Here is a 110,537-nt window from a genome sequence, read left to right as displayed (position 1 = left end):
GCAGCAGCAGGCGTTCGTGGCGCTGCGCACCGGCAATCCGGGTCGCATGCCGCCGCCGCGCGCGGGGTACACGGACAGCCTGCCGCCGAATGCGCGCGCGATCCTCGACCATGTGCTGCAATGCTCGGCGGTCGGGACGGTCGAGGATGTCGCGGCGGGGCTGAAGGCGTTCGTGGCGCGCACCGGTGCCGACGAGGTCATCGTCGCATCCTCGATGTACGACCATGACGCGCGCAAGCGCTCGCTGGCGCTGGCGATGGAGGCGGCGAAGAGCCTTTAGCCCGCCGTGTTGACGCGCCTCCCGCCGCGGCGGTATAGGAGCCGCCCGACCAAGGGCGGCCCGGATGCGGTCGCCTTTTTCCTTTTATCTGTCTGGAAAGGTGCTGTGCCATGTCGATCACGCCGCTGATGCCCGTTTACCCCCGGTGCGGTGTGCGTCCGGTGCGCGGCGAAGGCGCCTATCTGATCGGCGAGCGAGGCGAGCGCTATCTGGATTTCGCCAGCGGCATCGCGGTCAACCTGCTCGGCCACGGGCACCCGCACCTGACCAAGGCGATCCAGGATCAGGCGGCGACGCTGATGCATGTATCGAACCTTTACGGGAGCCCGCAGGGCGAGGCGTTTGCGCAGCGCCTTGTCGACAATACGTTCGCCGACACCGTCTTCTTCACCAATTCGGGCGCCGAGGCGGTCGAATGCGCGATCAAGACCGCGCGCGCCTATCATTCGAGCGCGGGCAACGCCGAAAAGCATGTCCTGATCACCTTCAACAATGCCTTCCACGGACGAACGCTGGCCACGATCTCCGCAACGAACCAGGAAAAACTGCGCAAGGGCTTCGATCCGCTGCTTCCGGGTTTTGCCTATGCGCCGTTCGACGACCTCAACGCCGCGCTCGACCTCGTCGACGACAATACGGCGGGGTTCCTGGTCGAGCCGGTGCAGGGCGAGGGCGGCATCCGCCCCGCGTCACAGCCTTTTCTGCAGGGGTTGCGCGACATCTGCAACGAACGCGATCTGATGCTGATCTTCGACGAGGTCCAGTGTGGCGTCGCGCGCACCGGCACACTCTATGCCTATGAGCAATATGACGTCGCGCCCGACATATTGGCGAGCGCCAAGGGGATCGGCGGCGGCTTCCCGATGGGCGCCTGCCTGGCGGCCGAAAAGGCGGCGCGCGGCATGACGTTCGGCACGCACGGTTCGACCTATGGCGGCAACCCGCTGGCGATGGCGGCGGGACAGGCGGTGTTCGACGTGATCCTCGAGGAAGGGTTCCTCGATCAGGTCAAGGCGACCGGCGAGCGCCTGCGCGGCGCGCTCGAACAGATGATCCCGAACCACGACGACCTGTTCGAAAGCGTCCGCGGCATGGGGCTGATGCTCGGGGTCAAGCTCAAGGTGGAAAGCCGGGCCTTCGTCGCGCACCTGCGCGACAACCACGGGCTGCTGACCGTGGCGGCGGGCGACAATGTCGTGCGCGTCCTGCCGCCGCTCAACATCGAACAGCATCATATCGACGAATTCATCGAAAAACTGTCGGCGGGGGCGGCGAGCTATACGCCGCCGGAAAGCTGATGCGGCATTTCCTGAACCTGTCCGACGCCGGCGGCGACGCGATCGCGGCGATGCTGGCCGATGCGATCGACCGCAAGGCGGCGCGCGCCGGCTGGCCCAAGGGCAAGCCCGACGCCGATGCGCCGCTCGCCGGCCATGTGCTCGCGATGATCTTCGAAAAGAACTCGACCCGCACCCGCGCCTCCTTCGACATCGCGATCCGCCAGCTCGGCGGTTCGGCGATGGTCATGGACGCGGGGTCGATGCAGCTCGGGCGCGGCGAGACGATCGCCGATACCGCGCGGGTGCTGTCGCGCTATGCCGATGCGATCATGATCCGCACCGACGATCATGCCAAGGTCGAGGACATGGCGGCGCATGCATCGGTGCCGGTGATCAACGGGCTGACCGACCTGTCGCATCCCTGCCAGATCGTGGCCGACCTGCTGACGCTCGTCGAACATGGCAAGGCCCTGCCGGGGCTCGAACTCGCATGGCTGGGCGACGGCAACAATGTCCTGTCGTCGCTGATCGAAGCGGCGGGGCTGTTCGGTTTCCATATCCGCGCCGGCTGCCCACAGGGCTATGAGCCCGATCCAGGCTTCGTCGAGGCGGCGCGGGCGCGCGGCGTCCGCATCGACCTCTTTTGCGACGCGCGCGAGGCGGCGGCGGGTGCCGATGTCGTCGTCACCGACACCTGGGTGTCGATGGGGCAGGCGCATGCGCATAACAAACTCGCCGCGATGGCGCCCTTCCAGGTCGACGAGCGACTGATGGAGGAGGCGAAGGCGGACGCGCTGTTCCTGCATTGCCTGCCCGCGCATCGCGGCGAGGAAGTCGTCGACGCCGTGATCGACGGCCCGCAATCGCGCGTGTGGGACGAGGCGGAAAACCGCGTCCACGCCCAGAAATCGGTGCTGCTGTGGGCGCTCGGCCACCTATGAGCGAGGCGCCGGAAAGCTGGTTCGACCAGCCGCTGGTCTTCACCATCGCCGACCGCCATGTGCGCGGGCGGCTGGTGCGGCTCGGCCCGACGCTCAACCGGATCATGGCGGCGCACGACTATCCGCCGGTGGCCGAAAGGCTGCTGGCCGAGGCGCTGGCGCTGACGGTGCTGCTCGGCTCGACGCTCAAGGACGAGCGAAGCCAGCTTACCTTGCAGGCGCAGACGGGGGGGGGGGCGGTTGAGCTGCTGGTTTGCGATTATCGTGGCGGCGAGCTGCGCGGATATATGAAGTTCGATGCCGAGCGGCTGGCGGGAATCGGCCCGGATCCGAGCCTGTTCGCGCTGTTCGGCGAAGGCTTTCTCGCGATCACCTTCGACCATGCGGTGACCGGCGAGCGCTATCAGGGCATCGTTCCGCTCGAAGGCGCGTCGATCGGGGAGGCCGCGGAGCATTATTTCGAGCAGTCCGAACAGATCCCGAGCCTGATCCGCCTCGCGGCCCGGCGCGATCCGGAGGCGGGCTGCCTCGCGGGCGGCCTGCTGCTCCAGCATCTGCCCGAGGGCGAGGCGGGGCGCGACCGGCTGCACCTGCGGCGCGAGCATCCCGAATGGGAGCATGCCCGCACCATCGCGGCGACGCTGAGAGACGAGGAGCTGACCGACCCCGCGACCTCGCTCGAAACGCTGGCATGGCGCCTCTATCACGAGGATGAGGTGCGCGTGGAACCGGGCACGATGGTGTCGCGCGGGTGCCGGTGCAGCATCGAGCATTTTTCCGGGGTGCTGGCGCAGTTTCCCGAAGCCGAGCGGCGCGAGATGGCCGACGAAGGGGGCGTGATCCCGGTCGATTGCGCCTTCTGCTCGCGCATCTTCCCGATCGCGCTCGACGACATCGCGGCGCGCGATTGAGCCGGTGCGGTCCCGAAACGGGGCGACGAAACGACGCTATTCAGCGCCAAGCGGTTGAAACCGCGCCCTCGTCTTGCTAACGGACTGTCCACAGGGTCGCGTTTTGCCCGGGTGCGGGCAGCCGGTGGACAAGGTGGAAATGGCGATCTTCTCTCCCTTCATGCGATGGATTTCGATGAGCGCGGCGGTGGCGGCGGGTGCGACCGCTGTGCCCGCGCAGGCGCCGTCGCTGGCGATGCTCGACCGGCTCGAAAAGGGAAGCTGGCAGCTTCGCGAGCGCGGCAGCGACAAGGTCATGCAGACGCTGTGCGTCGGCGATGCGCGGCGGATGATCCAGGTCTATCACCCGCGCTCGGGCTGTTCGCGCTATGTCATCGAGGACACGCCCAATTCGGTGACGGTCCATTACACCTGCCCCGGCGCCGGGCACGGCCGCACCACCATTCGCGCCGAGACCAACCGCCTCGTCCAGATCGACACGCAGGGAATCGCCGAAGGACGGCCCTTTTCGCAGGCGATCGAGGGACGCCGCATCGGCGGCTGCTGAACCGCGTTAAGCGGGCCTTAACCTTCTTCCTTCACAAAGGGAGACAGAGCCGATGTGTGGTTCTTCTTCCTAAAGGCTTTCATGCCAAACTGGGCCGTGCGGCAAAGGCTGCGCGGCCCGTTTCCTTTGTCGGCGCGGGCCTTGCGCGGGCGCCGCCGCGAGCGTAACGGGCGGCGCATGCAGGACCTTGCCGGAAAGCCTTTGGTCGTCCTTTTGTCGGGCGGCCTCGATTCGATGGTCTGCGCGGGCCTCGCGCGCGAGGCCGGGGCGCGGATCGTCGCGCTCACCATCGATTATAACCAGCGCCACCGCGTCGAACTCGAATCGGCGGCGCGGATCGCCGCCGCGGTCGGCGCGGACGAGCATATCGTGCTGCCGCTCGACCTGCGGCGCTTCGGCGGGTCGGCGCTGACCGCCGACATCGCGGTGCCGAAGGACGGGGTGGGGGAGGATATTCCCGTCACCTATGTCCCGGCGCGCAACCTGATCTTCCTGTCGCTGACCCTGGGCCTTGCCGAAGCGCGCCGCGCGGCGGATATCGTGATCGGCGTCAACGCGCTCGACTATTCGGGTTATCCCGACTGCCGCCCCGAGTTCATCGCCGGCTTCGAGGCACTCGCGCGGCTCGCGACGCGCGACGGCGACCAGGGCGTCGCCTTTCGCATCCATGCGCCGCTGCAATATATGTCGAAGGCCGATATCGCGGCCGAGGCGGCGCGGCTCGGCATCGACGCGGGGATGAGCTGGTCCTGCTATGACCCGACGCCCGACGGCCTGCATTGCGGGCTGTGCGACAGCTGTCGCCTGCGCAGCAAGGGATTTGCCGAGGCGGGGCTGACCGATCCGACGCGCTATGCGGTGAAGCCCCCGGCATGAGCTATGCGGTCAAGGAGATTTTCCTGACCCTGCAGGGCGAAGGCGCCCGGTCGGGGCGCCGCGCGGTGTTCTGCCGCTTTGCCGGATGCAACCTGTGGACCGGTCGCGAGGTCGATCGGGCGAAAGCGGTATGCCGCTTTTGCGATACCGATTTCGTCGGCACCGACGGAACGCTGGGCGGCAAATATGCCGACGCTGCGACGCTGGCGGCGGCGATCGCGCGAAGCTGGGGTGAGGCGCGCGATCGTCGCTATGTCGTGCTGACCGGCGGCGAACCGATGCTGCAGGTCGACCGGGCGCTGATCGACGCGCTGCACGGCGAAGGTTTCACGATCGCGATCGAGACCAACGGCACGCTGCCGGTTCCGCGCGCCATCGACTGGATCTGCGTCAGTCCGAAGGCGGGAAGCGAACTGGTCCAGACGAGCGGCGACGAACTGAAACTGGTCTGGCCGCAGCCGGGCAGCGACGTCGGGCGTCTGGCCGGCCTCGATTTCGCACATCGGCTGATCCAGCCGCTCGACGACGCGCATGCGGCCGACAATGTACGCGCCTGCATCGAGCTGGTGATGCGCGATCCGCGCTGGCAGCTGTCGCTCCAGACGCACAAGCATCTGGGGCTGCGCTGACCGGCGGATCATGGGGAAGGCCGCGGGTGTCGACCTGGGTTCCAGGCGCGACGATCTGGATCGACCTGCTTGCGTCATTGCGAGCGGAGCGAAGCAATCCAGGGTGGTTTACGCACACTCTGGATTGCCGCGTCGCTTCGCTCCTCGCAATGACGATTCCAACGCATGACATCAGGCTCTAAATTCTTCCCCTTCAAGGGAGGGCCGGGAGCCAGCGGCCTTGCGCAAGGGTTCGAGCCCCCACCCCAACCCCTCCCCTGAAGGGGAGGGGCTTACCATGCCGCCTCGACCCTGAAACAAGCTGGCGATTATCGCTTTCCGGCGAGGGGCTGTTCCCCGGCGAAAGCCGGGGTCCATGTGGGGCAGCGCCATGCCATCTGGACCCCGGCTTTCGCCGGGGATCAGGCCGTTATCTGCCTGAGGGGCCTGTAGGCTGGCATCGCCTGCCGTTTTCTTCGCCGCAGCGCCGGAGGGCCGGAGGAGAGCCGGGCCATGGATGCCGAAACGGGTTCAGCGTGACGACATTCGGCAAAGGATCGGGTCAGCCCTTTTTGGCTGCGCTTTCCGGGGTGACCGCCTTGCGCGCCGCGGGCATGTCGACCGCGTCGGGATTGTCGTCGGCCGCGTCGGGGGCGGCATCGGCGTCGTCCGTCGCCGCCTCGTCGGGCTTGGCCGCTTCCTTCTTCGTCCCATCGTCGGGCACGCTGTTGTCGATCGCGGTGCCGTCGCCCGCGGCGTCGTCGAGGATGATCATCGAATCGCTGATCGTGCCCGGCTGCACCTCCACCGCGTCGAGCTTGGCGGTCGAGGAGCCGCCGCTGTCGCCGCCACCGCAGGCGGCAAGGGGAAGAAGCAGGAGCGAAGCGAGAAGCGAACGGTTCATGCGGGCTTCCTAATCGCTTGCCGGAAGCTTGTCGAGAAAGGCGGGCAGCGCCTGCCGCAAGGCGGCGTCGACGTCATCCATTCCCGCGTCGATGCCCAGCGCGGCGAGGCTGGTGACCGGAAATTCGGCGATGCCGCAGGGGACGATTCCGGAGAAATGCGACAGGTCGGGAGCGATGTTGAGCGCAAAGCCGTGCAGCGTCACCCAGCGCCGCACCCGGACGCCGATCGCGCCGATCTTCGCTTCGCGACCCTGCGCATCGTCGGTCCAGATGCCGATGCGCCCCTCGGCGCGCCGCGCCGCGACACCGAAAACCGCCAGCGCGTCGATCACCCAGCCCTCGAGCGCCGAGACATAGGCGCGCACGTCGCGCCCGCGCCGGGCGAGGTCCAACTGGACATAGCCGACGCGCTGTCCGGGGCCGTGGTATGTGTAGCGGCCGCCGCGTCCCGCGACATGCACCGGAAAGCGCGCTTCCAGCAGTTCGGCGGGATCGGCGCTCGTCCCGGCGGTGTAGAGCGGCGGATGTTCGAGCAGCCAGATGCGTTCGGGCGCATCGCCGGCCTGGATCGCGGCGGCGCGCCCCTCCATGTCGGCAAGCGCCTCCGCATAATCGGCAAGACCGGGCGTGACGCGCCATTCGGGCAGGACGGGGTCGGGCATGGTCGTTCCCTGCCTCGCGGTTCCCGACGACGCAAGCCCGCGCTGCGCGGCACTGCCGAGAATGCTGGACAGGAGAGGCCGGGCACGTCACTCTCCCCCCGAAAACGGAACCACCGAAGCGACGGGGTATCAATGACAAAATTCGACATGGGCGCGGCGTGGGACGATGCGGTCCAGCTACTGCGCTCCCACAGCGGCCTGACCGGCACGATCGCGGCAGTCTTTCTCTTCCTTCCGGCGCTCGCTGTCGCCTGGTTCGGCCCGGTGCCGATCGAACCGCCGAGCGGCGCGACGGTCGATCAGATCATGGCGACCTTTCGCGAGAATATCCGGCAGATGGTGCCGGGCAGCCTTATCGTGGCGCTGTTCACGATTGCCGGGACGCTGGCGATCCTGCGGCTGTGGCTGTCGCGCACCGGGACGAGCGTCGGCGAGGCGCTGAGCTTTGCGCTGACTTTGTTTCCGACGCTGGTGGTGGCGCATCTGCTGGCGGGCATCATGCTGGCGCTGGGCTTCATCCTGCTCATCGTGCCGGGACTCTATCTGGTCGGCCGGCTCGCCCTGATCGCGCCCGCGGTCGCCGACCGGCGAATCCGCAATCCCATGGCCGCGATCGGCGAAAGCTGGCGGCTGACCCAGGGCAATGCCTGGTCGATCTTCTTCTTCCTGTTCCTGGTCGCGCTGGTCTTCGGGATCGCATCGGTGATCCTCGGCAGCCTCGTCGGGCTCGTCGGCGGAACCGGCGCGGGGATCGGCCGGATCCTCAGCGGGCTTGTCGAGGCCGGGTTCGGCGCGGTTGCCAGCTTCGTTTCGATCGCGGTGTCGGCGGCGGCGTATCGCCAGCTCGCCGTGCGGCGGAGCGAACTGTTCGAATGATGGCAGGGGCCGGACAGCGGAAGCGCGGAAGCCGGTTCGGCAAGCAGGGGAGACGGACGATATGAACCGAATTAGCATAAGCGAGGCCTGGTCCTATGCGACCGGCTTTTTCAGCGGGCAGGCGGTCCATCACGCGATCGTGCTGATCGGCGTCGGCATCGCGGCGCCGCTGATCCTCCAGCTCCTGCTGGGCGGCGGCGCGACGATGTTCGATCCGGCGGCCATGGCCGAAAACAGCGCCGGCCTGGTCGCGGCGATGGGGGCGACGGGCGTCCTGCTCGGCATCGTCAACTATGTGCTCCAGACGGGCAGCTATTTCGCGTCGTGGCGGATCGGCCTGACCAATGGCGGCGAGCCGGTCGGCGCGGCGCTCGGCTATGGAATGATCGCTTCGTTGCCGGTGCTGTTGCTGGCGGTCGTGGTGGTCCTGCTGCTCGGCATCATCGGTTTCCTGTTCTTCGGCAGCGCTCTGACGACGCTGGCGAGCGGGGGCGAGCCGAGCAGTTCGGCGCTGATGGGAATCGGCGTGGCATTCTTTCTGATCGCGCCGCTGTTCCTGCTGTTCCTCGTCTGGCTCGCCGCGCGCCTTTGCTGCACCGGCCCCTATATGGCCGACCAGCGCAGCTATAACGTGCTCGCCGCGCTCGGCGCTTCGTGGCGGATGACCGCCGCGTCGCAGTGGAAGATTTTCGCCTATTTCATCCTGCTCGGCGTCGCGCTGATCGTGATCTTCATGATCCTGGGGATGATCGTCGGCGTGTCGCTGCTGGCCGGCGGCGCGCCGGGCACCGGGTCGATGCTCGGCCTGATCATCGGCGCGATCCTGCTCAGCGTCCCGATGGCCTATCTGCAGGTCGGGGTGCCAGCGGGCCTCTATCGCGCGCTGGGCGGGACCAACCGGAGCGACGTGTTCGCCTGATCTGCGACGCGAGGGAAGGCGGTCCGACCGTGGAGCCGCCTTCCGTCCGTCAGCTCCATTTGGCGACCGGCGGCAGGCTCATCAGGATCGCGTCGATATTGCCCCCGGTGCGCAGTCCGAACAGCGTGCCGCGGTCGTAGACGAGGTTGAACTCGGCATAGCGGCCGCGCCAGACGAGTTGCGCCTCGCGGTCCGCGTCGGTGAACGGCTGGTTCATCCGCCGCCGCACGATCTGCGGGAAGATGTCGAGGAACGCTTCGCCGACCCCGCGGGTGAATTCGAAGTTGCGGTCGAATTCGGCGTCGTCGCCGCATTCGAGATGGTCGTAGAAGATGCCGCCGACGCCGCGGGAAACGCCGCGGTGCGGGATGAAGAAATAGTCGTCGGCCCATTTGGCGTAGCGCTGATAGACATCGGGCCCGAAGGGCGCGCAGGCCGCGCGCAGCCGCGCGTGAAAGGCGTCGGTATCCTCGGCATAAGGAATCGGCGGGTTGAGGTCGGCGCCGCCGCCGAACCAGCGCTTCTGGGTGACGAGGAAGCGCGTGTTCATATGGACCGCGGGGACATGCGGATTCGCCATGTGCGCGACGAGGCTGATGCCGGTGGCGAAGAAGCTGGGGTCGTCGCCCGCGCCGTGGATCGACTGGGCGAAATCGGGCGCGAAACGGCCGCCGACGGTCGAGACGTTGACCCCGACCTTCTCGAACACCTGCCCCGTCATCACCCCGCGCACCCCGCCGCCGCCTTCGCCGGGGGCGAGCCCCTCGGCCTCGCGGTCCCAGGGCGTGTAAGCGAAGCGGGCGTCGCTGCCGGCTTCGGCCTCGATCGCCTCGAACGCGGCGCAGATCCGGTCGCGCAGCGACTCGAACCAGTCGCGCGCCGCCTGTTGCTGGGGATCGAGCGTGATCATGCGGGAAAGCCTTTCGTCTGCCTGAGCGCTTCGGCGAGCGCGATGCCAGCCGCCACCGCGACATTCAAGGACCGAAAGCCCGGACGCATCGGAATCGCGACCCGCGCCGCCGCGGCATCATGGACATGGGGCGGCGCTCCTGCGGATTCGCTGCCTAGCAGCAGCGTGTCGCCGGGCTGGAAATCGAAGGCGGGAAGGGGAGTCGCTCCGGCCGTCGTCAGCAGCACCAGCCGCTTCCCTTCCGCTGCGCTCCACGACCGGAACGCGGCCCAGTCGGCGTGGCGCCGGCTGTTGGCGCGCGTGGCGTAATCCATGCCGGCGCGTTTCAGCGCCGCATCCGAAAAGGGAAAGCCGCACGGCTCGATGATGTGGACCGCGACGCCCAGGCAGGCCGCGGTGCGCAGCGTCGTGCCGACGTTGCCCGCGATCTCGGGCTGGAACAGCGCCAGGTCCATGTCGCCGCCATAGCGCCGGCCCGGCAGCGAATCGAGAGGCGAGGGGCCAAGCCCGCCGCATTGGCGGAAAAGGGGAAATTGCCTGTTGGCAAGGCGGGTATGTGCGGCTATCAGGCCGGCAATTCCCGGAGGGGCCGCCGGGGCTGCGTCGTTTCGCGCGCATGCATCAGGGGCGGGTCATTCCTTTTCCGGGAACTTTGTCAGTTCACCCATGCAAGGGCAGTCGAATGGCCAGTGAAACCGAAACCTCCGCCGGCATCGAAGATGGCGTGCGGCGCCGGGACTTCATCAATATCGCGGCAGTGAGTTTTGCCGGAGTCGGGTCCGTCGCGGTGGTTCTTCCCCTGGTCAATCAGATGAATCCGTCCGCCGACGTGCTCGCGCTGTCGTCGACCGAAATCGACATTTCGGCGATCCAGCCGGGGCAGTCGATCAAGACGAGCTGGCGCAAGCAGCCGGTGTTCGTCCGCAACCTCGTTCCCGCCGAGATCGCCGAGGCGAACAAGGTGCCGCTCAGCGAACTGCGCGACCCCGAAACGCTGGCCGAGCGGACCAAGGTGGGCAAGGAGAACTGGCTGATCACGCTCGGTGTCTGCACGCACCTCGGCTGCGTTCCGCTGGGCGCCGCCGAAGGCGAGCCGCGCGGCGATTTCGGCGGCTATTTCTGCCCGTGCCACGGATCGCACTACGACACCGCGGCGCGCATCCGCAAAGGTCCGGCACCCAAGAATCTGGTCGTGCCGCCCTATGATTTCACCAGCGACACTGTCGTGACGATCGGCTGAGGAGCGAGATAAGATGAGCTTTCCCTGGGCCAACCAGTATCAGCCCCAGCACCCGCTGATGAAGTGGCTGGACGAGAAGCTGCCGATGCCGCGCCTCGTCTACAATGCCATCGGCGGTGGTTATCCGGTGCCGCGCAATCTCAACTATTTCTGGAACTTCGGCGTCCTCGCCGGCGCCGCGCTGGCGATCCAGATCATCACCGGCATCGTGCTGGCGATGCATTATGCCGCCAATGCCGGCGTCGCCTTCGACTCGGTCGAGCACATCATGCGCGACGTCAACGCGGGCTGGTTCATCCGCTACGCGCACATGAACGGCGCGAGCATGTTCTTCATCGTCGTCTATCTCCACATCTTCCGCGGCCTCTATTACGGGTCGTACAAGGCGCCGCGCGAAATGGTGTGGCTGCTCGGCGTCGTCATCTTCCTGCTGATGATGGCGACCGCCTTCATGGGTTACGTGCTCCCCTGGGGGCAGATGAGCTTCTGGGGCGCGCAGGTCATCACCGGCTTCTTCTCCGCCATTCCTGTGGTCGGCGAGCCGGTCCGCGTCTGGCTGCTCGGCGGCTTCGCGCCCGACAACGCCGCGCTCAATCGCTTCTTCTCGCTGCACTATCTGCTGCCGTTCGTGATCGCGGGGGTCATCATCCTCCACATCTGGGCGCTGCACATTCCGGGCTCGTCGAACCCGACGGGGATCGAGGTGAAGGACGAACAGGACACGGTGCCCTTCCACCCCTATTACACCGCGAAGGACGGGTTCGGACTCGGCATCTTCCTGCTCGTGTTCGTCGCGCTGACCTTCTTCGTCCCGAACATGCTGGGCCACGCGGACAACTACATCCCCGCGAACCCGCTTTCGACGCCCGCGCATATCGTGCCCGAATGGTATTTCTGGCCCTTCTACGCGATCCTGCGCGCCTTCACCTTCAACTTCCTGTGGATCGACGCGAAGCTGTGGGGCGTCATCGCGATGTTCGCGGCGATCGCGCTGCTGTTCTTCCTGCCCTGGCTCGACAGTTCGCCCGTGAAGTCGTCGAACTATCGTCCGCTGTACCGGAAGTTCTTCTGGCTGCTCGTCCTCGACGTGTTCATCCTGGGCTGGTGCGGCATGAGCCCCGCCGAGCAGCCCTATGTGATCATGAGCCAGCTCGCGTCGATCTATTATTTCGCGCACTTCCTGATCATTCTGCCGATCGTTTCGCGGATCGAACGTCCCGAACCGATGCCGAATTCGATCACGGAAGCGGTCCTTGCAAAACATGCCGACGCCGCGTCGGCGGCAACGGCCTGAGCGCCGGACTTATATAGGAGCTGATACAGCCATGGTTCGTCCGCTCGGTTTTCTCGTCGGCCTGGGTTTCATTGCCGCGCTGGTGCTCGCGATACTCACGACGCCGCTCACCAATGAGCCCAATGCCTCGCACGAGTTCCATAAACATCCGAAGCATTTGAAGCTCGCCAGTGACGGCCTGGTGCCGCACTGGGACAAGGCGCAGCTTCAGCGCGGGATGCAGGTCTACAAGGAAGTCTGCTCGGCCTGTCACAGCCTTAACCTCGTCGCGTTCCGCAACATTCAGGACCTGGGCTATACCGAAGGCCAGGTGAAGAGCTTCGCCAAGAGCTATGACAATATCCCGTCGATCAACCCGGACACGGGCGAACCGGCGACGCGCACCGGCCTGCCGTCGGATCATTTCCCGGCGCCCTATGCCAACGAGGTCGCGGCGCGTGCGGCGAACAACAACGCGCTGCCCCCCGACCTGTCGCTGATCACCAAGGCGCGCGAAGGCGGCAAGGATTACATCTATTCGCTGCTGACCGGTTTTCAGAACCCGCCGGCGAACCTGCCCAAGGAACTGCGCCCCGGCACCGGGCTGCACTACAACCCCTATTTCGCCAACCTGAACCTCGCGATGGCGCCGCCGCTCGCGGACGGTCAGGTCACCTATGCCGACGGCACCAAGGCGACCGTCGACCAAATGGCGAGCGACGTGACGGCCTTTCTGGTCTGGACCGCCGAACCGAAGCTGGTTAAGCGCGTGCAGGTGGGTTGGGGCGCCTTCATCTTCCTGCTGATCTTCAGCACGCTGACCTATCTGTCCTATCGGAACATCTGGGCCGACAAGGAGCACTGATCGGTGACGGAAGGGCGGCCGCTTGCATGATCGCCCTTCCGCCCCGTCCCGATCTCGACCTCGCGGCGCTCGTCCGCACGATCCCCGACTTTCCGAAGCCGGGGATTTCCTTTCGGGATATCACGACGCTGATTGGCGACGCTGCCGGTTTCGCCGAAAGCGTCCGCCGGCTTTGCGACCGCGCGGCGATCCATCGCCCCGACCTGATCGTGGCGGTGGAGGCGCGCGGTTTCCTGTTCGGTGCGGCGATGGCGACCGCGATGGGGCTGGGGCTCGTTCCCGTGCGCAAGGCGGGCAAACTGCCCGGCATGACGATCGGGGTCGATTACGAGCTCGAATATGGCGTCGATCGGCTTGAACTGCACGAAGGCGCGGTGCTTCCGGGCCATCGCGTCGTGCTGATCGACGATCTGCTGGCGACCGGCGGCACCATCCTCGCCACCGCACAGCTCATGCGCAGCGCCGGAGCCGAGGTCGCCGCCGCGCTGTTCGTGATCGACCTGCCCGACCTCGGCGGTTCGGCGCGGCTGGCAGCCGCCGGGCTGGCATGCGAAACGCTGATCGCCTTCGACGGGGAATAACGGGAATCCGGCGGCGGTTTCGGGGTGGGAAGCGGAGGTTTGGGCCATGCCCCGTTTTCTCCTCCCGCAGGCGGGAGGGGCAGCGAGGCTTACGAACTTGTTCGTTAGACTCTGATGACTTTGGATTGACCCACTTCGTCATTGCGACCCCGGACCTGATCCGGGGGAAGCAATCCAGAGCGGTTTGCGCACATTCCGGATTGCCGCGCGGCTTCGCCGCTCGCAATGACGATTCCATTCGATGTCATCACGCTTTAGTCGCAGCGGGGCGGGCCTTTGCACTGTCGCTGCCCACCCCCAGCCCCTCCCGCCTGCGGGAGGGGAGATGAACGTCGCCCAGGTGCCGAAGCGCGAGCCGTCTCATCCCTGGCGGGGCGGGATCAGAAGGGCAGCCAGCTCTGCTTCTTGCGGAACTTCATATAGCCGACATTGGCGCCGAGCCGCGCCCCGACGCCGACGCGGATCGGGATCAGCACGACGTCGCCGCGGCGCAGATAGGAGGCGTTGAAGCCGCCGAGCAGATAGGCGGCGCCTTCGCCCGCCGGATAGCGCTTGTAGAGATCTTCGCTGTCGAAGAGATTGTAGACGAGCACGAAGGTATTGCCGGCGTTGGCGCCCGCGTCGAAACCGATCGACGGCCCGGTCCAATATGCGGGGCGTTCGCCCTCGACCTTGTGGTACAGCGTTCCCGACCCATAGCGCAGCCCGATGCCGAGCGCGCCGCTGGCCTCGCGGCCGACGATATAGGCGTTGGGTTCGCCCTGCTTGCGCAAAATGTCCTCGATCATCGCGGCGAGCCCTTGCGCGCCCTTGCCGAACACGCCTTCGGCGGCGCCGATCAGGTCGTCCTGCTTGTAGGTCGTGCCGGGCTGGGCGCTGGTTGCCGCCGTCGCCGGATCGGTGGTTGCGGTCGTCGTGTCGGGCGTGGTGCCATATTGCTCGCTGCCCGTCGCGAGGTCGCTGTCATAGGATTCGCTTTCAGGCGCCGTCGAGGGCGTATCGACGGGCGGTGGCGGGGCGGGGTTGTCGAGATCCGAATCGATCGCGGTATTCGGATCGACCGAGGTCATCTGCGCGGCCGCCGGCAACGGCGCGAGCGCCATCCCGATCGACGCGAGGGCCATGGTCGCAAAGGTGGTGAGCGTTCGGCGCATTTCTTCCCCCAACAGCTGTCCGGCCCGCATCGACGGGCCGAAGGTCGCGTTAATCATGACTCGCTTTGGTCTTCGGGCAATGAACCGGCGATGACCCGAGTCGAATTTGCGTTGGACCGAATCGCGCGGGCCGTCAAATGCGCCGAACGAGCCGTGAAATGCCGAATCTTAGGCGTTGCGGGCTGGCACGGGGCTGGCTATAGGCCCCGCTCAGGCCAACACCGTCGCACTTGCGGCGGGCCATGCGGAGACGTGGGTGAGTGGCTGAAACCAACGGTTTGCTAAACCGTCGTACTGGTAAATCCGGTACCGAGGGTTCGAATCCCTCCGTCTCCGCCACCTTTTCCCATTTGGTCAGCGCCGGCGTTCGAGCCACCAGTTCTGGCGCCAGCCATAGCTGCTGGCGATCGGCCGGCCCGCCGCGTCGGTGGCGGGGCGGAAGCGGAAGCGCTCTTCGATCAGCCGGCAGGTGGTCGAATCGAGCGCGGGGTCGCCGCTCGACCGCGTGACGCGGCAGGCGGTGACGCGCCCGGTCGGCTGGATGGTGAAGCGGACCTCGACTTCTCCGCCGATCTTCGCGCGGCTGGCCGCCTTCGGATAGTCGCTGTCGCGGATCGTGCCGCTGCGCCAGACCGGCCGCGTCCCGCCGCCGGTGCCGTTCCCCGAGCCGCCGGCGCCGGTGCCGTCGCCGCGCCCTCCGGCGCCCGAGCCCGGTCCGGCGACCGGGGCGGCACCCGCCGACGCCTGGCTTCCCTCGCCGGGGCGCGGGGCGGCCGCGATCGGCGGAGGATTCGGCGGTGGAACCAGCGGTTTCGGGGCCGTGGCCGCCGCCGCTTTCGCCTGTTTGTTGGCGGGAGACGCCTTGCCGCTGGCGCTGCGGGACGGGGTCGGCTGCGGGGCGGGAGCGACCTCCGGCTCCGGCCGGGGTGCGGGAATCGCTATGGCCGCGATCGTCTCGCTGGCGCGGCGCACGACCGCAAGATCGAGGCCGCTCGCGAGGCCGAGTCCGATCGCGGCCGCGACCAGCAGCGACGCCGTGCCGGCCGCGACCCGCTCGCCCTTCGATGCCTGCCCCGAATAGACCCCCGAATAGACCATCGTGCGCCGTTCCTTCCGCGCACCCGCGTGCGCCGCGACGACATTCTAGAGAAACTCCTCTAGCGTGGACATGAACCGATCGAACTGGTCGTGATGCAGCCAGTGGCCCGCCTTTTCGAATTCGATCACCTTTGCGGTGCGGAAATGCTCGAGCCGCCCGTCCTTTTCGGGATTCGAGGCCCAGCTGTCGGCGCCGTAGAGAAGCAGCGTGGGGCAGGCGATCGCCGCCCACAGCGACGCAATGTCGTCCTGCGGCATGTCGAAACCCGACCAGACGTTCAGATAATTGTCGAACTTCCAGCTCCAGCTGCCGTCCTCGTTGCGGTTGATCCCCTGCACGGTCAGATGGCGCGCCTGTTCGGGTGTCAGATAGCTGTTCTCCGCCATCATCCGCGCGAGCGCGTCGTCGAGCGTGGCATAACGCTTTGGGATGCGCCCGGCGGCCTGGCGCTTGTCCTCGATCCATTGGCGGAAGCGGTCGGCGACGGGTTTCGCGGCGCGTTCGGCGAGCATCTTGGGCGAAGGGCCGAGTCCCTCGATCGCCACCAGCTTGCGCACATTGTCGGGGTAGAGACCGGTATAGCGCAGCGCGACATTGCCGCCCATCGAATGCGCGACGATCGTCACCGGCGCGAGGTCGAGCTGGTGGATGAGCTGCGCGAGATCGTAGACGAAGGCGTCCATGTCGTAATTGCCGTCGGGCGACCAGGCGCTGTCGCCATGGCCGCGCAGGTCGGGCGCGATGACATGATAACGGTCGCACAGCCTCTCCGCGACCCAATCCCAGCTTCGGCAATGATCGCGGCCGCCGTGGACGAGCAGCAGCGGCGGCGCGTCGTCATTTCCCCAGTCGACATAATGCAGCTTGAGCCGCTGCGAGATGAAGCTGTGCGATGTGGGGCCACTTGCCATCGGTTCGTCCTTGCTGTCTGGTCGCGTTTCAAAAGGCGACCGATTCCGATCCGTCAACCCGCTTTGCGGATCGGGGTGCGGTCGCCGCGCGAAAATCGAGCGAGGAGCAAGGACGGATGACGACGTTTCGGGACAATCTGCTGGCCGGCAAGACGGCGTTCGTGGCCGGCGGAACCAGCGGCATCAACCTCGGCATCGCGAAGCGCTTCGCCGAACTGGGGGCGAAGGTCGCGGTCGCCGGGCGCGATCCCGACAAGGCGGCGCGCGCGGCGGCCGAGATCGGCGCGGGCGCGCTCGGCCTGTCGGGCGATGTGCGCGATTATGATGCGATTCGCGGGGTGATGGAGACGGTCGCCGACAGGCTGGGGGCGATCGACATCGTCATTTCGGGCGCCGCGGGCAATTTCCTCGCCCCGGTGCTCGGCATGTCGGCCAACGCCTTTCGCACCGTCGTTGACATCGATCTCAACGGCACCTTCAACGTCTTCCGGGGGTGTCACGACCTGCTGAACAAGCCCGGCGCGTCGCTGATCGCGATCACGGCGGGGCAGGCGGTCAACGCGATGGCGCTTCAGGCGCATGCCTGCGCCGCGAAGGCCGGGATCAACCAGCTCGTCCGCACGCTCGCGCTCGAATGGGGCCCCGACGTACGGGTGAACGGCATTTCGCCCGGGCCGATCGCCGATACCGAAGGCATGAAGCGGCTGGCGCCCGACGCGGCGACCCGCGAGGCGCATTATGCGCGCATTGCGATGAAGCGGTGGGGCAAGGTCGAGGAAGTGGCCGAATCGGCGGTGTTCCTCTGCTCGCCGGCGGCCGCCTACATCACCGGAACGATCCTCGATTGCGACGGGGGCAGCCAGGTCGGCGATGCGTCGCGCATCGACCAGACCCAAGGCCTGTGACGGACGCGCCGTGCCATGTACGGCGCGGCCAGGTCGGCGGCGATGGGAAGGGAATGGTGGGCGTGGCAAGGATTGAACTTGCGACCCCTGCGATGTCAACACAGTGCTCTACCACTGAGCTACACGCCCACACGTTCTGGGGTGACGCGCCCCTTAATGGGCTTGGCGCAGGCTGGCAAGCCTTTCGCGCGCCCGGCGATGATTATTGTTGGTGCGACCGGTCGGCGCGCCCGAACAGCAGGTCGACCTCGCGCACCAGGTCCTTGAGGTGGAAGGGCTTCGACAGCAGCTTCGCCTGCGGGACATTCTCTTCCGCGCGCAGCGTGACGGCGGCGAAGCCGGTGATGAACATCACCTGCGTCTGCGGCGCCGCCTTCGCGCAGTGCTGCGCGAGTTCGATGCCGTCCATCTCCGGCATCACGATATCGGACAGCAGCAGGTCGAACGTCCCCGAATCGATATAGGGCACCGCTTCGGTGCCGCGGTCGACGGCGGTCACGTGATAGCCGGCGCTGGTCAGCGCATGCGCCAGATATTCGCGCATCACGTCATCGTCTTCGGCCAGCAAAATCCGGATCATGCTGTCAATTCGCCCCCTGGTCATGCGGCGTCGCCCCATGGGATCCTGCCGTCGTCGCGATGCCCGCCATAGTGGCAGAGGCTTAACAAATTCGGTGACGCTGGATTCGCCGGGCGAATTTTGCCACCTTGGCCGCATGCCGCAGCCTATCTTCCAGAGCGCCGCCATCGCTGTCAATCGGCCTGCGGTCAGCGGCCCCGTTCTGGTCTCGGTTCCCCATGCGGGACGTCTTTATCCGCCCGAGATATTGGCGGCGGCGCGCGTCGACCGCGCGATGCTCGAGCGGCTGGAGGATGGCTGGTGTGACCTGCTGGCGGCCGGTGTGACGGCGGCGGGCGGCACGGTCGTCCAGGCCCTGTGGGCGCGCGCGGTCGCAGACTGCAATCGCGGCGAAGGCCAGATGGCGCCGGGCGAGGTCGCGGTGACGCTGCGCCCGCAATTCTCGGCGCCCGGCCGCAAGGAGCGGGCGGGGCTGGGCGTTGTCCCGACGCGCCTCGCCGATTGCGGGCCGCTGTGGAAGCGCCCCATGGATGCGGCCGGCCTGCGCTGGCGACTCGATTCGCTGCACCGGCCCTATCATGCCGCGCTCGCGGCCGAGCTGGCTGCCCTGCGTGCGCGCTTCGGCCACGCGATCCTGATCGACCTCCACAGCATGCCGCCGATTCCGTCGGGTCAGCCGGGGCATGGCGCGCGGATCGTGGTCGGCGACCGTTTCGGCGCGACGGCCGATCCGGCGCTGGTCGATCTGGTCGTCGATGCGGCGGCGGGGCTTGGCGAGCCGGTAACGCGCAACCAGCCCTATGCCGGCGGTCATATCATCCGGACCCACGGCTGCCCCGCGGACGGCCAGCATGCGGTTCAGATCGAGATCGATCGACGCCTGTATCTGGACGGGATGGGCAGACCCGACGCCGCGGGCGTGGCGCGGCTCTCGCGCTGGCTCGCGGAACTGGTCGCCGCCGCAAACAGCCTGTTTTCGGGCGACGAAGGGCTGCCGCAAGCGGCCGAATAAAAAACCACCTCGTACCGAAGTACGAGGTGGCCAGGGTCCAGGGAGGACGCACCCGCGTCATGGGACGGGGCACTCGCCGCAGTGGAAAGGGGGCAACCACGACGGCGTACCGACAATCTAGGACGTTCCGCGCCGCGTTACAAGAAGCGGAAAGAAATAATGTTGCGAAAGAAAACTGGTCGGGGAGAGAGGATTCGAACCTCCGGCCCCTGCCTCCCGAAAACGATGATCCTGCGTGCATCGACGCGAATACGTCACTTCGTTTTCCGTCCAGTGCCGCTTCTTACCTCATGTTCCCGATTCGTCCGCGAATAAGGTTCAATCCGAACCTTGGAGCACTGTCTCCCACCCCTCCTATAGCGGGAGGCGCGTGATGGGCCTCCACGACGAAACCGCCGAACGATTCGAGCGCGAGGGACGTAGGGCCTACCGCGACGGCAAGGCGGGCAATCCGTATCGTGCCGGGACCATGGCCCATAATCGCTGGGCAAAGGGGTTTATGGACGCACGCCACGAAGCCGGAAAGGCCGCATGACCACCCCAGACCTATCTACCCCGCGCGACCTTGAGGAACGCTACCGGCGCCACGGCACAGAGGAGTGGAAGCGCCGCGGATCGGCGCTCGAACATCATCGCTATGCCGAAAAGGTTCATCGCTTTTCGCGCCGGCGCTGCGGATGCGGCTGTAATCGACGGGCGACGCACCGCGGCATGGCGAACGGCATTTGTCTCATCATGGGTTGCGAAATGCGCGTGGCTCGCTGGGTAAGGAATGGAACATGACCGACCTATCCTCATTGATCGAACGGATAGAGAAGAGCGAGGGGGCGGATCGCGAGATTGATCTTGCTATCGCGGTCGCGCTCGACATGCGCCCTGATTGGCTTGCCAAGTCGGGAGGTGAGCTTTGGATTGATCGGTCTGGCGCATATCCAGTCCTTCGTTGGGCGGACGCCTCTGCCGGGAGAAGCCGTGGAAACCCCGGCGTGGACGACCCCGTCAAATTCACAGCCAGCATGGACGCTGTTCGCTCTCTGATCGACCCCAACGACGAATGGGAACTGACGACGCTCTACGGCGTGGCGCGGGCGACTGTCGGCCTCAACCGCGATCACCAGACAAGCTGGCCCGGATATGGCGAGCATCAAGGCGGCGATCCGGTTCGGGCGCTGCTGTCGGCCGCCCTCAAAGCAAGGAACCCCTCCCATGAAGGATGAAGCGACACCCGAGCAAAGCGCGATGGCGCGGCGGATAGTCAACGCCAACTCGAATTACATGGACGGGCTAGACCGGGGCCAGTGTAATTTCAGCGCGCAGGAGGTGATGCAGATCGCCCTCGCAGCCATCATCGAAACGACCGAGCGAGCGGCGGCATATCTTTCGACGATCGAGCCAGACGAGGAAGCCGCTGGCTGTCCGGCGTCATGGGGCGACTTTGTCCAGATAGCGCAGACCAGTTTCCGCGCGGGCAAGCACTACGGGAAGGACCCGCAATGAAGAAATATGCCGACATCAATATGAGCGTCACCGTCGAATTTGAAGACGACGGTGAGAACGCTTTGCCCGACCAGGCGATAGAGGCGCTCATGGATCAATGGAACATCGGCCCGCAAGATTTCGACATGAGCGTGGTCGAGGTCCGAGATACCGAGATGCCCGCTCAAAAGGACGACCAATGACCGACAAGGCAACTGACGTGACCGTGACGCAGGCGGACAGGGACGCTGCAGCGGACTTGCTCACCTGCGATTTGGGCGAGCCGTTGTCTCCGGCTGACAAGTTCCAGTTAGAAAGCATCCGATCCGGACTGGATGACGACGACGATGGTGTCCAAGCCTTCGCCCGCCACCGCCAAGCTCACTCCCTCCCCGGAGACGTCGGGATAGACAATGAGCGCAAAGTCATCCTGCAAAACAAGCGAGTGAACGATGCGATACAAACCGCCCTTGAGCGGGGAGAGTTGACCGTATCGAGCGACGGGTATCTCGCCGCTCTCACCCCTTCGGCGCTGTCTGACGATGCGGGAGAGGGGGAATGAAGTTCATCGTTGACGCCGATCCCGCCGACGCACCCGCTGTGCTCGCCAAGATGATCGAGGAAATCCCGATGTTCGCCCAATCGCGCGGCCCTGGTTGGGGCTGGTCCTATCGCATCAACGGGAAGGATTATTTCATCCGACAGACCAAGACCGGATTGTCGGCCGCCCATCAAGGAGCCGGTGAACCATGAGTAACCTGATCGAACGGCTGCGGCACGAAGCGCGTCTCTCTATACTGATTCCTTCATGCGACGAATCGGCACTGGAAGCGGCGGTAGTTGATTTAGCTGCTCTCGCCCACCAAGCCGCAGAGGAAATCACCACGCTCCGCGCCGAGAACGCCCGCCTTAAATACCGCACGGATGGAGGGGTGTGATGGGCGCTCGAATCTATGGAAAGATGGAGCGTCACCTTGGCCTTGAGGCGGATGACGACCTTTTTGCCAAAGCGATGGTCAGCATCTGCGATGGCTTCCCGCCTGACTGCTCTTATGCGCACACCTGCCTTCACGACGGTGATTGCTTCAAGAGTGGTAATCCTGCGTTGCGCGCGGCGCGCGTCATAGAGGCGATGGCGAGCAGGGCCGAGGGTTCAGAGCGTGTCCATATTCTCGCTGCCGCGCGCTGGCTCCGACAGGACGGGGCAAGCATCGGTAGCGCCGAAGTGCTACCCTTTACCACCACGAAAGGGACCGACAATGGCGGATGATCTGGAATGGTCTGATGCGGATCGCGATGCGGCAAAGAGAGCATGGAATGCCATTGCCGACGAGTTCAACCAATGGGACGCGCTTTCGCTGGAAGAGGCGGTATCGTGGATAGTCAGCTTCGCGCGCCATCGCATGGCGTCCACAGAATCCCTCCGCGCCGAGAACGCCCGCCTTACCGAAGAGAGGGATGCGCTGGTGGAGGCGGCCGAATATCTGATTGGTCAGTTCAAAAAGGTATCGCGGGGCGTGGCTGTTCGCGACCTTGACGAAGCGCTCGGCGCCTACGATTCCGCCATCGCCAAGGTCAAAGGAGGCACCGATGCGCGATAAGCTGGCAGAGGTGATAGCGGAGGCGCTAACCAGCGAGGCGATGCTAGGTGCATTATGCGCTGGCGGGCCGTCATCGGCGGATATTATCGCTTCCGCGGTCCGGGAATATCTCGGGAGCGATGAGGTGCTGGATAGGGCTGCGGTCGCGTTTGCCGAAGATCTTCATAATCCACTTCGCGCCGCCCTATCCTCTATCATGGAGCAGAGCGATGGACGCTGTGGCCTGCTGCCGGTTTGATGGACACCGAGATAGGTTCATTCAGGCTACCCCAGCTTCGCGTTCGAAGTCGATAGGACTGAGGTAACCCAGGGTCGAGTGACGCCGGGTCGGGTTGTAGAAGCATTCGATATAATCGAACACGTCGGCCTTCGCCTGCGCCCTCGTGCGGTAGACCTTCTTCCCGATCCGCTCGGTCTTGAGCGAGGAGAAGAAGCTCTCCATGGCGGCATTATCCCATACATTGCCGGACCGGCTCATCGAGCAGGTGACCCCATTATCGGCCATGAGCCGCTGGAACTGCTCGCTGGTATATTGGCTTCCCTGATCCGAGTGATGCAGCAGCGCGTCGGGCTTGCCGCGCCGCCAGATCGCCATGATCAGCGCGTCGGTGACGAGCTGTGCCGTCATGTTGACGCTCATCGACCATCCGACCACCCGGCGCGAGAACAGGTCGATCACCGCGGCGACATAGAGCCATCCCTCGGCTGTCCAGATATAGGTGAAGTCGGCCACCCACTTCTGGTTCGGCCTGTCGGCCGTGAACTGGCGATCGAGCACGTTGCCGGCGATGACCGAGCGATCGCCATGATCCTTGGGAAGCCCGCGTCGCCGCGGCCTGGCTCGCAGACCCTGTGCCCGCATGAGCCGTTCGATCCGGTGCAGGCCGCAGGATATCCCGTCGGCCAGCAGGTCGTGCCAGACACGGCGCGCACCATAGGTGCGATAGCTTCCTACATGGCTGGCGCGGACCTTCGCACCGATCACCTCGTCGTCGCGGGCACGCTGCGACGGCGGGCGGATCAGCCAGGCATGGAAGCCGCTTCGCGAGACACCGAGCGCCCCGCACATCCATGCCACCGGCCAGATCCCTCGGTGCTTCGCGATGAACTGGAACTTCATATCGAGTCCCTCGCGAAGTAGGCGGCGGCTTTTTTTAGGATGTCGCGCTCCGCCTTCAGCTTGGCCAGCTCGCGCCGCAGGCGATCGATCTCCATCTGCTCCGGCTTCATCTGACCGTGACCGGGAAAGGCATGACCCGGATCGGCGGCAAGCTCCCGAACCCATTTACGCAGCACGTTCGCATGCACATCCAGATCGCGCGATGCCTGGGCGATCGTCACCCCGCGTTCGCGGATCATCCTCACCGCCTCAAGCTTGAACTCGCGGCTGAACTTCCTTCTTTGCATTGTGGACCTCCGATAGGTGGAAACACCCTATCTCGGTGTCCACCAAACCGGCAGCAGGCCACTGAGACGATTGCCAAGGGACTGAGCGAGGCGCAGAGACTTTACGTGAAGGAAGGGCCTCACACGCACTGGACACCGACACGGCGGGCATTGATCAAGCAAGGGCTGGTTGCCGACAAGAGCGGCGCGCTGACGGCCCTTGGCCTCGCCGTCCGCGCCATCCTAAAGGGGGAATGATGGGCAAGATGCTTTCGATCCTTGTCCCGGCCGCGCTTGCCGGTGGCTTCGTTGGTGCCGTCACTGGCATGGGTGGCGCCTCCGTAGGCGAGGGGGCGGAGGGCAACGCATGCATCGCGTCCGTGCATGATGGGGACACTTTTCGAACTTGTTCCGGTGAGCGCGTCCGCCTCGTCGCCCAAAGCGGCCCCATGGACGCGCCCGAGCTTCCCGGGAGCCCGCGGTGCCATCGCTGCGACCCTGCGCCTGGCATCGCCGCGAGAGACCGCCTGAGGGTGATCCTGCGGCAGCCGGCCAAGTTGCATTGCAACGGGACCGATCGCTACAAGCGCGCCCTCTGCCGCGTCACAGTCAATGGGAAAGACGTCGGCGATCAACTCGTGCGCGAGGGCCACGCTGTCATCCGGAATGACTGGCGGTGAGCGATGGAACCGATAGCCGGAAATAAGGTGGCGGGGTATCCTTTCGGAGCACGCGCGCTGCGTCGTGCCGGCCTGTCGTGAAAGGGAATAGCGACCATGGCCTTGCCCGCCGGGGCCAGCATGCCACAGGCCGAATTTTAATCAAGCCCCGCACCCTTTCTCGCGCCTGCGCGTTTCTCCATCTCAGTTCGTCGCGCCGTGATCCGCTCGACGACTTCTTTGCGCTTTATGCAAGGAAAGGAGAGGCGTCATGGATAAGCGACGCGTGTCACCCGATGTCTATGAATGGCACCCTCGCACCGTGCTGGTTCCCCGGATCGGTATGCTGGTCACGCGGCACGATGCGAACATGCGCCTCATCCTGCCCGGACGCTACATGGTGCGCCGATCGCGGACGATGGGGCGGATGGTCTATCGGCGCGTCCGAGATATGGAGCGTGCGTATCCGACTGGAAGAAACTGAACGGATCGGTTATAGCCCCCGCGTTGCGGAGGGGGCCGACGGGTCGCCGTAACACAAGCCGCGAGCCGGTTTCGGACGTAGCGCCCGGGGTAGTCGTCCACTCTGCATTGGGCCTCGCGGTTGACATAGGGCCACAACCCGAGAGCAAATTGTGCTTTCCGCAAGTTACTCTCTCGGCTCGCACACCGCCCGCCACCGAGCATTATGCTCGCCGATCTGATCGCGCAGCGCATCGCTGTCCGCCTTGTTGCCGTCGTCGTGCACCTCGCGCCCTTCGGCCTGCGCCGCGTCCCGCTCGACCTTCGGCACCAGCGTGTAGGGCAGCGGCGCGTCGATCAGGCAATGATCGCTAACAGTCTTCGGGGTTGGTTGCATCGAGCAGGCAGTCGTCATGGCGCACAGTAGGGTCACTGCGATAATGTTGCTTTGCCGCATTGGCTTTCTCCACATTCCTGATGATGTCGGCTTGGGTCTGGGCGCGCTCGGTGACAGCGCCCTTTTGCTCGGCGGTCTCGGTGAGCGTGTCGACGACATGCAGCGCCGTGACGCCAGCGATCACCAGCAGGCCGACCGCGACGAGGATCATCACCGCCTTGTTCGGGGTCGCGAGGGTGGCGAACCATTCGGTGAGGCGGGTCATGCGCCGTCTCCCTTCTCCGGTTGCTTGGCCAACCGTGTCCCGGCGGCAAAGCGCTTCTCTCGCCATTTCCTCGCCGGAAACGGATGCTGGGAATGGAAAAGCGCCGTCTTTAAAGGTCTGGGGTATGGCAAGTTTCATGCTGATGATCGCAAGGTGGTTTATGCCCATCGGTTTGCATTTGAATTAGCGAATGGGCAGATTCCCCCAGGGATGTTCGTTTGCCATCGCTGCGACAATCGTCGCTGCGTCCGACCAGACCACCTGTTTCTCGGAACAGCCAAGGATAACGTTGCCGACATGATGGCCAAGGGGCGCCACGTAATGCGCGGCGCCCCCGGGATGGCTCATGGCCGCGCGCTCCTAACCGATGACCAAGTTCGGGAAATTCGGCGCCGCTTCGTGCCGGGAAAGCGCGGTGAATGCCCTCGTGCGGCCAAAGAGTTTGGCGTCTCGGTTTCCACCATCAGCAAAGTTCTCAGGAGGGAAGCGTGGGCACACCTTTAATAGAGAAGCCGGGCGCCTACCCGGACATTCCAATCGAAGATTACCATGGCAATGCGAACCTGCTGCCGGGACCGTCACTGTCCGCCAGCGGCGCAAAGACGATCATCAACCGGTCGCCGCTGCACTTTTGGGCCGCGAGTCCGCTCAATCCGAACCCGCCCGAGCGCGAGGAAAAGCCGCACTTCGCGATCGGCAAGATGGCGCACGACTTCCTCCTGACGCCCGACCGGATCGCGGACAAATATTTCGTGCTGCCCAAGGGCTTCAATGAGAAGTTCACGAAGAAATTTGCCGCCGAAATCGAGGAATTGGAAGCCGCGCGTGAAAGCGGCATGACGATCCTGCGCCATCAGGAAGCGGAGGTTGTCCGGCAAGTCGCGGACGCCATCGGCCTGCACGACGTCGCCAAGCTGGCCATGAAGGGCGGCGACACCGAAGTGACGCTGGTCTGGCAGGACAAGGAAACCGGGGTATGGCTTCGCTGCCGTCCCGACTTCCTTCCGAGTAGCGTTCTTCGTGGCGCCCCGGTGCGGGCCGTGTCGGACCTCAAATTCATGGCGCCCGAATATTGCTCGCCCCACGGCTTCTCAAACGCGATCCGGCGCTTCGGATACCATCTGGCCGCCGCCTTCTATTACGAGGGCATCGAAGCGATTTACGGCCACCGCCCGACGCACTGGACACATATCCGCATCAGCGCAGCCGAAGTTGAGAGGTATGAGAAATGTCCAGCGGAGCCGACCAGCCCTATTCCGTCCAACGATTCCGGGGAGGTTTCGCCCTCGTCTGGTGGGAGCGAGATGACGGCGACCCCGCCGCGGAACCGAAAAGGCACCGTCGTCAACTCGCCTCGCAAGATAGGGCGAGCGCCGAAGCGGAGGCCCGCACTGTCTGGGAAGGGGCCGACGATAGTGCATGGACCGTGGGGCGGATCATGACGGGCTACATCGCCTCCATCGAAGGAAAGCCGTCGCATAGCCGGACGAAGGACGCATGGAAGGCAATGAAGCCTTTTTGGGAGAACGTGGACCCGGCGACGGTCGATGAGACGATGTGCCGCAACTATCGCGCCACGCGCCGCGTCGGGGATGCCACCGCCCGCCTCGAATTGATGAAGGTATCGACCGCGCTCAACTGGGCGATGAAGCCGCCGCACAAGCATATCAGCGTGCGCGGAGAAGTCTGGCTTCCTCCGAAGCCAGAACGCAAAACACGGCACCTGACCCGGCCAGAGTTTGACCGCTTCCTTAGTGGCATGGTCGCTCCGCACGCTCGGCTCTATGCGCTCATCGGCCTTTTCACTTGCGCGAGGCCTGGCGCCATCCTCGACCTGACATGGGATCGGGTGGATTTCATGCGGGGCCAGATCGACTTGAACCCCGCTGGCCGCACCCAGACGGCGAAGCGCCGGCCAGTCGTTCCAATTGGGGATCGGCTGATGACGGCATTGCAGGAAGCTTATGCGGCGCGCACGTCGGTCTATGTCGTGGAAAGGGCTGGGAAGCAGGTCGGGAACATCAAAAAGGCGTTTCAAGCGGCGTCCGAAAGGAGCGGTGTCCGCGCAACTCCTTATACTTTGCGCCACACCGGCGCCGTTTGGGCGGCCGAGGCGGGTGTTCCTATGTCAGAATTGGCGCAAATGCTGGGCCACGACGACGACAGAACGACGCAACAGCATTACGCTCGATATTCGCCGGGCTATCTTAAGCGCGTCGCGGATGCGATCGAGAAAGGGAGAATCAGCGCATGAGGTTCAATAAGAACCGCCAACCCCTGTCTCTTTCGGGGCGGAAATGGCGTAAAACTTGGTCGGGGAGAGAGGATTCGAACCTCCGGCCCCTGCCTCCCGAAGACAGTGCTCTACCAGGCTGAGCTACTCCCCGACCGATCTCCAGCGCCGACGAAGCGGCGCGAAGGCAGGGCGGTCCTCTAGACGCGCCGCCCGGGAACTGCAAGCGGCAATCGCACCAGGATCGGGACCTACAGCAGGTGCGCGCGGCGAAAGCTGAAATGACCGCTGTCGACGAAGATCAGATGGTCGAACAGATCGATCCCCATCGGACGAAGGAGCCGCGAAACCGCGCGGGTGCAGGCGAGGTCGCCTTCGCTGGGCCAGGCGACGCCCGAGGGATGGTTGTGCGCCATCAGCACGCCGGTCACCGCCGGGCCGAGCAGCCTTCGCCAACGCATCGGGGGAATGGTGCAGCGCCCCGACAGCGTCGCTTCGATCCGTTCGGCGGAAATCAGCCGTGCATGGCCATCGAAGGCCAGCAACTGGACGGTTTCGCCGTCGTTGGTGAAGGACGGGCGCAGCAGGTGGCGCGCGACATCGTCCTCGTCCGCGCATTGCACGAAGCCGGTCGCGGCCATGTCGGCCCCGTTGCCAAGCGGATCGGAGAGATTCATCGCGCCGTCTATGCGGCGCGGAGGCCGGCGCTCCAATCGGCATCTGCGCCGTAACGGAGAGTCATGGCTGCTGCCGCCCTTGCCGTCCTTCCGTCGCGCGCTTAGCACTGGGGCCCGCAACACAGGAGCAGGTCTTGCCCGATTCCATCCATTATGAACTGCAATATCTCGACCTGATGCGCCGAATCTGGGCCGAGGGCGACGAGCGGGTCGACCGCACCGGCGTCGGCACGCGCTCGCTGTTCGGCGAGACGATGCGATTCTCGCTCGCCGACGATGCGATCCCGCTGCTCACCACCAAGCGGGTCTATTGGAAAACCGCGCTGCGCGAGATGCTGTGGTTCCTGACCGGCGACACCAATATCCGCCCGCTGGTCGCGCAGGGGGTGCGGATCTGGACCGACTGGCCGCTCGATCGCTATCGCCGCGAGACCGGCGAAGATATCGGCGCGGAGGATTTCGAGGCGCGCATCCTTTCGGATTCCGATTTCGCGGCGGCATGGGGCGATCTCGGTCCCGTTTACGGCCACCAATGGGTGAACTGGCCGCGCTACGAGCCCGCGGGGGATGGTCTGTTCCGCCGGGCCGAAAAGGGGCACGACCAGATCGCGGCGCTGATCGATTCGCTGCGCAGCAATCCCGGGTCGCGGCGGCACATCTTCACCGGCTGGAACGTCGCCGACCTCGATCGCATGGCCTTGCCGCCGTGCCACATGACCTATCAGTTCCATGTGCGCAGCGACGGCGGATTGTCGTGCCTGCTGTTCCAGCGCTCGTGCGACCTGGGGCTCGGCTTCGCGTTCAACATATTCGAGGCGGCGCTGCTGACGCGGATGATCGCGCAGCAATGCGACCTGCACGCGCACGAACTGGTGTGGACCGGCGGCGACGTGCATCTCTATCTCAACCACACCGCGCTCGTCGAAGAGCAGTTGCGGCGGACCCCGGCCGGCGCGCCAAAGCTGCGCCTCCTGCGGCGGCCGGAAAGCATCTTTGCCTATCGCTTCGAGGATTTCGCGGTCGAGGCCTATGCGCCGCAGGCGCATATTCCGGCGCCCGTCGCGGTCTGATCGCAGGCATTGCAATGGATCGGCGACGGTAATAATATGTCGCCGCATTGAAATATAACTAAACGGCGCGTGATTCGCGTCGAAGGGAAGAAGACATGCCTGAGACGCCTCGGCGCCCGGCGGGCAATCTGCCGCCGCTGTCGCTCCATATTCCCGAACCGCGCTATCGCCCCGGCGATACCCCCGACTTCAGCGACGTTCCGGTTCCTGCCGTCGATGCCACGCCGCGCCCCGGCGAGGCGACGAAACCCGACGCGATGCGCGACCTGTGTTACGGCCTGGTGCGCGTGCTCGATTTCGACGGGCAGGCGAAAGGACCGTGGGACCCGAAGCTGGCGCCCGAGCGGCTGCGCACGATGCTGCGCTACATGATGACGGTGCGGGCGTTCGACGACCGCATGTTCCGCGCGCAGCGGCAGGGCAAGACCAGCTTCTACATGAAATCGACCGGCGAAGAGGCGACCTCGGTGGCCTCGACGATGGCGATCGACCGCGCCGACATGGTGTTTCCCAGCTATCGCCAGCAGGGCATATTGATCGCGCGCGACTATCCGCTGGTCCAGATGATGAACCAGATCTATTCGAATCGCGGCGACCATCTGCTCGGGCGGCAGCTTCCGATCATGTATTCGGCGCCCGACTACGGCTTCTTCAGCGTCTCGGGCAATCTGGCGACCCAATATCCGCAGGCGGTGGGCTGGGCGATGGCGTCCGCTTCGAAGGGCGACAGCCGCATCGCGACGACATGGTGCGGCGAGGGATCGTCGGCCGAGGGCGACTTCCACTCGGCGCTGACCTTCGCGACCGTCTACAATGCGCCGGTCATCTTCAACGTCGTCAACAACCAGTGGGCGATCTCCAGCTTTTCGGGTTTCGCCGGCGGTGAGCGCACCACCTTCGCGGCGCGCGCGGTCGGCTATGGCATCGCCGGGCTGCGCGTCGACGGCAACGATCCGCTCGCGGTCTATGCAGCGACCCAGTGGGCCGCGGACCGTGCGCGGACGAACAACGGCCCGACGCTGATCGAACATTTCACCTATCGCGCCGAGGGGCACAGCACCTCCGACGACCCGAACGCCTATCGCGCGGCGCAGGAGGCCAGCGCCTGGCCGTTCGGCGATCCGATCATGCGGTTGCGCGAGCATCTCGAACGGCTCGGCGAATGGGACGGCGAGCGTCACGAAGCGTTGAAGCAGGAACTCGACGATCTGATAAAGACGTCACAGAAGCAGTCTGAAAAACTTGGAATTTTGGGGCATGGCATGCACCAGCCCTTCGAAACCATGTTCGAGGATGTGTTCGAGCACATGCCCTGGCATCTTCAGGAACAATGCGAACAGATGCTTGCCGAACAAAGGGCCAAGTTCGGCCCCGACTGGAAGCCCGAGTGATGAGCGCGCCCGTGAAGACCATGAACATGATCGAGGCGATCAACAGCGCCATGGACATCATGCTCGAACGCGACCCCGCCACCGTCGTGATGGGCGAGGACGTCGGCTATTTCGGCGGCGTTTTCCGCGCCACCGCGGGGCTGCAGAAAAAGCATGGCCGGACCCGCGTCTTCGACACGCCGATCAACGAATGCGGCATCATCGGAGTCGCTGTCGGCATGGGCGCCTATGGCCTGCGGCCGGTGCCGGAGATTCAGTTCGCCGACTATATCTACCCCGGTCTCGACCAGCTGGTCAGCGAGGCGGCGCGCCTGCGCTACCGGTCTGCCAACGACTATATCTGCCCGATGACGGTGCGCACGCCGTTCGGCGGCGGCATCTTCGGCGGGCAGACGCACAGCCAGTCGCCCGAAAGCATCATGGCGCATATCTGCGGCGTGAAGACAGTGATTCCGTCCAATCCCTATGATGCGAAGGGGCTGCTGATCGCGGCGATCGAGGATAACGACCCCGTCGTATTCCTCGAACCCAAGCGCATCTACAACGGGCCGTTCAGCGGCTATTACGACCGCCCGGTCGAGCCCTGGTCGAAGCATGCGGCGAGCGCGGTTCCCGAGGATTATTACCGCATCGAACTCGGCAAGGCCGCGACGGTGCGCGAGGGCGAGGCGGTGACGGTGCTCGTCTATGGCGCGATGGTCCATGTCGCGAAGACGATCATCGAGGAGATCGGGGTCGACGCCGAGATCATCGACCTGCGCACGCTGCTGCCGCTCGACATCGAGGCGGTCGAGGCGTCGGTGAAGAAGACCGGACGTTGCCTGATCATCCACGAGGCGACGCGCACGTCGGGTTTCGGCGCCGAGCTCGCCGCGCTGGTGCAGGAACGCTGCTTCTATCATCTCGAGGCGCCGGTCGAGCGCGTGACGGGTTTCGACACGCCCTATCCGCACAGCCTCGAATGGGCCTATTTCCCGGGTCCGGTGCGTATCGCGACCGCGCTCGACAAGTTGATGAAGGACTGACCGCCATGGCCCGCTATTCGTTCCGCCTGCCCGATATCGGCGAAGGGATCGCCGAGGCCGAGATCGTCGCCTGGCACGTCCGGGTCGGCGACCGCATCGAAGAAGATGCGCAGCTTGCCGACATGATGACCGACAAGGCGACCGTCGAGATGGAATCGCCGGTGTCGGGCGTGATCGTCGAACTGGCGGGCGAGGTCGGCGACATGGTGCCGATCGGATCGACGCTCGCGGTCATCGAAACCGATGCCGACGCGGAAGCATCCGATACGCCGGCGGATGGTTCGAGTAGAGAATCGACCGATGAAGTCACGGTTTTAGAAGAAGTTGCAGAGACTTCCGAAGATTCCGTCGAGGAGTCAGCCGAAGCGCCTGCCGCCGTTGCCGAAGCAAGCCCGTCCGCGGCCGCTCCCGCAGGCGGGAAAGAGGACAGGGCGGTGCTGGCGTCTCCCGCCGTTCGCGCGCGGGCGCGTGATCTCGGCGTCGACCTGTCGCAGGTCCAGGCCGAGGGCGACCGTATCCGCCACGCCGATCTCGACGCCTATCTGCGCTATGGCGCGGGGCAGGGCTATCAGGCGCCGGGCGCATCGCGCGCCCGCGCCGACGAACCGATCAAGGTCATCGGCATGCGCCGCAAGATCGCCGAGAATATGGCCGCCTCGAAGCGCGCGATTCCACATTTCACCTATGTCGAGGAAATGGACGTCACCGCGCTCGAGGCGATGCGCGCCGATCTGAACGCAAATCGCGGAAATCGGCCGAAGTTGACGATGTTACCTTTCCTGATCGTCGCGATCTGCCGCACGATTCCCGAATTTCCGATGATCAACGCGCGCTACGACGACGAAGCGGGCGTGGTGACGCGGCACGGCGCCGTGCATCTGGGCATGGCAACGCAGACCGACGCCGGGCTGATGGTCCCGGTGATCCGCGACGCGCAGGACAAGAATGTCTGGCAATTGGCGTCGGAAATCAGCCGCCTGGCTGAAGCCGCGCGTACCGGCAAGGCGAAGGTCGACGAACTCACCGGCGGCACGCTGACCGTCACCTCGCTCGGCCCGCTCGGCGGCATCGCGACGACGCCGGTGATCAACCGGCCCGAGGTCGCGATCATCGGCCCCAACAAGATCGTCGAGCGCCCGGTGTTCGCCAAAAATCCTCAAGGGGGCGACGACATCCGCCGCGCCAAGCTGATGAACCTGTCGATCAGCTGCGATCACCGCGTCGTCGACGGCTGGGACGCCGCGAGCTTCGTCCAGGCGCTCAAGCGGCTGGTCGAAACGCCAGTGCTGCTGTTCGCCGACTGATAGGCTTGCCCTACAGGCCGAGCCCCGCGAAGCTCGTCTGGTCGAATTTCAGCCGGAAGGTCGCATAGGCGCCCGAGCGGGCGAAGCGCGCTTCCTCGAAATCGCGGTCGTGAAAGCCCGCGAAATTATAGCCGAGGGTGATGTTGACATTGTCAACCGGCGCAATCGTCAGCGTCGGACCGCCGGCCCAGGCGACGGTATTGGCGTCGGTGCCGACGCGCAACGTGCCCGAAGCGCCGATCGCGGCCCGCGTGCCGAGGTTGAGGCGCAGGTCGGCGCCGAACAGGTTCGACCAGCCCTTCACATCGTCGGCGCCGAACCGGTCGAAATTGTAGCGCGTGCCCCAGAAGAAGCCGAATTCGCCGCGTTCGTACCACATACGGCCTTCGGCCTGCCGTGCGTCGCGAGCGGCAAGCGGCGTCCAGTTCACCGACAGGCTGTTGAGCAGCCGGCGGCTCGTCACGTCGCCGCTGACGGTCAGCGGGGCGCTGCCCACGGGACCGGGCTGGCCCGCAACGGCGCCGCGCACCTCGTCCGACCGATATTCGGCCTTGTTCAGCCACGACACGCGCGAATCCGCGGGGCGATGCGCCCAGCTCGCTTCGAACTGCATCGTTTCGGTACTCGGCATCGCGCCGCTGCCGCTCGCCCGCGTCCAGCTGAGCAGCGCGCCGAGCGCCCGGCCTTCGCCGAGCTGGCGGAGACCGCCGAGCGTCAGGCCATAGCGGTTGGCCAGTTCGCCGTCGCGATATTCGGCGCGGCTGGTCAGCGTCCAGCGGTCGGCGCGATAGGTGGCGCCGCTGCTGATCGCGACGAAATCCTCGGTCAGCGTGCCTGGATTGCCAAGGAAACCGCCCGAGGCGACCGGGGTGTTTACATTGATAACATCGCGCGCTCGGATACCGCCGAGCGTCCGGTTGCCGTCGACGGCCATGTCGACCGACCAGCGCTCACCGAGCCGCAGCGACTGCGACAGACCATAGGCGGCGAAACTGCGCGGGCCATATTCGCTGATCTGCTGCTGGTTGGCGGCGGCGAGCAGGCGAGCGCCGGCCCACGGCGTCAGATCGAAGCCGAGGCGGGCCGTGCGCGCCTTCACCGTGTCGCCGTCGGCAATCTCGTAGCTGCCGACCAGATTGACGTCGCGCGTCACCGCGAAGCGTGCGCCGAGGCGGTGTCGGCTCGGGAAATCGACGCTCGCATCCCGGCCGCCGAGCGCGAATTCGGTCTGGGCGTCGAGTTCAAGCCGCTTTTCGAACAGGCGCTGCGTCGCACCCAACTGGACGATGTCCGAACGGTTGCGCGTGCCGTCGCTCAGCCGGTCGTCGGCATGGGTCAGGCCGGCGCGCGCGACGGTCGTTCTCCCGCCCGCGCTCCGATCATATTCGACCAGCGCGCGCGCGGCGCGGCGGCGGGTGCCGGCGTCGAGGAAGCTTTCCTGCCACGCGCTTCCCGTCATCGACAGCGCCGAACCGACGCGCAGACGGGCATCGACTCCGATCTTGCGCGTGCCGTCCTCTCCGCCGCCGAGTTGGCCGGTGCCGAATCCCGCCTCGCGCTCGCGGGCGTAGGCGAGCAGGTCGGCGCGGCTGCTGTGATACTCGGCCTCGACCAGCCACGCGCGGGCCGTGCCGCGAGCGGCCTTGCCGCCCGCGCGGGTGCTGGCGTCGCTCAGGGCGAGTTCGGCGCGGATCTCGGTATCGGCGCCGGGGCGATAGCGCGCATCGACGCCGCCGAGGTCGGTGCGGGCGTCGCTATCCTCGTCGTGGATGAAGGTTGCGCCGACGCGCAGCTTTTCGTCGCGCGACCGATAGCTGACGCGGCCGCCCGCGTTGAGCACGCGCTCGCCGACGCCGTCGACCTCATATTCCGCGACGATATATTGGGGATCGAGGTTCGACGAGCGGCTGAGAATGGGGGAGCGGAACCGCAGCGTTCCAGCCAGATAATCGATATCGTAATCGACGTGGCGGGTCATGGTAACACTGTCAACAATGCGCTCGCTATGCAGGCGGTCGCGCGTTTCGATCGTGATCCGCTCGCTGTTCGGCAGGATATCGCGGGCGCCGAGCGGGTAGGGGCCGGTAAGGCCGTTGCCCTGGATCTCGTCGCGGCGAAAGCGGTAGGGGGTGTCGGCGACGAAAGCGGTCGCGGCAAGCGTGCGGCCGCGATACTCGGCCTTGCCGCCGTTCAGCGCCCGATTGTAGCGCGCGAGCTGCGGATCGGAGATGCCGGTCTCGAAATCGCCGAACATCGCATAGAATTGCGGCCGTTCGAGCCGCAGATAGAGCTTGCGTACCGACGCCGCATCATGGCGCATCTCGTTGCGGTCGGCGTAGACGGTGTAATAGGCGCGCGGGTCGATCACGCCGCCGAAGCGCGCGTCGTCCTGCTCCTTGTCGCTGTCATAGGCGAGCGTCATCAGCCATTTGCCGCGCACCCGCCCCTTGGCATAGAGTGCGAGCCGCGCGTCGGTGTGAAGGTCGTCGAGCGTTTCGGCCACCGATTCCATGCGGTCGTCGAGCGTATTGTAGCCGAGCGTTCCGGCGGCGAAGCCGACTACGGTCCACGGGCGGTCGCCGGGGTCGAGCCACATGTCGAGCGTCTGCCTGCGCTCGACCTTGTCGTCGCGAAAGGCGAAATCGATCGTCAGCGTGCCCGAGGCGGTGGTGGGTTCGAGCTCGATATAGGCGATGCCGTCGTCGCCCGCGGTTTTCCACAGCGGGCGCGCCCGTTCGAGCCCGGCAAGCTGGCGGGCCTGCTGCGCATCGGCCTCGACAGCGGGATAATATGGGGCAGGGACGCTGAAATCGCCCGTCAGCCCCTTGCGGATCGGCTTGCCGTCGCGGTCGGTCAGCCGCACCGCGATGACGGGACGGGTGACGCCGTCGGCGACGAGGATCGACCGTTCGCGCACCAGCGTCGCGCGCGTCGGGGTTATCGAATAATGGACCTTGCGCTCGATCCTTTCGATGATGACACCGTCAACACCGCGGATTTCCGCGGTCAGGCTGTTGTCGCCTTCGTGAATCTCGATCCCGCGCCAGACGCTGACCGCGATCCGGCCGTCGGCGGACTTGGTCATGCCGTCGAAGGCGAGCGGGTCGACGGGCTTGCCGTTGATGCGGAGCGCGACGCTCTGGCCGGGCAGATGCTTGATCGCCGCCCGCACCGACTTGGCGCGCGGATTGTGATCGGGGGCGGGAAAGAGCCATGCGATGCCCGGTTCCTGGCCAGCCAGCCAGTCGCGATGCGCGCCCGCGGCGTCTGCATCGCCGGGTACCGCCGTCGCTTCGGGGGCCGTGGTCCGGGGCGCGATCCGCGGAGCGGCGGGCGCGGCGCGGAAGTCGGCGCGCTTCAGCGATCCGCCGCGTCCCTCGACGAAGCGCGAGATGGGGCTGCCGGCGCTTTGCGTCGAGCGCGCGCAATCGACGGCTTCGCGATCGAGCGGCAGCGTCGACGGGTCGATCTGGACGACGTGAAGGCCCGGGCGCACGCCCTCGAAATGATAGCGGCCGTCCTCGTCGGTGACGGTATAGCTGCCGTCCTGCAGCATCACGCGCACGCCGGCGACGCCGGCCGCCTTGCCCGGATCGACGCTGCATCCGCCATCGGCGATGCGGCCGATGATCGTCATTCGATCGCCCAGCCGGTCGCGCTTGATCGCAATCGCCGCCTCCGCGACATTGCTCGCCGACCCGCGGTTGTCGGACGCCGATGCCCGATTGAGCGCCCGTCCCGGCTGCGCCGAGACGATCACCTCGGCCAGATAGGTCAGCAACACCGAACGGCCGGGCGCGACGCCGGGCAGCGTGACCGCGAAGTCTCGGCCGTTCGCCGCAACCTGTGCCTCGACGCGCTCACCGTCGGCGCGGACGGTATCGGTCCGCAGGCGCATGCCGGCGGGCAGCGTGTCGCGGACCGTCACCGCGCCCGTGGTGCGCCGCGCGTCGCCATTGGCGACCTCTATGCGATACTGGACGATGTCGCCGGGAACCGCGACTTCGGTCGAGGTCGTCTTGCGCAGCGCCAGCGGCAGGCCGGGCTTGTCCACCGGAATATCGATCCGGACCGGCGCCGGGCTGGCAAGGGTGAAGGTTCGGCCATAGCTGGCATCGCCGATCGTGAAGGGGTGATCCGCATCGGGACGGCGGAGACCGGCCAGTTCGGCCGGACTCGAAGCCGAGGGGGCGGCATAGGGCGCCGGCGGCTCGACGACCAGGCGATAACGGCCGGGCGCGAGGAAGGGAAAGCGATAGTCGCCTTCGGGAAAGCGATAGACGGTGCCGCCCGCGTCGGTCACCGACTGGCCGGTGACGACCGACGAAGGATAGGCGGACACGCCGTCGTCGCCGAACACCGGCGCCGGGTTGCCGGTCGCCGCATCGACGATCGTCACGCGGGCGCCCGCCACGGGGGCGCCGTCGCCGCTGTCGAACACGATGCCGAAGGGATCGACGAGGAAATCGATCGTCGCGAGCGCGGTCATTCCCGCGCCGGCCTGGTCGGATATGTGCAGCGTCATCGTGGCGCCGGGCTCGACCGACAGGCGGCAGTCGCCCGCCGCAATCGCCGGCGGCGTGCCGATGGTGTTGATGAAACCGACGAACTCGCCGCTGTCCGGCGCCGTTTCGGTGAGGGTGACGCGCTCGCTGTCGCCGTTTTCCAGCGCCAGGACGACGGGGAGCGTATCGCGCCGCGACGGATCGCGATTGGCCGAAGCGAGCGTCACGCCGATCACCAGCAATTCGCCGGCGCGGAAGCTGCCGCTCTGTTCGAGCGCCGCGGGATCGGTCGAAAGGCCGGCATAGGCGCCCGCGACCTGGATCAGATGCGCACCGCCTCGCGCGGCGGAGGCTCCGTTGGAAGCGCCGCCGTCGCACGGCGTCGGCATCAGCGGCATCGATTTGCCGCCACCGCCGTCGGTCAGGCGATAGGTGGCGATCGTCGGCTTTTCGGGGGAACGCGGCCGGACTGCGATATCGACCCGGTTCGACGAGATCCGCGCGGAATCGCCGATGCCGTCATTCCATTGGGCAGAAGCCGTGTTCGAGATGATTCTCGGGGCATCCTGCGCGCGCGTCGGCGGGCCCGCGCACAGCATGGCTGCCGCGGCGAGAGCGCCCGCAAGGCTCAGGGATTTCGCGATCGATGTCATCGGCCGTGCGTAGGGAAGGCGGGGGTGCCGGAAGCGCCGGCACCCCCTGCGCCATCCCTGCTTTCGTCAGTTGACCGTGGCGCGGAAGACGAGCGTGCGGGTGTCGCCCGCCGCGATCGTCGGGATCGTTCCGGTCACGTTCGGTTCCGAATAGCCGCCGCCCGCGTTGCCGTCGGCATTGCAGACGCCGCCGCTGACCGTGCCGTCGAGCCGGATCGAATCGGCGACGAAGGTCAGTTGCGTCGGAACGGGATCGGTGATCGCCACCGATGTCGCCTCCGCACCGCCCGGCGCGTTGGCGACTGCGATGCAGTATTCGACCGTCGCCCCCGGGATCAGCTTCGGATTCGTCCCGTGATTATAGGGGTCGGATATGACGCGGCTCGATTTGGTGACGGTCAGTGTCGCGGTCTTGACCGTATAGTCGTCGGCCGCGCTGTGCGATCCGTCGCGGCTGCCGTCGATTGCACCGCCGGTATCGGCGAACACCGTGTCCTTGGCCGCGGTGTTGGCGCCCGTCGTCTGGCTGATCGCGCCGCCCTGCGTGCCGGGCGTATTGCCCTCGAACGCGGTAGCCTGCAACTGCACGACCGCCTTGGCGCCCGTCGCAAGCCCGGCGGGGATGTCCGCGACGACGAACAGCGTGATCGGCGTATCGGTCGCGAGTTCGTCGATATAGGTGACGAGCGTATCCGACGGATCGAAGGCGCCGACGGTTCCACCGGCGCTGTCGCGATAGATGCGGACATTGGTCGCGTTGAACGAATCGGTGCCGCCGTGCGGCGCCGACCCGCCGGCCGGCTGCGTCACCGTCAGGCCGAAGTCGAGCACCTCGTTCGATGAATTGGTGAGCTGAAAGGTGGTGACGGCACTGGTCGTTCCCGGCGCAACTTCGGTCGTCGCATTGCCGGCCTCTTCGACGAGCAGGTTGATCTTGCGGTCGACGACGAACTCGTCCGACGCGGTCGTGGTGCCCTGATCGACGCCCCCCACCTGATATTGGACGCTTGCGATATTGGTAATCGGGGTGCCCGCGGTCGTGCCGGCCGCAAGGGCCGGCGTGGCGGCGATGCTTGCGATCGCCGCGAAACCGAAGGCGCCCGTGGTCGTCAGCTTGCTGGTCATAGCTGAGCTCCTAGGCCTTGATTGGTCGCTGTCCCCACCGCCGCGACCGTTAAGCGGTTTGTTTCAGGGAGTTATTTGACAACCCCCCGGAACATGAGCTTGCCGCCGCCACCGGCCGGAATGGGTTTCTGAAAGGCCCAGCGGATATGCGTGACATCGGCGGGCTGCGCGGCGCGCCGGCTGCCGTCGGGCAGCGCGACCGTCAGGTCGGCAAGCAGTCCCCAGTTCCGGCCGCCGTCGACCGAAACGAGCGGGCTGCTCGCGGCGTCGGTGAAGCGGATCGCATCGGGAAGCGGATTGGTGACGACGAAACGCTCGGCCGGGCGCGCGCTGGCGTTGCGATAGTCGAGCACGAAGACGAGCCGGTCGCCGGGCGTGACGACCTTGGGCTCCTCCAGCGAGACGCGCTGCTTGCCGGCGGCATCGGTGGTCACCCGTTCGACGAACACGCTGTTGGCCAGCGCGACCTGGTCGGCGGCGAGCGCCTGGCCCGGCAGGCCCGCGGCGAGCAACAGAAGAATGGCGGTGCGCATGGACTTCTCCATCAGTTGATTTTCGTCTGGAAGGTGACGGTGCGGGTTTCGCCCCCGGCGACGGCGCCCAGAGCCACATGGACCCGCGTTCCGTCATAATCGCCCGAATCGCCGTCGGCGGCGTCGGACAGCGCCGTGCCGCCCAGCCTGATCGAGCCGGCGACATAGCTGGTGTCCGCCGGGACCGTGTCGGTGATGGCGAGACCGTTGACCGATCCGCTGCCGTTGACCGTGGCGGTGATCGCATAGGTGATGGTGGCGCCGGGAACCGGTTCGCTGCCGCCGAAGGGGTCGGCGACGGTGGCGACCTTCACCAGCGCCACGGTGGCGGACGAGACCTTGAACGCGCCGGCATCCTGCCCGTCGGCGCCGGTCGATCCGACGACCGCGTCGCCGCCGCCCTCGCCCAGGCCGGCGAAACTGGTGCCGGGCGTGCCGGTTCCGGTCTTGGCGGCCGCGGTCAGGCTGACGATGCCGCGATGGCCGTCGCTGACGGTGCCCGGCGTCGTCGCGAGCACGAAGATCGTGACGCTCTCGTCGGGATCGAGCAGCGGGTCGTTCGCGCCCGGCGTATAGAGCGTATCGGTGCCGGCATCGAAGACGCCGTCGCCATTGTCGATGTAGATCTGGGTGACGGCCGGATCATAATCGTCGCCGCCGCCGTTGGCGACCGTGCCGAGCACGAAGGCCTCCTCGCCATTGCCGTTGTTCGTCACCGAGAAGGTGAGCCGCTGCTCGGTCGCGCCCGGCGTCGTGACGACGTCGCCCGGGTCGCTCGAATCGACGGTGACGTCGAGCAGTTCGTCGACGCGCAGGTCGACCTTGTTCGAATCGATCGTCTGCGGTCCCCCGCCATTGTCGAAACTGGCGGTCGCGGTGTTGCTGATCGTGGAACCGGCACGGGTGCCGGCGGCCTGGGCCTGCATCGGCACGGCCAATGCCGCGAGCAGGACGAGGGAATAAGGGAAGGGTGTACGAAGCGGTCGCTGCGCGCCCCCCACAGGCGCTTTTACCATGATATGTGACTCCGAAGGCTGGTCCGTGCCGACGGTCATCGCGGAAAAAGGAAAATTTCTGGTTAAATTGCCGGTAGGGACGCGGCATTCTGGCTCGAAACAGGACAGGATGGTTTTTCGCGTCTCGCCTCAGCGGCCGGCTGGCGCGGTCCGGGAAACTCGCTTAAGACGAAGCGGTTAACCAGGAGGCCCACGTGAGCGAGGACAGGGGGAGGAAGGGCGCGCGCCCGGCGCGCGGCAATCCCCTGCAGCAGATCGAGATCGACGATTTTCGCCGCGATCGGCTGCTCGCGGCGCTGGCGCTGATATTGGGCGCGTCCTTTTGCCTCGGGCTGCCCTTCGCGCTTCAGGCCGGCGCCGAATTCTTCCTGCCGCTGACCGCCGCGATCGTGATCGCCATCGCGCTGGTGCCGCTGCTCGAATGGCTCGAACGGCGCGGCGTGCCGTCGGCGCTCGCGTCCTTCCTGTCGCTGTCGGCCTTCCTGATGCTGGTGAACGCCGCGCTGGCGATCATCGTCGTTCCCGCGACCGGCTGGTTCGCGCGGCTCCCCGAATCGATCCCGCGCATCCAGAGCAATCTCGCGCCGCTGATCGACTTCTATTCGACGTTGCAGAAGTTCGTCGACCGGACGCTGACCTCGGTCGCGAGCGGGACCGAAGCAGCGTCGCAGGCGGTCGCGGCGACCGCGCCGACCTCCGTGGTCGATTATTTCATCTCCGCCGCGCCGTCGGCGGCGATCCAGCTCTTCTTCGCGGTGCTGGTGATCTTTTTCTTCCTCGCCGGCTGGACACGGCTGCGCAAGGGAACGATCCGGCGCCGCGGCAGCTTCGACGGCGCGATGCAGACGGCGCGCGTGATCCAGAATGTCGTCGATGCGACGGCCGACTATCTGGCGACGATCACGATGATCAACGCGATCCTGGGCCTCGTCGTCGCGCTGCTGCTTTGGGCGCTGGGCATGCCGTCGCCCTTCATGTGGGGCGGGATCGTCACGTTGTGCAACTTCGTACCCTATCTGGGCCCGATCGTCGCTGCGACTTTGCTCGGGCTGGGCGGGCTGATGACGTTCGACGCGGTCGGATTCGCGCTGCTGCCCGCGCTGATCTTCGTCGGCGTCCATCTGGTTGAGGCGAATCTGATCACGCCGCTGGTCCTCGGACGGCGGCTGACGGTCAATCCGCTGCTGATCCTCGTCTCGCTGAGCTTCTGGGGCTGGGTCTGGGGGGCGCCCGGCGCGCTGCTCGCGGTACCGCTGCTGCTGATTCTCCAGACGGTGCTGCAGTCGACGGGAACCCCCGATCTGGCCGGTTTCCTGTTCGAGCGCGGCACGTTGACGACAGTGGAGGAGATGCGCGACCGGTTAAATCGCACCGAGATGGAAAGCGACGGTTGACAGGTCGGGACAGGGGCCATATTGGCGCGGCTCCCAAGCGCAAGCGGGTGTAGCTCAGTTGGTTAGAGCGCCGGCCTGTCACGCCGGAGGTCGCGGGTTCGAGTCCCGTCACTCGCGCCATTCCCTGTCCAAGGCGGGAAGGCGCCCCTCCCAAAAATATCTGGAAAAACCGTTGCGCTGTCGTCGACCGAAGCCGTTCGGCCTCGATCTATCCGCGCCAGCGGCCGAGTTCCATCCAGCGCAGTAGCGGTTTCAGCGGCAGCACCCACACGATCCCCGCCACCAGATAGAACAGGCCCTGCACCAGCACCGGCCAAGTGCCGACCCACGGCGAAAGCGCGACGACGATCGTCGCCCAGGCGACGATCAGCAGCAGGATCAGCGCGATTCCGGCGGGCTTGCGCCAGCTTGGCTGGGGATCGGGGGCAGCGGTCATAGACGGTCTCCACACAGGATGAATTCCTGTTCGGTCCATATGGCATCGAGCGGCGCGTCGAGCGCCGACACGGGAAGCGCGTCCACCTCCTGCACCGACCATCCGACGCCGATGCGGGGGAGGGACGGGTGGTCCGCAAGGAAGCGGTCGTAATGCCCGCCGCCCTGCCCGAGGCGGCCGCCGTGCCGGTCGAAACCGACGAGCGGGACGAACAGGATCGACGGGATCGCGCTTTCGGTGTCGGGGCCCGGTTGCGGTGAGCCCCACGGCCCGCGCACCAGCGCCGCACCCTTCGGACAGTGCCGGAACGCCATGGCGGCGTCGCGCGCCGCATGATGGGGCAGCGCAAGCGCGCCGCGCGCCGCGATGCCGGCCAGCGCGGGCAGGATGTCGGGTTCATCGCCCCACGGCGCATAGCCGCCGACCAGCGGCTCCTCCGCCAGCCGCTCGGCGAGCGGGGCGGGCAGCGCGCGGAAGGCGGCGAGCCGCGCCATCGGATCGAGATTCGCCGCGAAATGCCGGCGCCGGAAACGCAGCCTGTCGCGCAGTTCCTGTTTTCGCTGCGCCAGGTCGGGGGCCGGGTCGGTCATCGCCTGTCGCAGCCTCTCTTGCGCGGTGGGTGGCGGGACCACCGTGGTCGTTTGCCGGAAAATCCTCTGACGCCAGTAACGTCAGGTGGGGGCCATGTACGTCGGACCAGGGTCCGGGCAGGGACAGCTCCCTTGGATGATGTATCGCCTCAGGGATATTCGCAGCGGCTCGTGCCGGGCAGTGCCCGCCGCCCCCTATCTAGGGATGCCGGCGCCCGGTCTCAACCCATTCCGTCAGGGCATCCGCTCGGCCCGGTCGGCGAGCGCTTCGATCCGCTCGGCGATCTGGAGCAGGGCACGGTCGTGGGGGTTGCGCGGTGGCGGCGCTGACGCCTGCCGTGCGGCGTTGAGTTCGGCGCGCAGCGCCTGCTCGCGCGCCTCGGCTTCGCGCAGGGCGTCGTGCGCCGCCGCCTCGCGGCTTTCGGCGAGCGCGACTGCGGCGCGCAGCGAATCGGACTGGGGTTCGGCCTTTTCGGCCTTGGCCCGCGCCTCGTGCGCCTCGTCGGCGAGCAGAAGCGCGGTGAACAGCAGCTGGCGGACTTCGGTTCCACCCTGGATCGTGCGCGCCTTGGTGTCGACGATCCCCGCGAGCTGGTGAAGCCGCTCTTCCTGCCCGTCGGCGCAATGCACGTCATAGGGGCGGCCGGCGATCTGGAGCTTGACGTCAGCCATGTTTCGCCTCGTTGATCAGCCGGTCGAGTTCGCCGATGACCGCCGCAACCTCGGCTTTCAGGGCGCTTTGACTGGCGGTTTCGGACGGTGCGGCGGCAGGAGCCGGTCTGCTTTCGCGATCGGCCAGCGCCTTTTCGATCCGGCTCAGCGCCCGCTCGATGCGGCCGATGGCCAGGCTGGATTCGTCGAGATCGAGTTCCATGACCAAGGGTTAGCAGCGCCGCGAAGGGGGTGCAATCGCCTCTCCACGCCGAAATGCGGGCGAAATTCTGCCGCGAGCGGTTGACTCTGGGCACTGCCCCCGCAAAGGGCTGTCGCGCAACCAGCCTGTCCACTCCGGGGGAATGATGACACTGCCCGAACGTCAGCTCGCCAACGCGATCCGCGCGCTCGCGATGGACGCCGTCCAGGCCGCGAACAGCGGCCATCCGGGCATGCCGATGGGCATGGCCGATGTCGCGACGGTGCTTTATTCGGATTATCTGAAGTTCGATCCCAGCGATCCGGCATGGCCCGATCGCGACCGATTCGTTCTTTCGGCGGGGCATGGCTCGATGCTCGCCTATGCGACGTTGCACCTCGCGGGCTATGCGCATCCGACGATCGACGAAATCCGCGCGTTCCGCCAGCTGCACAGCCCGTGCGCAGGACATCCCGAGAATTTCGAGCTGGCGGGCGTCGAGATGACGACCGGGCCGCTGGGGCAGGGGCTCGCGACCGCGGTCGGGATGGCGATCGCCGAGCGCCATCTGAACGCGATCTACGGCGACGAGCTGGTCGACCACCGCACCTGGGTGATCGCCGGCGACGGCTGCCTGATGGAGGGCATCAACCACGAAGCGATCGGCCTGGCCGGACATCTGGGGCTCGGCCGCCTGATCGTGATGTGGGACGACAATCGCATCACCATCGACGGCTCGACCGACCTGTCGACGAGCGAGGATGTGCGGGCGCGCTATGCGGCGACCGGCTGGCACGTCGAAAGCTGCGACGGGCACGATCCCGCCGATATCCGCCGCGCGATCGACGCCGCCATCGCCGACGGCCGCCCGTCGCTGATCGCCTGCCGGACGCTGATCGGCTTCGGCGCCCCGAACAAGCAGGGCACCGCGGCGACGCACGGATCGCCGCTCGGCGCCGACGAGATCGCCGCGGCGCGCGCCAATCTCGGCTGGACGGCCGAGCCCTTCGTGATTCCCGCCGACATCGCCGAAGCGTGGCAGGGGTTCGGCGCGCGTGGCCGGGCACTTCATGCCGAATGGAATGATCGGCTTGCAACGAACGGGAATAAAAAGGAATTCGAAGATCGGCTAAGCGGCAAGGTCGCGCCGGGCGACGCTTTCCGCACCTATCTCGACTCGCTGGTGGCCGAACCGCCCAAGGTCGCGACGCGCAAGGCGTCGGAAAATGCCCTGACCGCGCTCACCGCCGATATCGCGGCGCTCGTCGGTGGCAGCGCCGACCTGACGGGTTCAAACAATACCAAAACGTCGTCGACCAAGCCGTTGACCAAGGACGATTATTCGGGCCGCTATATCTATTATGGCATCCGCGAGTTCGGCATGGCGGCGGCGATGAACGGCATGGCGCTCCATGGCGGCGTCATCCCCTATGGCGGCACCTTCCTGGTGTTTTCGGATTATTGCCGCGGTGCGATCCGCCTGTCGGCGCTCCAGCGCCAGCGCGTCGTCTATGTGATGACGCACGACAGCATCGGACTGGGCGAGGACGGTCCGACACACCAGCCGATCGAGCATCTGCAGTCGCTGCGCGCGATGCCGAACCTGCTCGTCATGCGCCCCGCCGACGCGGTGGAGGCCGCCGAGTGCTGGGCGATCGCGCTCGCGCAGGACAATCGCCCGACGCTGCTCGCGCTGACCCGCCAGAACCTGCCGCCGTTGCGGCATGACGTCACCGAAAATCTTTGTTTGAAAGGCGCTTACCGCCTTCGCGACGCAGCGGCGGCGCGCCGCGTCGTGCTCGTCGCGACGGGTTCGGAGGTGTCGCTTGCGCTCGACGTTGCCGAGCGGCTCGAAGCGGCGGGGCAGGGTGCCGACGTCGTTTCGATGGTCTCGACCGAATTGTTCGACGAACAGGATGCCGCCTATCGCGCCGACGTCCTGCCGCGCGATGCGCTGATCGTCTCGATCGAGGCGGGCACCACCTTCGGATGGGAACGCTATACCGGCCGCGACGGTCTGCGCTTCGGCATCGACAGCTTCGGCGCTTCGGCGCCGATCGACGATCTCTACCGGCATTTCGGCCTGACCGCCGATGCCATCGCTCCCCAGATCCTGGCCCGGCTCGGTCAATAAGGACCCGCCCGACCTCTTCCGCAGAAAGGACGTTTCGACATGGCAGTGAAAGTCGCAATCAACGGTTTTGGACGCATCGGCCGCCTGGTGGCCCGCGCGATCCTCGAACGGCCGGACTGCGGCCTCGAACTGGTCGCGATCAACGACCTCGCCGATGCGAAGGCGAATGCGCTGCTGTTCAAGCGCGACAGCGTCCACGGCCCGTTCCCGGGCGAGGTCAAGGCCGAAGGCGATCAGATGATCGTCAATGGCAAGGCGATTCGCGTGACCAAGGAACGCGATCCCGCGAACCTGCCGCACGGCGAGCTCGGCGTCGACATCGCGCTCGAATGCACGGGCTTCTTCACCGACGCCGAAAGCGCGGGCAAGCACCTCGCCGCCGGCGCCAAGCGCGTGCTGATCTCGGCCCCCGCCAAGGGCGTCGACCTGACCGTCGTCTATGGCGTCAACCATGACAAGCTGACCGCCGATCACAAGATCGTGTCGAACGCGAGCTGCACCACCAACTGCCTCGCGCCTGTCGCCAAGGTGCTTCACGAGGCGCTGGGGATCGAGCGCGGCCTGATGACCACGGTCCACGCCTATACCAACGACCAGAAGATTCTCGACCAGATCCACAGCGACATGCGCCGCGCTCGCGCCGCCGGCATGTCGATCATCCCGACGACGACCGGCGCCGCGCGCGCGGTTGCTGAGGTGCTGCCCGAGCTCAAGGGCAAGCTCGACGGTTCGGCGATCCGCGTGCCGACCCCGAACGTCAGCCTCGTCGACCTGACCTTCACGCCGGGCCGTGACACGAGCGTCGAGGAAGTGAACAAGATCCTCAAGGATGCGTCGGAAGGCGCGCTGAAGGGCGTCCTCGCCTATTCGGACGAGCCGCTGGTGTCGATCGACTATAATCATTGCCCGGCCAGCTCGACGGTCGACAGCCTCGAAACCTCGGTGCTCGAAGGCAAGCTGGTTCGCGTCGTCAGCTGGTACGACAATGAATGGGGCTTCTCGAACCGCATGGTCGATACTGCGGGCGTGATCGCCGGGCTGCTGTAAGGCAATTCGCATATCGTCATTGCGAGGAGCGCAGCGACGAAGCAATCTCCAGCCATGGCGCATGAGCCACCGGCCGGAGATTGCCGCGGCCCCTTCGGAATCTCGCACCGACGGGATATAGAGACGCGAAGATGCTTCGACGCGATCGGGGCGAATGGAGTTGAATATGGCCGGCTTCAAAACCCTCGACGACATCGGCGACGTTACCGGCAAGAAAGTGCTGGTGCGCGTCGACCTCAACGTCCCGATGTCCGACGGCGCGGTCACCGACGACACGCGCATCCGCGCGGCGATGCCGACGATCCGCGAACTGTCCGACAAGGGCGCGATCGTGCTGCTGCTCGCGCATTTCGGGCGGCCGAAGGGAGCGAAGAATCCCACCCAGTCGCTGAGCCTCGTCATCGATGCGGTGATCGACGTGCTCGGCCATTCGGTGATGTTCATCCCCGACTGCATCGGCGAGGGCGCGAAGGCCGGCGTCGCGGTGCTCGCCCCCGGCGACGTCGCGGTGATGGAGAATACGCGCTTCCACCCCGGCGAGGAGAAGAACGACCCCGCCTTCGCCGACGCGCTGGCCGAGGTGGGCGACCTCTATGTCAACGACGCCTTCTCCGCCGCGCACCGTGCCCATGGCTCGACCGAAGGCATCGCGCATCGCCTGCCGGCCTATGCCGGGCGGGCAATGGAGGCCGAGCTCAAAGCGCTAGACGCGGCGCTCGGCAACCCGGCGCATCCCGTCGCGGCGGTCGTCGGCGGCGCCAAGGTGTCGACCAAGATCGACGTGCTGCGGAACCTTGTCGGCCGGGTCGATCACCTGATCATCGGCGGCGGCATGGCGAATACCTTCCTCGCCGCGCGCGGGGTCGATGTCGGCAAGTCGCTGTGCGAGCACGATCTGGTCGAGACCGCCAACGCCATCTTCGACAGCGCCGATAAGGCCGGATGCACGATCCATCTGCCCTATGACGTGGTGGTCGCGAAGCAGTTCGCGCCCAATCCGCCGACGCGCACCGTCAACGTCCACGAGGTTGCGGCCGACGAGATGATCCTCGACGTCGGCCCGGCGGCGATCGAGGCGCTGGGCGATGTGCTCAAGACCTGCCGCACGCTGGTGTGGAACGGGCCGCTCGGCGCCTTCGAGACGCCGCCTTTCGACACCGCGACGGTCGCGCTCGCCCGAACCGCGGCGGCGCTGACGCGCGAAGGGTCGCTGACCTCGGTCGCCGGCGGCGGCGATACCGTCGCAGCGCTCAATCACGCGGGTGTGGCGGACGACTTCACCTTCGTCTCGACCGCCGGCGGCGCCTTCCTCGAATGGATGGAAGGCAAGCCGCTGCCGGGTGTCGATGCGCTGAGGGTCTGACGCGGCCCCGCGATTTGCTTCCTGTCGGGGCGCGGGCTATCGCTCCCCCAATCTATGCAGCCCAATGGAGATGACATGACTGCCGCCAATGCCGAGATGCTGGACAAGATCAAATCGGGTCAGGGATTCATCGCCGCGCTCGACCAGAGCGGCGGCTCGACGCCCAAGGCCCTGAAGGGCTATGGCATCGACGAAGGGGCCTGGTCGGACGACGAGGAGATGTTCGGGCTGATCCACGCGATGCGCAGCCGCATCGTCACCGCGCCCTGCTTCGGCGGCGGCAAGGTGATCGGCGCGATCCTGTTCGAACGCACGATGGACGGCGAGGCCGGCGGCAAGCCGGTGCCGGCGCTGCTGTGGGAGCGTGGCGTGGTGCCGTTCCTGAAGGTCGACAAGGGGCTGGAGGCCGAGGCCGACGGCGTCCAGATGATGAAGCCGATGCCCGATCTCGACGCGCTGTGCCAGCGTGCGGTCGCCAAGGGGGTGTTCGGCACCAAGATGCGCAGCGTCATCAACCTCGCCAACCCGGCGGGCGTCAAGGCGATCGTCGAGCAGCAGTTCGCCGAGGCGAAGCGCATCGCGGCGCACGGCCTGGTTCCGATCATCGAGCCAGAAGTGAACATCAAGAGCGCCGAGCGTGCCGCGGCGGATCGCCTGCTGCTCCAGGAAACGCTGGCGGCGCTCGATGCGTGGGACGGCGCGCCGGTGATGCTGAAGCTGTCGCTGCCGACCGAGCCCGGCCTGTTCCAGCCGCTCGTCGACCATCCCAAGGTGCTGCGCGTCGTCGCGCTGTCGGGCGGCTACAAGCGCCCCGAAGCCTGCGTCGAACTGGCCAAGAACCCCGGCATCATCGCGAGCTTCAGCCGCGCGCTGCTCGAAGACCTGCGCGCCTCGATGGACGACGCGGCGTTCGACGCCTCGCTGGGCGGAGCGATCGACGAAATCCACGCCGCCTCGGTGGCTTGATGAGCGACAGCTGGCGAGCCGTCGATGCCTATATCGCCGGGAAACTGCTCGGCGATGACGACGCGCTCGCCGCTGCGCTTGCGAACAACGAGGCCAATGGCCTGCCGCCGATCGACGTTTCGGCGGCGCAGGGCAAGATGCTGTTCCTGCTCGCGCAGATCGCGGGCGCCCGCCGCATCCTCGAAATCGGGACGCTCGGCGGCTATTCGACGATCTGGCTCGCGCGCGCGCTGCCCGAAGACGGCGAGTTGGTGACGCTGGAGATCGAGGAGGCGCACGCCCGCGTCGCGCGCGCAAATCTCGATCGTGCGGGGGTGTCGGATCGGGTCGATATCCGCGTCGGGCCGGCGAGCGACAGTCTCGCCGCGATGACCGGCGCGGCGCCGTTCGACTTCGTCTTCATCGACGCCGACAAGCAGGGCAACGCCCATTATGTCGCCGAAGCGATCCGGCTCGGCCGCAGCGGTACCACGATCGTCGTCGACAATGTCGTGCGCGAAGGCGGTGTGCTCGATCCGGACAGCGGCGATCCGCGGATCGACGGCACGCGGGCGCTGTTCGACATGCTGAACGCCGACGCGCGCATCGACGCGACCGCGGTGCAGACGGTCGGCGTCAAGAAATGGGACGGGTTCGTCCTGGCGCGAGTGCGCTGATTTCTCGCCGGAGCAGGCGGGGGCCCGGGCGCGCTGATACCACTTGGCAATTCTTCCCTTTCGGCAGTTCATCGTTCCCCGGCGAAAGCCGGGGTCCACGCGAGGTAGGGCTATGCCATCTGGACCCCGGCTTTCGCCGGGGAACGAGCGCCGACGTTCCGACCGATTGCCTGCGTGGAGCGCTACAGCCCGCCGTCGAAGCGGAACGAGAAGCGATAATCCTCGGGCGCGATCGCCGTGTCGGTGCGTCTGTCCGGGCGCACCGCCAGCAGGCGGACGCTGCCGTCGGCGAGCGGGGTCGCTCCGCCCAGCATGACCTCGAACGGCTGTTCTTCTCCGGTCGGGCGCAGCCACAGCATCTTCACCCGCACCCGCCCCGCATGAACGCAGCGCACGTTCGCTGGACACCGGCTGTCCTCCAGCACCTCCTCCGGTTGCACGATCGGGCCGTCGACGTAGGCGCGCTGGCCGAGCGCGACGTTGCTACCGTCGGGAAGCGGGGCCTGCTGGCCCGTCGCGGCGCAGGCCGAGAGGGCGAGAGCGGGGAGGAACGCGAGAGAGGGAAGCTTCTGCATTTGCCGGACCATGAACGCGCCGCTATGAACCCGCCATGACCACGCCAGCCTGCCAGCTCTACCTGATTTCCCCGCTCGACGTCGGGGGTGATTTTCCCGAGAAGCTCGAGCAGGCGCTGGCGGCGGCGCCCGTCGCGGCCTTTCAGTTTCGCGTCAAGGATGCGACCCAGCACGAAGCCGCCCGGCTCGCCGAACCGTTGCAGGCGATCTGTGCAGCGCACGGCACCGCCTTCATCGTCAACGACGACATGGCGCTTGTCCGGCGGATCGGCGCGGACGGCGTGCATCTGGGGCAGGGTGACGGCGATCCGAAGGAGGCGCGCCGCCTGCTGGGGCCGCAGGCGCAGATCGGCGTTACCTGCCACAACAGCCGCCATCTCGCGATGGAGGCGGGCGAGGCGGGCGCCGACTATGTCGCGTTCGGCGCCTTCTTCCCGACCAGCACCAAGGCGGTCGAGCATCGCGCCGATCCCGAGATATTGACCTGGTGGCAGGGGTTGTTCGAGCTGCCCTGCGTCGCGATCGGCGGCATCACCACCGACAATGCGCGGATACTGATTGATGCGGGCGCCGATTTCCTCGCGGTGTCGGCGGGCGTGTGGGCTTATCCCGGCGGTCCCGCAGAGGCGGTGCGGGCGTTCGCCGCGATCCTCGACCTCCGGTCGGGGGGATAATCCTTTCCCGGCTCGTCGGCCTCCTCCGCCTCACGGCGCGGCGCGGCCGCGTCCTTGCGCCAGCCGAACAGGCCGGCACAGGGCGCATGGTGCGGCTGTGCGCCGGGCGGGGCAGGGGGCGGATGCAGCGTCATGCGAAACACTATGACGACGGCGGAAATCGGAATATTGGATCAATGCGTCAAACCCGCTTCGGCTCGTCGCCTTTCGGCGCGGGTGTGGGATCGGACGGACGCGCGGCCGCCGCGTAGAGGCGAGTGGGGAGGAAAAAGATGATCGACACCAGCGGACGCGCCGCGGACCTGCGCGAACTGACGCTTCGCGGGATCATCCTCGGCGGGCTCATCACGCTGCTCTTCACCGCGGCGAATGTCTATCTGGGGCTCAAGGTCGGACTGACCTTCGCGACCTCGATTCCCGCGGCGGTGATCTCGATGGCGATCCTGCGCTTCCTGTCGGGCGCGACGATCCTCGAGAACAATATCGTCCAGACGATTGCCAGCGCCGCGGGGACGCTCGCCGCGATCATCTTCGTGCTGCCGGGGCTCGTCATCGTCGGCTGGTGGCAGGGCTTTCCCTATTGGACCACCGCCGCTGTCTGCTTCATCGGTGGAACGCTGGGCGTGATGTTCTCGGTACCGCTGCGGCGCGCGCTCGTCGCCGGATCGGACCTGCCCTATCCCGAGGGGGTCGCCGCCGCCGAGGTGCTGAAGGTCGGTTCGCGCGCCGGCGATGGCGCCGAGGAGAATCAGCGCGGCCTGCGAACGATCCTGCTCGGCTCGCTCGTCAGCGCCGGGTTCGCGTTGCTCGGCGCGATGAAGCTGGCGGCGACCGAGATCGGCCGGAATTTCAAGATCGGCGCGGGCGCGAGCGGGGCGAGCGCCAGCCTGTCGCTCGCGCTGATCGGCGTCGGCCATCTCGTCGGCCTGTCGGTCGGCCTCGCCATGCTGCTCGGCATGCTGATCGCGTGGGGCGGGCTGATGCCGGTGCTGACCGCGGCGCAGGGCGTCGCGGGATCGGTCGACGATGTCGTCGGCGCGGTCTTTTCGCAGCAGGTGCGTTTCATCGGCGCGGGCACGATCGGCGTCGCCGCGCTGTGGACGCTGTTCAAGATCGTCGGGCCGGTCGTCCGGGGCATCCAGGGATCGATCGCTTCGTCGCGCGCGCGCGGCGCGGGCGAGACGGTCGCGCTCGGTGAACGCGACCTGTCGTTCGGCATCGTCGTCGGCACCATCCTCGGCTCGCTCGTCCCGATCGCCGGGCTGCTGTGGTTTTTCGCGCAGGGCGGGCCGATCGCCGCGCACCCCGTCGGGGTGATCGCCGCGACCCTGGTCTTCGTGTTGTTCGTCGGCGCGATCATCGCCGCGGTCACCGGCTATATGGCGGGCCTGATCGGCGCGTCGAACAGCCCAGTGTCGGGGGTCGGCATCCTCGCGGTCATCGCGGCGTCGCTGATGCTGCTCTTCTTCTTCGGGCGCAATCACAGCGAGGCCGATACGGCGGCGCTCGTCGCCTATGCGCTGTTCACGACCGCGATCGTCTTTTCGGTGGCGACAATCTCGAACGACAATCTTCAGGACCTGAAGACCGGCCAACTCGTCGGGGCGACGCCGTGGAAGCAGCAGTTCGCGCTCGTCATCGGTGTCGGTTTCGGTTCGCTCATCATCCCGCCGGTGCTCGACCTGCTCAACCAGGCGTTTGGCTTCGCCGGTGCGGAAGGGGCGGGGGCCAATGCGCTGCCCGCGCCGCAGGCGGCGCTGATCAGCGCGCTGGCGAAGGGCGTGCTCGGCGGCGACCTGCGCTGGGACCTGATCGGCTATGGCGCGCTAATCGGCGTTGTGGTGATCGCGGTCGACGAACTGCTGGGGCGGCTTGGCAAGATGCGGCTGCCGCCGCTCGGCGTCGGCATGGGCATCTATCTGCCGATGTCGCTCACCATCCTGATCCCGATCGGCGCCGCCATCGGCCATCTGTGGGAGAAGCGCGCGGCGCGCAGCGCCAAGCCCGAATTCTACAGCCGCATGGGCGTGCTGCTCGCGACCGGCTTCATCGTCGGTGAAAGCCTGTTCGGCGTGCTCTTCGCGGGCGTCGTCGCGGGTTCGGGAAGCGACGCGCCGCTCGCGGTGGTGGGCGAGGGGTTCGCGACGAACGCGATCCTGATCGGGGTGCTGCTGTTCGTCGGCGTGATCGCCTTCACCTATCGCCGGACGCGGGCGGCGGCGGACGCGACGCCGTAAGCCGCTTGCTCTCCGCCGCGCCGACCGCTAAGGGCGCGCTCCTGTGACCGGTGCGCTCCGCACGCGCCGGCGGCTCTTTACCATCCTTGTTCAAGTGAGTGTGCGCGATGAAAATCTCCGGCGTTGATATCCGTCCCGGCAATATTATCGAATATGAGGGCGGCATCTGGAAGGTCACCAAGATCCAGCACACCCAGCCGGGCAAGGGCGGCGCCTATATGCAGGTGGAGGCCAAGAATCTGATCGACGGCCGCAAACTCAACAACCGCTTCCGCAGCGCCGACACGGTCGAGAAGGTCCGCCTCGACACCAAGGATTTCCAGTATCTCTATGCCGAGGGCGACGATCTCGTCTTCATGGACAAGGATACGTACGAGCAGATCAACATCTCGAAGGATGTCGTCGGCGATGCCGCCGATTTCCTGCAGGACGGGATGGAGGTCGTGCTCGAACTGTGGGAAGAACGCCCGATCTCGGTCGAACTGCCCGAACAGATCGAAGCGACGATCGTCGAGGCCGACGCGGTGGTGAAGGGCCAGACGGCGTCCTCGTCCTACAAGCCCGCGATCCTCGACAACGGCGTGCGCGTGATGGTGCCCCCGCACATCACCAGCGGCACCCGCATCGTGGTCAATGTCTATGACCGCGAATATGTGCGGCGCGCCGACTGATTGAGTCCCCCTCCCGCAAGCGGGAGGGGTTAGGGGTGAGCGACAGGCCCGCCCACAATTGCTGCCCACCCCCGGCCCCTCCCGCAGGCGGGAGGGGGGAGATAGAAAATGGCCATTTCCGGCATCATCACCGTCATGGAACGCGCCGCGCGCAAGGCGGGCACGAAGCTGCGCCGCGACTTCGGCGAGGTCGAGCATCTTCAGGTCTCGCAGAAGGGGCCCGCCGATTTCGTGTCGAAGGCCGATCAGGCGGCCGAGCGCACCCTCTATGACGAATTGAGCCATGCGCGCCCCGGCTGGGGTTTCCTGATGGAAGAGGCGGGGGAGATCGAGGGAGAAGCGGGCAAGCCGCGCTTCATCATCGACCCGCTCGACGGCACGTCGAATTTCCTGCACGCCATTCCGCAGTTCGCCATCTCGATCGCGGTGCAGGAACCGAAGCTCGGCGGCGGCTGGGGCGACGTCACCGCGGCGCTCGTCTATCAGCCGGTGACCGACGAAAGCTATTGGGCCGAGCGCGGCCGCGGTGCGTGGCTGCACGACCGCCGCCTCCGCGTCTCGTCGCGCCGTAGCCTGCACGAATGCCTGATCGCGACCGGCATCCCCTATATGGGCCATGGCGACATGGCGCAGTGGGGCCGCGTCTTCGGCGTCGTCGCGCCCGAGGTTGCCGGCATCCGCCGCTTCGGTGCGGCGTCCCTCGACCTCGCGTGGGTCGCGGCGGGCCGCTTCGACGGTTTCTGGGAAAGCGACCTCGCGATCTGGGACGTCGCGGCGGGAATGCTGCTGGTGCGTGAGGCGGGCGGATTCGTCAGTGACTTCCGCGGCGGCGACCGCACGATCGAGCGCCGCGAATTCGTCGCCGGCAGCGCGGCGGTGCATTCGAAGCTGCAAAAGCTCGTCGCCGGCGCCTTGCGCGGCGCCTGAGAAGAAAGCACGGGGCAGACGACCGGCTTTCAACCTTGAGTCACTCTGGACTTGTTTGGCGTATATATCGTTCAGGCAAGTAAGAGCTTGTTCCCCGGCGAAAGCCGGGGCCCGGATGGCATGGCGCGGCTCCGCATGGACCCCGGCCTTCGCCGGGGAACAATCACCTGTCGGCGCCCGGCGCTCAGTCTTCGAAGATGAATTCGCGGAACGTGTCCATCAGCGAGGACCAGGTGTTGAAGGTCTCGCCGATATTCTCGCGCGGGATGCCGTTGAAATCGACGTCGACATCCATTTCGAGCACCGGATCGCCCTCGTCGTCGCGATAGGCGCGGGCGAAGCGCTTTTCCTTGTTCCACTGGTTGAACTTTTCGAGCGGCACCTGCTTGGCGTCGCTGAATCCCATGTAATATTGCAGCGTCTTGCAGTTCCGGCCTTCGGTGCAGTTCATGAACAGGACCAGGAATTTCAGCCCGTTGCGGTTGCTTTCGATATAGGGGTCGTCGCCCGGCTTGCTGACCAGCGTCGCGGGCCAGCCCTGCGACTCGACGATCGCCTTGATCGTCGCCGGATTCGACGCGTTCACCAGTTCGGCGTGGGCCGGAACGGCCGCCAGCGTGGCGATCGTCGCCATGGCGAGGGCGCCCCGCAGAAGAAATCGTCCCATATATGCTCCCATCTCGCAATCGGACCCGATCCGGGCCGTCGGCCGGCCCCCATCATCGGCCTATCACAGCCCTGGCGCGCCTTGCCAGCGCCGTTTATGCTCTGGATCACAGCATGCTGGGAATTTCATGCCCGCAGCGCTTGCGAGGCGCGACGCGCTGGCCTAAAGCGCCCCGCTAACGGGTGGCGAACAACCCAGAAACGAACACAGGACTGCGTGCTTCATGGTCGACCTGACGCAATATCTGCCGATTCTGATTTTCCTGGCCGTCGCGGTCGGGCTGTCGGCTGCCTTCGTCTTCCTGCCGATGGGAATCGCCCGGCTCACCGGCGCCCATCAGCCCGATCCGGCGAAGCTCAGCGAGTATGAATGCGGCTTTCCGGCATTCGAGGATGCGCGCAGCCAGTTCGACGTGCGTTTCTATCTCGTCGCGATTCTCTTCATCATCTTCGATCTCGAAGCCGCCTTCCTCTTTCCGTGGGCGGTCAGCCTCAAGGAGATCGGCTGGGCCGGCTGGGCGACGATGATGATATTCCTGGCCGAACTCGCGATCGGCCTTGTCTATGCGTGGAAGAAAGGGGCTCTGGACTGGGAATGAGCAACACCTCCATCCTGACCCCCGGCCAGATGCCGGTCGCGCCGGGCACCGCCCCGGACCAGGGCTTTTTCGACGACCTCAACGCCGAAGTCGGCGACAAGGGTTTTCTTGTCACCACGACCGAGGATCTGTTCGGCTGGGCGCGCACCGGCTCGCTGTGGTGGATGACATTCGGGCTCGCCTGCTGCGCGGTCGAGATGATCCACGTCAACATGCCGCGCTATGACATGGAGCGCTTCGGCGCCGCGCCGCGCGCCAGCCCGCGCCAGTCGGACGTGATGATCGTCGCCGGGACGCTGTGCAACAAGATGGCGCCTGCGCTGCGCCGGGTCTACGACCAGATGTCGAACCCCAAATATGTCATCTCTATGGGAAGCTGCGCCAACGGCGGCGGCTATTATCATTACAGCTATTCGGTGGTGCGCGGCTGCGACCGCATCGTGCCGGTGGACATCTACGTCCCCGGCTGCCCGCCGACCGCCGAGGCGCTGCTCTATGGCGTGATGCAGTTGCAGCGGAAGATCCGCCGCGTCGGGACGATCGAACGCTGATGTCCAGCCCCGCTCCCCTGATCGCGCCGCGCGAAGGCCTCGCCGAGGCGCTGAAGAAGCTGCTCGGCAAGGATCTGCTCGCGCATGTCCAGGCCGTCGGCGAGGACAGCATCACCGTTCGCCGCGACGCGGTCGACGGCGTGATGGTGACGCTGCGCGACGCGCTCGAATATCAGCAGCTCATGGAGATTGCCGGGGTCGACTATCCCGACCGCCCGGAGCGCTTCGAGGTCGTCTATCACCTGCTCAGCGTCACCCGGAACCATCGCCTGCGCGTCCGCGTCACCACCGACGAGGTGACGCCGGTGCCGACCGTGGTGCCCGTCTGGCCGGTGGCCGGCTGGCTCGAGCGCGAGGTGTTCGACATGTACGGGGTGCTGTTCAGCGGCAACCCCGACCTGCGCCGCATCCTGACCGACTATGGCTTTCAGGGCCATCCGCAGCGCAAGGATTTCCCGCTCACCGGCTATATCGAACTGCGCTATTCGGAAGAGGACAAGCGCGTCGTCTATGAACCGGTGCGGCTGGCGCAGGATTTCCGCAACTTCGACTTCATGTCGCCGTGGGAAGGCGCCGACTATATCCTGCCGGGCGACGAAAAGGCGGGCGGCACGGGCGAGGCACCGGGCAAGGGCGCGCCCACCCCGATGACTGCCGACCAGGTCAAGAAGGCCGACGAGGCCAAGGCCGCGCCGCCGCCGACTCCCAAGACCACCGACAAGCCGACGCAGACGGGCGCGGGGAGCAAGGCGAACGACGCCGCCGCGAAGACAAGCGAAGACGGCGCCAAGGCCAAGCCCGCGTCGAAGGCGAAGACGCCCGCGACCGCGAAGGCCGAGAAGGCCCCCGCGAAGGCGAAGGCTCCGGCCAAGCCGCGCGCGCCGCGCAAGCCCAAAGGAGGTGACGCATGACCGATTCTCCCACGGTCCGGCATCACGGCAGCGACATGTTCGAAGGCTATCCGGTCGACACCGCGGACACGGCGGGCGACCAGGCGGTGACGAACTACACGATCAACTTCGGCCCGCAGCACCCTGCGGCGCACGGCGTGCTGCGGCTGGTGATGGAGCTCGACGGCGAGATCATCGAGCGCGTCGATCCGCATGTCGGCCTGCTCCACCGCGGCACCGAAAAGCTGATCGAATACAAGACCTATCTTCAGGCGCTGCCCTATTTCGACCGGCTCGACTATTGCTCGCCGCTGGGGATGGAGCACAGCTACGTCCTCGCGATCGAGAAGCTCCTTGATCTGGAGGTGCCGGCGCGCGCGCAATATCTGCGGACGCTGTTCGCCGAACTGACGCGCATCTGCAACCACATGCTCAACATCGGGTCGCACGTGATGGACGTCGGCGCGATGACCCCGAACCTGTGGGTGTTCGAACTGCGCGAGGATTGCCTGAACTTCTTCGAACGCGCGTCGGGCGCGCGCATGCACTCGGCGTGGTTCCGCCCCGGCGGCGTGCATCAGGATGCGCCCGAAAAGCTGCTCGTCGACATCGGCGAATGGTGCGAGACGCGCCTGCCGAAGCTGTTTGGCGATGCGATGAGCCTCGTCATCGACAACCGCATCTTCAAGCAGCGCAACGTCGATATCGCGACGGTGAGCAAGGAAGACGCGCTGGCATGGGGTTTCTCGGGCCCGATGATCCGCGGCAGCGGCATTCCGTGGGATATCCGCAAGAGCCAGCCCTATGACGCCTATGCGCAGATGGAATTCGACATTCCGGTCGGCACGCGCGGCGACTGCTACGACCGTTTCATGGTCCGCGTGCAGGAAGTCTATCAGTCGGCGCGCATCATCAAGCAGTGCCTGCGCGACATGCCGAGCGGCCCGGTCGCCAGCCTCGACCGCAAGGTCGTGCCGCCGAAGCGCGCCGAGATGAAGAGCTCGATGGAATCGCTGATCCATCACTTCAAGCTCTACACCGAGGGCTTCCACGTCCCCGCGGGCGAGGTTTACGTGGCGACCGAAAGCCCGAAGGGCGAATTCGGCGTCTATCTGGTCAGCGACGGCAGCAACAAGCCGTACCGCTGCAAGATCCGCCCGACGGCGTTCAGCCACCTTCAGGCGATGGACATGATGACCAAGGGCCACATGCTCGCCGACACGACTGCAATCATCGGCGCCATCGACGTCGTTTTCGGAGAGTGTGACCGCTAATGGCTGACGCACCCAACATCCCCGACGAAGCCGAAGTCCGCGCGCGCTGGGGCGATTTCGCGTGGACGCCCGAAAATGCCGAACAGGCGAAGGTCATCATCGCGCGCTACCCCGCGGGACGGCAGCGCTCGGCGGTGATGCCGCTGCTCGACCTCGCGCAGCGGCAGGTGGGGGCAGCGACAAACACGCAGGGCTGGCTGCCGATACCGGTGATCGAATATGTCGCCGCGCAGCTCGATATGCCCTATATCCGCGCCTACGAGGTCGCGACCTTCTATACCATGTACAATCTCGCGCCGGTCGGCCGCTATCATGTGCAGGTCTGCGGGACGACGCCGTGCATGCTGCGCGGGTCGGACGATGTCATGGCGGCGTGCAAGAACCGCGGCATGGTCAAGGGAAAGACCACCCCCGACGGCCTGTTCACGCTGACCGAGGTCGAGTGCATGGGCAATTGCACCAACGCGCCGATGGTCCAGATCAACGACGATAATTATGAAGACCTCGACTACGACAGCATGACCCGCATCCTCGACGATCTGGCGGCGGGCAATCAGCCGAAGACCGGGACGCAGAACCCGAAGCGCCACACCAGCGATCCCGAGGGCGGCCCGACGACGCTGACCGAAATGGTGTCGGCGAACCACGATTACCGGAAGGAGTGGTGAGGATGAGAGCCGACACCCTTTTCCTTCGTCATGCCGGACTTGATCCGGCATCCATTCTTCCTTCGTCCATTGGCGTGAGCGCCGAATGGACCCCGGATCAAGTCCGGGGTGACGATGCGGCAGGAGGGGACGCATGAGCCTCGCCGACAAGGATCGCATCTTTACCAACCTCTACGGGTTCCAGCCGTGGAACCTGAAGGCCGCGCAGGCGCGCGGGGATTGGGACAAGACCAAGGATCTGCTGAAGCGCGGCCAGGACGCGATCATCGAGGAGGTCAAGGCGTCGGGCCTGCGCGGACGCGGCGGCGCGGGCTTCCCCACGGGGCTCAAATGGTCGTTCATGCCCAAGGAGCCGCGCGAGGATCGTCCGAGCTTCCTCGTCATCAACGCCGACGAATCCGAGCCGGGGTCGTGCAAGGACCGCGAGATCATCCGCCACGATCCGCACAAGCTGATCGAGGGCGCGCTGATCGCCGGCTATGCGATGCGCGCGCGCGCGGCCTATATCTACATTCGCGGCGAGTTCATCCGCGAGGCCGAAACGCTCTTCGCCGCGGTGCAGGAGGCGTATGACGCCGGCCTGCTCGGCAAGAATGCCGCGAAATCGGGCTACGACTTCGACGTCTTCGTCCACCGCGGCGCCGGCGCCTATATCTGCGGCGAAGAAACCGCGATGATCGAAAGCCTCGAAGGCAAGAAGGGGCAGCCGCGCCTGAAACCGCCGTTCCCGGCGGGCGCGGGCCTCTATGGCTGTCCGACGACGGTCAACAATGTCGAGAGCATCGCGGTCGTGCCGACGATCCTGCGCCGCGGCGCGGCGTGGTTCGCGAGCTTCGGGCGCGAAAACAACAAGGGCACCAAGCTTTTCCAGATCAGCGGCCATGTCGAGCGGCCGTGCGTGGTCGAGGAAGAGATGGGCATCACCTTCCGCGAACTGATCGAAAAACATTGCGGCGGCATCCGCGGCGGCTGGGACAATCTGCTCGCGGTGATCCCCGGCGGATCGTCGGTGCCGCTGGTCCCGGCGGCCGAGATCATGGACGCGCCGATGGATTTCGACGGGCTGAAGGCGCTCGGGTCGGGCCTCGGCACCGCCGCCGCGATCGTGATGGACAAGTCGACCGACGTCGTCCAGGCGATCAGCCGCATCAGCTATTTCTACAAGCACGAAAGCTGCGGCCAGTGCACCCCGTGCCGCGAGGGCACCGGCTGGATGTGGCGCGTGATGGAACGCCTGCGCACCGGCGACGCGACGATCGATGAGATCGACACGCTGTTCGACGTGACCAAGCAGGTCGAAGGCCACACCATCTGCGCGCTGGGCGACGCGGCGGCGTGGCCGATCCAGGGCCTGATCCGCCATTTCCGCCCCGAACTGGAGCGCCGTATCCGCGAAAATGGCGGCATGATGGAGGCCGCGGAATAATGCCTAAAGTAACCGTAGACGGCATCGAACTCGATGTTCCACAGGGCGCGACGGTCCTGCAGGCGTGCGAGATGGCGGGGAAGGAAATCCCGCGCTTCTGCTATCATGAGCGGCTGTCGATCGCCGGCAATTGCCGCATGTGCCTGGTCGAGGTGTCGCCGGGGCCGCCGAAGCCGCAGGCATCGTGCGCGCTGCCCGCATCCGACGGGCAGATCATCCGCACCGACAGCCCGATGGTCAAGAAGGCGCGCGAAGGGGTGATGGAGTTCCTGCTCATCAACCATCCGCTCGACTGCCCGATCTGCGACCAGGGCGGCGAATGCGACCTGCAGGATCAGGCGGTCGCCTACGGCCGCGGCGGATCGCGCTTTCACGAGAACAAGCGCGCGGTGACCGAGAAATATATGGGGCCGATCGTCAAGACGATCATGACCCGCTGCATCCAGTGCACGCGCTGCGTCCGTTTCGCGGAAGAGGTCGCGGGGGTCGAGGATATCGGCGCCCTCTATCGCGGCGAGAATATGCAGATCACCTCCTATCTGGAGCGTGCGGTCGCGAGCGAGCTTTCGGGCAACGTCGTCGATCTCTGCCCGGTCGGCGCGCTGACCAGCAAGCCCTATGCGTTCGAGGCGCGGCCGTGGGAGCTGACCAAGACGCTCGGCATCGACATGAGCGATGCTGTCGGCACCAACGTCCGCATCGACAGCCGCGGGCGACAGGTGCTGCGCGTGCTGCCGCGCGTCAACGACGACGTGAACGAGGAATGGGCGAGCGACAAGACGCGCCACCATGTCGACGGCCTGATCCGTCGCCGCCTGGACCGTCCCTATGTCCGCAAGGACGGCCAGCTCGTCGAGGCGAGCTGGGCCGAGGCGTTCGAGGCGATCAGGGCCGCGAATGCCGGTGCTTCGGTCGCGGCAATCGCGGGCGACATGGCCGACTGCGAGACGATGTTCGCGGCGAAGGCGCTGGTGACCGCGCTCGGCGGCCATCTGTTCGAGGGGCGCCAGACCGGGCTTGCCTATGACGTCACCAGCCTGTCGGCGGTCAATTTCAACACGACGATCGCCGAGGCGGAGAATGCCGACGTGATCCTGCTCGTCGGCACCAACCTGCGCTGGGAAGCGCCGCTCATCAATACGCGCGTCCGCAAGGCGGTGTACAAGAAGGGCGCGAAGGTGTTCGGCATCGGGCCCGAGATCGACCTGACCTACAAGGTCGAATGGCTTGGCAACGACGCCTCGCTCGTCGCGAAGCTGCCCAAGGCGGCGCTCGATGCGCTGAAGGGCGCCGAGCGGCCGATGCTCATATTCGGCGGCGGCGCGCTGTCGGTGCCCGGCGTCCACGGCGCCGGCCTCGCACTCGCCAGGAGCGTGAACGCGGTCAGGGACGGCTGGAACGGCTTCAACGTCGTCCATTTCTCCGCCGCGCGCATGGGCGCGCTGATGCTCGGCTATTCGCAGCCGGGCGGCATCAACGACGTGATCGCGGCCAAGCCGAAGCTGGCCTTCTTCCTTGGCGCCGACGACGTCGATTTCGCGGCGTTCGATGGAACGCTGAAGGTCTATGTCGGCCATCACGGCGACAAGGGCGCGCACGCCGCCGACGTCATCCTGCCCGCCGCGGCGTGGACCGAGAAGGATTTCACCACGGTCAACACCGAGGGCCGCGTCCAGCGCAGCGACAAGGCGGTGTTCGCGCCCGGCGACGCGCGCGAGGACTGGAGCATCTTCCGCGCCCTCGCCGACGCGCTGGGCGTTTCGGTCGGCTTCGACAGCTTTGACGAGTGCCGCGCGGCGATGATTGCGGCGGTGCCGGAACTGGGTATCGAAGGGCTGGTCGATTACGGCTGGCCAGAAGACTTTAATGACTTACCCAAGCTGCCCGCCAAGCCCGAGGCGCGCGAAATTCCGTCGCCGATCAAGGATTTCTACCTGACCAACGCCATCTGCCGCGCCTCGCCGACGATGCAGCGCTGCTCGGACGAACTGCTCCACGGCGTCGATTTTGCGGAGGCGGCAGAATGACCGAGTTTTTCCAGAATCTCGGCCTGTCCTACGAATGGGCGTGGGGGCTTGCCACCATCTGCGGCATCCTGCTGATCGCGCTGCCGCTGATGCTCGCGGTGGCGATGATCATCTATGCCGACCGCAAGATCTGGGCGGCGATGGCGCTGCGGCGCGGGCCGAACGTCGTCGGACCTTTCGGCCTGCTCCAGAGCTTCGCCGACGGACTCAAGGTGTTCCTCCAGGAAACGATCATCCCGTCGGGCGCCAACCGCGGCCTGTTCCTGATCGCGCCGATCATCACCTTCACGGTGGCGCTGATGGCGTGGGCGGTGATCCCGTTCAATTCGGGCGCGGTGCTCGCCGACATCAATATCGGGCTGCTCTACATCCTCGCCATCTCGTCGCTCGGCGTCTATGGCGTCATCCTGTCGGGCTGGTCGTCGAACTCCAAATACCCCTTCTTTTCCGCGCTTCGCGCGTCGGCGCAGATGATTTCCTATGAAGTGTCGATCGGTTTCATCCTGATCGGCGTCGTGCTGTTCGCCGACAGCTTCAACCTCAATGAGATCGTCAAGGCGCAGCAGGGGCACGGGCTTGGGCTGGTCAACGCCTTCGGCTTCAACCTGCTGCTCTTCCCGCTCGCGGTGCTGTTCTTCATCTCGTCGCTGGCCGAGACCGCGCGCACGCCGTTCGACCTGACCGAGGCCGAAAGCGAGCTCGTCGCGGGCTATCAGACCGAATATTCGTCGATGAGCTTCGCGCTGTTCTGGCTCGGAGAATATGCGAATGTGCTGCTGATGTGCGCGCTCAACGCGATCCTGTTCTGGGGTGGCTGGCTGCCGCCGATCGACTGGGCGCCGCTCTATGCCGTGCCCGGCTGGATCTGGCTGTTCGCGAAGATCTTCTTCTTCTTCTTCGTCTTTTCCTGGGTGAAGGCGACCGTCCCGCGTTACCGCTACGACCAGCTCATGCGGCTGGGCTGGAAGGTCTTCCTGCCGATCTCGCTCTTCTGGGTGTTCCTGGTGTCCGGCTATCTGATGCTGACGAGGTATTCATGAGTAACATCGCCCATCTCGTCAGAACCTTCACCCTGTGGGAGTTCGTGCAGGCGCACTGGCTGACGCTCAAATATTTCTTCAAGCCGAAGGCGACGATCAACTATCCCTTCGAGAAGAATCCGCTGTCGCCCCGGTTCCGCGGCGAGCATGCGTTGCGCCGCTATCCGAACGGCGAAGAGCGCTGCATCGCGTGCAAGCTGTGCGAAGCGGTCTGCCCGGCGCAGGCGATCACGATCGAGGCAGAACCGCGCGACGACGGGTCGCGCCGCACGACGCGCTACGACATCGATATGACCAAGTGCATCTATTGCGGTTTCTGCCAGGAAGCCTGCCCGGTCGATGCGATCGTCGAGGGGCCGAACTTCGAATTCGCGACCGAAACGCGCGAGGAACTGCTCTATGACAAGGCCAAGCTGCTCGCCAACGGCGACAAATGGGAGCGCGCGATCGCGGCCAATCTTGCCGCCGACGCGCCCTATCGGTAAGGGCGCGCGGACATGATTCAGCTCATCGCCTTCTATCTCTTCGCAACCGTCACCATCGCCGCGGCCGCGATGGTGATCCTCGCGCGCAACCCGGTCCACAGCGTCATGTGGCTGATCCTCGCCTTCTTCAACGCGGCAGGACTGATGCTGCTCGCGGGGGCCGAGTTCATCGCGATGCTGCTCGTCATCGTCTATGTCGGCGCGGTCGCGGTGCTGTTCCTGTTCGTCGTGATGATGCTCGACATCGATTTCGCCGAACTGCGCGCCGGTTTCGTGCGCTATCTGCCGCTGGGCGCGCTCGTCGCGATCATCCTCGCCGCCGAACTGGTCTTTGCCGTCGGGGCATGGAGCGCGGGCGGGATCGACCTCGCCAATCGCGCCGCGCCGATCGCAAGCGATACAAGCAATATCCAGCAGATCGGCGAACTGCTCTACACGCGCTACATCTTCCTGTTCGAGGCGGCGGGCCTGATCCTGCTCGTCGCGATGGTCGGCGCGATCGCGCTGACGCATCGCCGGCGCGGCGGCACGCGCAACCAGAACATCGCCGCGCAGAACCGCCGCCGCCCGTGGGAAGCGACGCGGCTGGTCGATCCGGGCGTCGGGCAGGGGATGGAACTGTGATTTCGGTCGGCCATTATCTTGCCGTTTCGGCGGTGCTGTTCACGCTCGGCGTGCTCGGCATCTTCATCAACCGCAAGAACATCATCGTCATCCTGATGGCGATCGAACTGATCCTGCTCGCGGTGAACATCAATCTCGTCGCGTTCAGCGCCGCGCTCGGCGATCTGGTCGGGCAGGTCTTCGCGATGTTCGTGCTGACCGTCGCCGCGGGCGAAGCCGCGATCGGGCTCGCGATCATCGTCATCTATTTCCGCGGCCGCGGCACCATTGCCGTCGACGATGCCAACCGGATGAAGGGGTAAGCCGGTGATCCAGGCTATCGTTTTCCTGCCGCTGCTCGCGGCTCTCGTCGCAGGGCTGGGCCAGCGCGTGATCGGCAATGTGCCGTCGAAAATCATCACGACGGGCGCGCTGTTCGCGAGCTGCGTGCTCAGCTGGCCGATCTTCCTCTCCTTCGTCGCGGGAACGGGCGAGGCGAGCGTGACGCCGGTGCTGCACTGGGTCCAGTCGGGCGCGCTCCAGTTCAACTGGGAATTGCGCGTCGACACGCTGACCGCGGTGATGCTGGTGGTGGTGACGACGGTGTCGGCGCTCGTCCATCTTTACAGCTGGGGCTATATGGCCGAGGACCCGGACCAGCCGCGCTTCTTCGCCTATCTGTCGCTGTTCACCTTCGCGATGCTGATGCTGGTGACCGCGAACAACCTCGTCCAGATGTTCTTCGGCTGGGAGGGCGTCGGTCTCGCCTCCTATCTGCTGATCGGCTTCTGGTACAAGAAGCCGAGCGCCAACGCCGCGGCGATCAAGGCGTTCGTCGTCAACCGCGTCGGCGACCTCGGTTTCATGCTCGGCATCTTCGGCACCTTCCTGGTGTTCGGCACCGTGTCGATCCCCGCGATCCTCGACGCCGCGCCGGGCATGGCGGGCACGACGATCGGTTTCCTCGGCATGCGGCTCGACACGATGACCGTGCTCTGCCTGCTGCTGTTCATCGGCGCGATGGGCAAGTCGGCGCAGCTCGGGCTGCACACTTGGCTTCCCGACGCGATGGAGGGCCCGACCCCGGTGTCGGCGCTGATCCACGCCGCGACGATGGTAACGGCGGGCGTGTTCATGGTGTGCCGCCTGTCGCCGATGTTCGAGGCGGCGCCGGTCGCGCTCGGCGTCGTGACCTTCGTCGGCGCCGCGACCTGCCTGTTCGCCGCGACGGTCGGCACGACGCAATGGGACATCAAGCGCGTCATCGCCTATTCGACCTGTTCGCAGCTCGGCTACATGTTCTTCGCGGCGGGCGTCGGTGCCTATGGCGCGGCGATGTTCCACCTGTTCACGCACGCCTTCTTCAAGGCGCTGCTGTTCCTGGGCGCGGGCAGCGTCATCCACGCGATGCACCATGAACAGGACATGCGCTATTACGGCGCGCTCCGTAAGCATATCCCGCTCACCTATTGGGCGATGATGGCGGGGACGCTGGCGATCACCGGCGTCGGGATCGCGGGCGTCGCGGGCTTCGCCGGCTTCTATTCGAAGGACGGCATCCTCGAGGCGGCCTTCGCGTCGGGCGGCGGTGGCGTCATCGCCTTCTGGGTCGGCATCTTCGCCGCGTTGCTCACCAGCTTCTATTCGTGGCGGCTCGTCTTCCTGACCTTTCACGGCAAGCCGCGCTGGGAGCAGAGCGAGCATATCCAGCACGCGGTGCACGACGATCATGGCTACGGCCACGACGATCACGCGCATCATCATGAAGCGCACGGCGACGGCACCGCGGGCTATCATCCGCACGAAAGCCCGCTGTCGATGCTGATCCCGCTGGTGGTGCTGTCGCTCGGCGCGGTGTTCGCCGGCATCCTCTTCCACCACCAGTTCATCTATCCGGAGGAAGGCGCGGCCTTCTGGAAGGGCAGCCTGTTCTTCGACGAGCATCTGATGCACGCCGCGCACGAGGTGCCGCTGTGGGTCAAGTGGATGCCGTTCACGGTCATGGCGATCGGCCTGTTCCTCGCGTGGAACAGCTATATCCGCGACACCAGCCTGCCGGAGAAGTTCGTCGCGCAGTTCAAGCTGCTGCACCGCTTCCTGTACAACAAATGGTATTTCGACGAGCTTTACGACATCCTGTTCGTGAAGCCCGCCTTCGCGATCGGCCGCTTCTTCTGGAAGCGGGGAGATGAGGGCACCATCGACCGCTTCGGTCCCGATGGCGCCGCGGCGCTCGTCGAGGGGGGCACGCGGCTCGCGGTCCGGCTGCAATCGGGTTATGTTTATGGATATGCGTTCGTGATGCTGCTCGGTCTTGTCGGCCTCGCCAGCTGGGCCATGGTGAATTTCCTGTGAGCGGGCTTCCCATCCTGTCGCTGATGCTGGCGATCCCCATGGTCGCCGCCATCCTCTGCCTGTTCCTGGAGGCGCGGCCTGCACGCCAGGTCGCGCTCGCGGCGACGCTGCTCGACTTCGCGCTCGCGGTGCTGATGTGGACGCAGTTCGACATCGGCGGCGCGCAGTGGCAGTTCGTCGAACGCGCCGACCTGTTCGGCCGCTTCCAGTGGGCGCTCGGCGTCGATGGCGTCGCGATGATGCTGGTCGTGCTCAGCGCTTTCCTGATGCCGCTGTGCATCCTCGCGAGCTGGGAATCGGTCAAGGAGCGCGTCGGGCTCTACATGGCGATGTTCCTGATCATGGAAGTGATCATGATCGGCGTCTTCGTGGCGCAGGACCTGCTGCTCTTCTACATCTTCTTCGAAGGCGTGCTGATCCCGATGTATCTGATCATCGGCATCTGGGGCGGAGCGAACCGCCGTTACGCGGCTTACAAATTCTTCCTCTACACGCTGCTCGGGTCGGTGCTGATGCTGCTCGCGATGATCGCGATGATCCGCGAGGCGGGGACGACCGAAATCCCGGTGCTGCTCAACTACGACTTCCCGCCGGAGATGCAGACCTGGCTGTGGCTCGCCTTCTTCGCCAGCATGGCGGTCAAGATGCCGATGTGGCCGGTTCACACCTGGTTGCCCGACGCGCACGTCCAGGCACCGACGGCGGGGTCGATGATCCTGGCGGGCGTGCTGCTGAAGATGGGCAGCTATGGCTTCCTGCGCTTCATGATGCCGATGTTCCCCGACGCCTCGGCACAGTTCATGTGGCTGATCTTCGGGCTGTCGATGGTCGCGGTGATCTACACCAGCCTCGTCGCGCTGGTGCAGAGCGACATGAAGAAGCTGATCGCCTATTCGTCGGTCGCGCACATGGCGATCGTCACCGCTGGCCTCTACGCCTTCAACCAGCAGGGGATCGAGGGCGCGCTGATCGTCATGCTCAGCCACGGCGTCGTGTCGGCCGCGCTCTTCTTCTGCGTCGGTGTCATCTATGACCGGCTGCACACGCGCGAGATCGACCGCTACGGCGGGCTTGCGGTGAACATGCCGGCCTATGCGCTGTTCTTCCTGCTGTTCACCATGGCGTCGATCGGCCTGCCGGGGACCAGCGGCTTCGTCGGCGAATTCCTGAGCCTTGCCGGCCTCTATGAGGCGTCGAGCTGGGCCGCGCTGGCGTGCACCACGGGCATCATCCTCGGCGCCGCCTATATGCTTTACCTCTACCGCCGCGTCGTGTTCGGCGAACTGACCAAGGACGATGTGAAGGCGATGCCCGACCTCAATCCGCGCGAATGGGCGATCTTCGTGCCGCTGGCCGCGGTGACGCTATGGATGGGCGTCTATCCCGAAAGCTTCCTCGCGCCGATGCGTGGTGACGTGACGACGGTGGTCGCGCGGCTGGCCCCGACCAAGCCCGCGGGCGACGCGCAGCTTGCCGCCGCCAAGCCGAAAGCCGCCGCAACGGGCGACGCACACCATGCGGGAGGCGTGCAATGACCGCCGATCTCGCTCTCATCTGGCCCGAGCTGATCCTGACGATCGGCGGGCTGGTCACGCTGCTGCTCGGTACGTTCGGCGGCGACCGCCGGGTCGGGCTCTACCAGCTTGCGTCGCTGCTGACGCTGGCTGCCGGCGCGGCTGCTGTGGTGGCGCTGTTCGGGACCCAGGCCTCGGTCTTTTCGGGAACCCTCGCGGTCGACGATTTCGGCGGTTTCGCCAAGCTGATCATCTATGCCGCGAGCTTCGTCTGCATCGCGATCGCGCCGCGCTATTTCGGCGAAGGCATGCGCGCCGAATATTCGGCGCTGATCGTCTTCGCGACGCTCGGCATGGGGATCATGGCCGCGTCGCGCGACCTGATGACGCTCTATATCGGGCTCGAACTCAACAGCCTCGGCTCCTATGTGCTCGCCAGCTTCATGCGCGGCGACGACCGGTCGAGCGAGGCGGGGCTCAAATATTTCGTCCTCGGCGCGCTGGCGTCGGGCTTCCTGCTGTTCGGCATCTCGCTGCTTTACGGCTTCTCGGGCACGACCGATTTCGCCGGCATCGCGCGCGCGATGGGCGACGGGATCAACATCGGGCTGCTGTTCGGTATCGTCTTCGTGATCGCGGGCCTCGCGTTCAAGATCAGCGCCGTGCCGTTCCACATGTGGACGCCCGACGTCTACGAAGGCGCGCCGACCCCGGTGACGACGCTGTTCGCCAGCGCACCCAAGGTGGCGGCGATGGCGCTGCTCGTGCGCGTCGTGATCGACGCGATGGGATCGGCCGGCCCGGCGCTCGCCGCGTGGCAGCAGATCATCATCTTCCTGTCGCTCGCTTCGATCATCCTCGGCGCGGTCGGCGCGATCGGGCAGAAGAATATCAAGCGCCTGCTTGCCTATTCGTCGATCAACAACGTCGGCTTCATGCTGATCGGCCTCGCCGCCGGGACGCAGCAGGGGGTCGAGGCGGTGCTGACCTATCTGCTCGTCTATGTCGTCACCACGATCGGGGCGTTCCTGTTCGTGATGCAGCTTCGCGACGCCGATGGGCGCATGGTGGAAAGCATTCCCGCCTACGCCGGCCTGTCGAAGCGCCAGCCGGGGCTCGCCGCGGCGATGGCGGTGTTCCTGTTCAGCCTCGCTGCGATCCCGCCGCTGTTCGGATTCTGGCCGAAGTATCTGGTGTTCGAGGCCGCGGTGAACGCCGGGCTCGTCCCGCTGGCGGTGGCCGGGGTGGTCGTGTCGGTGATCGGCGCCTTCTATTATATTGCGATCGTCAAGACGATGTTCTTCGACGACGAGGCCGATGCGGTGATCCGCAACGACGGATCGCGGATCGAGGGCGCGGTGATCGGCGTCAGCGCGCTGTGGCTGTCGGTGATCGGCTATCTGTTCATCCCGATGCTGGCGGTGGCCGCGGCGGGCGCCGCATCGGTGCTGTTCTGATCCCGCCGATCGAGCGGATCGCGCAGACAGGTTCGACCAATGCCGACCTGCTGGCGCGGCTGGCAGGCGGCGAGCATGTCGGCGAAGGCCATTGGCTGGTCGCCGATCGCCAGACCGCCGGACACGGGCGGCTCGGCCGGCCATGGGGCGACGGGCTCGGCAATTTCATGGGCTCGACCGTGGTGCGGCTGACCGCCGCCGATCCGCCGGCCTCGACGTTGGCGCTGGTCGCAGCGGTCGCGCTGGCGCGGGCCCTCGCGGCCTTTGCGCCGCAGATTCCGATCCAGGTCAAATGGCCGAACGACCTGCTCGTCGACGGCGCGAAATGTTCGGGAATCCTGCTCGAAAGGGCGGGCGATACCGTGGTGATCGGCATCGGCGTCAATCTGGCCGTCGCGCCCGATCTGCCGGATCGCCCGACCTTTTCCTTTGCAAGCCGCGGCGTCGCCATCGACCGCGACCGGTTTGCCGACGCGCTGGCGGTGGCGCTGATGGACGCGTTGTGGACGTGGCGACAGGAAGGCGTCCCCAGCATCGTGCGCGCCTGGCTGCCGCTCGGCCATCCGGTCGGAACGCCGCTCCATGTGTCGGAACAGGGCATCGACGGGACGTTCGACGGCCTCGCGCCCGACGGGGCGCTGCGCTTGCGCGGCGCGGACGGGACGGTCATGCTGATCCATGCGGGCGATGTCGAGCTTCGCCGCCCGGTCAGGGAAGGGGAGTAAGCGATGCTGCTCGCAATCGACGTCGGCAACACCAACGCCAAGTTCGCGCTGTACGACGGCGCGGCGGGGCAGCCGCTCGCGCGCTGGCGGATCGCGACCGACGACCGCCGCACCGCCGACGAATATATGGTCTGGCTCGACCAGTTGCTGCGCATCGAGGGGCGCGACCGGCGCGCCATCGACGCGGTCATCATCTCGACCGTCGTGCCGCGCGCGTTGCATAATCTGCGCCTGCTCGCGCAGAAATATTTCGGGGTCGAAGCGCTGATCGCCGGGCGCGATCCGGTGAGCTGGGGCATCGCGCTCAGAGTCGACGAGCCGCAATCGGTCGGGGCCGACCGCGCCTGCAATGCCATCGCGGCGCAGGCCATCGCACCGCGGCGGGACAAGCTGGTCGTCAGCTTCGGTACCGCGACCACCTTCGATCATATCGGGCCGGAGGGCGCCTATATGGGCGGAATCATCGCGCCCGGCGTCAACCTGTCGCTGGAGGCGCTGGTCGCCGCGGCGGCCAAGCTGCCGCGCATCGCGATCGAGGCGCCGGCCAGCGCCAGCGTCATCGGCCGCACGACCGAAAGCCAGATGCTGATCGGCGTCTATTGGGGCTATGTCGCGATGATCGAAGGCCTGATCGCGCGCATGAAGGCGGAGGTCGGCGCGCCGATGACCGTCATCGCGACCGGCGGACTCGCGCCGCTGTTCGAACAGCACGCGCATCTGTTCGACCATATCGAGCCCGACCTGACGCTGAACGGCCTGATGCACCTCTATCACCAGCGAGGACAGGACGCATGACGACCCCCGGCAAGGAACTGCTCTTCGTCGCGCTCGGCGGATCGGGCGAGATCGGCATGAACGCCAACCTTTATGGCTGCGACGGCAAGTGGATCATGCTCGACCTCGGCGTGACCTTCGGGTCGCACGATTATCCGGGTATCGACATCGTCATGCCCGATCTCGAATTCATCGAAGATCGCAAGGCCGACCTGCTCGGCATCGTGCTGACGCACGGGCACGAGGATCATATCGGCGCGCTTCCCTATCTCGCCGCCGACCTCGGCGTGCCGCTCTATGCCAATCGCTTCACCGCCGGACTGATCGCGCACAAGCTGGCCGAGGAGGGGCTGGAGAAGGAGGTCGAGATCCGCACCGTCGATCTCGACGCGCAATTCCGACTCGGCCCCTTCGGCATCCGCCTGATGCCCCTCGCGCATTCGATCCTCGAGATGAGCGCGGCGGTGATCGACACGCCCTACGGCCGCATCTTTCACACCGGCGACTGGAAGCTCGACGACGATCCGGTGCTCGGCACGCCGTCGAGCGCCGCCGCGCTGACCGCGGTCGGCGACGAGGGCGTCGACGTGCTCGTCTGCGATTCGACCAACGTCTTCAATGCGCAGGCGTCGGGAAGCGAAGGCGCGTTGCACGACGGCCTGCTCGAAGCGGTGGGTTCGGCGCGCGGCCGCGTCGTCGTCACGACCTTCGCGTCCAACGCCGCGCGACTCAAGACGCTGGGCGATGTCGCGCGGGCGACGGGGCGCAGCCTGTGCGTCGCGGGGCGCTCGCTCGACCGCATCCTCGGCGTCGCCCGGGCGGTCGGCTATCTCAAGGATTTCCCGCCCACCGTCGATTTCGACGAGGCGATGCGGCTGCCGCGCGACAAGCTGATGGTGGTCGCGACCGGCGGGCAGGGCGAGCCGCGCGCGGCGCTTGCGCGCATGGCGGGCGACGGTCATCAGATCAAGCTCGAAGCGGGCGACACGGTCGTCTTCTCCTCGAAGCAGATTCCGGGCAACGAGATCGCCATCGGGCGGATCATGAACCAGCTCGCGGCAAAGGACGTGCTGACCGTCACCGAGAAACAGGCGCATATCCATGTCAGCGGCCACCCCGGCCAGCCCGAACTCGCGGCGCTTTATGGCTGGCTGCGGCCGAAGCTGATCGTGCCGGTGCACGGCGAAATCCGCCATATGCACGAACAGGCGCGTTTCGCGCGCGAACGCGGCGTCCCCGATGCGCTGGTGCAGGAAAATGGCGACCTCGTGCGGCTCGCGCCGGGGCCGGCGCGGATCGTCGAGCGCGTGCGCGCGGGGCGGCTGATCCTCGACGGCGACGTGATCCTGCCCGCCGATGGCGAGACGATCAACGAACGGCGCAAGCTGGCGATCAACGGCCAGATTTCGGTCGCGGTCGTGTTCAACGGCGGGCGCTTCGCCGACAACCGCATCCATTATCGCGGCGTGCCGGTCGAGGATGAGCGCGACGCCTTCCTCGACGAAATGAACGACGCGGCCGAGCAGGCCGCGACCGGTCCGGCGCGAAGCCCGGATGCGCTCAGGGAAGCGATCCGCCTCGCCGTGCGCCGCGTAGCGACCGACTGGACCGGAAAGAAGCCGATCGTCGACGTGCTGGTCGTCGATCTGTGATGGGGAAGACGACGCGATGAAGTGGACCTCGGCCGTCGCCATTTATTTTCTGCTGTGGATCTTCAGCGCTTTCTTCGTGCTGCCGTTTCACGGGCGGCGGGCCGGTGACGACGCCGTGCCGCTGGTCAGGGGGCAGGAACCGGGTGCGCCGGCGCATTTCCGGCCGCTGCGCGTGCTGGCCCAGATGACGATGCTGAGCGCCGCCATCTTCCTCGCCTTCTACATCGCGTACAAGCAGGGCTGGGTCGATCCCGACGTGATCGCGGGCCGCGCCTGACGCGCCGCCCGCGAGGCGCTCCAGCGATCGGCAGACCGCTTTTCAATAAATAAAGTGAATATGCCGTGTCCCCGCGAAGGCGGGGACCCAGAGCGGCAAAACGCCAAACTTGGCTTTAGAGCGGCGTGCCATAAGCCTGCAACGCCCCTTATCCGTTCGTGTCGAGCGAAGTCGAGACACTCATCGGCCTTGCGCCACACAGATGGGTGTCTCGACTTCGCTCGACACGAACGGGACGACGGGTCAGATTTAAGGCTCGATGCTATAGCCGCTCTGGGCTCCCGCCTACGCGGGAGCACACGCTCTCTTCGAGCCGCGCCATTACCCAAACGACGCGAGTTCAGCCCCGTAGCCGGTCGATCGCCTGCGCGAGCGCGACATAAAGCTTGCCGATGTCGGACGAGAGCAAGGTGACGCTGATCGCCGACCCGTCGCGCGCGCCGAGCAGCAGGCGGAGCATCGCCTCGAAATCGTGGATGAACTGGTTCACCGCGGCGTGGAACCCGTCGTCATTCTGGTAAAGGCGCAGGATTTCCTTCGCTTCGCTATTCTCGACCAGCTTGACCGCGCGCCGGGCGAAGACGCCGCGGTCGCCCTTCAGATAGGCGTCCCAGGCCGTGTCGCTGACCTCGGTCGACAGGATCTTGGTGACGTCGATCGCGGTCGATTTCAGCGCCTCGGTCAGCACGCCGACCTGTTTGGCGAGCGAATCGCGGTCGGAGGCGGCAATCGCCTGTTCGGCCTCGACGGCGCGCTGCTCGACGCTGGCGCTGGTGTCCATGATCGTGATGAGCTGCCGCATCAGCCGGTCGGCGGCGCCGTTCGCCGCCGATACCGCGCGGGCCGAAGCCTCCTCGATCGCGGAGAGCTGTTGCATCACCTCGGTCTTGAATGCGGCATCGATTGCGCCCGTCGCGGTGGCAGTCATCGTTTCGCGGGCGCCGGCGACGAGCGCGTCGAGCGTCCGGCGCGCATCGGCGGCCGCGGCTTCGGCGGTGGTCCGCACCTCGTCGAGCGTTGCGGTCATCCGGGCGCCGCCCTGTTCGGCGAACGCGTCCGCGCCGGCGCGCAGCCGCGCGAGCGCATCGTCGGCTTCCGCCAGCACGGCGTTGATCCGTCCGGCGAGCGCTTCCTGGCTTTCGGCCTGGCTCGCCATCCGCTCCTCGGTGGTCGCGAGCGCCGACTGGACGGCGTTGACGTGCGACAGCGTCGACTGCGCCACCATTTCGGAGGCTTCGAGCATCGGGCGCATCTGCGCCAGCGTTGCCTGCGTCGTCTTGCCGTGCGCCCCTAGGCGGTCGAGGGCGTGCGGCAGCGTCTCGTCGAGTTCGCGCGTGACGGCGTCGAGCGCGAGCAGCAGCGATTCGGCATGCGCGATAAGCTGGTGCGCCGATCCGTTGCCGCTTTCGACCGTGGCCATGAAGGTCGCAAGCTGCCCCTTGGTGTCGTCGATCGCGCGGCCGATCACGCCCGTGCTGGCCGAGACGCTGATATCGAGCACCTCGAGCTGCTGGCCGATCTCGGTCACATGCGCCTTGACCCGCGCGGCCAGCGCCTCGCTGGCCTCGCCATGTGCGGCGAGCTGCGCGCCCATCGCATCGCCGGCGTCGCGGGCTGCCGAAAGGCGCTCGTCCATCTGCTGTCCGGCGGCGGCGAGCCTGTCGCGGAACCCGTCCCACGTCTCGGCCATCCGCGCGCCCATCGCGCCGACCGCCGTCTCGAGCGCCGTCTGCGCCGCCGCGCTTCCGTCGGTCATCCGGGCCAGGGCAGCGTCCTGCGCTTCGGTGACCTGCACCGACGCCAACAGCAGCTTCGCCTCGGTCTCTTTCGTTTGTGCCTGCAAGGCGCCGATCGTTTCGTGAAGGCTGGCGGCGGCCGCTTCACCGACCTGCGCCGCATGGGCGCTTTCCTCGCTCAGCGCGGCAAGCCGCGCTTCGAGGTTGGCGCCCTGCTGATGCGCGACGAGGCCGGCTTCGCGGAAATTCACCGCGAGCCGCTGCGCCACATCGTCGATTCGCGGCAGGCCCGCGAGCAGTCCGTCCATGCGCTGCATCGCGACATCGCCTGAACGGGCAAGCTGGTCGTGCGCATTGGCGATCACCGAGGCGTTGCTCGCCAGCCGGTCGCTGCTTTCGTGCAGCCGCGCGACGGTATCGAGTCCGAGCTGCTGCACGGTGCGCGCCTGATCCGAAAGCTGTTGCTGCGCGTCGGCAAGATGCCGGGCCAGCGCCTGCATCGAATCGTTGAGCGCCCGGTTTTCCTCGCGCAGCTCGGCCGCGACATGCGCGAAGCGCGCCTGTTCGGAGCGTCCCGAGCGAAGCCAGGCCATCCACAAGATGCCGAGCAGCGCCAGCGGCATCGCGATGGTGGCGATCAGCGCGGACCATTCGGTAAAAGCCGGCGCGCGCGCGAAACCATCGGTCGCGGCGGCCGCGGCGAAGATCGTCCAGCCGAGGCCTGTCGCCCACAGCAGCGCGGGGACGAAGCGGTCGCGCCGGCGCGCGCCGGATTCATGATCGGAGGTTTCGTCCATCGTCTCGCTGTCGATCAGCGCCGACCGGTCGAGCCAGTCGCGCTCGGCCGACGCTTCGTCCTGCGGCGTCGCCGCATCGGGCGCGGCGGCGGCGTCCGGCGCGGCCGGCGCTTCGGCGCCGCCTGCCGGATTTTCCGTGGAATCCCGCCACAACCCTACGATCTTCTTTTCCCCTGCCATCCCTCCATCTTAGCAGCAAATGGCGACCATGAAACGGAAACTTAACCATGGCATGACAGGGCTGTGGAATGTCGTTCGATAGCGGCCCCCTCGATCGGTACCTGATGGCCGCGGTCGGCGACGACGCGGCGATGATGATGGATCTGCGCCAGGCCTTCACCGGCAGCGCGCGCGACCTTGCCGACCTGATGCTCCGCGCCCGCTGCGACGCCAACTGGCACGTCGCCGCGTTGCGGCTCAAGGGGCTGGCGGCGACCTTCGGCATCGTTCCCCTGATCGAGCTCGCCGAAGAGGCAATGGCCGGCGTGCCTGGCGACCCCGCCGTGCTGCGGCGTATCCACGGCGCGATCGACGGCGTCGGCTGATCGGTGGACCGGGTTCAAACCCCGTTCAGCCGCCGTCCTCCACTGCAAATATCGATGCTGGCGTCTTGCCTTGGCAACGCAGGGGGTTTAGCCGCGTTATCGAACCGCGGCCTGCCCCCGCTACGCCCGGGATCATCGGCCAGGCAACCGATTCAGAGGAGAGATCTTGATGTTCAACCGTTTCCGCTCGATGCCCGCAACGGCGATCGCCGCTGTCCTGGGCTGCGCGCTGATGACGACCGCCCCCCTTCCTGCCGCGGCCAAGGAAAAGCCGAAGAAGGAGACGAAGGGGACCAGCATTTCCGCGAGCAAGGGCTTCACGCCGTCGGTCAAGAAGATGATGGATGCCGCCGCCGCCAAGGACGCCGCCGCGCTGCAGGCGGCGCTGACCGAGGGGCAGGGCACCGCATCGACGACCGAGGATCGCTATTGGCTGGCCTATTATCAATTGCAGCTCGGCATCCTGAACAAGGACCAGTCGCTCCAGCGGCAGGGGCTCGACGCGATGCTCGATTCGGGCATCACCCCGCCCGAGAGCCTTGCCGCCTATAATTTCTTCGCCGGCAACTTCGCCTATGGCGCAAAGGATTATCCGAAGGCCGTCCAGCGGCTCGAGGCCGCCCGCGCCGCGGGTTCGACCGAGCCGCAACTCGGCCTGCTGCTGATGGACAGCTATCTGAACGCCGGACAGGTCGATCAGGGCGTCGCGACCGCCAAGGCGACGATCGAGGCCGCCCGTGCCGCCGGACAGCAGCCGTCGGACGAGCTTTACGTGCGGCCGATCAAGGCGCTCCAGGCCGCGAAGCGCGACGCCGAGGCCAATGAGATGCTGGCGCTCCGCCTCCGCGACTATAGCGCGCCCGAGGTGTGGCGGCAGACGCTGTTCGTGCTGTTGCAGCAGCCGGGCATGACCAAGGATGTGACGCTCGACACGCTGCGCCTGATGCGCGCCAGCAAGGCGATGCTCCAGCGCGCCGAATATCTCGAATATACGGCGCTGGCGACCGAAGCGGCGCTTCCGGGCGAGGTCGTCTCGCTGATCAAGGAGGGCCGGGCGAGCAAGGTGATCCCGACCCCCGACGCCAATTTCGACGAGGCCTTCAAGGCCCAGAAGGACCGGATCGGCGACGAGGAATCGACCCTCGCGGCCTATGCGCAGAAGCCGTCGACGCTGTCCAACCCGAAGGTGGCGGGCGCCACCGGCGATGCGATGGTCGGCTACGGCCGCTATGCCGAGGCGATCCCGCTCTACAAGGCGGCGCTCAACGGCGGCGACAAGGATCTGTGGACCTATCGCCTGGGCGTCGCGCAGGCCCTGTCGGGCGACACGGCGGGCGCACAGGCGACCTTCGCGCAGGTTGCCGGCTCGCGCAAGCCGCTCGCCAACCTGTGGCTGATCAAGCTGGGCAACGGCGCGGCCCCGGCCGCGGCTCCTGCCACCGGCGACTGAGTCGCGATTCGCGAATGAAATGAAAAGGGCGCCAACCTCGCAGTTGGCGCCCTTTCTCTTATCCGGACCGATCAGTCCTGCGGTCAGGTATCGACCGGGATGCCCGCCAGCTGCTTCGCGGTGCGAATCGTCAGCGACGTCTTGACGCTCGTCACGTTTGGCGCCGACGTCAGGTGCGCGGTGAGGAACGACTGGAAGCTCTGAAGGTCGCGCGCGACGACCTTGAGCAGGAAGTCGATTTCACCGTTGAGCATATAGCATTCGCGGACCTCGGCGAGCTGGCCGACATAGTCCTCGAACGCCTTCAAATCGGCCTCGGCCTGGCTACGCAGGCTGACCATCGCAAAGACGGTGATGCCATAGCCGAGCTTCGCGGGATCGAGGTCGGCGTGATAGGATCGGATGACCCCCGCTTCCTCGAGCGCACGGACGCGGCGCAGGCAGGGCGGGGCCGTGAGCCCCACCATCTGCGCCAACTCGACATTCGTCATCCGCCCATTTTTCTGCAGTTCACCGAGAATTTGCAGATCGATCTGATCGAACTTCTGGATCGCCATCTTGTAACTTCCGCTTTCCAAGCTTGCGGTGACCATAATATTATTTCAGCCGAATGCAATTGTCCCACAATGCGACGCGGGGTTCCAAGCCTCTTTCATGGCCGGTGGATTCACGCTAGCCGCTAAGAAAATGCTAACCAACGAAATGAGTGTGGGGCGGGTTCGACGTGACGGCTGACTCGATGATCGCGACCATATTGCGTCAGGCGCCGTCGAGCCGTCGGGCCGGCATCGCGGCCTGGCGTCAGCTCTCCGATATTCTCGCGCAGCGCGGCAATCAACTCCCCGAATCCGATGTGCGCCGCGCGCTCCATGCGCTTGCGGTGCTGCGGCCGCAGGTGCCGGAAAAGATTCGCCGCGACTGCGCGAAGGCGATCGCGCACCACGGCCGCTTCGCCCCCCTCGTCGCGCTCTACGCGCATGACGTTCCCGCCGTGTCCGCCGCGATGCTGCGCGGTGCGCGGCTGACCGAAGCCGACTGGCTGGCGCTGTTGCCGGCGACCGACGCGACCGCGCGGTCGATCCTGGCAGGGCGCACCGACCTGCCGCAGGCGGCGCGGCGGGCGCTCGCCGCGCTCGGCAGCGCATCGATGGCCCTGCCGCGGCCCGAGGGGGCCGTCGCCGAGTCCATTACCGTAATGCGCGAAACGGTGCCTGAGAATGCGCCGTCTTCCGAATCGCAGCCCGAATCCCGCGAAGAACCCGTCGTCAGCGTCGCGCCCAGCCAGATCAGCGAATTGGTGCGCCGGATCGACCGCTTTCAGGCGGCGCGTCATCAGGCGGCGCCGAAGCCCCCACGCACGCGCTTCCTGTTCGAGACCGGCCCCGACGGGCTGATCCATTGGGTCGACGGAGTCACGCGCGGCGCGGTGGTCGGGCTTTCGATTGCTGAGGCGGCCTTCGGCGGCGAACCCGGGACCGACGGCCTCGCCGCCGGGGCCTTTCGCCAGCGTGCCGAGATCGTCAATGCGCGCATGATGCTGGAAGGGACGCGCGAAGAGGCCGGCGAATGGCGCTTTTCGGCCTTGCCCTGGTTCGATCCGGCGACCGGCCAGTTCCGCGGCTATCGCGGCACCGCCCGCCGCCCACACCGCAACGAGACGCCCTATGGTGCGCCGGAATCGGATGGCGCGGGCGACTCGATCCGTCAGCTCATCCACGAATTGCGCAGCCCGCTCAACGCGATCTCGGGCTTTGCTCAGATCATCTCGGGGCAGATGTTCGGCCCGGTCAGCCAATCCTATCGCGCGATGGCCGACCAGATCGTCGCCGACTCCGCGGCGGTGCAGGCGATCATCGACGATCTCGAAGCCGCGGCGCGCGCCGGGCAGGCGCCGGCGCTGCCCGCACCGGGCGACATCGCCGACCTCAACAGCATTCTGGTTCAGGTCGAAAGCGATCTGGCCGCGTTGCTCGCGCAGCAGCGGGTCGAACTCAGCCTGTCGCGCGTCGGGCGCTCGTTCGCCGCGCGCGCCGTCGATGCGAATGCGCGCCGGATGATCGGGCGGCTGCTGACCGCGCTGGTCGATATATCGGGTCCAGGGGCCGCGCTCGTCGGCCAGCTTGTTGCGGAAGCGGCGCCCGGCGACATGGTGCAGTTGCGTGTCGTGCGCCCCGCCGCGATCCGGTTCGCCTCCGCGGCCGAGCTTCTCGATCCCGGCTTCAGCCCCGAAGGCGAGGCGCCGGGCGCGGCGATCCTCAGCCTCGGCTTCTCGATGCGGCTGGTCGACAGCCTCGCACACGGCGCGGGCGGACGTCTCGAGATCGGAGACAATGCCTTGACCTTGCACCTGCCGTCGGCCAACCCGTTGCACGAAGCCGATCGCGCCGCTCCGGGGGGAGAGTGATCGGGCCTTCGATCGACGCGCGTTGAAGGGGAGAGGGGCGTTTGCAGCGGACGGCGGATTTGCTGGCCTATCCGGCCGCAAAGGATCGCATCGACCTGGCGGAAGGCGACCATCCCGTCTTCTGGGTCACGATAGATACCGAGGAGGATTTCGACTGGGGCGCGCCCTTCGCGCGAACCGGTTATCGCCTCGATTCGGTGCCGGCGCTCGCCGATTGTCAGCGCTATTTCGAGCGCGCCGGCGTCTGTCCCATCTATCTGGTCGACTGGCCGATCGTCGCCGACGACCGCGCGCTCGCGATCCTCGGCCCGGCGCAGGCCGCGGGGCACTGCGACATCGGCGCCCAGCTTCACCCATGGGTGACGCCGCCGCACGACGAAGAGGTGAACGAGCGTAACAGCTACACCGGCAATCTCCCACTCGCGCTCCAGCGCGCCAAGATGACGGCGCTGCGCGACGCGATCCGTGATCGCTTCGGCACCGCGCCGACGGTCTATCGCGCCGGGCGCTACGGCCTGGGGGGTGAGACCGCGACCATGCTGGCCGAACTGGGTTTCCGGTGCGACACGTCGGTGCGATCCGCCTTCGACTATCGGGCGGGGCAGGGACCCGATTATCGCAAGGCGCCGCTGCACCCCTGGCGGCTGGAGACGCCGGCAGGCCCGCTCGTCGAGGTGCCGGTGACGACGGTGTTCGCGGGACTGCTGGGCCGCGCCGGACCCGCGCTCTATCGCGGCGCCGCCCGCGTGGGGCGTCGCGCCGGGGCGGGGCTGGCCCGGCTCGGCCTCGTCGAGCGGATCGCCCTGACGCCCGAAGGCATTCCCGCCGACCGCGCGTGCCGGGCGATCGACGTCGCGATCGCGCGGCGCCTGCCCATTCTGACCTTCTCCTTCCATTCGCCATCGCTCCAGCCGGGCAACACGCCGTATGTCCGCACCGATCGCGATCTGGCGAATTTCTATCGCTGGTGGGACGTCGTCCTTGCGCACCTCGACCGCCGCGGCGTGCGCCCCGCTGGCACCGCCGACATATTGGCGCGATGCGCGCGATGAGCGATGCCGCTTGCCAAGCGCGCGGCGGCTCCGCTATCGCGCGCTGATCCCCTCGGGGGCCTGTAGCTCAATGGTTAGAGCTGGCCGCTCATAACGGCTAGGTTGCGGGTTCGAGTCCTGCCGGGCCCACCATTTCCCTTGCAAATTGCAACCCATGGCGCTCCATAGAAGCCTCGACAGCATGGGGAGGGGATCATGGCGCGACGCCGCACGATTTTTCTGGGCGGCCTTGCCGTCGTCGCCGTCGTGGCAGGCGCCGTGGCGGTCCGCACTGCGACCTTCGCGCCAAAGGATATCGCCGACGGCAGCGATGTCCGGCTCGCTGCGGTCCCGTCCTACGACCTCGACGCGGCGGTCGCGCATCTGAGCGCCGCGGCGCAGATTCCGACGATTTCGCATCAGGACCCGGCCGATAATGACGTCGCGCAATGGGATCGGCTGCATACGTGGCTCGCCGCGACCTATCCCGCGGTTCATGGTGCGATGACGCGCACGGTGCTGCCCAACCGGACGCTCATCTATCACTGGCCGGGCAGCGACGCGGCGCTCGCGCCGATCATCGTCATGGCGCATCAGGACGTGGTGCCGGTGACCCCCGGGACCGAGGGCGAGTGGAAATACCCGCCCTTTTCGGGCCAGATCGCCGAACAGGCGGTCTGGGGCCGCGGGACGGTCGACGACAAGGGATCGCTGATCGGGCTGTTCGAGGCGCTCGAGGCGCTGGCGAACGCAGGCTTCCAGCCAAAGCGCGGCATCTATCTCGTTTCGGGGCATGACGAGGAAGCGGGCGGATCGGGTGCGATCGCCGCGGCCGCGAAGCTCAAGGCCGACGGGGTGAAGGCGATCTTCACGATCGACGAAGGCAGCCTCGTCCTCACCGATACGCCCGTCATCAACGGCCCGGCGATCATGATCGGCATCGCCGAAAAGGGCTATGCGACGCTCAAGGTCACGGCGAACGCGCCGGGCGGGCACAGCTCGATGCCCCCGACCGAAACCGGGGTCCAGACGCTTGCCCAGGCGATCCTCGACATCAGCGGCGATCCATTCCCCTACGAAGTCCGGGGTCCGGGCGCGTCGATGCTCGAGGCGCTGGCTGCGGCAAAGGGCGGTACGACCCGGATGGCGGTCGCCAATCAATGGCTTTTTGGCCCGCTGCTCAAGCGCCAGATCGCGGCCGTCCCGTCGACCGCTGCTGCCTTCCACACCACCATTGCCCCGACGATGCTGGAGGGCAGCCCGAAGGAGAATGTTCTGCCGCAGACCGCCTCCGCGCTGATCAACTATCGCATCGCGCCGTGGAACCGCTCGGCCGACATCATGGCGCGCGCCAAATCAGCGGTGGGCGACGCGAAGGTCGAACTGAGCTGGGTCAAGCCGCCGCGCGAACCGTCGCGCGTGTCGTCGACCAATTCGCAGGGATGGAAATGGATCGCCGCCGCCGCGCGCGCCGACGCACCGGGCGCCGTGCTCTCGCCGATCCTCGTCGTCGCGGGCACCGACAGCCGCAGCATGGAACCGGTGTCGGAAGACGTCTACCGCTTCATGCCGATGCATTTCTCGCTGAAGGAATCGGCGATGATCCACGGCACCAACGAACATATGCGCGTCGACAGCTTCAAGCGGATGATCGACTTCTACGCGCGGCTCGTCGCGACCGCGGCGGGATAGACTCGCGCGCCCGGCGCGGCTAAGGCGCGGGGCCGGTCGGGGAGTAGCGCAGCCCGGTAGCGCGCCTGCTTTGGGAGCAGGATGTCGCAGGTTCGAATCCTGTCTCCCCGACCAATTCTCTCCCAGATGCTGCCTGTCCTTCTGGACGCCTTCCTGTTTTCGCCGTCCCGGCGCGCAGCCGTGGCGTGCTTGCGACGGGGTGCGGAACATCGGCGCCCCGCATCCGTTGCTTGGAAAGGTGGCGGTGCCGCCAGCCATGCGTCGCCGCTTCCTCCCCCCGAAAAAGGAGAAGGAGCCATGGCCGACACTATCGAAAGAAACGAAACCGACCGCCTGATCGCGTCCGACAAGGTCGAGGGCACGACGGTCTACAACCCGCAGGACGAGCGGCTCGGGACGATCCGGAATGTGATGATCGACAAGCGCTCGGGCAAGAGCGAATATGCCGTTCTCGAATTCGGCGGCCTCTTCGGCCTCGGCAGCGATCATTACCCCATTCCGTGGGAGATGCTGACCTACGACACCGACAAGGGCGGTTATGTCGTCAACCTGACCAAGGACCAGGTCGAAGGGGCGCCGCGCTATCGCAGCGAGGAAACGCCGGAATACAACGATACCTACGGCCGTACCGTCTATGAATATTACGGCCTCGGCTATCCGATGCTCTGACGATGGCGCATCCGACCGAACCCCTGCATCGGGCGCGGGATGTGCGCGGCGGCGAGATTATCCTGCGGACCCGGCGCCGCCGCCTGATCTTCGCGGCGGGGCTGGCGGCCTTCGTGCTGGTCGCGCTGGTCGCCGCGATCCTCGCTCCGCATTGACCGGCCCGCTTTGTGCCAAAGAAAAAGGCGGCCTTCCCATCGGGAAGACCGCCTCTTTTCTTTCGGTCGATGCCCCGAAGGGCTGCGACTTACTTCTTCTCTTCGGCCGGAGCAGCAGCGGCGTCGGCGGCCGGAGCAGCAGCGGCGGTCGCAGCGTCGGCGCCAGCGGCAGCAGCGTCGGCACCGGCAGCGGCGGCTTCCGCACCGGCGGCGGCAGCGTCGGCGCCTTCGGCGGTCGCGGCAGCGCCGTCTTCGGCAACCGCGTCAGCGGCCGGAGCTTCGGTGGTGGCGGCGTCGTCAGCGGCCTTCTCACCGCAAGCGGCGAGGGCGAACATGCTGGCAGCAACGGCGATAGCAGCAAACTTCTTCATGATGTGTGGGCTCCCTAAAATGCCTTTCCGCGCTGGGGAAACTTTCCCTTCCCGCGAGCCGCGGGATTTAGTCTTTCCGTACCAATCGTCAACAAAAATAATTGAGATGGGACGAAGCGGCAGAAAAGGTTCACTTTACCGTAACAATCACGGCAGCTCGGTATCGCTGCTTTCGGCGAGACTCGCGACGGTCGCGGTCCAGACGGCGACATTCTGGCGAAGCTGGACCGGATCGACCTTGTCGAGCGTGTCGTCGGGTGTGTGGTGCCAGTCGAAATAGCGGGTACCGTCCTGCTGCAGGTCGATCGCCGGAACACCCGCCGCGACCAGCGCGCCGATGTCGGCGCCGCCACCGGCCCGGTCGCGGCCGCGCGTCACCCCCAGCGGCGCCAGCGCGGCGGCGATGCGGTCGGCGAGCGGCTTCGCGCTGTCGGGCAGGCCGAAATCGACGCGCCAGATGCGGTCGGCGCCGAAGTCGGATTCCAGCGCGACCGCATGGCGCTCCTCGCCGTGCGCATCGAAATAGGCCTGGCCGCCGAAGGCGCCGACTTCCTCGGCCCCCGCCCACAGCAGGCGGATCGTCCGGCGCGGCTGGCCTGCCGCCATCACGTGGCGCGCCGCAGCGGTGATGATGCCGCATCCCGCCGCGTCGTCGATCGCGCCGGTCGCGAGGTCCCAGCTGTCGAGGTGGCAGGCGAGGATCACCGGGCTGGCGTGCGGGTCGCTGCCCGGCACCTCGGCGATGACGTTGCCCGATTTCTGCCGCCCCAGGTCGCGCGGCGTGAGGAGCAGCTTCATGCGCAGCGCTGCCGGCGCCGCGGCACCGGCCTTGATGCGCCGGAGCTGGCCGACGAGCAGGTCGGCGTCGGGGTTCGAGATCGCACCGGCGGGGATCGGCTTCACCCCATCGTCGAAATTGGTGACGCCGGCATGCGGATTGCGATGGTTGTCGGTCCCGATCGAGCGGATGACGATCGCGCGCGCGCCCTTCTTCGCCGCGACGTTCGGCCCCTGAAAGCGCCCGCGGCCGTAATAGCCATAGCCGCTGCCGTCCTGCGTCGGCTTCATCTGATTGTCGATGAAGACGATCTTGCCCTTCACCGCGGCGTCGGGCGCCGCCTGCAACGCGTCGAAGCCGGCGAAGTAAACGACATCCCCCTCGAAACCGGCGGCGCCGGTCGAACCGCTGTTGCCGAGCGCGGTGATCGCGAGGCTTTGCGGCAGGAAGGGGGCGGTCAGCCAGGCCTTCTCCTCGCCGCGCACCCAGGTCCGCATGTCATAGGTCTCTTCGCGCACATTGGCGAAGCCCATCGCCTTCAGCCGCGCGACCGCCCAGCGCCGCGCCGCGGCCTCGCGTTCGGTGCCGGCGGGGCGCGGACCGATTTCGGTCGTCAGGTCGGCGGTGATCGACCAGGCCGGGTCCTCGCCGTGCAGCGCGAGATCGAGCGCGCCCGGCGCCGCGGGCTGGAGAGCGGGCGCCGGGGCGGCGGAGAGGGTGGCGACAAGGGCGGCGAGGCCTGCAGCGCAGGCGGATACGGGGCGTTTTGGCATGGCCTGTTCCTAACCGCCGCCTCGGGGCGGGAGCAAGCGCCGATTGCCAATCCGCCGCCCATTCGCTAACCGGCCCCCGACTTCCTTTCCCCTCCCGGCCGCAACCAGCGGCCCAGCCAGTTTCGGAGCGTTTCGATGGCCGCCCAATATAGTTTCGTGATGAAGGGTCTGACCAAGACCTATCCCGGTGCGCAGAAGCCGGTGCTCAACGGCATCCACTTGCAATTCTATTCGGATGCGAAGATCGGCATCGTCGGCCCCAACGGCACCGGCAAGTCGACGCTGATGAAGATCATGGCGGGCATCGACACCGATTTCACCGGCGAGGCGTGGCCGGGCGAGGGGATCACCCTCGGCTATCTGGCGCAGGAGCCCGAGCTCGATCCGGCGAAGACGGTGAAGGAAAACGTCATGGACGGCGTCCGCCCGGTCGCCGACATGATGGACCGCTTCAACGAGATCAGCACGCTGATGGCCGACCCGCCCGAGGATGCCGATTTCGACGCGCTGATGACCGAGATGGGCGAGCTTCAGGAAAAGATCGACGCGGTCGACGGCTGGACGCTCGACAACCAGCTCGAAATCGCGATGGAGGCCCTGCGCTGCCCGCCGGGCGATTCGAGCGTCGCAAATCTGTCGGGCGGTGAAAAGCGCCGGATCGCGCTGACCCGCCTGCTGCTCGAAAAGCCATCGATCCTGCTGCTCGACGAGCCGACCAACCACCTCGACGCCGAAAGCGTCGCCTGGCTCGAAAAGCATCTCGTCGACTATCCGGGCAACGTCATCCTCGTCACCCACGACCGCTATTTCCTCGACAATGTCGTGAACTGGATTCTCGAACTCGATCGCGGCCGCTATTTCCCCTACGAGGGCAATTATTCGACCTATCTCGAGAAGAAGGCGAAGCGCCTCGAACAGGAATCGCGCGAGGAAGCCGGCCGCCAGAAGGCGATCCGCGACGAACTCGAATGGATCCGGCAGTCGCCGAAGGCGCGCCAGGCCAAGTCGAAGGCGCGTATCAAAAGCTTCGACCAGCTCGTCGAGGCGCAGGAAAATCGCGCCCCCGGCAAGGCGCAGATCGTCATCCAGGTGCCCGAGCGCCTCGGCGGCAAGGTGATCGAGGTCGAAGGCATCTCGAAGGCCTTCGGCGACAAGCTGCTGTTCGAGGACCTGTCCTTCACGCTGCCGCCCGGCGGCATCGTCGGCGTCATCGGTCCGAACGGCGCCGGCAAGTCGACGCTGTTCAAGCTGATCACCGGGCAGGAAACGCCCGACAGCGGCCGCATCACGATCGGCGATACCGTGCGCCTCGGCTATGTCGACCAGAGCCGCGACGCGCTCGACCCGAACAAGAATGTCTGGGAGGAAATCTCGGGCGGGCACGAGTTGATGACGATCGGCAAGCACCAGATGCAGACGCGCGCCTATGTCGGCGCCTTCAACTTCAAGGGCACCGACCAGCAGAAGAAGGTCGGCATGCTGTCGGGCGGTGAGCGCAACCGCGTCCACCTGGCCAAGATGCTGAAGGAGGGCGGCAACGTCCTGCTGCTCGACGAACCGACCAACGACCTCGACACCGAAACGCTCGCGGCGCTCGAAGAGGCGCTGGAGAATTTCGCCGGCTGCGCAGTGGTCATCAGCCACGACCGCTTCTTCCTCGACCGTCTCGCGACGCATATCCTGGCCTTTGAGGGCGACAGCCACGTCGAATGGTTCGAAGGCAATTTCGAGGCCTATGAGGAGGACAAGATCCGCCGCCTCGGCGACGAGGCGACGCGGCCGACGCGCGTCGCCTACAAGAAGCTGACGCGCTGACCGGCATGATGGGGGAACCGGCATGAAAGGGGAAGCGGCGTCCGCCGCAGAGCCGATTTCGTCGCACGCGATCCGCATGGACGCGGCGGCGCTCAACGCCTTCATGGCGGAGGCTTTCCCGCATTCGCGCCCCGGTTCGCGCGGACATGTCGTGTCCGTCGCGCCGGGGCATGTGCAGGCGCGGCTCGATCCCAATGAACAGGCGTTGCGTCCGGGCGGGCTGGTGTCCGGCCCGACCCAGATGGGGCTCGCCGACATGGCCGCCTATGCGCTCGTCCTCGCGCATATCGGCCCCGTCGCGATGGCGGTGACGAGCGCGCTCAACTATCAGTTCCTGCGCCCGTGCCGCCCCGGCCCGGTGATGGCCGACGCGCACATGCTGCGGCTCGGCAAGCGGCTGGCGGTCATGGACGTGCGATTGTGGACCGACGATCCCGAACGGCCGATCGGGCAGGCGAACGTGACCTACGCGATTCCGTGAGCAGCGGGAACGCCGCGACAAACGGCTTTCCTACATTGCTCCGCCATGCCAGCATGATGATGACTTTACATCGACCCCCTTGCGTCATTGCGAGCGAAGCGAAGCAATCTCCAGCTATCGTCCTGCGATCCCGATAGCCGGAGATTGCTTCGTCGCTACGCTCCTCGCAATGACGGGGCGGATCGATCCGATATCCTCAAGATCTCTAATCCACCGCCGCAACCGGCACCGGGCTGAACTCCCCGGTCGCTTCGTCGAGCAGGTGGAGGATGCCGTCGCTGACCGCGAACAGCGCGCCGCGCAGCTTCAGCGTGCCGCGCTCCTCCTTCTGGCTGATGCAGGGGAAGGTGCGCAGATTGTCGAGACTGACCTTCACCGCCGAAAATTCCATGTCGCGCCGCGCGCCGTTGCTGTGCAGATCGTCGTGGCGCGCGCGCACCGCCGCGCTCGCCTCGTCGAGCATCGAGATCCAGTCGGCGATGAAGCCGCCATGCCCGGGCTCGGTGCCTTCCATCGTCCGGTGCAGCGCGGCATGGCAGCCGCCGCAAAGCCCGTGGCCGAGAACGACGATCTCCTCGACATGCAATATCTGGACGGCGAATTCGAGCGCGGAGGACACGCCGTGGCGGCCCGGCGTGGTTTCGAAGGGCGGCACGAGCGCGCCGACGTTGCGGACGACGAAAATCTCGCCAGGGTGGGTGTCGAAGATCTGCGCGGGTTCGACCCGGCTGTCCGAACAGGCGATCACCATCACCTTGGGCGATTGCCCCTCGGCCAGCTGCTCCCATCGCTCTCGTTGCTCTTTCCACCCTGTAGCGCGGAACCGGGCATAGCCATCGAGCAAATCGGCAAAGTGAGTCATGGGCGCGCCTTAAACCGAAGATGCGGAGTTGAGAAGAGCGGGCCACGCGATTATGTGAGCGCGATGACCGCACCCGCACAGCCCGCCCGCCCTTCGACCCTGCGCCCGCGCAAGCCCGACTGGATTCGCGTCAAGGCGCCGACCAGCCCCGGCTATGCCGAGACGCGGCGCCTGATGCGCGACCTCAACCTCAATACGGTGTGCGAGGAAGCGGCCTGTCCGAACATCGGCGAATGCTGGACGAAAAAGCACGCGACGGTGATGATCCTCGGCGACACCTGCACGCGCGCCTGCGCCTTCTGCAACGTCAAGACCGGCATGCCGCGCGCGGTCGATCCGTTCGAGCCCGAACATGTCGCGATCGCCGCGGCGAAGATGGGGCTGACGCACATCGTCATCACCTCGGTCGACCGCGACGACCTGCCCGATGGCGGCGCGAGCCAGTTCGTCAAGGTGATCGAGGCGCTGCGCCGCGAAACGCCGACGACGACGATCGAGATTCTCACCCCCGATTTCCGCAACAAGCCCGACAGCGCGGTCGCGGCGATCGTCGACGCGCGTCCTGACGTCTACAACCACAATCTCGAAACCGTCCCGCGGCTTTACCCGACGATCCGCCCCGGCGCGCGCTATTACGCCTCGCTGCGCCTGCTCGAAAGCGTCAAGCGCCGCGACCCGTCGATCTTCACCAAGTCGGGCGTCATGCTCGGCCTCGGCGAGGAAAGGATGGAGGTTCATCAGGTGATGGACGACATGCGCAGCGCCGATATCGACTTCATGACGATGGGCCAGTATCTTCAGCCGACCCCGCGCCATACGAAGGTGATCGACTTCGTGACGCCGCAGGCGTTCGACGCCTATGCCCAGATCGCCCGCGCCAAGGGGTTCCTCCAGGTCGCCTCGTCGCCGCTCACCAGGTCGAGCTATCACGCCGGCGACGATTTCGAGCGCATGCGTGCGGCGCGCGAGGCGCAGCTGGCGCGTGCGGCCGCCGACTGACCTTGCCCCGGCACCACGAAACCCGCGAACTGCCCTACAGCGCCGAACAGATGTTCGCGCTCGTCACCGATATCGCGCGTTACCCCGAATTTCTGCCATGGGTCGTCGCCCTGCGCGTACGCAGTCAGGACGAGCACGCGGCGCTCGCCGACATGATCGTCGGCTTCAAGGGGCTGCGCGAGAGTTTTTCGTGCCGGGTCGAAAAGCATCGGCCGACCCATGTCGCGGTCCATTATATCGACGGACCGATGCGCCATCTCGACAATGAATGGCATTTCGCGCCGCTCGACGGCGGCGGCTGTCGCGTCGATTTCCTCGTCGATTTCTCGTTCCGCAACCGCGTCTTCGAAACGCTGGCGGGACAGATGTTCGACAAGGCGCTGCGCCGCATGATCGCGGCGTTCGAGGACCGCGCGGCGGTCCTTTACGGCGCGGGAAGCTCGATGTCGTCGGACGACGGTCGCAGCGAGTCCTTCTCGGGCTGAAGCAGGTCGAGCGCGAACAGCGTCGCCGCGTGGCGGATCGCGGCGCGTTCGGTCGACTGGAAACGCACGACCTGCGAGAAATAGTCGTCGGGGTCCTGCCCGCGCAGCGCGCGCGCGAACACGACCTGTCCGACCGGCTTCTTCTCCGACCCGCCGCCGGGGCCCGCGATGCCGGTGATTGCCACCGCGACGTCAGCGTCGCTATTGGCGAGCGCGCCCGCCGCCATCGCCCACGCGGTCGCGAGCGACACCTCGCCGAAGGTTTCGAGGATTTCGCTGCTGACGTCGAGCTGGCGCTGCTTGGCATCGCCCGAATAGGTGATGAAGCCCGCGGAGAACACGTCGCTGCTCCCCGCGATATCGGTCAGCGCCGCGCACACCATGCCGCCGGTGCAGCTTTCGGCGACCGCGACCCGGCGCTCCGCCGCGCGATTGGCGGCCAGAACCGACGCGGCGACCTCTTCACGCGCGACTCGGCGCGTTTCATCGACAGGCTGCAAGATCAATTCTCCGGAAGTTGTAACGTAGCGACGGCCTGCGCGGCGATCCCCTCTCGGCGGCCCGCAAAACCCAGCCGCTCGGTCGTTGTCGCCTTCACACTAACGCGATCGGGCGAAACCGCAAGGATTTCCGCGATCCGTTCGCGCATCGCGGCGCGGTGCGGGCCGATCCGCGGCGCCTCGGCGATGATCGTCAGGTCGGCGTGCGACACCCGGCCGCCGCGCGCCGCGACGCGCTCGGCGGCAAAGGCCAGGAAGCGCGACGAGGCGGCTCCGCGCCATTGCGGGTCGCTCGGCGGGAAATGATCGCCGATGTCGCCTTCGCCCAGCGCGCCGAAGATGGCATCGGTGAGCGCGTGGAGCGCGACGTCGGCATCGCTGTGCCCTTCGAGCCCGTGGCTGTGCGCGATTTCGATGCCGCCGATCCACAGTGGCTTGCCCGCCGTCAGCCGGTGCACGTCATACCCCATTCCGACCGCGGTCCGCATACGCCCCTCCGTTTCCAGCAGCCCCGACAGGATCGTCAGATCGGCGGCATAGGTCAGCTTGTGCAGCCGCGCATCGCCCTCGACCGTTGCAACGCGGAGCCCGAGCCGCCGTACGAGTTGCGCATCGTCGGTCGCGTCGTTCGCCGCCGCGGCGACATGCGCGCGGCGCAGGGTGCCGAGCCGAAAGGCCTGCGGTGTCTGGACCCGGGCGAGCGCGCTGCGGTCGACGGTCGCGCCCGCTTCGCTCCCGCCATGTTCGACCAGCGTGTCGGGGACCGGCAGCGTCGGGATCGCGGCTTCGGCCGTATCGAGCGCGGTCAGCAGCCGGTCGATCACGCCGGCCTCGACCCCCGGCCGCGCCGCGTCATGGACCAGCAGCGGCGTCTCGTCGGGCTCGTCCGCCAGCGCCGCCAGCGCGTTCGCGACCGAATCCTGCCGTTCGGCGCCCGGCGCGGCGATCGTCCAGCCGCGGGGCAGGTCGCCCGCCGCTGCGGCGACGGCACCGCTCGCCACCAGCACGCCCTCCGCTATGGCCGGATGTGCGGCGAAGGCGTCGAGGCTCCAGCGTAGCACCGGCTTGCCGCCCAGCGTCTGCATCTGCTTCGGCTGGTCGAATCCGGCGCGGGCGCCCTGGCCGCCGGCCAGCAGGATCGCGACGGCGCGCGGCGCGGGAAGGGGAGCCGACTCGGTCATGACGCGCGCCGGTTAGCGCAGCCGCCGCTTGCGGGAAAGCCGCTAAGCGTGTAGGTGGCGTGCTCATTTTTTAGGCAATTCGACGAAAGCATCCGCCATGGCGCCGTTGCGGCCCATCCAGATCGGCCCGATCCGCATCGAGGACCCCGTGATCCTCGCGCCGATGACCGGCGTCACCGACCGGCCGTTCCGCACGCTGGTGCGCCGTTACGGCTCGGGGCTCAACGTCACCGAGATGATCGCGAGCCAGGCGGCGATCCGCGAGACGCGCCAGTCGATCCAGAAAGCCGCTTGGGACCCGGTCGAAGAGCCGGTGTCGATGCAACTCGTCGGCTGCACGCCTTATGAGATGGGCGAGGCGGCAAAGCTGGCCGAGGATCGCGGCGCGGCGATCATCGACATCAATATGGGCTGCCCGGTGCGCAAAGTCACCAACGGCGACGCAGGATCGGCGCTGATGCGCGAACCGAAACTCGCCGCCGCGCTGATCGAATCCTGCGTGCGGGCGGTGAAGGTTCCGGTTACCGTCAAGATGCGCATGGGCTGGTGCCATGACAGCCTGAACGCGCCCGAACTTGCGCATATCGCGGAGGATATTGGCGCGCAGATGATCACCGTCCACGGCCGCACGCGCAACCAGATGTACAAGGGCACCGCCGACTGGAGCTTCGTCCGCAAGGTCAAGGATGCGGTGTCGGTCCCCGTTATCGTCAACGGCGACATCTGTTCGGTCGCCGACGCGCGCGCGGCGCTAGCGCAGAGCGGCGCCGACGGGGTGATGATCGGCCGCGGCGCCTATGGCCGCCCGTGGCTGCTCGGCCAGGTGATGACGGCGCTGCGCGGCGAGGGCGAGCGCTCTGATCCCGGCATCGACGAACAATATGCCGTCATTACATCGCACTATCGCGCGATGCTCGACCATTATGGCGAGACGACGGGTGTCAATATCGCGCGCAAGCACCTCGGCTGGTATGTCAAGGGGCTGCCCGGTTCGGCCGAGTTCCGCAACAAGGTCAATCAGATTCCCGACAGCCGCGGCGTCCTCGACGCGCTCGCCGCCTTCTATGGCCCCTTCCTCAGCAAGGCGGCGGCGTGACCGCGCTCACGTCGAGCATCCCCAGCTTCGATCATGACGAATTCATCCAGTCGCACCCGGTCGCGACCCTGCTGATCGACCGCGGCGGTGTGGTGCTGTTCGTCAACGCCGCCGCCGAACAGCTTTGCAATACTGGGCGGTCGGCGATGGTCGGGCGCCGCATCCATGACGTCATCGCCCTCGACCGCGGCTATCGGCAGCGGATGAACGACCCCGCGACCGCGGCGCTGTTCGCGCACCGGGCCGAGATCGCGGTCGGTGGGCGCCGGACGATCGTCGTCGACATGCAGATGGTGCCCTATGGCACAGCGGGGCACCGCATCCTGGCGCTCATTCCTTCGGACAGCGAGGCCGAACTGATGGGCGGCGCGATCGGCCGTTCGGGCCGCGCCGCGGGCGCCGCTGCCGCGATGCTCGCGCACGAGGTCAAGAACCCGCTCGCCGGCATCAAGGGCGCGGCGCAGCTTCTCGCGCGGCAGGTCGATGCGGGCGGCGAACGTTTCACGACGCTGATCTGCGCCGAGGTCGACCGGATCGCGACATTGATCGACCAGATGGAACATATCTCGCGCGGCGGACCGCTCGCCTGTTCGGCGATCAACCTCTATCCGCCGATCCATCAGGCGATGGAAACCGCGCGCGCCCGGCAATTCCCCGGCGTTCGCTTCACCGAGGATTTCGACCCGTCGCTGCCGCTGGTGCTCGGTAATCATGACGCCATGGTTCAGATATTGCTCAACCTCGTCACCAACGCGTGCGAGGCGCTGGCGGGGCGCGACGACGGGGTGGTGCGCATCGCCACCGCCTATCGCCACGGCCTGTCGATCGACAATGGCGACGGGCGCGGGCGCATCGCGCTGCCGATCGAACTCAGCGTCAGCGACAATGGCCCCGGCGTGCCGATGGACATGCGCGGCGACCTGTTCGCGCCCTTCGTGACCACCAAGCGCGATGGGCGCGGCCTCGGCCTCGCGCTTGTTGCCAAGCTGGCGCGCGACATGGGCGGGACGGTGCAGCATGTCCGCGACGGCGACTGGACGCGCTTCCGCGTCCATCTGCCGGCGGCCGGGCGGAAAGGGACGCCATGACGCAGGCACGCACGGCGGGCGGCAAGACGATCCTGCTGGTCGAGGACGATCCGGCGATCGCGTTGATCGTGCGCGAGACGCTGGCCGGGGAGTGCGCCCATTTCGCATCGGTGACCGGCATCGCCGAGCGCAACGCATGGCTGGCCGAGAACCGCCCCGACCTCATCATCACCGACGTGGTGCTGCCCGATGGCGACGGCATCGATTCGCTGCCCGGCGCCGGGGTCGACCCGCTGACGCCGGTGATCGTGCTGTCGGCGCGCAACACGCTCGACACTGCGGTGCGCGCGACGGGGATCGGCAGCTACGACTATCTGCCCAAGCCTTTCGATCTCGACGAACTGACCGCCAGCGTGCGCGCCGCGCTCCAGCGGCGCGTGCTGCCCAGCGAGCGCGTCGAGCCGGCGACCGACGACAGCCACGGCCTCGTCGGCCGCGCCCCGGCGATGCAGGCGGTCTATCGCACCATCGCGCGGCTCGCGACCAACGACCTCGCCGTGCTGATCCTCGGCGAATCCGGGACCGGCAAGGAGGTCGTCGCGCGCGCGATCCATGCCACCGGGCTGCGGCGCAAGGGCCCGTTCGTCGCGATCAACATGGCGGCGATCCCGCGCGAGCTGATCGAGGCCGATCTGTTCGGCCACGAAAAGGGCGCCTTCACCGGCGCGACCAGCCGCAGCGCCGGGCGGTTCGAGCAAGCGGCGGGCGGCACGTTGTTCCTCGACGAGATCGGCGACATGCCGATCGAGGCGCAGACGCGGCTGTTGCGCGTCCTCCAGACGAGCGAATATTCAACTGTCGGCGGCAGCCAGGCGCTTCGGGCCGATGTGCGCGTCGTCGCCGCGACCCACCGCGACATGCGCGCGCTCGTCGCCGACGGACGGTTCCGCGAGGATTTGTTCTACCGGCTCAATGTCATCCCGGTGACCCTGCCGCCGCTGCGCGAACGGCGCAGCGACATCGCCGCGCTCGTCCGCCATTTCGTCGAGGCGGGGCGTCATGCCGGACTGCCCGACCGCCAGTTCGCGCCCGCCGCGATGCAGTTGCTCGAACGCCACGACTGGCCGGGCAATGTCCGCGAGCTCGGCAATGTCGTGCAGCGCCTCGCGGTGCTGTCGCGCGACACGGTCGTCACCGCGCACGACGTCACGTCGGTGCTCCGCGACGACGGGGAGGAAGCGGACGCGGGCACGGCGGAATCGATCGCACGCGCGGTCGACGACTGGGCGCGCGAACAGCTCGCCGATGCGGGCGCGGAGGGCGATCTGCACGCGCGGCTGCTGGCGATCGTCGAGGCCGCGCTGCTCCGCCGCACGCTGCGCGCGGCACGCGGCAACCAGCTCGAGGCGGCGCGCCGCCTCGGCATCAACCGCAACACGCTGCGCAAGCGGCTCGGCCAGCTCGCGATCGACCCCACGCATCCCTGAGCGGGCGCCGCAGCCACAAAATCCCGCGCCGGACCGGGCGGCGGGCGCGCCGGTCGGCAAAAATAACGCAGTTTGTGTGTTCTCTATGCAACAGCTTTGTCGTATCGACGCAACATATGGTGCAGCCGGCCCGCCTCGCCCTCGATATCGATTCGGACGATGCGGCCGCTCGCTCGGGGATCTGGCGCTTTGCCGCGCCCGAATATTACACGCTGGCGGTGATCGCCAGCGTTGCGATCGCGACCTATATCTTCGTCACCGGCGACGCGCAGAGCGAGCGGCTGCTGACCCCGGCGCTGGTCGCGGCGATCATGGTCGCCAACCTTGTGCCGGCGATGGCGCTGATCGTGCTGGTCGGCAGCCGCATCGCCCGGGCGCGCGCGACGCGGTCGATGGGTGGCGGCAACGGTCGCCTCCACGTCCGCCTCGTCGCGCTGTTCTCCCTGATCGCGGCGGTCCCGACGCTGCTTGTCGTGATCTTCGCCTCTTTGCTGTTCCAATATGGCGTCGATTTCTGGTTCTCCGACCGCTCGCGCGGCATGTTCGAAAATGCCGCCAGCCTTGCCGAAGGCTATTATCAGGAGAACCAGCGCGAAGTCGCGGCGAACACCGGCGCGATGGCGAAGGACCTCGGCGCCTTTCTCCAGCGCGCTTCGACCGACGATCCCGGTTTCTCCAACTATTATTTCCAGCAGGTCGTCGTCCGAAACCTGAATGAATCGGCGATCATCGAGATCGGGGTCGACAATGTCGCGCGCACCGCGGCGGCGATCAATCCCGACGACCGCGAGGCGGAGAACCGGCTTTCACCCGCGATCCTCGCCCGGCTCGATGCCGGCGAGGACGTCGTCGTCGTCCGCCAGCCCGACCGGATCGAGGCGGCGACGCGATTGCCGGGGACGCGGCGCGCCTATCTCTACGCATCGCGCGACTTCAACGTGCCCGGGTTCCAGCAATCGCTCCGCGCCAGCAACGTCCTCGCCGACTATAACGACCTGTTCGAACGATCGCAGCAGTTGCAGTTGCAGTTCAACGGCGCGCTCTACCTCGGATCGCTGCTGCTGCTCGCGTTGGCGGTGATCGCGGCGATCGTCGTCGCCGACCGCATCGTCCGGCCGCTCGGCACGCTGATCGGCGCCACCCGCACCGCGGCAGGCGGCGACCTGTCGGTCCGCGTCTCGCCGCCGCGCCGCGACGACGAAATCGCGGTGCTGACCCGCGCCTTCAACCGCATGACCGAACAGCTCGAAGGGCAGACGAGCGCCCTCGTCAACGTCAACGAGCAGCTCGAGGCACGACGCAGCTTCATCGAGGCGGTGCTGAGCGGCGTGTCGTCGGCGGTGATTTCGGTCGATGCCGATCACCGCATCCTGCTCGCCAACGCGGCCGCGGAGCGGCTGATCGAACCCGATGGCGAGGGGCTGACCGGCCGCCCGCTCGCCGAGGTGGCGCCGGAACTCGCGCGCCTGCTCGACAGCGAGGAGCATGAGGCGATCGTCCAGCTCGCCCGCAAGGATGCCGAGCCCGCGACGCTCGCCGCCAAGGCGGTCGCGCAGGGCGATGGCTTCGTCCTCAGCTTCGAGGACATCACCCAGCAGCTTCTCGACCAGCGCCGCGCCGCCTGGTCCGACGTCGCGCGCCGCATCGCGCATGAAATCAAGAATCCGCTGACTCCGATCCAGCTCGCCGCCGAACGCCTCCAGCGCCGTTTCGGCGACAAGGTCGAGGGCGACACCGCGACCTTCCGCAAGCTGACCGACACGGTGATCCGGCAGGTGCACGACATGCGCCGGATGGTCGACGAATTCTCCAGCTTCGCGCGCATGCCCAAGCCGACATTTGGGGTCGAGGACCCCCGCGACATCCTGCGCCAGGCCGTCTTCCTGTTCGAGGTCGCCAAGCCCGACATCGCCTTTCGCATCCGTACGCCGGGCGAGATAGACCCGCTGGTGTGCGACCGGCGCCTGCTGTCGCAAGCCTTGACGAATATCGTCAAGAACGCGGTCGAAGCTATTGAAGAGAAATACAAGGATTCGACCGAACCGGCGGTGGGCCGGGTCGAGGCGAGCCTCGAGACGACCGACGACGGAGCGGTGCGCATTACCGTCGCCGATGACGGCATCGGCCTGCCGGAGGCGCGCGACGCCATCGCCGAACCCTATATGACGACGCGGCGGGGCGGCACCGGGCTGGGGCTCGCGATCGTCAAGAAGATCGTCGAACAACATTATGGCGAGCTGGAATTCACCGACAATCCGGCGGGGCAGGGGACTTGCGTCACGCTGACGCTGCATCCCGACCGGCTGCGCCCGCTGGCCGGAAAAGGGGGAGGGGGATCGACAGGACAGGCGGAATCGGTTCCGGGCCGCATCCGCACCCGACAGGATAGAGAAGATCATGGCGCTTGATATTTTGATCGTCGACGACGAACGCGACATCTGCGAGCTAGTGGCCGGGGTCATGGAGGACGAGGGCTATGAGGCGCGCACCGCGTCGGACAGCGACGCCGCGCTCGAAGCCGTCCGCCAGCGCCGCCCGTCGCTCGCGCTGATCGACGTCTGGCTCCAGGGATCACGGCTCGACGGGCTCGGGCTGGTCGAGGCGATCAAGGCGTTCGACCCGACGCTGCCGATCATCGTGATTTCGGGCCATGGCGGGCTCGATACCGCGGTGGCGGCGATCCGCCGCGGTGCCTTCGATTTCATCGAAAAGCCGTTCGAGGCCGAGCGCCTGCTGCATCTTGTCGCGCGCGCCACCGAAAGCGAGCGGCTGAAGTTCGAATATGAGCAGCTTCGCGAAAAGGCTGGCCCGGCCGACGAACTGACCGGCACCAGCGCCGCGATCAACAATGTCCGTGCGACGCTGAAGCGCGTGGCGGGGACCGGCAGCCGCGTCCTCATCACCGGCGCGCCGGGAGTGGGGAAGGAGGTTGCCGCGCGCGTCCTGCACGGCTGGAGCGGGCGGCAGACCGCGCCCTTCCGCGTAATCTCGTCGGCACGCATGGACCCCGAGACGGTGGAGGCAGAGCTTTTCGGGACCGAATCGGACGATGGCTCGATCCGTGTCGGCCTGCTCGAACAGGCGCACGACGGCACTCTGTTCCTCGACGAGGTCGCCGACATGCCGCTGACCACGCAGGGCAAGATCCTGCGCGTGCTGACCGACCAGAGCTTCAACCGCGTCGGCGGACGCACGATGATCCGCGTCGATGTCCGCATCATTTCGGGGTCGGCGCGCGACCTGAAGATCGAGATCGCCGAGGGACGGTTTCGCGAGGATCTCTATTACCGGCTCAACGTCGTGCCGGTGCATATCCCGCCGCTGCGCGAGCGGCGCGACGACATCGCCAGCCTGTCCGATCATTTCGTGCGGCGTTATGCCGCCGACCGCCGCGTCCCCCCGCCGGAGATCAGCGCAGAGGCGATGGCGGCGCTCCAGGCGCACGACTGGCCGGGCAATGTGCGTGAGCTGCGCAATGTGATCGAACGCGTGATGATCCTCGCGCCCAGCGACCGGCTGGCGCGGATCGACGCCGACATGCTGCCGGCCGAGCTGATGCGGGGCGGCACCGATATCCTGCCGCACGCCGAATCGATCACCGCGATCCCGCTCAAGGAAGCGCGCGAGAATTTCGAGCGCGAATATCTGCGCATCCAGATCAACCGGTTCTCGGGCAATATCTCGCGCACCGCGACCTTCATCGGCATGGAACGCTCCGCGCTGCACCGCAAGCTCAAGCTGCTGGGCCTCACCGAGCATCCCGACGGCGACGGCTAGACCCTGATGACTTTGGATTGCCGCGCGGCTTCGCCGCTCGCAATGCCGAGTCCTTCTAAGGCGTGTGGGGATTCATCTTGCAACGGTCCTTTATCGTGTGTCCCCGCGAAGGCGGGGACCCATCTGCGGTGGTTTCGAGATGGAACCGGCTGAAGATGGACCTCCGCCTTCCGCCTATGGCGGAAGTTTATCCTGAGCGCCCGCCCTGCGGGCAGTCGAAGGGCGGGGGGACACGGCTTTGTCGAGACACGAACGGATAAGGGGCGGTGCAGGTTTATGGCACACCGCTCTGGGTGGGCGAACGCGCGCCGGGAACCGTCGCCGACCGGTTCGAAACGACACCGGTCGGGGCGGGCTCTGGCGACAGGCGCGTGCTTCGGACCCGCTTCGCGGGAACATCCCGCTTTTTCCATAGTATAGAGACCACTGGACCTGTGCCGCGCTTTGCCCCATATTGCGCCTGCGAAGATGCAGGCTGCCGGCGCCGCCGGTGTCGCGCTGCGGCTTTTGCCGCCAAGAACAGGAGGCCAATGTGTCCGATAAAACCCAGAATCTTCAAGATCTTTTCCTAAACGCCCTGCGCCGCAGCAAGACCCCGGTGACGATGTTCCTCGTCAAGGGCGTCAAGCTTCAGGGGATCATCACCTGGTTCGACAATTTCTCGCTGCTGCTCCGCCGCGACGGGCAGTCGCAGCTTGTCTACAAGCATGCGATCTCGACGATCATGCCGTCGCACGATTTCGACCTGGCGCTGCTCGGCGACAATGTCCGCGACGCGCCGCCCAGCAAGGGGAAGGCGTTGCAGGACGTGTTCCTGAACGCGGTGCGCCGGTCCGAGGAATCGGTGACGATGTTCCTCGTCAACGGCGTGATGCTGCAGGGCGACATCGTCGCTTTCGACCTGTTCTGCATGCTGCTCGAGCGCGAACGGCAGGTTCAGCTCGTCTACAAGCATGCGATTTCGACGGTGCAGCCGAACGGTCCGATCAATCTGGCCGACAGCGGGGAAGGCGACTCCGGCGACTGATCCGATGGACGACGCCGCACAGGGCGAGGTGACGCGCGGTGCCGCGGCGGTGCTGGTCGTGCCCGAGTGGCACGGGCAGGGGCTTTCGCGCGACCTCGACGCGCGCGTTGCCGAAGCGAAAGGGCTCGCGCTGGCCATCGGTCTCGATGTGGTGGCCGTGCATCCGCTACGCTTGCGCCAGACGCGCGCCGCGACCCTGATCGGCGCCGGCCAGATCGAGGCGATCAAGCCCGGCATCGCCGAAAACGCGGCGCAGCTCGTCATCGTCGACGCGGCCCTGACCGCGATCCAGCAACGCAATCTCGAAACCGAGTTCGGCGCCAAGGTGATCGATCGTACCGGGCTGATCCTCGAAATCTTCGGCGAACGCGCCGCGACGGCGGAGGGGCGGCTTCAGGTTGAACTCGCCCACCTCGACTATCAGGCCGGGCGGCTGGTACGCAGCTGGACCCACCTCGAACGCCAGCGCGGCGGTTTCGGCTTCCTCGGCGGTCCCGGCGAAACGCAGATCGAGGCCGACCGCCGGATGATCCGCAACCGCATGGCGCGCATCCGCCGCCAGCTCGACGATGCGCGCCGCACGCGCCAGCTCCAGCGCGCCAAGCGGCAGCGCGCGCCGTGGCCGGTGATCGCGCTGGTCGGCTATACCAATGCCGGAAAGTCGACCTTTTTCAACCGACTGACCGGCAGTGACGTCATGGCGGAAGACATGCTCTTCGCGACGCTCGACCCGACGATGCGCGAAATCCGCCTGCCCGGAATCGACAAGGCGATCCTGTCCGACACGGTGGGATTCGTCTCCGACCTGCCGACCGAACTCGTCGCGGCCTTCCGCGCGACGCTGGAGGAGGTCACGACCGCCGACCTGATCGTCCACGTCCGCGACATCGTTCATCCCGACACCGACGCGCAATATGCCGATGTGCGCGCGATTCTCGATTCGCTGGGCGTCAATGAAGCAGGCGGCGGCGAAGGGGATGGCGAAGACCGCGCCCCCCCGATCGCGCAGATCGAGATATGGAACAAGATCGACACCGCCGATCCCGAGCGTCGCGCCGAGATCGAGGCGATGGCGGCGCGGCGCCCCGACGTCGCGCCGATCTCCGCGGCGACGGGCGAGGGGGTCGAGGCGGCGCGCGTCCTGATGGCCGCCGAACTGACCGCGCGGCACGAACTGCTGCGTGTGCGCCTGCGCTTCGATCAGGGCGAGGCGATGGCATGGCTGCACGCGCGCGGCGAAGTGCTGGCCGATGAACCGCAGGGCGACGGCCATCTGCTGACCGTGCGGCTCGACCCCGCCGACCGCGCGCGCTTTGAACGGCTGTGGCCTGACCGGCATTGAATGAAACGGCATGCTGCCGGCGGGTTAGTGTGATGACTTTGGATTGACCCACTTTGTCATTGCGAGGAGCGTAGCGACGAAGCAATCTCCAGCTATCGTCCTGCGCAATACCGATAGCTGGAGATTGCTTCGTTACGCTCGCAAAACATCGCGCTCTATAGCTCCGACGCCTTGACTGCCTGCCAATGCGCTTCGAGCGCGTCGAGCGGCAGGTCCGCGATGCGACCTGCGGCTCGCGCCTCAACCCCCTGAAAGCGATGCTGGAACTTAGCATTCGCGGCGCGCAGCGCCTCTTCGGCGTCGATGCCCAGATGGCGGGCATAGTTGACCGCCGCGAACAGCAGGTCGCCGACCTCCTCGAAGCGCGCGGCATCGCTGTCGGCCGCCATGACTTCGGCCAGTTCCTCGGCGATCTTGGCGCGTGGCCCTTCGGCGTCGGGCCAGTCGAAGCCGACGCGCGCGGCGCGCGCCTGCAATTTCTGCGCACGCAGCAGCGCGGGCAGCGACAGCGCGACGCCGTCGAGCGCGCCCCTGGGCCCATCGGCGGCGCGTTCGGCGGCCTTGATCTGCTCCCATTGCTGGCGGACGTCGCCGGTCTGGGCATCGCCGAAGATATGCGGATGGCGCCGTTCCATCTTGTCGGCGATCGCGGTGGCGACGTCGTCGAAATCGAACAGGCCCTTGTCGGCCGCGATCTGGCTTTGAAAGACGATCTGAAGCAGCAGGTCGCCGAGTTCGTCGCATATCGCGGCAGGATCGCCGCCGGCGATCGCATCGGCGACCTCATAGGCTTCCTCGATCGTATAGGGCGCGATCGTCGCGAAATCCTGCGCCAGATCCCATTCGCATCCGCCGTCGGGATCGCGCAACCGCCGCATGACGGCGCGCAGCCGGCCGATGGGGGATGGAGGGGAGCCGGTCGCATCCTGGGGCATATATTTATCCGATAATATATATTATGTTAAATAATATTCGATACGGGAAGGGAGGTGGACCTCACCCCGCGGCGAGCTGATAGGTTCGGATCGCCAGGAATACGAGCGCGAAGATCGCCACCCACGCGAGCCCCATCTTGATCCAGTCGGCCGCCGGCAGCCGCCGCACGACCAGCGCGCTCAGCACCAGCGTGAAGGCCATCGCGAACCACAGGATGTTGGCGCCGGTTTCCATCGTCATAGCTGCACCTCCAACCCGTCATAGCCCGGTTCGACGCCCGGCGGCAATTCGTCCGCCAGTTCGTCATAATCCATCGTGTTGTCCATGTGCGTGATGATCGCGCGCGGATCGCCGACCTTGCGCAATCCTTCGAGCGTCATCGCCAGATGCGGATGCGTCGGGTGCGGATAGCGGCGCAGCGCGTCGATGACGAACAGGTCGACGCCCTGGAAGAAATCGACCATATCGTCGGTAAATCTCGAAAAATCAGTGGCGTAGCCGATCCTGTGCGCACCGTCGCTGAAGATGAGCCCGGTCGCCTTGATTGGCCCGTGCGGCATGTCGATTGCCGACACTTCGATCGGCCCGATCGCCTGATGATCGGCCAGATCGATCGGATCGACCGACGCCGGATAGCCGGCGTTGCCGACAAAGGCATAGGTGAAGCGCCATTTCAATATGTCGAGCACATTGCCGCGCGCATAGGCCGGCACCGCCGAGCCGCGCAGATGCATGATCTGCCGCAGATCGTCGAGCCCGTGGCAATGGTCAGCATGTTCGTGCGTCCAGATCACCGCATCGACCTCGCCCACCCCCGCGTCGAGCAGCTGGAGCCGCATGTCGGGGCTGGTGTCGACGAGCAGCCGGAACCCACCGAGCGAAACGAGGATCGAGGCACGGCTGCGCAAGTTGCGCGCATTGTCGGGGTCGCAGCGCCCCCAGTCGCCGCCGATGCGCGGGACCCCCGACGACGTCCCGCAACCCAGAATCCGCAGCTTCATACGTGGTGCGACGTCATGGCTGCGCCTTGCTGAAAAGACGATAGAAATTTTCGCTGGTCGCGGCCGCGAGCGCGCCGCGGTCCTCGCCGCGCAGTTCGGCAAGAAAGGCCAGCGTATCAGCGACGAAAGCGGGTTCGCCGGGCTTGCCGCGGTGCGGGACGGGGGCGAGGAAGGGGGCGTCGGTCTCGACGAGCAGCCGCTCCTGCGGCAGCCAGCGCGCCGTTGCCTGCAGGTCGGCGGCGTTGCGGAAGGTCACGATGCCCGAGATCGAGATATAGAGGCCGAGGTCGAGCGCCCCGCGCGCAAAATCGTCGCTCGCGGTGAAGCAGTGGATCACGCCGGCGTAGGGCGCCCTGCCCATCTCCTCGCCCAGCAGCGCCAGCGTGTCGGCCTCGGCCTCGCGCGTATGGACGATGATCGGCAGTCCGCTCTGCTGCGCGGCATGGATATGCCGGCGAAAGCTGTCGCGCTGCCGGCCCCGGTCGCTCTTGTCGTAATAATAGTCGAGCCCCGTCTCGCCGATGCCGATCACGCGCGGATGCGCGGCGCGCTCGACCAGCTTCGCGGTGTCGACGTCGGGATGGCCGTCGGCGTCGTGCGGATGGATCCCGACGCTCGCCCAGACGTCGGCGTTCGCCTCGGCCACCGCGAGCACCGCGTCCCATTCGCTCTCGCGCGTCGCGATGTTGAGCATCGCGGTCACGCCGCGCTCGCGCGCGCGGGCGAGCGCCTCGCCCTGCCGCTCGGCAAGCCCCTTGTAATTGAGATGGCAATGCGAATCGACGAGCATCAGGCGGCCGCCTCCTCCCCTTCGGGCAGGTCGAGGCGCGGGAAGATCGGCACCGGCTGGCCGACCGCGAAGCCGCTCGCCGCCAGCGCCGCGAACCAGCCGTCGTCGGCGAGCGCCGCGCTGTCGCGCGCGGCGACGCCCATCTGGTCGAGCAGCCGGTCGGCCGAGGCAGGCACCACGGGACGGATCGCGATCGCCAGCGCGCGCACCGCCTGGAACAGCGTCATCAGCACCGCGCGCATCCGCTCGGGATCGGTCTTGCGCAGCGCCCACGGCGCCTGCGTGTCGACATATTGATTGCACGCGAAGACCGCGCGCAGCCAGTCCTCGATGCCCACCGAGAAAGCGAGATCGCCGAACGCACGCGGCAGCCGGTCGCGCGCCATCACCAGCACGTCGGCCAGCAGCGCCGCATCCTCGGGCGCTTCCTGATAATCCGACGAAACGTCGCCGTCCAGATTCTTGAAAATCATCGACAAGCTGCGTTGCGCCAGATTACCGAAGCTGTTCGCCAGGTCGGCATTGGCGGTGCGCACGATCGCCTCGGCCGAATAGCTGCCGTCGTGGCCGAAGCTCACCTCGCGCAGCAGATAATAGCGCAGCGTATCGACCCCGAAGCGTTCGGCGAGGTCCATCGGATCGACGACATTGCCGAGCGATTTCGACATCTTCTCGCCGCGATTGAGCAGAAAGCCGTGCCCGAACACCTGCTTCGGCAGCGGCAGGCCGGCGCTCATCAGGAAAGCCGGCCAGTAAACCGTATGAAAACGCACGATATCCTTGCCGATCATGTGAATGTCGGCGGGCCAGAAGCGATCGAATTCGCCGTCGCGGTCGGGATAGCCGATCCCCGACAGATAGGTCGTCAGCGCGTCGACCCACACATACATGACGTGCCCCGGCGAATCCGGCACCGGCACCCCCCAGTCGAAGCTGGTGCGCGAGACCGACAGATCCTTTAGACCGCCCTCGACGAAGCGCAGCACTTCGTTGCGCCGGCTTTCGGGGCGGATGAAGTCGGGATGATCGCGATACAGCGCGAGCAATCGGTCCTGATAGGCCGACAGGCGGAAGAACCAGCTTTCCTCGACCGTCCACTCGACCGGCGTGCCCTGCGGCGACAGGCGGACGTCTCCCTCCCCTTCGGTCAGTTCGTCCTCGTCGTAGAAGGCCTCGTCGCGAACCGAATACCAGCCCTCGTAGCGGTCGAGATAAAGGTCGCCGTTCGCCTCCATCGCGCGCCAGATCGCTTGCGACGCCCGGTGGTGCGCAGGGTCCGACGTGCGCATGAAATGATCGTAGCCGATATTCAGTTTGGCGTACATCTCGCGGAAATAACCGGACATTTCATCGGCGAGATCGATCGTCGCGCGGCCCTGATCGCGCGCCGTCTGGAACATCTTCAGCCCATGCTCGTCGGTGCCGGTGACCATCCGCACGTCGCGCCCCTGCGCGCGCTGGAACCGCGCCATGACGTCGGTCGCGATCGCCTCATAGGCATGGCCGATATGCGGGCGACCGTTGGGATAGCTGATCGCGGTGGTGATGTAGAAGGGGATTTTCTCTGCGGACATGCGCGCGCCTTAGCGGCTGCGGCGCCGTTGGGAAAGGGCCGGGCCGTCACAAAGGCTGAAGCGGATCGATAGCTCTCCTTTCATCATCGTCGTGTTGAAACAAACCGGCATATCTGTCTTCAGGCAAATTAAGGTTCGTTCCCCGACGAAAGTCGGGGTCCAGATGTTATAGCGCTGTCCCGCATGGACCCCGGCTTTCGCCGGGGAACGGTTTCTAGAGTGTGATGACATAGAATGGAATCGTCATTGCGAGCGGCGAAGCCGCGCGGCAATCCAGAGCGTGCGGTAACCGCTCTGGATTGCTTCGCTCCGCTCGCAATGACGAAAGTAGGTCAATCCAAAGTCATCAAAGTCTAACCGGACAATACCCAAATCCGGCCCCTCACCCCTCGCGCGGCGCCAGTTCCGCCAGGCAATTGCCGATCTCGAACCCGACCATCGCCCCGTCGTAGGATCCGCGCACCGCGTCGCGGACGGTGCGCTGCACGCGGTCCCAACCGGCGAGCACCGGCGCGATCTCGCTCACCGGGCGTTCGCGGGCGAGCCGCGCGAGCAGACCCGGTACGATGTCGATCACCAGTTCCAGCCGCGCCCGATTGCTCGCCCCCCCGACCTCGCGCGCCAGCGCCTCGCGCAGCCGGTTGTCGGGATCGCCGCCCGCTGCGATCGCGAGCAGTTTCTTCTCCATTGCGGCGACGTCGCTGTCGATCAACGCCAGCGCCTTGCCCGGCACCCCGCCCGACGCCGCGACGATCGCGCGCGCCTCTGCGCGGTCGAGCATCGGGCGCAATTCGTGCAGCCACGCCGTCATGACGTCAGGGTCAAGCGGTTGAAAACGCAGGGTCCGGCACCGCGACCGGATCGTCGGCAGCAAGCGCCCCGGCGAATGACTGACCAGCAGGAACACCGTCCGCGCCGGCGGCTCTTCCAGCGTCTTGAGCAGCGCATTGGCGCCGTCAGTCTCGAGGTCGTCGACCGCGTCGATGATCACCACGCGCCAGTGGCCGAGCGACAGCGACAGATACAGACGCCGGATCATCGTGCGCACCTGGTCGATGGTGATGTTGCGCGCGAGGTCCTTGCCCTTTTCCTTGGGCTGGCGTTCCAGCCGGACGATCTCGGGGTGATTGCCCGCCTCGACCAGCCGCCCCGCCGCGCCGTCGCCGGGGTCGTCGAGCGCGATCGCCCCGCCCTCTCCACCGGCATCGTGGGTGACAAGGAAGCGCGCGACGCGCGACGCGAAGGCCGCCTTGCCGATGCCCTGCGGCCCGGCGAGCAGCCACGCATGATGCAGGCACCCGGCGCTCCACGCGTCGATGATGGCCTTCTCGGCCTCCTGATGCCCGATCATCACGGCAGCCAGTCCGCAAGGCTGGTCAGGATCGCGGCGGTGACCGCCTCCGCCGGCGCCTCGGCGTCGATCACGCGCCAGCGGCCGGGCTCGGCGGCCGCCATTTCGGCGAAGCGGCGGACGAGCCGCGCCTGATAATCATCCGGCTTGCTTCCCATGCGGTCGGCGCCGTCGGCATCGCGCACCGCCAGGCGGCGCCCGACCTCCTCGGCGCGCGCGGTCAGCAGGAAGGTCCGGTCGGGCAACAGTCCCAGCGATCCGAAACCGTGGAGCATCAGGATATCGGCGTCGGTGATTCCGCCGCCGCCGCCCTGATAGGCGCGCGACGAATCGACGAAGCGGTCGCACAGCACCCACGCCCCGCGCGCGAGCGCCGGGCGGATCGTGCGCGCGACATGGTCGGCGCGCGCGGCGGCGAACAGCAGCGCCTCGCTGCGCGCGTCCCAGCGGTCGTCGGCACCCTCCATCAGCAGCGCGCGGATCGCCTCGGCGCCGGGGCTGCCCCCCGGCTCGCGCGTGACGAGCGCCTCGAGTCCCCGCGCGGCGAGCGCGGCGGCCAGCGCGCGGATCTGGGTCGACTTGCCGACCCCCTCCCCGCCTTCCAGCGTGATGAAGCGCCCGCTCACCAGCCGGTCAGCCGATAGAAGCCGGTGCGCATGCGCGCCCACCAGCCGCCCCGGCCGACGTCGGCGGCGGCCAGCAGCGGGGTGGTTTGCGGCGGCAGGCCGTCGGGCGCGACGACCAGCTCGGCGATCCGGTCGCCGCGCGCGACCGGCGCGGTCAGCGGCGCCGTGGCGCGCATCGTCGCGCGAAATCCGCCCTGATAGCCTTTGGGCACCGTCATGCGCACCGGGATCGCCGCTTCGGCGGCGACCACCGGGGCTCTCCCCCGCTCGACGGCGAGACGGCCGACGGCCGCGCCGGCGGAGGCAATCTCGCGCCCTTCCCACGCGCCGAAGCCCCAGTTCATCAGCCGCTCGGCCTCGTCGCGGCGCGCTTTTTCGCTGGCCATGCCGGCGACGACCATGATCAGCCGCCGGCCGTCCCGTTTCGCGGAGCCGAGAAAGCAATAGCCCGCTTCGGCTGTGTGTCCGGTCTTGAGCCCGTCGGCACCGGCAAAGCGTCCGAGGATCGGGTTGCGGTTCGGCTGGACGATCGGCGTGCCGTCGGGCGCCTTGCCATGCTGGAGTTTGGGGATCGCGAAATAGCGCGCATAACCCTTGGGATGGTCGCGGATCAGCCGGTCGGCCAGCGTGATCAGGTCGGCCGCGCTGACCTTGGTGATACCGCCGTCGGGCCAGCCGCTCGGGGTTCCGAATCGGCTCGACGTCATGCCAATCCCGGCCGCCACTACATTCATTCGCTTGACGAAAGCTTCCTCGCTGCCGTCGATGCCGACCGCCAGCGCCGCCGCGGCGTCATTGCCCGAAACGGTGATCAGCCCCTTCAGCAGCTCGTCGACCGAAACCTTCTCGCCCGCGCGCAGGAACATCGTCGATCCGCCGTTGCCGCCGTTCCATTTCCGCCACGTCGCCTCGCTGACGGTGAAGACGGCGTCGCGCGACAGCTTGCCGCTCTCGATCAGGTCGAGCACGACATAGGCGGTCATCACCTTGGCCATCGATGCCGGCGCAAAGCGCTTGTCGGCGCCGCGCTCGAACAGGATGGCGCCCGAATCCATGTCCTTCAGCATCACGATCGGCGCCTGCGTCACATAGAGCGGGCGGCTGACCGGCGCCGCGGGCGGACCGCCGTCGGCGGGCGCCGCGGCCGGCGCCAGCAGCA

117 protein-coding genes and 6 tRNA genes (2 of these 123 cut by a window edge) are annotated in these 110,537 nt (G+C 66.6%); 84 read left to right on the top strand and 39 right to left on the bottom strand.

The window, feature by feature from the left end; translation table 11 throughout:
• From C3E99_RS08450 to queE, 7 genes are all read left to right on the top strand, one after another.
• A protein-coding gene (locus tag C3E99_RS08450) for an LLM class flavin-dependent oxidoreductase (protein WP_076075227.1) crosses the window boundary here: on the top strand, positions 1 to 280 show its 3' end. The gene continues 707 nt to the left of window position 1, outside the view; the window shows 280 of its 987 coding nt (coding positions 708-987); its start codon lies beyond the left edge, outside the window; it ends in the stop codon at positions 278 to 280.
• Between the two features lie 110 nt (positions 281 to 390).
• Entirely contained in the window at positions 391 to 1,578 is a 1,188-nt protein-coding gene (locus C3E99_RS08445) for an aspartate aminotransferase family protein (protein WP_076075229.1), read from the top strand.
• Positions 1,575 to 2,501, top strand: a complete 927-nt coding sequence (gene argF / locus C3E99_RS08440) for an ornithine carbamoyltransferase (RefSeq protein WP_076075230.1) — start codon at positions 1,575 to 1,577, stop codon at positions 2,499 to 2,501. The genes C3E99_RS08445 and argF overlap by 4 nt, the downstream gene beginning before the upstream one ends.
• A complete protein-coding gene (hslO, locus tag C3E99_RS08435) occupies positions 2,498 to 3,412 on the top strand; it encodes an Hsp33 family molecular chaperone HslO (protein WP_104959690.1) in 915 nt (304 codons plus the stop codon). Before argF ends, hslO begins: the two co-directional genes overlap by 4 nt.
• Before the next feature lie 124 nt (positions 3,413 to 3,536).
• Entirely contained in the window at positions 3,537 to 3,959 is a 423-nt protein-coding gene (locus C3E99_RS08430; protein ID WP_083675081.1) for a DUF3617 domain-containing protein, read from the top strand.
• A 177-nt stretch (positions 3,960 to 4,136) separates the two neighbouring features.
• Positions 4,137 to 4,835 (top strand): 7-cyano-7-deazaguanine synthase QueC, encoded by a 699-nt coding sequence (queC, locus tag C3E99_RS08425; RefSeq protein WP_067106917.1) that lies wholly within the window; start codon positions 4,137 to 4,139, stop codon positions 4,833 to 4,835.
• Positions 4,832 to 5,464 (top strand): 7-carboxy-7-deazaguanine synthase, encoded by a 633-nt coding sequence (gene queE / locus C3E99_RS08420; protein WP_076075233.1) that lies wholly within the window; start codon positions 4,832 to 4,834, stop codon positions 5,462 to 5,464. The genes queC and queE overlap by 4 nt, the downstream gene beginning before the upstream one ends.
• Positions 5,465 to 6,005: 541 nt before the next feature.
• Here queE and C3E99_RS08415 read toward each other — a convergent pair.
• Together C3E99_RS08415 and lipB are read right to left on the bottom strand one after the other, a co-directional pair.
• Positions 6,006 to 6,347 (bottom strand): hypothetical protein, encoded by a 342-nt coding sequence (locus C3E99_RS08415; RefSeq protein WP_076075235.1) that lies wholly within the window; start codon positions 6,345 to 6,347, stop codon positions 6,006 to 6,008.
• A 9-nt stretch (positions 6,348 to 6,356) separates the two neighbouring features.
• Positions 6,357 to 7,010 carry a lipoyl(octanoyl) transferase LipB gene (gene lipB / locus C3E99_RS08410; protein ID WP_076075237.1) on the bottom strand — a complete coding sequence of 218 codons (654 nt, stop codon included), beginning with the start codon at positions 7,008 to 7,010 and terminating at the stop codon, positions 6,357 to 6,359.
• Positions 7,011 to 7,142: 132 nt separating this feature from the next.
• On the opposite strand from lipB, the gene C3E99_RS08405 reads away from it, so the two are divergent.
• Both C3E99_RS08405 and C3E99_RS08400 read left to right on the top strand, forming a co-directional pair.
• Positions 7,143 to 7,886, top strand: coding sequence for a glycerophosphoryl diester phosphodiesterase membrane domain-containing protein (locus C3E99_RS08405; RefSeq protein ID WP_076075239.1), 744 nt, complete (start codon positions 7,143 to 7,145; stop codon positions 7,884 to 7,886).
• A gap of 61 nt (positions 7,887 to 7,947) precedes the next feature.
• Positions 7,948 to 8,805, top strand: coding sequence for a hypothetical protein (locus tag C3E99_RS08400; RefSeq protein WP_076075241.1), 858 nt, complete (start codon positions 7,948 to 7,950; stop codon positions 8,803 to 8,805).
• A 49-nt stretch (positions 8,806 to 8,854) separates the two neighbouring features.
• Here C3E99_RS08400 and hemF read toward each other — a convergent pair whose 3' ends face one another.
• Both hemF and C3E99_RS08390 read right to left on the bottom strand, forming a co-directional pair.
• Positions 8,855 to 9,715, bottom strand: coding sequence for an oxygen-dependent coproporphyrinogen oxidase (hemF, locus tag C3E99_RS08395; protein ID WP_076075244.1), 861 nt, complete (start codon positions 9,713 to 9,715; stop codon positions 8,855 to 8,857).
• Entirely contained in the window at positions 9,712 to 10,170 is a 459-nt protein-coding gene (locus tag C3E99_RS08390) for a tRNA (cytidine(34)-2'-O)-methyltransferase (RefSeq protein WP_067183481.1), read from the bottom strand. Before C3E99_RS08390 ends, hemF begins: the two co-directional genes overlap by 4 nt.
• 227 nt (positions 10,171 to 10,397) lie before the next feature.
• Between C3E99_RS08390 and petA the strand changes: the two genes are divergently transcribed.
• From petA to C3E99_RS08370, 4 genes are read left to right on the top strand one after another with little or no spacing between them, the layout of a single operon-like run.
• Positions 10,398 to 10,955: a ubiquinol-cytochrome c reductase iron-sulfur subunit gene (gene petA / locus C3E99_RS08385; protein WP_067106747.1), complete on the top strand. Its 558-nt coding sequence runs from the start codon at positions 10,398 to 10,400 to the stop codon at positions 10,953 to 10,955.
• Positions 10,956 to 10,968: 13 nt separating this feature from the next.
• Positions 10,969 to 12,249 (top strand): cytochrome b, encoded by a 1,281-nt coding sequence (locus C3E99_RS08380; RefSeq protein ID WP_067106745.1) that lies wholly within the window; start codon positions 10,969 to 10,971, stop codon positions 12,247 to 12,249.
• 31 nt (positions 12,250 to 12,280) lie between these two features.
• Positions 12,281 to 13,093: a cytochrome c1 gene (locus C3E99_RS08375; protein WP_067106743.1), complete on the top strand. Its 813-nt coding sequence runs from the start codon at positions 12,281 to 12,283 to the stop codon at positions 13,091 to 13,093.
• A 26-nt stretch (positions 13,094 to 13,119) separates the two neighbouring features.
• Entirely contained in the window at positions 13,120 to 13,674 is a 555-nt protein-coding gene (locus tag C3E99_RS08370; RefSeq protein ID WP_104959689.1) for an adenine phosphoribosyltransferase, read from the top strand.
• Between the two features lie 380 nt (positions 13,675 to 14,054).
• On the opposite strand, the gene C3E99_RS08365 is transcribed toward C3E99_RS08370, so the two are convergent.
• Positions 14,055 to 14,828, bottom strand: coding sequence for a DUF1134 domain-containing protein (locus C3E99_RS08365; protein WP_076077820.1), 774 nt, complete (start codon positions 14,826 to 14,828; stop codon positions 14,055 to 14,057).
• 246 nt (positions 14,829 to 15,074) lie between these two features.
• Here C3E99_RS08365 and C3E99_RS08360 point away from each other — a divergent pair.
• Positions 15,075 to 15,167: transfer RNA gene (locus tag C3E99_RS08360), tRNA-Ser, on the top strand.
• Positions 15,168 to 15,182: 15 nt separating this feature from the next.
• Here the strand turns inward: C3E99_RS08360 and C3E99_RS08355 are convergent.
• Together C3E99_RS08355 and C3E99_RS08350 are read right to left on the bottom strand one after the other, a co-directional pair.
• On the bottom strand, positions 15,183 to 15,926 hold the full coding sequence (locus C3E99_RS08355) for an energy transducer TonB (RefSeq protein ID WP_104959688.1): 744 nt from the start codon (positions 15,924 to 15,926) through the stop codon (positions 15,183 to 15,185).
• A gap of 45 nt (positions 15,927 to 15,971) precedes the next feature.
• A complete protein-coding gene (locus C3E99_RS08350) occupies positions 15,972 to 16,838 on the bottom strand; it encodes an alpha/beta fold hydrolase (protein ID WP_076075248.1) in 867 nt (288 codons plus the stop codon).
• A gap of 116 nt (positions 16,839 to 16,954) precedes the next feature.
• Here C3E99_RS08350 and C3E99_RS08345 point away from each other — a divergent pair, with 116 nt between their 5' ends.
• A complete protein-coding gene (locus C3E99_RS08345) occupies positions 16,955 to 17,743 on the top strand; it encodes an SDR family oxidoreductase (protein WP_076075250.1) in 789 nt (262 codons plus the stop codon).
• A 54-nt stretch (positions 17,744 to 17,797) separates the two neighbouring features.
• Here C3E99_RS08345 and C3E99_RS08340 read toward each other — a convergent pair.
• Together C3E99_RS08340 and cpdR are read right to left on the bottom strand one after the other, a co-directional pair.
• A tRNA-Val gene (locus C3E99_RS08340) sits at positions 17,798 to 17,872 on the bottom strand.
• Between the two features lie 73 nt (positions 17,873 to 17,945).
• Entirely contained in the window at positions 17,946 to 18,323 is a 378-nt protein-coding gene (gene cpdR, locus C3E99_RS08335; protein ID WP_076075253.1) for a cell cycle two-component system response regulator CpdR, read from the bottom strand.
• 94 nt (positions 18,324 to 18,417) lie between these two features.
• On the opposite strand from cpdR, the gene C3E99_RS08330 reads away from it, so the two are divergent.
• The 11 genes from C3E99_RS08330 to C3E99_RS19705 all read left to right on the top strand — a co-directional run bounded on the left by C3E99_RS08330 (position 18,418) and on the right by C3E99_RS19705 (position 22,650).
• A complete protein-coding gene (locus C3E99_RS08330; protein ID WP_234002646.1) occupies positions 18,418 to 19,335 on the top strand; it encodes an N-formylglutamate amidohydrolase in 918 nt (305 codons plus the stop codon).
• A gap of 373 nt (positions 19,336 to 19,708) precedes the next feature.
• Positions 19,709 to 19,870, top strand: coding sequence for a hypothetical protein (locus C3E99_RS19975; RefSeq protein ID WP_199775081.1), 162 nt, complete (start codon positions 19,709 to 19,711; stop codon positions 19,868 to 19,870).
• A 244-nt stretch (positions 19,871 to 20,114) separates the two neighbouring features.
• Positions 20,115 to 20,552, top strand: coding sequence for a hypothetical protein (locus tag C3E99_RS08320; protein WP_104959686.1), 438 nt, complete (start codon positions 20,115 to 20,117; stop codon positions 20,550 to 20,552).
• Entirely contained in the window at positions 20,542 to 20,832 is a 291-nt protein-coding gene (locus C3E99_RS08315) for a hypothetical protein (RefSeq protein WP_158682215.1), read from the top strand. The genes C3E99_RS08320 and C3E99_RS08315 overlap by 11 nt, the downstream gene beginning before the upstream one ends.
• Positions 20,829 to 21,014, top strand: a complete 186-nt coding sequence (locus C3E99_RS08310; RefSeq protein ID WP_104959684.1) for a hypothetical protein — start codon at positions 20,829 to 20,831, stop codon at positions 21,012 to 21,014. The genes C3E99_RS08315 and C3E99_RS08310 overlap by 4 nt, the downstream gene beginning before the upstream one ends.
• The gene (locus C3E99_RS08305) at positions 21,011 to 21,373 is read left to right on the top strand and encodes a hypothetical protein (protein WP_104959683.1); all 363 of its coding nucleotides are present in this window, start codon (positions 21,011 to 21,013) and stop codon (positions 21,371 to 21,373) included. The genes C3E99_RS08310 and C3E99_RS08305 overlap by 4 nt, the downstream gene beginning before the upstream one ends.
• The gene (locus C3E99_RS08300) at positions 21,370 to 21,564 is read left to right on the top strand and encodes a hypothetical protein (protein ID WP_104959682.1); all 195 of its coding nucleotides are present in this window, start codon (positions 21,370 to 21,372) and stop codon (positions 21,562 to 21,564) included. Before C3E99_RS08305 ends, C3E99_RS08300 begins: the two co-directional genes overlap by 4 nt.
• Entirely contained in the window at positions 21,561 to 21,749 is a 189-nt protein-coding gene (locus C3E99_RS19710) for a hypothetical protein (protein ID WP_158682213.1), read from the top strand. Before C3E99_RS08300 ends, C3E99_RS19710 begins: the two co-directional genes overlap by 4 nt.
• Entirely contained in the window at positions 21,749 to 22,081 is a 333-nt protein-coding gene (locus C3E99_RS08295) for a hypothetical protein (protein ID WP_158682211.1), read from the top strand. Before C3E99_RS19710 ends, C3E99_RS08295 begins: the two co-directional genes overlap by 1 nt.
• The gene (locus tag C3E99_RS08290; RefSeq protein WP_104959680.1) at positions 22,071 to 22,412 is read left to right on the top strand and encodes a hypothetical protein; all 342 of its coding nucleotides are present in this window, start codon (positions 22,071 to 22,073) and stop codon (positions 22,410 to 22,412) included. Before C3E99_RS08295 ends, C3E99_RS08290 begins: the two co-directional genes overlap by 11 nt.
• The gene (locus tag C3E99_RS19705) at positions 22,402 to 22,650 is read left to right on the top strand and encodes a hypothetical protein (RefSeq protein WP_158682209.1); all 249 of its coding nucleotides are present in this window, start codon (positions 22,402 to 22,404) and stop codon (positions 22,648 to 22,650) included. The genes C3E99_RS08290 and C3E99_RS19705 overlap by 11 nt, the downstream gene beginning before the upstream one ends.
• Before the next feature lie 21 nt (positions 22,651 to 22,671).
• On the opposite strand, the gene C3E99_RS08285 is transcribed toward C3E99_RS19705, so the two are convergent.
• A protein-coding gene (locus tag C3E99_RS08285; protein WP_104959270.1) for an IS3 family transposase occupies positions 22,672 to 23,819 on the bottom strand; the annotation gives its coding sequence in 2 pieces (ribosomal slippage) (positions 22,672 to 23,561 and positions 23,561 to 23,819; 1,149 coding nt in all).
• Positions 23,820 to 24,052: 233 nt separating this feature from the next.
• On the opposite strand from C3E99_RS08285, the gene C3E99_RS08280 reads away from it, so the two are divergent.
• A complete protein-coding gene (locus C3E99_RS08280) occupies positions 24,053 to 24,478 on the top strand; it encodes a thermonuclease family protein (RefSeq protein ID WP_324787716.1) in 426 nt (141 codons plus the stop codon).
• A gap of 250 nt (positions 24,479 to 24,728) precedes the next feature.
• Positions 24,729 to 24,941 (top strand): hypothetical protein, encoded by a 213-nt coding sequence (locus C3E99_RS08275; protein WP_104959679.1) that lies wholly within the window; start codon positions 24,729 to 24,731, stop codon positions 24,939 to 24,941.
• Between the two features lie 165 nt (positions 24,942 to 25,106).
• Here C3E99_RS08275 and C3E99_RS08270 read toward each other — a convergent pair whose 3' ends face one another.
• The gene (locus C3E99_RS08270; RefSeq protein ID WP_158682207.1) at positions 25,107 to 25,316 is read right to left on the bottom strand and encodes a hypothetical protein; all 210 of its coding nucleotides are present in this window, start codon (positions 25,314 to 25,316) and stop codon (positions 25,107 to 25,109) included.
• Positions 25,291 to 25,581 (bottom strand): hypothetical protein, encoded by a 291-nt coding sequence (locus tag C3E99_RS19970; RefSeq protein WP_199775080.1) that lies wholly within the window; start codon positions 25,579 to 25,581, stop codon positions 25,291 to 25,293. The genes C3E99_RS08270 and C3E99_RS19970 overlap by 26 nt, the downstream gene beginning before the upstream one ends.
• A 24-nt stretch (positions 25,582 to 25,605) precedes the next feature.
• On the opposite strand from C3E99_RS19970, the gene C3E99_RS08265 reads away from it, so the two are divergent.
• From C3E99_RS08265 to C3E99_RS08255, 3 genes are read left to right on the top strand one after another with little or no spacing between them, the layout of a single operon-like run.
• The gene (locus C3E99_RS08265) at positions 25,606 to 26,085 is read left to right on the top strand and encodes an HNH endonuclease (RefSeq protein WP_199775079.1); all 480 of its coding nucleotides are present in this window, start codon (positions 25,606 to 25,608) and stop codon (positions 26,083 to 26,085) included.
• A complete protein-coding gene (locus C3E99_RS08260) occupies positions 26,070 to 27,023 on the top strand; it encodes a PD-(D/E)XK nuclease-like domain-containing protein (RefSeq protein WP_158682205.1) in 954 nt (317 codons plus the stop codon). The genes C3E99_RS08265 and C3E99_RS08260 overlap by 16 nt, the downstream gene beginning before the upstream one ends.
• Positions 27,020 to 27,835, top strand: coding sequence for a tyrosine-type recombinase/integrase (locus C3E99_RS08255; protein ID WP_158682203.1), 816 nt, complete (start codon positions 27,020 to 27,022; stop codon positions 27,833 to 27,835). The genes C3E99_RS08260 and C3E99_RS08255 overlap by 4 nt, the downstream gene beginning before the upstream one ends.
• 56 nt (positions 27,836 to 27,891) lie before the next feature.
• Here C3E99_RS08255 and C3E99_RS08250 read toward each other — a convergent pair.
• Together C3E99_RS08250 and C3E99_RS08245 are read right to left on the bottom strand one after the other, a co-directional pair.
• Positions 27,892 to 27,968, bottom strand: a tRNA-Pro gene (locus C3E99_RS08250).
• Positions 27,969 to 28,065: 97 nt separating this feature from the next.
• Complete coding sequence (locus C3E99_RS08245) at positions 28,066 to 28,491, bottom strand: JAB domain-containing protein (protein ID WP_076075258.1); 426 nt, start codon at positions 28,489 to 28,491, stop codon at positions 28,066 to 28,068.
• 134 nt (positions 28,492 to 28,625) lie between these two features.
• Here C3E99_RS08245 and thyA point away from each other — a divergent pair, with 134 nt between their 5' ends.
• From thyA to C3E99_RS08225, 4 genes are all read left to right on the top strand, one after another.
• The gene (gene thyA, locus C3E99_RS08240; protein ID WP_267894974.1) at positions 28,626 to 29,561 is read left to right on the top strand and encodes a thymidylate synthase; all 936 of its coding nucleotides are present in this window, start codon (positions 28,626 to 28,628) and stop codon (positions 29,559 to 29,561) included.
• 95 nt (positions 29,562 to 29,656) lie between these two features.
• Positions 29,657 to 30,952, top strand: coding sequence for a 3-methyl-2-oxobutanoate dehydrogenase (2-methylpropanoyl-transferring) subunit alpha (locus C3E99_RS08235; protein ID WP_076075261.1), 1,296 nt, complete (start codon positions 29,657 to 29,659; stop codon positions 30,950 to 30,952).
• Between the two features lie 20 nt (positions 30,953 to 30,972).
• The gene (locus C3E99_RS08230) at positions 30,973 to 31,977 is read left to right on the top strand and encodes an alpha-ketoacid dehydrogenase subunit beta (protein WP_076077825.1); all 1,005 of its coding nucleotides are present in this window, start codon (positions 30,973 to 30,975) and stop codon (positions 31,975 to 31,977) included.
• 5 nt (positions 31,978 to 31,982) lie between these two features.
• Positions 31,983 to 33,281 carry a dihydrolipoamide acetyltransferase family protein gene (locus tag C3E99_RS08225; RefSeq protein WP_076075263.1) on the top strand — a complete coding sequence of 433 codons (1,299 nt, stop codon included), beginning with the start codon at positions 31,983 to 31,985 and terminating at the stop codon, positions 33,279 to 33,281.
• Between the two features lie 10 nt (positions 33,282 to 33,291).
• Here the strand turns inward: C3E99_RS08225 and C3E99_RS08220 are convergent, their stop codons facing one another.
• The 4 genes from C3E99_RS08220 to C3E99_RS08205 form a co-directional block, all read right to left on the bottom strand.
• Positions 33,292 to 38,439 carry a DUF11 domain-containing protein gene (locus tag C3E99_RS08220; protein ID WP_104959675.1) on the bottom strand — a complete coding sequence of 1,716 codons (5,148 nt, stop codon included), beginning with the start codon at positions 38,437 to 38,439 and terminating at the stop codon, positions 33,292 to 33,294.
• 66 nt (positions 38,440 to 38,505) lie between these two features.
• Positions 38,506 to 39,564 carry a DUF11 domain-containing protein gene (locus C3E99_RS08215; protein WP_076075269.1) on the bottom strand — a complete coding sequence of 353 codons (1,059 nt, stop codon included), beginning with the start codon at positions 39,562 to 39,564 and terminating at the stop codon, positions 38,506 to 38,508.
• 71 nt (positions 39,565 to 39,635) lie between these two features.
• Positions 39,636 to 40,097: a DUF11 domain-containing protein gene (locus C3E99_RS08210; protein ID WP_158682201.1), complete on the bottom strand. Its 462-nt coding sequence runs from the start codon at positions 40,095 to 40,097 to the stop codon at positions 39,636 to 39,638.
• Between the two features lie 11 nt (positions 40,098 to 40,108).
• A complete protein-coding gene (locus tag C3E99_RS08205; protein WP_076077828.1) occupies positions 40,109 to 41,113 on the bottom strand; it encodes a DUF11 domain-containing protein in 1,005 nt (334 codons plus the stop codon).
• A 194-nt stretch (positions 41,114 to 41,307) separates the two neighbouring features.
• Between C3E99_RS08205 and C3E99_RS08200 the strand changes: the two genes are divergently transcribed.
• Positions 41,308 to 42,507 carry an AI-2E family transporter gene (locus C3E99_RS08200; protein WP_082796981.1) on the top strand — a complete coding sequence of 400 codons (1,200 nt, stop codon included), beginning with the start codon at positions 41,308 to 41,310 and terminating at the stop codon, positions 42,505 to 42,507.
• 43 nt (positions 42,508 to 42,550) lie between these two features.
• Positions 42,551 to 42,627 (top strand) — tRNA-Asp (locus tag C3E99_RS08195).
• A gap of 88 nt (positions 42,628 to 42,715) precedes the next feature.
• Here the strand turns inward: C3E99_RS08195 and C3E99_RS08190 are convergent.
• From C3E99_RS08190 to C3E99_RS08175, 4 genes are all read right to left on the bottom strand, one after another.
• On the bottom strand, positions 42,716 to 42,943 hold the full coding sequence (locus C3E99_RS08190) for a DUF2842 domain-containing protein (protein ID WP_067106677.1): 228 nt from the start codon (positions 42,941 to 42,943) through the stop codon (positions 42,716 to 42,718).
• Positions 42,940 to 43,533, bottom strand: coding sequence for a 5-formyltetrahydrofolate cyclo-ligase (locus C3E99_RS08185; protein WP_067106675.1), 594 nt, complete (start codon positions 43,531 to 43,533; stop codon positions 42,940 to 42,942). The genes C3E99_RS08190 and C3E99_RS08185 overlap by 4 nt, the downstream gene beginning before the upstream one ends.
• Before the next feature lie 234 nt (positions 43,534 to 43,767).
• Positions 43,768 to 44,205, bottom strand: a complete 438-nt coding sequence (locus C3E99_RS08180; RefSeq protein WP_076075275.1) for a cell division protein ZapA — start codon at positions 44,203 to 44,205, stop codon at positions 43,768 to 43,770.
• A complete protein-coding gene (locus tag C3E99_RS08175; protein ID WP_076075278.1) occupies positions 44,198 to 44,407 on the bottom strand; it encodes a hypothetical protein in 210 nt (69 codons plus the stop codon). The genes C3E99_RS08180 and C3E99_RS08175 overlap by 8 nt, the downstream gene beginning before the upstream one ends.
• A 145-nt stretch (positions 44,408 to 44,552) precedes the next feature.
• Between C3E99_RS08175 and tkt the strand changes: the two genes are divergently transcribed.
• From tkt to C3E99_RS08150, 5 genes are all read left to right on the top strand, one after another.
• Complete coding sequence (gene tkt / locus C3E99_RS08170) at positions 44,553 to 46,520, top strand: transketolase (protein ID WP_076075280.1); 1,968 nt, start codon at positions 44,553 to 44,555, stop codon at positions 46,518 to 46,520.
• Between the two features lie 39 nt (positions 46,521 to 46,559).
• Complete coding sequence (gap, locus tag C3E99_RS08165) at positions 46,560 to 47,567, top strand: type I glyceraldehyde-3-phosphate dehydrogenase (RefSeq protein ID WP_076075283.1); 1,008 nt, start codon at positions 46,560 to 46,562, stop codon at positions 47,565 to 47,567.
• A gap of 166 nt (positions 47,568 to 47,733) precedes the next feature.
• Positions 47,734 to 48,930 (top strand): phosphoglycerate kinase, encoded by a 1,197-nt coding sequence (locus tag C3E99_RS08160; protein ID WP_067106659.1) that lies wholly within the window; start codon positions 47,734 to 47,736, stop codon positions 48,928 to 48,930.
• 75 nt (positions 48,931 to 49,005) lie between these two features.
• A complete protein-coding gene (locus C3E99_RS08155; protein WP_082796980.1) occupies positions 49,006 to 49,896 on the top strand; it encodes a fructose bisphosphate aldolase in 891 nt (296 codons plus the stop codon).
• Positions 49,896 to 50,552, top strand: coding sequence for an O-methyltransferase (locus C3E99_RS08150; RefSeq protein ID WP_104959673.1), 657 nt, complete (start codon positions 49,896 to 49,898; stop codon positions 50,550 to 50,552). The genes C3E99_RS08155 and C3E99_RS08150 overlap by 1 nt, the downstream gene beginning before the upstream one ends.
• A 182-nt stretch (positions 50,553 to 50,734) precedes the next feature.
• Here C3E99_RS08150 and C3E99_RS08145 read toward each other — a convergent pair whose 3' ends face one another.
• Entirely contained in the window at positions 50,735 to 51,139 is a 405-nt protein-coding gene (locus C3E99_RS08145; protein ID WP_158682199.1) for a hypothetical protein, read from the bottom strand.
• A gap of 23 nt (positions 51,140 to 51,162) precedes the next feature.
• On the opposite strand from C3E99_RS08145, the gene thiE reads away from it, so the two are divergent.
• The 4 genes from thiE (at position 51,163) to C3E99_RS08125 (ending at position 55,636) form a co-directional block, all read left to right on the top strand.
• Entirely contained in the window at positions 51,163 to 51,801 is a 639-nt protein-coding gene (thiE, locus tag C3E99_RS08140; RefSeq protein ID WP_076075291.1) for a thiamine phosphate synthase, read from the top strand.
• A 272-nt stretch (positions 51,802 to 52,073) separates the two neighbouring features.
• On the top strand, positions 52,074 to 54,038 hold the full coding sequence (locus C3E99_RS08135) for an OPT family oligopeptide transporter (protein ID WP_076077830.1): 1,965 nt from the start codon (positions 52,074 to 52,076) through the stop codon (positions 54,036 to 54,038).
• A gap of 107 nt (positions 54,039 to 54,145) precedes the next feature.
• A complete protein-coding gene (efp, locus tag C3E99_RS08130) occupies positions 54,146 to 54,709 on the top strand; it encodes an elongation factor P (RefSeq protein ID WP_067112206.1) in 564 nt (187 codons plus the stop codon).
• Positions 54,710 to 54,817: 108 nt separating this feature from the next.
• Positions 54,818 to 55,636 carry an inositol monophosphatase family protein gene (locus C3E99_RS08125; RefSeq protein ID WP_067112203.1) on the top strand — a complete coding sequence of 273 codons (819 nt, stop codon included), beginning with the start codon at positions 54,818 to 54,820 and terminating at the stop codon, positions 55,634 to 55,636.
• A gap of 184 nt (positions 55,637 to 55,820) precedes the next feature.
• Here C3E99_RS08125 and C3E99_RS08120 read toward each other — a convergent pair whose 3' ends face one another.
• Positions 55,821 to 56,303, bottom strand: coding sequence for a YbjN domain-containing protein (locus C3E99_RS08120; protein WP_067183547.1), 483 nt, complete (start codon positions 56,301 to 56,303; stop codon positions 55,821 to 55,823).
• A gap of 223 nt (positions 56,304 to 56,526) precedes the next feature.
• Between C3E99_RS08120 and C3E99_RS08115 the strand changes: the two genes are divergently transcribed.
• From C3E99_RS08115 to C3E99_RS08030, 18 genes are all read left to right on the top strand, one after another.
• Positions 56,527 to 56,901 (top strand): NADH-quinone oxidoreductase subunit A, encoded by a 375-nt coding sequence (locus C3E99_RS08115; protein ID WP_067112197.1) that lies wholly within the window; start codon positions 56,527 to 56,529, stop codon positions 56,899 to 56,901.
• Positions 56,898 to 57,452, top strand: a complete 555-nt coding sequence (locus C3E99_RS08110) for a NuoB/complex I 20 kDa subunit family protein (protein ID WP_104959671.1) — start codon at positions 56,898 to 56,900, stop codon at positions 57,450 to 57,452. The genes C3E99_RS08115 and C3E99_RS08110 overlap by 4 nt, the downstream gene beginning before the upstream one ends.
• On the top strand, positions 57,452 to 58,363 hold the full coding sequence (locus C3E99_RS08105; protein ID WP_076075294.1) for an NADH-quinone oxidoreductase subunit C: 912 nt from the start codon (positions 57,452 to 57,454) through the stop codon (positions 58,361 to 58,363). The genes C3E99_RS08110 and C3E99_RS08105 overlap by 1 nt, the downstream gene beginning before the upstream one ends.
• A gap of 35 nt (positions 58,364 to 58,398) precedes the next feature.
• The gene (locus C3E99_RS08100; protein WP_199775103.1) at positions 58,399 to 59,616 is read left to right on the top strand and encodes an NADH-quinone oxidoreductase subunit D; all 1,218 of its coding nucleotides are present in this window, start codon (positions 58,399 to 58,401) and stop codon (positions 59,614 to 59,616) included.
• Complete coding sequence (locus C3E99_RS08095; protein WP_076075299.1) at positions 59,616 to 60,284, top strand: complex I 24 kDa subunit family protein; 669 nt, start codon at positions 59,616 to 59,618, stop codon at positions 60,282 to 60,284. Before C3E99_RS08100 ends, C3E99_RS08095 begins: the two co-directional genes overlap by 1 nt.
• Before the next feature lie 133 nt (positions 60,285 to 60,417).
• Complete coding sequence (nuoF, locus tag C3E99_RS08090) at positions 60,418 to 61,710, top strand: NADH-quinone oxidoreductase subunit NuoF (protein WP_104959669.1); 1,293 nt, start codon at positions 60,418 to 60,420, stop codon at positions 61,708 to 61,710.
• Complete coding sequence (nuoG, locus tag C3E99_RS08085) at positions 61,710 to 63,737, top strand: NADH-quinone oxidoreductase subunit NuoG (RefSeq protein WP_076075303.1); 2,028 nt, start codon at positions 61,710 to 61,712, stop codon at positions 63,735 to 63,737. Before nuoF ends, nuoG begins: the two co-directional genes overlap by 1 nt.
• Positions 63,734 to 64,777, top strand: a complete 1,044-nt coding sequence (gene nuoH, locus C3E99_RS08080; RefSeq protein WP_076075304.1) for an NADH-quinone oxidoreductase subunit NuoH — start codon at positions 63,734 to 63,736, stop codon at positions 64,775 to 64,777. Before nuoG ends, nuoH begins: the two co-directional genes overlap by 4 nt.
• Positions 64,774 to 65,262: an NADH-quinone oxidoreductase subunit NuoI gene (gene nuoI, locus C3E99_RS08075; protein WP_067183557.1), complete on the top strand. Its 489-nt coding sequence runs from the start codon at positions 64,774 to 64,776 to the stop codon at positions 65,260 to 65,262. Before nuoH ends, nuoI begins: the two co-directional genes overlap by 4 nt.
• Before the next feature lie 12 nt (positions 65,263 to 65,274).
• A complete protein-coding gene (locus C3E99_RS08070; protein WP_067112172.1) occupies positions 65,275 to 65,886 on the top strand; it encodes an NADH-quinone oxidoreductase subunit J in 612 nt (203 codons plus the stop codon).
• Positions 65,883 to 66,188, top strand: a complete 306-nt coding sequence (nuoK, locus tag C3E99_RS08065) for an NADH-quinone oxidoreductase subunit NuoK (RefSeq protein WP_067106636.1) — start codon at positions 65,883 to 65,885, stop codon at positions 66,186 to 66,188. The genes C3E99_RS08070 and nuoK overlap by 4 nt, the downstream gene beginning before the upstream one ends.
• A 4-nt stretch (positions 66,189 to 66,192) precedes the next feature.
• Entirely contained in the window at positions 66,193 to 68,220 is a 2,028-nt protein-coding gene (nuoL, locus tag C3E99_RS08060; protein WP_076075306.1) for an NADH-quinone oxidoreductase subunit L, read from the top strand.
• Positions 68,217 to 69,755 carry an NADH-quinone oxidoreductase subunit M gene (locus tag C3E99_RS08055; RefSeq protein ID WP_076075307.1) on the top strand — a complete coding sequence of 513 codons (1,539 nt, stop codon included), beginning with the start codon at positions 68,217 to 68,219 and terminating at the stop codon, positions 69,753 to 69,755. The genes nuoL and C3E99_RS08055 overlap by 4 nt, the downstream gene beginning before the upstream one ends.
• Entirely contained in the window at positions 69,752 to 71,191 is a 1,440-nt protein-coding gene (gene nuoN, locus C3E99_RS08050; RefSeq protein WP_104959668.1) for an NADH-quinone oxidoreductase subunit NuoN, read from the top strand. Before C3E99_RS08055 ends, nuoN begins: the two co-directional genes overlap by 4 nt.
• Positions 71,113 to 71,916, top strand: coding sequence for a biotin--[acetyl-CoA-carboxylase] ligase (locus C3E99_RS08045; protein ID WP_083675083.1), 804 nt, complete (start codon positions 71,113 to 71,115; stop codon positions 71,914 to 71,916). Before nuoN ends, C3E99_RS08045 begins: the two co-directional genes overlap by 79 nt.
• A 3-nt stretch (positions 71,917 to 71,919) precedes the next feature.
• Entirely contained in the window at positions 71,920 to 72,711 is a 792-nt protein-coding gene (locus tag C3E99_RS08040) for a type III pantothenate kinase (RefSeq protein ID WP_076075310.1), read from the top strand.
• On the top strand, positions 72,708 to 74,342 hold the full coding sequence (locus C3E99_RS08035; RefSeq protein ID WP_076075312.1) for a ribonuclease J: 1,635 nt from the start codon (positions 72,708 to 72,710) through the stop codon (positions 74,340 to 74,342). Before C3E99_RS08040 ends, C3E99_RS08035 begins: the two co-directional genes overlap by 4 nt.
• A 16-nt stretch (positions 74,343 to 74,358) precedes the next feature.
• The gene (locus C3E99_RS08030) at positions 74,359 to 74,619 is read left to right on the top strand and encodes a DUF1467 family protein (RefSeq protein WP_076075313.1); all 261 of its coding nucleotides are present in this window, start codon (positions 74,359 to 74,361) and stop codon (positions 74,617 to 74,619) included.
• Between the two features lie 340 nt (positions 74,620 to 74,959).
• On the opposite strand, the gene C3E99_RS08025 is transcribed toward C3E99_RS08030, so the two are convergent.
• A complete protein-coding gene (locus tag C3E99_RS08025) occupies positions 74,960 to 77,332 on the bottom strand; it encodes a hypothetical protein (protein WP_076075315.1) in 2,373 nt (790 codons plus the stop codon).
• 68 nt (positions 77,333 to 77,400) lie between these two features.
• Here C3E99_RS08025 and C3E99_RS08020 point away from each other — a divergent pair, with 68 nt between their 5' ends.
• Together C3E99_RS08020 and C3E99_RS08015 are read left to right on the top strand one after the other, a co-directional pair.
• Entirely contained in the window at positions 77,401 to 77,697 is a 297-nt protein-coding gene (locus tag C3E99_RS08020) for an Hpt domain-containing protein (protein WP_076075317.1), read from the top strand.
• Between the two features lie 169 nt (positions 77,698 to 77,866).
• Positions 77,867 to 79,147, top strand: a complete 1,281-nt coding sequence (locus C3E99_RS08015; protein WP_076075319.1) for a hypothetical protein — start codon at positions 77,867 to 77,869, stop codon at positions 79,145 to 79,147.
• A gap of 83 nt (positions 79,148 to 79,230) precedes the next feature.
• Here C3E99_RS08015 and C3E99_RS08010 read toward each other — a convergent pair whose 3' ends face one another.
• Positions 79,231 to 79,704 carry an Lrp/AsnC family transcriptional regulator gene (locus tag C3E99_RS08010; protein WP_104959667.1) on the bottom strand — a complete coding sequence of 158 codons (474 nt, stop codon included), beginning with the start codon at positions 79,702 to 79,704 and terminating at the stop codon, positions 79,231 to 79,233.
• A 167-nt stretch (positions 79,705 to 79,871) separates the two neighbouring features.
• Here C3E99_RS08010 and C3E99_RS08005 point away from each other — a divergent pair, with 167 nt between their 5' ends.
• From C3E99_RS08005 to C3E99_RS07975, 7 genes are all read left to right on the top strand, one after another.
• A complete protein-coding gene (locus C3E99_RS08005; RefSeq protein WP_234002645.1) occupies positions 79,872 to 81,551 on the top strand; it encodes a histidine kinase dimerization/phospho-acceptor domain-containing protein in 1,680 nt (559 codons plus the stop codon).
• Between the two features lie 59 nt (positions 81,552 to 81,610).
• On the top strand, positions 81,611 to 82,603 hold the full coding sequence (locus C3E99_RS08000; RefSeq protein ID WP_234002644.1) for a polysaccharide deacetylase family protein: 993 nt from the start codon (positions 81,611 to 81,613) through the stop codon (positions 82,601 to 82,603).
• Positions 82,604 to 82,659: 56 nt separating this feature from the next.
• Positions 82,660 to 82,735, top strand: a tRNA-Ile gene (locus tag C3E99_RS07995).
• Positions 82,736 to 82,798: 63 nt separating this feature from the next.
• Positions 82,799 to 84,274 carry a M20 family peptidase gene (locus tag C3E99_RS07990; protein ID WP_076075327.1) on the top strand — a complete coding sequence of 492 codons (1,476 nt, stop codon included), beginning with the start codon at positions 82,799 to 82,801 and terminating at the stop codon, positions 84,272 to 84,274.
• Positions 84,275 to 84,311: 37 nt separating this feature from the next.
• Positions 84,312 to 84,388, top strand: a tRNA-Pro gene (locus tag C3E99_RS07985).
• Positions 84,389 to 84,571: 183 nt separating this feature from the next.
• Positions 84,572 to 84,943 carry a PRC-barrel domain-containing protein gene (locus C3E99_RS07980; RefSeq protein ID WP_067106618.1) on the top strand — a complete coding sequence of 124 codons (372 nt, stop codon included), beginning with the start codon at positions 84,572 to 84,574 and terminating at the stop codon, positions 84,941 to 84,943.
• Positions 84,944 to 84,945: 2 nt separating this feature from the next.
• Positions 84,946 to 85,098, top strand: a complete 153-nt coding sequence (locus C3E99_RS07975) for a peptide ABC transporter permease (protein WP_104959666.1) — start codon at positions 84,946 to 84,948, stop codon at positions 85,096 to 85,098.
• Positions 85,099 to 85,187: 89 nt separating this feature from the next.
• Here the strand turns inward: C3E99_RS07975 and C3E99_RS07970 are convergent, their stop codons facing one another.
• Both C3E99_RS07970 and C3E99_RS07965 read right to left on the bottom strand, forming a co-directional pair.
• Positions 85,188 to 85,469 (bottom strand): hypothetical protein, encoded by a 282-nt coding sequence (locus C3E99_RS07970; RefSeq protein WP_076075329.1) that lies wholly within the window; start codon positions 85,467 to 85,469, stop codon positions 85,188 to 85,190.
• 147 nt (positions 85,470 to 85,616) lie between these two features.
• Positions 85,617 to 87,020 (bottom strand): M28 family peptidase, encoded by a 1,404-nt coding sequence (locus C3E99_RS07965; RefSeq protein WP_076075332.1) that lies wholly within the window; start codon positions 87,018 to 87,020, stop codon positions 85,617 to 85,619.
• Positions 87,021 to 87,155: 135 nt separating this feature from the next.
• Between C3E99_RS07965 and ettA the strand changes: the two genes are divergently transcribed.
• A complete protein-coding gene (gene ettA, locus C3E99_RS07960) occupies positions 87,156 to 88,835 on the top strand; it encodes an energy-dependent translational throttle protein EttA (protein WP_076075335.1) in 1,680 nt (559 codons plus the stop codon).
• A 22-nt stretch (positions 88,836 to 88,857) separates the two neighbouring features.
• Positions 88,858 to 89,316: a PaaI family thioesterase gene (locus tag C3E99_RS07955; RefSeq protein WP_076075337.1), complete on the top strand. Its 459-nt coding sequence runs from the start codon at positions 88,858 to 88,860 to the stop codon at positions 89,314 to 89,316.
• A 205-nt stretch (positions 89,317 to 89,521) separates the two neighbouring features.
• On the opposite strand, the gene C3E99_RS07950 is transcribed toward C3E99_RS07955, so the two are convergent.
• Complete coding sequence (locus C3E99_RS07950) at positions 89,522 to 90,178, bottom strand: carbonic anhydrase (RefSeq protein ID WP_104959665.1); 657 nt, start codon at positions 90,176 to 90,178, stop codon at positions 89,522 to 89,524.
• Between the two features lie 63 nt (positions 90,179 to 90,241).
• Here C3E99_RS07950 and lipA point away from each other — a divergent pair, with 63 nt between their 5' ends.
• Together lipA and C3E99_RS07940 are read left to right on the top strand one after the other, a co-directional pair.
• Positions 90,242 to 91,177, top strand: coding sequence for a lipoyl synthase (lipA, locus tag C3E99_RS07945; RefSeq protein ID WP_104960347.1), 936 nt, complete (start codon positions 90,242 to 90,244; stop codon positions 91,175 to 91,177).
• A gap of 2 nt (positions 91,178 to 91,179) precedes the next feature.
• Entirely contained in the window at positions 91,180 to 91,662 is a 483-nt protein-coding gene (locus C3E99_RS07940; protein ID WP_067106609.1) for a type II toxin-antitoxin system RatA family toxin, read from the top strand.
• On the opposite strand, the gene C3E99_RS07935 is transcribed toward C3E99_RS07940, so the two are convergent.
• Together C3E99_RS07935 and C3E99_RS07930 are read right to left on the bottom strand one after the other, a co-directional pair.
• Positions 91,602 to 92,162, bottom strand: a complete 561-nt coding sequence (locus C3E99_RS07935; protein ID WP_067106607.1) for a CinA family protein — start codon at positions 92,160 to 92,162, stop codon at positions 91,602 to 91,604. The genes C3E99_RS07940 and C3E99_RS07935 overlap by 61 nt on opposite strands.
• A 2-nt stretch (positions 92,163 to 92,164) precedes the next feature.
• On the bottom strand, positions 92,165 to 93,343 hold the full coding sequence (locus tag C3E99_RS07930; protein ID WP_067106606.1) for a bifunctional 2-C-methyl-D-erythritol 4-phosphate cytidylyltransferase/2-C-methyl-D-erythritol 2,4-cyclodiphosphate synthase: 1,179 nt from the start codon (positions 93,341 to 93,343) through the stop codon (positions 92,165 to 92,167).
• 97 nt (positions 93,344 to 93,440) lie between these two features.
• Between C3E99_RS07930 and dusB the strand changes: the two genes are divergently transcribed.
• From dusB to hflX, 7 genes are all read left to right on the top strand, one after another.
• Entirely contained in the window at positions 93,441 to 94,439 is a 999-nt protein-coding gene (gene dusB / locus C3E99_RS07925) for a tRNA dihydrouridine synthase DusB (RefSeq protein WP_067106604.1), read from the top strand.
• Positions 94,436 to 95,527, top strand: coding sequence for a two-component system sensor histidine kinase NtrB (locus C3E99_RS07920; protein ID WP_067106602.1), 1,092 nt, complete (start codon positions 94,436 to 94,438; stop codon positions 95,525 to 95,527). The genes dusB and C3E99_RS07920 overlap by 4 nt, the downstream gene beginning before the upstream one ends.
• Positions 95,524 to 96,954 (top strand): sigma 54-interacting transcriptional regulator, encoded by a 1,431-nt coding sequence (locus C3E99_RS07915; RefSeq protein WP_067106600.1) that lies wholly within the window; start codon positions 95,524 to 95,526, stop codon positions 96,952 to 96,954. The genes C3E99_RS07920 and C3E99_RS07915 overlap by 4 nt, the downstream gene beginning before the upstream one ends.
• Positions 96,955 to 97,070: 116 nt before the next feature.
• On the top strand, positions 97,071 to 99,362 hold the full coding sequence (locus C3E99_RS07910) for a sensor histidine kinase (protein ID WP_076075345.1): 2,292 nt from the start codon (positions 97,071 to 97,073) through the stop codon (positions 99,360 to 99,362).
• The gene (ntrX, locus tag C3E99_RS07905) at positions 99,352 to 100,731 is read left to right on the top strand and encodes a nitrogen assimilation response regulator NtrX (protein ID WP_076075347.1); all 1,380 of its coding nucleotides are present in this window, start codon (positions 99,352 to 99,354) and stop codon (positions 100,729 to 100,731) included. Before C3E99_RS07910 ends, ntrX begins: the two co-directional genes overlap by 11 nt.
• A 532-nt stretch (positions 100,732 to 101,263) precedes the next feature.
• Entirely contained in the window at positions 101,264 to 101,758 is a 495-nt protein-coding gene (hfq, locus tag C3E99_RS07900; protein WP_067106641.1) for an RNA chaperone Hfq, read from the top strand.
• A 4-nt stretch (positions 101,759 to 101,762) separates the two neighbouring features.
• Entirely contained in the window at positions 101,763 to 103,100 is a 1,338-nt protein-coding gene (hflX, locus tag C3E99_RS07895) for a GTPase HflX (protein ID WP_104959664.1), read from the top strand.
• Between the two features lie 155 nt (positions 103,101 to 103,255).
• Here the strand turns inward: hflX and mazG are convergent, their stop codons facing one another.
• The 8 genes from mazG to C3E99_RS07860 all read right to left on the bottom strand — a co-directional run.
• Positions 103,256 to 104,035, bottom strand: coding sequence for a nucleoside triphosphate pyrophosphohydrolase (mazG, locus tag C3E99_RS07890; protein ID WP_104959663.1), 780 nt, complete (start codon positions 104,033 to 104,035; stop codon positions 103,256 to 103,258).
• 61 nt (positions 104,036 to 104,096) lie between these two features.
• Positions 104,097 to 104,276 (bottom strand): hypothetical protein, encoded by a 180-nt coding sequence (locus C3E99_RS19700; RefSeq protein ID WP_067106587.1) that lies wholly within the window; start codon positions 104,274 to 104,276, stop codon positions 104,097 to 104,099.
• Positions 104,273 to 105,037: an MBL fold metallo-hydrolase gene (locus C3E99_RS07885; protein ID WP_076075358.1), complete on the bottom strand. Its 765-nt coding sequence runs from the start codon at positions 105,035 to 105,037 to the stop codon at positions 104,273 to 104,275. Before C3E99_RS07885 ends, C3E99_RS19700 begins: the two co-directional genes overlap by 4 nt.
• Before the next feature lie 13 nt (positions 105,038 to 105,050).
• On the bottom strand, positions 105,051 to 105,827 hold the full coding sequence (locus C3E99_RS07880; RefSeq protein ID WP_076075360.1) for a TatD family hydrolase: 777 nt from the start codon (positions 105,825 to 105,827) through the stop codon (positions 105,051 to 105,053).
• Entirely contained in the window at positions 105,827 to 107,401 is a 1,575-nt protein-coding gene (gene metG / locus C3E99_RS07875; RefSeq protein ID WP_076075363.1) for a methionine--tRNA ligase, read from the bottom strand. Before metG ends, C3E99_RS07880 begins: the two co-directional genes overlap by 1 nt.
• 382 nt (positions 107,402 to 107,783) lie before the next feature.
• The gene (locus tag C3E99_RS07870) at positions 107,784 to 108,752 is read right to left on the bottom strand and encodes a DNA polymerase III subunit delta' (protein WP_104959662.1); all 969 of its coding nucleotides are present in this window, start codon (positions 108,750 to 108,752) and stop codon (positions 107,784 to 107,786) included.
• Positions 108,752 to 109,381 (bottom strand): dTMP kinase, encoded by a 630-nt coding sequence (gene tmk, locus C3E99_RS07865; RefSeq protein WP_076077835.1) that lies wholly within the window; start codon positions 109,379 to 109,381, stop codon positions 108,752 to 108,754. Before tmk ends, C3E99_RS07870 begins: the two co-directional genes overlap by 1 nt.
• Positions 109,375 to 110,537, bottom strand: partial view of a D-alanyl-D-alanine carboxypeptidase family protein gene (locus C3E99_RS07860; protein ID WP_083675084.1) — the 3' portion only. The gene runs 64 nt beyond the window's last position; 1,163 of the gene's 1,227 nt are visible here — the last part of the coding sequence; its start codon lies off the right edge, out of view — the gene reads right to left on this strand; it ends in the stop codon at positions 109,375 to 109,377. Before C3E99_RS07860 ends, tmk begins: the two co-directional genes overlap by 7 nt.

Source organism: Sphingopyxis sp. MG, from assembly GCF_002953155.1.
GTDB lineage: Bacteria > Pseudomonadota > Alphaproteobacteria > Sphingomonadales > Sphingomonadaceae > Sphingopyxis > Sphingopyxis granuli.
Note: the sequence above shows the minus strand (reverse complement) of the source record. Positions and strands in the feature narration are given on the sequence as shown.

Bases quoted from the DNA above. Each gene is read 5' to 3' on its own strand.
- C3E99_RS08445 (WP_076075229.1), top strand. From the start codon at position 391: ATGTCGATCACGCCGCTGATGCCCGTTTACCCCCGGTGCGGTGTGCGT.
- hslO (WP_104959690.1), top strand. From the start codon at position 2,498: ATGAGCGAGGCGCCGGAAAGCTGGTTCGACCAGCCGCTGGTCTTCACC.
- queC (WP_067106917.1), top strand. From the start codon at position 4,137: ATGCAGGACCTTGCCGGAAAGCCTTTGGTCGTCCTTTTGTCGGGCGGC.
- queE (WP_076075233.1), top strand. From the start codon at position 4,832: ATGAGCTATGCGGTCAAGGAGATTTTCCTGACCCTGCAGGGCGAAGGC.
- C3E99_RS08415 (WP_076075235.1), bottom strand. From the start codon at position 6,347: ATGAACCGTTCGCTTCTCGCTTCGCTCCTGCTTCTTCCCCTTGCCGCC.
- lipB (WP_076075237.1), bottom strand. From the start codon at position 7,010: ATGCCCGACCCCGTCCTGCCCGAATGGCGCGTCACGCCCGGTCTTGCC.
- C3E99_RS08405 (WP_076075239.1), top strand. From the start codon at position 7,143: ATGACAAAATTCGACATGGGCGCGGCGTGGGACGATGCGGTCCAGCTA.
- C3E99_RS08400 (WP_076075241.1), top strand. From the start codon at position 7,948: ATGAACCGAATTAGCATAAGCGAGGCCTGGTCCTATGCGACCGGCTTT.
- hemF (WP_076075244.1), bottom strand. From the start codon at position 9,715: ATGATCACGCTCGATCCCCAGCAACAGGCGGCGCGCGACTGGTTCGAG.
- C3E99_RS08390 (WP_067183481.1), bottom strand. From the start codon at position 10,170: ATGGACCTGGCGCTGTTCCAGCCCGAGATCGCGGGCAACGTCGGCACG.
- petA (WP_067106747.1), top strand. From the start codon at position 10,398: ATGGCCAGTGAAACCGAAACCTCCGCCGGCATCGAAGATGGCGTGCGG.
- C3E99_RS08380 (WP_067106745.1), top strand. From the start codon at position 10,969: ATGAGCTTTCCCTGGGCCAACCAGTATCAGCCCCAGCACCCGCTGATG.
- C3E99_RS08375 (WP_067106743.1), top strand. From the start codon at position 12,281: ATGGTTCGTCCGCTCGGTTTTCTCGTCGGCCTGGGTTTCATTGCCGCG.
- C3E99_RS08370 (WP_104959689.1), top strand. From the start codon at position 13,120: ATGATCGCCCTTCCGCCCCGTCCCGATCTCGACCTCGCGGCGCTCGTC.
- C3E99_RS08365 (WP_076077820.1), bottom strand. From the start codon at position 14,828: ATGCGCCGAACGCTCACCACCTTTGCGACCATGGCCCTCGCGTCGATC.
- C3E99_RS08355 (WP_104959688.1), bottom strand. From the start codon at position 15,926: ATGGTCTATTCGGGGGTCTATTCGGGGCAGGCATCGAAGGGCGAGCGG.
- C3E99_RS08350 (WP_076075248.1), bottom strand. From the start codon at position 16,838: ATGGCAAGTGGCCCCACATCGCACAGCTTCATCTCGCAGCGGCTCAAG.
- C3E99_RS08345 (WP_076075250.1), top strand. From the start codon at position 16,955: ATGACGACGTTTCGGGACAATCTGCTGGCCGGCAAGACGGCGTTCGTG.
- cpdR (WP_076075253.1), bottom strand. From the start codon at position 18,323: ATGATCCGGATTTTGCTGGCCGAAGACGATGACGTGATGCGCGAATAT.
- C3E99_RS19975 (WP_199775081.1), top strand. From the start codon at position 19,709: ATGGGCCTCCACGACGAAACCGCCGAACGATTCGAGCGCGAGGGACGT.
- C3E99_RS08320 (WP_104959686.1), top strand. From the start codon at position 20,115: ATGACCGACCTATCCTCATTGATCGAACGGATAGAGAAGAGCGAGGGG.
- C3E99_RS08315 (WP_158682215.1), top strand. From the start codon at position 20,542: ATGAAGGATGAAGCGACACCCGAGCAAAGCGCGATGGCGCGGCGGATA.
- C3E99_RS08310 (WP_104959684.1), top strand. From the start codon at position 20,829: ATGAAGAAATATGCCGACATCAATATGAGCGTCACCGTCGAATTTGAA.
- C3E99_RS08305 (WP_104959683.1), top strand. From the start codon at position 21,011: ATGACCGACAAGGCAACTGACGTGACCGTGACGCAGGCGGACAGGGAC.
- C3E99_RS08300 (WP_104959682.1), top strand. From the start codon at position 21,370: ATGAAGTTCATCGTTGACGCCGATCCCGCCGACGCACCCGCTGTGCTC.
- C3E99_RS19710 (WP_158682213.1), top strand. From the start codon at position 21,561: ATGAGTAACCTGATCGAACGGCTGCGGCACGAAGCGCGTCTCTCTATA.
- C3E99_RS08295 (WP_158682211.1), top strand. From the start codon at position 21,749: ATGGGCGCTCGAATCTATGGAAAGATGGAGCGTCACCTTGGCCTTGAG.
- C3E99_RS08290 (WP_104959680.1), top strand. From the start codon at position 22,071: ATGGCGGATGATCTGGAATGGTCTGATGCGGATCGCGATGCGGCAAAG.
- C3E99_RS19705 (WP_158682209.1), top strand. From the start codon at position 22,402: ATGCGCGATAAGCTGGCAGAGGTGATAGCGGAGGCGCTAACCAGCGAG.
- C3E99_RS08280 (WP_324787716.1), top strand. From the start codon at position 24,053: ATGATGGGCAAGATGCTTTCGATCCTTGTCCCGGCCGCGCTTGCCGGT.
- C3E99_RS08275 (WP_104959679.1), top strand. From the start codon at position 24,729: ATGGATAAGCGACGCGTGTCACCCGATGTCTATGAATGGCACCCTCGC.
- C3E99_RS08270 (WP_158682207.1), bottom strand. From the start codon at position 25,316: ATGCAACCAACCCCGAAGACTGTTAGCGATCATTGCCTGATCGACGCG.
- C3E99_RS19970 (WP_199775080.1), bottom strand. From the start codon at position 25,581: ATGACCCGCCTCACCGAATGGTTCGCCACCCTCGCGACCCCGAACAAG.
- C3E99_RS08255 (WP_158682203.1), top strand. From the start codon at position 27,020: ATGACGGGCTACATCGCCTCCATCGAAGGAAAGCCGTCGCATAGCCGG.
- C3E99_RS08245 (WP_076075258.1), bottom strand. From the start codon at position 28,491: ATGAATCTCTCCGATCCGCTTGGCAACGGGGCCGACATGGCCGCGACC.
- C3E99_RS08235 (WP_076075261.1), top strand. From the start codon at position 29,657: ATGCCTGAGACGCCTCGGCGCCCGGCGGGCAATCTGCCGCCGCTGTCG.
- C3E99_RS08230 (WP_076077825.1), top strand. From the start codon at position 30,973: ATGAACATGATCGAGGCGATCAACAGCGCCATGGACATCATGCTCGAA.
- C3E99_RS08225 (WP_076075263.1), top strand. From the start codon at position 31,983: ATGGCCCGCTATTCGTTCCGCCTGCCCGATATCGGCGAAGGGATCGCC.
- C3E99_RS08220 (WP_104959675.1), bottom strand. From the start codon at position 38,439: ATGACATCGATCGCGAAATCCCTGAGCCTTGCGGGCGCTCTCGCCGCG.
- C3E99_RS08215 (WP_076075269.1), bottom strand. From the start codon at position 39,564: ATGACCAGCAAGCTGACGACCACGGGCGCCTTCGGTTTCGCGGCGATC.
- C3E99_RS08210 (WP_158682201.1), bottom strand. From the start codon at position 40,097: ATGCGCACCGCCATTCTTCTGTTGCTCGCCGCGGGCCTGCCGGGCCAG.
- C3E99_RS08205 (WP_076077828.1), bottom strand. From the start codon at position 41,113: ATGGTAAAAGCGCCTGTGGGGGGCGCGCAGCGACCGCTTCGTACACCC.
- C3E99_RS08190 (WP_067106677.1), bottom strand. From the start codon at position 42,943: ATGACCGCTGCCCCCGATCCCCAGCCAAGCTGGCGCAAGCCCGCCGGA.
- C3E99_RS08185 (WP_067106675.1), bottom strand. From the start codon at position 43,533: ATGACCGACCCGGCCCCCGACCTGGCGCAGCGAAAACAGGAACTGCGC.
- C3E99_RS08180 (WP_076075275.1), bottom strand. From the start codon at position 44,205: ATGGCTGACGTCAAGCTCCAGATCGCCGGCCGCCCCTATGACGTGCAT.
- C3E99_RS08175 (WP_076075278.1), bottom strand. From the start codon at position 44,407: ATGGAACTCGATCTCGACGAATCCAGCCTGGCCATCGGCCGCATCGAG.
- tkt (WP_076075280.1), top strand. From the start codon at position 44,553: ATGACACTGCCCGAACGTCAGCTCGCCAACGCGATCCGCGCGCTCGCG.
- gap (WP_076075283.1), top strand. From the start codon at position 46,560: ATGGCAGTGAAAGTCGCAATCAACGGTTTTGGACGCATCGGCCGCCTG.
- C3E99_RS08160 (WP_067106659.1), top strand. From the start codon at position 47,734: ATGGCCGGCTTCAAAACCCTCGACGACATCGGCGACGTTACCGGCAAG.
- C3E99_RS08155 (WP_082796980.1), top strand. From the start codon at position 49,006: ATGACTGCCGCCAATGCCGAGATGCTGGACAAGATCAAATCGGGTCAG.
- C3E99_RS08150 (WP_104959673.1), top strand. From the start codon at position 49,896: ATGAGCGACAGCTGGCGAGCCGTCGATGCCTATATCGCCGGGAAACTG.
- C3E99_RS08145 (WP_158682199.1), bottom strand. From the start codon at position 51,139: ATGGTCCGGCAAATGCAGAAGCTTCCCTCTCTCGCGTTCCTCCCCGCT.
- thiE (WP_076075291.1), top strand. From the start codon at position 51,163: ATGACCACGCCAGCCTGCCAGCTCTACCTGATTTCCCCGCTCGACGTC.
- C3E99_RS08135 (WP_076077830.1), top strand. From the start codon at position 52,074: ATGATCGACACCAGCGGACGCGCCGCGGACCTGCGCGAACTGACGCTT.
- efp (WP_067112206.1), top strand. From the start codon at position 54,146: ATGAAAATCTCCGGCGTTGATATCCGTCCCGGCAATATTATCGAATAT.
- C3E99_RS08125 (WP_067112203.1), top strand. From the start codon at position 54,818: ATGGCCATTTCCGGCATCATCACCGTCATGGAACGCGCCGCGCGCAAG.
- C3E99_RS08120 (WP_067183547.1), bottom strand. From the start codon at position 56,303: ATGGGACGATTTCTTCTGCGGGGCGCCCTCGCCATGGCGACGATCGCC.
- C3E99_RS08115 (WP_067112197.1), top strand. From the start codon at position 56,527: ATGGTCGACCTGACGCAATATCTGCCGATTCTGATTTTCCTGGCCGTC.
- C3E99_RS08110 (WP_104959671.1), top strand. From the start codon at position 56,898: ATGAGCAACACCTCCATCCTGACCCCCGGCCAGATGCCGGTCGCGCCG.
- C3E99_RS08105 (WP_076075294.1), top strand. From the start codon at position 57,452: ATGTCCAGCCCCGCTCCCCTGATCGCGCCGCGCGAAGGCCTCGCCGAG.
- C3E99_RS08100 (WP_199775103.1), top strand. From the start codon at position 58,399: ATGTTCGAAGGCTATCCGGTCGACACCGCGGACACGGCGGGCGACCAG.
- C3E99_RS08095 (WP_076075299.1), top strand. From the start codon at position 59,616: ATGGCTGACGCACCCAACATCCCCGACGAAGCCGAAGTCCGCGCGCGC.
- nuoF (WP_104959669.1), top strand. From the start codon at position 60,418: ATGAGCCTCGCCGACAAGGATCGCATCTTTACCAACCTCTACGGGTTC.
- nuoG (WP_076075303.1), top strand. From the start codon at position 61,710: ATGCCTAAAGTAACCGTAGACGGCATCGAACTCGATGTTCCACAGGGC.
- nuoH (WP_076075304.1), top strand. From the start codon at position 63,734: ATGACCGAGTTTTTCCAGAATCTCGGCCTGTCCTACGAATGGGCGTGG.
- nuoI (WP_067183557.1), top strand. From the start codon at position 64,774: ATGAGTAACATCGCCCATCTCGTCAGAACCTTCACCCTGTGGGAGTTC.
- C3E99_RS08070 (WP_067112172.1), top strand. From the start codon at position 65,275: ATGATTCAGCTCATCGCCTTCTATCTCTTCGCAACCGTCACCATCGCC.
- nuoN (WP_104959668.1), top strand. From the start codon at position 69,752: ATGACCGCCGATCTCGCTCTCATCTGGCCCGAGCTGATCCTGACGATC.
- C3E99_RS08040 (WP_076075310.1), top strand. From the start codon at position 71,920: ATGCTGCTCGCAATCGACGTCGGCAACACCAACGCCAAGTTCGCGCTG.
- C3E99_RS08035 (WP_076075312.1), top strand. From the start codon at position 72,708: ATGACGACCCCCGGCAAGGAACTGCTCTTCGTCGCGCTCGGCGGATCG.
- C3E99_RS08030 (WP_076075313.1), top strand. From the start codon at position 74,359: ATGAAGTGGACCTCGGCCGTCGCCATTTATTTTCTGCTGTGGATCTTC.
- C3E99_RS08025 (WP_076075315.1), bottom strand. From the start codon at position 77,332: ATGGCAGGGGAAAAGAAGATCGTAGGGTTGTGGCGGGATTCCACGGAA.
- C3E99_RS08020 (WP_076075317.1), top strand. From the start codon at position 77,401: ATGTCGTTCGATAGCGGCCCCCTCGATCGGTACCTGATGGCCGCGGTC.
- C3E99_RS08015 (WP_076075319.1), top strand. From the start codon at position 77,867: ATGTTCAACCGTTTCCGCTCGATGCCCGCAACGGCGATCGCCGCTGTC.
- C3E99_RS08010 (WP_104959667.1), bottom strand. From the start codon at position 79,704: ATGGCGATCCAGAAGTTCGATCAGATCGATCTGCAAATTCTCGGTGAA.
- C3E99_RS07990 (WP_076075327.1), top strand. From the start codon at position 82,799: ATGGCGCGACGCCGCACGATTTTTCTGGGCGGCCTTGCCGTCGTCGCC.
- C3E99_RS07980 (WP_067106618.1), top strand. From the start codon at position 84,572: ATGGCCGACACTATCGAAAGAAACGAAACCGACCGCCTGATCGCGTCC.
- C3E99_RS07975 (WP_104959666.1), top strand. From the start codon at position 84,946: ATGGCGCATCCGACCGAACCCCTGCATCGGGCGCGGGATGTGCGCGGC.
- C3E99_RS07970 (WP_076075329.1), bottom strand. From the start codon at position 85,469: ATGAAGAAGTTTGCTGCTATCGCCGTTGCTGCCAGCATGTTCGCCCTC.
- C3E99_RS07965 (WP_076075332.1), bottom strand. From the start codon at position 87,020: ATGCCAAAACGCCCCGTATCCGCCTGCGCTGCAGGCCTCGCCGCCCTT.
- ettA (WP_076075335.1), top strand. From the start codon at position 87,156: ATGGCCGCCCAATATAGTTTCGTGATGAAGGGTCTGACCAAGACCTAT.
- C3E99_RS07955 (WP_076075337.1), top strand. From the start codon at position 88,858: ATGAAAGGGGAAGCGGCGTCCGCCGCAGAGCCGATTTCGTCGCACGCG.
- C3E99_RS07950 (WP_104959665.1), bottom strand. From the start codon at position 90,178: ATGACTCACTTTGCCGATTTGCTCGATGGCTATGCCCGGTTCCGCGCT.
- lipA (WP_104960347.1), top strand. From the start codon at position 90,242: ATGACCGCACCCGCACAGCCCGCCCGCCCTTCGACCCTGCGCCCGCGC.
- C3E99_RS07930 (WP_067106606.1), bottom strand. From the start codon at position 93,343: ATGACCGAGTCGGCTCCCCTTCCCGCGCCGCGCGCCGTCGCGATCCTG.
- dusB (WP_067106604.1), top strand. From the start codon at position 93,441: ATGGCGCCGTTGCGGCCCATCCAGATCGGCCCGATCCGCATCGAGGAC.
- C3E99_RS07915 (WP_067106600.1), top strand. From the start codon at position 95,524: ATGACGCAGGCACGCACGGCGGGCGGCAAGACGATCCTGCTGGTCGAG.
- C3E99_RS07910 (WP_076075345.1), top strand. From the start codon at position 97,071: ATGGTGCAGCCGGCCCGCCTCGCCCTCGATATCGATTCGGACGATGCG.
- ntrX (WP_076075347.1), top strand. From the start codon at position 99,352: ATGGCGCTTGATATTTTGATCGTCGACGACGAACGCGACATCTGCGAG.
- hflX (WP_104959664.1), top strand. From the start codon at position 101,763: ATGGACGACGCCGCACAGGGCGAGGTGACGCGCGGTGCCGCGGCGGTG.
- mazG (WP_104959663.1), bottom strand. From the start codon at position 104,035: ATGCCCCAGGATGCGACCGGCTCCCCTCCATCCCCCATCGGCCGGCTG.
- C3E99_RS19700 (WP_067106587.1), bottom strand. From the start codon at position 104,276: ATGACGATGGAAACCGGCGCCAACATCCTGTGGTTCGCGATGGCCTTC.
- C3E99_RS07885 (WP_076075358.1), bottom strand. From the start codon at position 105,037: ATGAAGCTGCGGATTCTGGGTTGCGGGACGTCGTCGGGGGTCCCGCGC.
- C3E99_RS07880 (WP_076075360.1), bottom strand. From the start codon at position 105,827: ATGCTCGTCGATTCGCATTGCCATCTCAATTACAAGGGGCTTGCCGAG.
- metG (WP_076075363.1), bottom strand. From the start codon at position 107,401: ATGTCCGCAGAGAAAATCCCCTTCTACATCACCACCGCGATCAGCTAT.
- C3E99_RS07870 (WP_104959662.1), bottom strand. From the start codon at position 108,752: ATGATCGGGCATCAGGAGGCCGAGAAGGCCATCATCGACGCGTGGAGC.